This is a genomic window from Vibrio sp. 2134-1, assembly GCF_033339495.1.
Genome location: NZ_JAWOUS010000006.1, coordinates 1 through 115,343 on the forward strand (window position 1 = coordinate 1; position 115,343 = coordinate 115,343).

A 115,343-nucleotide genomic window follows, 5' to 3' on the forward strand; every position below is an offset into this window, starting at 1 on the left:
TGGCGCTGGACTAAACAAAGGCCCCCTTTTAGGGGGCTCACACAAAGCCACCTTCTTTAGAAGGTGGTAATTTACTCCGCGTTCTCCATTTCACCGGCGAGTTCATTCGTAATTATTCGCGAAGACGTTGGCTAATCTGAGCATCTTACAGGGGGGAAAGCTTAGTTAAGTGTGTTTGTTCTCACTGTTTTCTCTGTATCACTTCTACGCTTTTGCTGTCGGTTGTCTAATCATTATTCTCACCGCAAGGTCTGTTTAAAATTTAATCATTTTTATTTTAATGCCTTAGCAAACTCAGGGTCTTACACCCCTTGTTGTAGCTGCATAAAGGCTGTACAATTCGCGCCCTTATTCTTGTTTCAGTCATTGAGAGGCAACATGACCACTGAAAAAATCAATCTACTCGACTTTGATCGCAAAGGCATGCGTCAGTTTTTCGCGGAAGAACTTGGCGAGAAAGCGTTTCGTGCCGATCAGGTTATGAAGTGGATCTACCATTTCGGTGTAGATGACTTCGAAAAAATGACAAACATCAACAAGAAGCTGCGCGAAAAGCTTTTACACAAGTGTGAAATTAAAGCACCAACTGTAGCAGAAGCCCAGCATTCTTCAGACGGCACGATCAAGTGGGCAATGAAGGTTGGTGATCAGGATGTAGAAACGGTTTACATTCCAGAAGATGATCGCGCAACGCTTTGTGTATCTTCTCAAGTAGGTTGTGCATTGGAATGTAAGTTCTGCTCAACAGCACAGCAGGGCTTTAACCGTAACTTGAAAGTTTCAGAGATCATCGGTCAGGTGTGGCGTGCTGCACGTGAAATTGGTCTTGAGAAAGAAACAGGCCGTCGCCCAATTACGAACGTCGTGATGATGGGCATGGGTGAGCCGCTTCTTAATATGAAGAACTTGATTCCTGCATTGGAGTTAATGCTGGATGACCTTGGCTTTGGTTTGTCGAAGCGTCGTGTAACCGTATCAACATCAGGTGTGGTTTCTGGTCTTGATCAGATGACGGGCAAAATCGACGTTGCGTTGGCGATCTCTCTTCATGCGCCAAACGATAAGCTGCGTAGTGAAATCATGCCAATTAACGATCGTTGGGATATTCAAGATTTCCTAGCATCCGTTCGTCGTTACATTGCTTCATCGAATGCAAACCGTGGCAAGGTAACAGTCGAGTACGTGTTGCTTGATCATGTGAACGATGACATGGACCATGCTCGTGAACTGGCTGAGCTGATGAAAGACACACCATGTAAGATTAACTTGATTCCGTTTAACCCGTACCCAGGTTCACCTTACAAGAAACCAAGTAACTCACGTATTGATCGCTTCCAAAAAACATTGATGCAATACGAGCACACAGTTACGGTTCGTAAAACACGTGGTGATGACATTGATGCCGCATGTGGTCAGTTGGTCGGTGATGTAATTGACCGAACTAAACGTACGGCAATGCTGAAAGCGTCACGCGGTGCCGATACCATTGAAGTGAAAGCTGTATAAACGACCGGAATTCAAAAATAGCCAGAGCCATTCGCTCTGGCTATTTTGTTTATTGTTTAGGACATTTTCGCCAAGATTTGGGACTATCACTCTTCAACCTAAGGTTATTTGGGTATAATTTCGAATTCCTTTGTCAAAGTTTGGACAAAAGCTTGAGCTATCTGTTAGTTTGAGTGTAAAGAGTTTTTGTCTTCGTTGCGCATTCGCTTATCATGATATGTAACACTAACGATGACACCGATAATTCTCAGCATTTTCTCACATACGTTTTGCTGATTTTTGCAAAACGGGTATTCGCACTCAGATCGCTGAGAGTTTCTTAAAATTATTATTTTTGGTTAACGCGTTTAGGCTAGCTATCTTTAAAGAGGCTTAAGAACAATAACGAAAATACATGACCACGTTAGCCACTAAAACAGATTAAATACCGCCATTATGACAGAACACGAAAATACGAATGAAGTGCCACTCTCTATTGAAGCTGGCACATTACTGAAAAACAAACGTGAATCCTTGGGAATGAGCCAAAAGCAAGTTGCCGATCGCCTGAGGCTTCGCATTTCTGTGATTGAAGATATTGAAAATAACCGATTTGAATCTCAACAAGTCGCGACATTTACGCGTGGTTACTTACGCTCTTACGCTAAATTCGTAGGTCTTGATGAGAAGGTGGTTTTGACGGCGTTAGAGCAGACTGCCGATGCTCAGCCTCAAGAGCAAGAAATTGAAATGCAAAGCTTCTCTCGTAAAACAAAAGACGAGAAGCACAATAGCCGTATTATGCTCCTTACTTGGGTTATCGGGCTGGTCATTATTGGCATTTCAGCGGCATGGTGGTGGCAAAACCAACAAGAGAATAGCCTAACTAAGGAAGTAACGGATTCAAGTGTTGAAGCGCCGCAGCCCACTGCTCAAGAATTAGCTGATATCGATTTGATGACGGCTGAAGAGTTAATCGCAAGCACTCCTGAAGAAGTTGCTTCAACTAATGAAGGCGTTGCTGAATCGACTGAAGCATCCGTTGAGCAAGGGGCGGATCCTTTGCTGACTGAAACTGAAAATACAACAAGCGTAGATTCTGAAGAACCTGTTGCCGTGATTGAAGCGGCGGAAGAGGAACAGCCTGCGCCAGTAGTACCTGAAGGCATGACACTTCTTACTATGAAGTTTAAAGCGGACTGTTGGATTCAAGTAAAAGACACCAATGGTAAAACGCTGGTAAGTGGTACTCATAAGCCAGGACAAGATGTAGAACTTACCGGAAAAGCGCCATTTAAAGTGATATTAGGCGCACCGGAAGGGGTTACAATGACATTTGCAAGTGAACCTGTCGACCTTTCTGGGTATACTTCAGGCAAAGTAGCTAGATTCACTCTACCGTTATAAAAAATTATGCAACACGAATCTCCAATTATTCGTCGTAAATCGACGCGTATTTATGTGGGTGATGTGCCAATTGGTGATGGTGCGCCAATTGCAGTACAGTCAATGACTAACACTCGCACGACTGACGTAGAAGCGACAGTCGCTCAAATCCGAGCACTAGAAAAAGTCGGCGCAGATATCGTTCGAGTTTCTGTACCTACGATGGACGCAGCAGAAGCTTTCAAACTGATTAAACAGCAAGTTTCTGTACCATTAGTGGCTGATATTCATTTCGACTATCGTATCGCGCTGAAAGTTGCGGAGTACGGAGTTGACTGTTTACGTATCAACCCAGGTAACATCGGCAACGAAGAACGCATTCGCGCTGTTGTCGATTGCGCTCGCGATAAAAACATCCCGATCCGTATTGGTGTCAATGGTGGATCTTTGGAAAAAGACCTACAGATGAAATACGGTGAGCCAACGCCAGAAGCCTTGGTTGAATCGGCGATGCGTCACGTAGATCATCTCGATCGTCTTAACTTTGACCAATTTAAAGTTAGCGTGAAAGCTTCAGACGTTTTTCTTGCGGTGGATTCATATCGTCTGCTGGCGAAGAAAATCGATCAGCCTCTTCATTTAGGTATCACAGAGGCGGGTGGTGCTCGAGCTGGCGCTGTTAAGTCATCTGTTGGCTTAGGTATGCTGTTATCTGAAGGGATAGGCGATACGCTGCGTATCTCTTTGGCGGCCGATCCAGTTGAAGAAATCAAAGTCGGTTTCGACATCCTTAAATCTCTGCGCATTCGCTCTCGAGGCATCAACTTTATTGCGTGCCCCAGCTGCTCACGCCAAGAATTCGATGTGATTGGTACGGTGAATGCACTGGAGCAACGTTTAGAAGACATCATCACGCCAATGGATGTGTCTATCATCGGTTGTGTGGTAAACGGCCCTGGTGAAGCAGAAGTTTCTCACTTAGGTCTAGCAGGTAGTAACAAGAAGAGCGCATTCTACGAAGATGGTAAACGCCAGAAAGAGCGCTTTGATAACGATGATCTTGTGAATAAGCTAGAAGCTAAGATCCGTGCGAAAGCAGCTATGATGAATGGCGAAAACCGCATCGAAGTTAAAGTACAAGATTAATCTCAACGAGAATTACGGTAAGTATTGTGGCAAAAACAATTCAAGCAATTCGAGGCATGAACGATTGCCTCCCAACTCAGTCGCCACTGTGGCAAAAACTAGAAAACACAGTGAAAAATGTAATTAGCGCATACGGTTATAACGAAGTGCGCATGCCAATCGTTGAAGAAACAAACCTATTCAGCCGCGCTGTTGGTGAAGAAACAGACGTCGTTTCAAAAGAAATGTACACTTTTGATGACCGTAACGGCGACAGCCTAACACTTCGCCCAGAAGGTACGGCGGGTTGTGTACGTTCATGTATCCAAAACAGCCTGATCAACCGTGATGAACAGCGTCTGTGGTACATGGGGCCTATGTTCCGCCATGAACGTCCGCAGAAAGGTCGTTACCGTCAATTCCACCAGTGTGGTGTTGAGGTGTTTGGTCTAAATGGTCCAGATGTTGATGCAGAGCTTATCATGATGACGGCGCGTCTATGGCGTGAGCTAGGTATCAATGAACATGTTCGTCTTGAGCTGAACTCTATCGGTTCTCAAGAAGACCGCGCAGACTACCGTACTGCACTGGTTGCATTCCTTGAGCAACATATTGATGTGCTAGATGAAGATTGTAAGCGTCGCATGCACACGAACCCACTGCGTGTTCTGGATACGAAGAACCCAGACGTTCAAGCTATTTTAGGTGATGCGCCTCGCCTTTCAGATTACTTGGGTGAAGAATCTAAAGCACACTTCGCAGGTCTATGTGAACTTTTAGACGCCGCAGGTATCAAATACACAGTTAACGAACGTCTAGTTCGTGGTCTGGATTACTACAATCGCACGGTATTTGAGTGGATCACTGAGAGCCTAGGTGCTCAAGGCACTGTATGTGGCGGTGGTCGTTACGATGGCCTTGTAGAGCAATTAGGTGGTAAACCAACACCAGCGGTTGGCTTTGCAATGGGCCTAGAGCGTCTAGTACTGATGCTAGAAACGTTGGAACTGACAGACGTTCGTCGCAGTGTTGACGTGTACGTAGTCACAGCGGGTGAAGGCACCATGATGGCAGGAATGAAGCTAGCAGAACAGCTTCGCGAGTCTGTTCCAGGCGTTCGTGTGATGAATCACTTCGGTGGCGGTAACTTCAAGAAACAGTTTAAACGCGCAGACAAAGTTGGTGCTGTTGTAGCATTGGTTCTGGGCGAAAACGAAGTTGCGGATAATACCGTAGTACTGAAAGACTTAGCTGGTGGTGAGCAAGAGACTTACAACCAAGCAGAAGTTGCAGAAAAGATCGCAGCACTGATTTAAGTCTTTTAGTAATCTAACAAAATTACATCCTAGTTCGTAAGCTAAGGCTCCCAAATGTGGAGCCTTTAAACGAAATAGGAACAATGGCAGCTAAGCTGCCATTTACATGTTTTAAGAGGACAGGAAGTGGAACTTTACGATACTGAAGAACAACAAGTTGAAGCCATTAAAGACTGGTGGAAGGAAAACGGCAAAGCCGTCATCATCGGTGCGGTTGTTGGTTTAGGTGGTCTATTTGGCTGGCGTTACTACCAGGATTCTGTGATTCAGGCGAGTGAAGCAGCTTCTCAAAGCTACACGACAGCAATGAATGCTTTGCAAGACAAAGGCACTGATGCTCAAGCTGACGTGAAAGCTTTCATTGAGTCAAATGAAGTAAAAGAATATTCAGTATTGGCTGCACTACAACTTGCTAAAGCACAAGTTGAAGCTCAAGACCTTTCTGCTGCATTGGAGCAACTGAAGTGGGCGCAAAGCAACACTCAAGATGCTGCGTTGTTACCATTGATTAGTTACCGCATTGCGCGTATTGAGACGGAAATGGGTAACTTCGACGCTGCAACGGCAGAGCTAAGTAACGTCACTGATACAGCATGGACAGGCCGTATTGCTGAACTTCGTGGCGATATTGCGATTCGCCAAGGTGACAAAGATGCTGCGTACGCTGCGTATACTGAAGCTCAGCAAGCGGCAGATGCAAGCCCGACACTACAAATGAAATTGGACGATCTGGCGAAATAAGGACCGCATTGGATGAAAAGAGTCTTTAAGAAAGCCTTGCTAGGGGCGTTAACAATGGGAGTACTTGCCGGTTGTGCAGGTGAGAAAGACACCATTGTAATGGCGCCACTACCTCAGGTAGACAGTCAGTTTACAACCAGTAGTGAGTGGAGCACATCGGTTGGCGATGGTGTCGGTCATTACTTTTCAAAGCTATCCCCTGTATTTGCGAATGATACATTGTTCGTGGCAAGTCGTGATGGCTTAGTAAAAGCGCTGGATCCTGAGAATGGTAAACAACGTTGGCAAACGGACCTAGAAGAAGATGTCATTGCTCGTCTCTCTGGTGGTATCACAGCGGCATACGGAAACCTTTACATTGGCTCTGAGAATGGTGAAGTCATCTCTCTTGACCAAGAAACAGGTGAAATTGTTTGGCGTGTAAAAGTTGGTGGTGAGGTACTGGCGAAGCCAGTTGCAGATTCAGGCCTTATTATCATCAATACTAGCCGAGGCATGTTGATAGCCCTTAATGAGAGTACAGGTGAGCAACGCTGGGCATTGAGTACAGAAGTGCCGAACTTAACTTTACGTGGCGATAGTACTCCGACTGCAATTGGTGGCGGTGTATTTTGGGGAACGGCAAATGGCCGACTCGCAGCTGCTATCGTTGAGCGTGGCCAGTTGATTTGGCAACAGCCTGTTGGTACGCCAAAAGGCGCGACAGAAATTGATCGTTTGGTTGACGTTGATTCATCGCCAATTGTGCTAGGCGGTACTCTTTTCACCATTGGATACAATGGTCAACTTATCGCCATTGACTTGCGTTCAGCGAACCCGATTTGGAAGCGTAACTACTCATCTGCGACAGACATTTCTACAGATGGTAGTCGCATCTTTGTGATAACGGAAAAAGATCATGTTGTTGCCGTTGATTCACGAAGCGGGACTGAGTTGTGGGAAAACAGCTTGCTTGAGCACCGACAACTTACAGCGCCAGTTATTGTTGGCAATTATCTCGTTGTCGGTGACACGCTTGGTTACCTTCACTGGATGGATCGTTCAACGGGCGAATTTGTTGCGCAGCAGTTTGTCGATGATAGTGGCTTGGCAGTTGGCCCGACGTTATTGTCGGATGGTTATGTGATTACAACTCGCAACGGCGATGTAAAGAAACTAACCATTAACGAATAATATCGTGATATAATTCACATTCGGCTCCTGGCTGGTGACAGCTAGGAGCCGTTTTGTTGTTTGAATTTATTAACCCTGACGTGGTTATAGGTAAAAAGCTGGTTTGATTTGGCATCGAGCAAGTCGTTACCTATAACTACAGAAGAAAGATTATTGTAGAGGTTGTTATGGTACCTGTTGTAGCTCTAGTAGGGCGTCCGAACGTAGGTAAATCTACACTATTTAACCGATTGACTCGCACTCGTGACGCGTTGGTTGCGGACTTTCCAGGCCTAACGCGAGACCGTAAATATGGCCAGGCGAGACTTGGTGAAGAGCACGAATTCATTGTGATTGATACTGGTGGTATCGATGGCACAGAAGAAGGCGTGGAAACAAAGATGGCAGAACAGTCATTAGCCGCGATTGATGAGGCTGATGTTGTGTTGTTCCTTGTTGACGGTCGTGCTGGTCTGACACCTTCAGATGAAGCAATTGCTGCTCATCTGCGTAAAATTGAAAAGCCAGCGATGCTGGTAGTAAACAAAATCGATGGTATTGATGCCGATGCGGCGTGTGCTGACTTTTGGCAGCTCGGCGTGGATGATATGTACCAGATTGCGGCCGCTCATGGCCGTGGTGTGACCGCTTTGCTTGAGCGTGCTTTATCTCCATTCTTTGATGATCTATTAACAAGTGAATCTGAAGACGGTGAGATTGAAGACCTGACTGGATTCGAAGACGAAGAGCCTCTTGTTGAAGATTACACTGAAGAAGACGCAGAAGCTGAATTCAAGCGCCTTCAAGAGCAGCCGATTAAGTTGGCGATCATCGGTCGTCCGAACGTAGGTAAATCGACACTGACTAACCGTATTCTGGGTGAAGAACGTGTAGTTGTATACGATATGCCAGGTACAACGCGCGATTCTATCTACATCCCGATGGAACGTGATGGACGTGAATACGTACTAATTGACACCGCAGGTGTTCGTCGTCGTGGTCGTATCAATGAAACGGTTGAAAAGTTCTCTGTTGTTAAGACGCTGAAAGCGGTAGAAGATGCAAACGTCGTTCTACTGGTGATTGATGCACGTGAAAATATTTCAGACCAAGACCTAAGCTTGCTTGGTTTTGCACTGAATGCTGGCCGCTCAATTGTCATCGCCGTTAACAAGTGGGATGGTCTAGACAGTGACGTGAAAGAAAGCGTGAAGAAAGAACTGGACCGCCGTCTAGGATTCGTCGACTTCGCGCGTATCCACTTTATCTCTGCGCTGCACGGTACTGGCGTTGGTCACTTGTTTGAATCTATCCAAGAAGCATATAACTCGGCGACAACGCGTGTGGGTACGTCAGTACTGACGCGTATCATGAAGATGGCTGTGGATGATCACCAACCGCCAATGGTTCGTGGTCGTCGTATCAAACTCAAATACGCACACGCAGGTGGTTACAACCCACCGATCGTTGTTATCCACGGTAACATGGTTCGTGAATTGCCAGATTCGTATAAACGTTATCTGATGAACTACTTCCGTAAGTCTCTGGAAATTATGGGAACACCGATTCGCATTAACTTCCACAACAGTGATAACCCATACGAGAACCGTACGAATAAGCTTACGCTATCACAAGAGCGTAAACGTAAGCGTATGATGTCGATGGTGAAAAACCGCAATAAATAATGAAATTCGAATACCCAAGTTTCTACTTGGGTATTTTTTTATCAAAAGTAATCGTAAAAATGACTATCACAGCAACAAAGACTCGTTTTTGTCATCAAACATGGCAATTAGAAGCACAAATACAGCTCGTTCAATATATGGAAGAAGTGACTTACGTTATTACAGATGTCACGCCGTTCCATCCCGTTAGTCACATATGGCCGGATCACCCTGCAGACAAAGGAACGTTGAAGGTGAATGGGGCTGAGCATGACGTAGTAGATTGCCAAGTTGGGGCAGTGGAGCAGGAAAGTGGTGCTCTGTATGTGGGTAGTGACATCCCTGTAAAGCGTGATGCTGAAGGTTGGGTGTTTGTCGTCGTGCATGTTTTATCACGTACGGAATCATGTGCAATTAATGACTTGGTAACATTAGCGGTAGATAAAGACTATCAAAATGCTGTGAGTCGAGGCCACACTGCAGGACACTTAGCGTATTTGGCGTTGAATAAAGTACTATCGGAAGACTATTGGCGAAAAGACGCAGACCGCAAAGACCCACATGGTTATTATGACTTTAATAGCTATGCGCAAGTTACTAGTTATGTCACTCCAGACAAGTGCCTCGATACGTACCGTTTAGGCAAAACACTCCGTAAAAGAGGATTAAACAGTGCAGATATGCTGAATGACCTCCAGGCGATTGCAGAAAAAGTGAATGGCCAACTGGTTGAATGGCTTCAAAGAGATGCGATGATCACCATGGAATGCCACGGCGATAGATTAACGGATTCTCGCTATTGGAAGTGCGATTTAGGGGAAGGTCAATTAGCGGTAATCCCTTGTGGTGGAACGCATGCGAGCCATTTAAATGAGTTTGCTTTTATCCAAGTTAAACTCGTTAAGCTCGACGCTCAAACTATCGAAATGCACACCAATGTAAACACTGCTTTTTGAATAAGATCTTTTTATTAAATTCTGATTTTTCGTTTAATTAAATCTCTCTGGGGTTTTTTATTCTGTCTTAAATTGGAATGCAGAATATGTAACTTATGCTTTCGGTGTGTGGTTATATAAATATTCTTTTAAGGGGTGATCGCTGATCAAGGAGTAAATATCAGACGATCAGTATAAGATCCTACGTATCAAGTATGGTTAACGCCTCGTGAAACTTGTTGGGGCGGTGATGAAGATCAACATACTTGTTCGTTATTTTGAGTAGCATGCGTTACTCGAAATTGCTTAGTTTAGAGAGAGGAACGGGATATGCAGCAGAACATTTGCCCGACTTGCAATGTCGAACTGGAATGGACAGGACAATACCATTGTGCACAGTGTGAATCGGATTTTAAAAAGGTAGGTTTTTGCCCTGATTGTGAGGCGGAGCTGGAGAAGCTGCAAGCATGCGGTGCTGCGAGTTACTTTTGTAATGTGTGTAATGAACTCAAATCAAAATCACGTGTCCGATTTGAGTTTCAGAAAATCAGTTAACCAGAGTTTGTATTCAGTTAACGGTAGAGCGAACGTCGCCTTCGGCTAATCGAGTAATCAATACATCTCCCGATTTTACATCTGAAGATTGAGTAATCACTTTACCTTGCTCAGTTTGAGTAATTGAGTAACCTCGTTTCAATGTCGCTAGTGGGCTGACGGTGTCTAACTTCTCTGCAGCAATCGCGAGTTGATGGCGCATAGTCAGTAACTTGCGATCCATTGCATCCATGAGCTTTTGCTCAACACGTTCTAGCTTCGACTTCTGCTCGCTAAGGCGTGTTACAGGAGAATTCAATTGCAGCCGATAATGTTGACGCTCGATTCGCTGTTGACGCAAGGCAATAAAACGACTCATCGCTCGCTGTAAGCGCATGTCCAACTCATCTAACTGTTGCGTCTGACGTTGCAAGCGATAGCTTGGGTGCTGTCTCTCTAGACGGTGCACTAATTGAGCAGATTGCTGCTTTTGTTGTGCTAGGTAGTAACGCATCGCGCTCGCTAACTTATGCTGGCGGGTAACTAAAGCTTGATCTTTGTGGCTGTTATCACGGCTTACTAGCTCAGCGGCTGCTGATGGAGTAGGCGCGCGTACGTCGGCGACAAAATCAGCTATTGTCACGTCAACTTCATGTCCAACGGCGCTAATAATAGGAATTTGGCTTGCTGCAATCGTGCGAGCTAATATCTCGTTGTTAAAGCACCATAAGTCTTCTAATGAACCACCACCTCGGCCCACAATTAGCACATCACATTCATCACGGCTGTTAGCGCGACCAATGGCTTGTGCAATTTGAATGGCTGCGTCCTCACCTTGTACCACTGTCGGATAAATCACAACAGGTAGGGAAGGATCACGACGTTTCAATACGTCTAAGATATCGTAAAGCGCGGCACCAGTTTTCGATGTGATGACGCCAACACGTTTAGGGTGCTCAGGCAAAGATTGCTTATTGATTTGCGCGAACAACCCTTCTGCTGCAAGCTTCATTTTCAGCTCTTCAAACTCTTGTTGAAGACGGCCATCACCTTCCGGTTGCATGCTTTCGATGATCAATTGGTAGTCACCGCGAGGCTCATAAAGAGACAGACGAGCTTTTACTAGGACTTGATTACCGTTAGCGGGTTTGAAAGTAACGCGGCGATTGTTACCACGAAACATGGCACATTTAACTTGAGCGCGAGAGTCTTTAAGAGTGAGGTACCAGTGACCAGAGACAGGAGCTGAAAAGTTGGATATCTCTCCGACGAGCCAAACGATCCCCATTTCGTTTTCAAGGAGTAAACGAACTTCTGCGTTGAGACGAGAAACAGTAAAGATGTTTTGATTGGTCTTGGAGAGCACAGCTAATCTCTTAGACGTGAGTATGGAAATTAGCGGCAATATAATACATAGCAAGGGGGTAATTGCAAGAAAAAAATTAAAAAATTTGTGGTCAAGCGATTGCGTTAACCGTATAATCCCTCCGCAATATCTAATCCAAATGTAGCTTGTTGCTAACACAGGTTACCCTCATTATGCGAAACGATGAGATTGGATTGTTCTTTTTACTCCTCTAATTGTGAGATATTGCAAATGCTAAGAATTGCCAAAGAAGCGCTGACATTCGATGACGTACTACTTGTGCCAGCACACTCCACCGTTCTCCCAAACACAGCTGATCTTCGCACTCAGCTAACTAAGAACATCACCCTAAACATCCCAATGATTTCAGCGTCTATGGACACTGTTACTGAAGCTCGTCTAGCGATTGCGCTAGCGCAAGAGGGTGGCATTGGCTTTATCCACAAGAACATGTCTATTGAGCAGCAGGCAGCCGAAGTTCGTAAAGTTAAGAAGTTCGAAGCTGGTATGGTGACTGACGCGGTTACTGTAAACCCTGACGCGACCATCGCTGATGTTGTTGCACTCACTGAAAAACATGGTTTTGCAGGTTTCCCTGTTGTCACTGAGAGCAATGAGCTTGTTGGTATTATCACTGGTCGTGACGTTCGTTTTGTTACGGACCTTTCTAAGAAAGTATCTTCAGTAATGACGCCAAAAGAGAAGTTGGCAGCAGTTAAAGAAGGTGCAACACGAGAAGAAGTGCAAGAGAAAATGCACGAAGCTCGCGTAGAGAAAGTATTGGTTGTGAACGATGAGTTCCAACTAACCGGTATGATTACTGCGAAAGACTTCCACAAAGCAGAACGTAAACCAAACGCATGTAAAGATGAGCGTGGTCGCCTACGTGTTGGCGCAGCAGTTGGTGCTGGTGCTGGTAACGAAGAGCGAGTTGCTGCACTAGTTGAAGCTGGCGTTGACGTTCTACTTATCGACTCTTCACACGGTCATTCTGAAGGTGTTCTAAGCCGCATTCGTGAAACACGTGCAGCTTACCCAGATCTAGACATCATCGGTGGTAACGTAGCAACAGGTGCTGGTGCTAAAGCACTAATCGAAGCTGGCGTAAGCGCAGTGAAAGTTGGTATCGGCCCTGGTTCTATCTGTACAACTCGTATTGTAACGGGTGTGGGAGTTCCACAAATCACTGCAATCGCAGATGCGGCAGAAGTGGCTAATGATTATGGTATTCCGGTTATTGCTGACGGTGGTATCCGTTTCTCAGGTGATATCTGTAAAGCAATCGTAGCGGGCGCATCATGTGTGATGGTTGGTTCTATGTTTGCTGGTACTGAAGAAGCGCCGGGTGAAGTGATTCTATACAATGGCCGTTCTTACAAGTCTTACCGCGGCATGGGTTCTCTTGGTGCTATGTCTCAAGGTTCTTCTGACCGTTACTTCCAGTCTGACAACGCAGCGGACAAGCTAGTACCAGAAGGCATTGAAGGTCGTATCGCATACAAAGGCCGTCTAAAAGAGATCGTACACCAACAAATGGGTGGTCTACGTTCAAGCATGGGTCTAACTGGTTCTGCAACTATCGAAGATATGCGTACGAAAGCTGAATTTGTACGTATCTCTGGTGCAGGTATGCAAGAGTCTCATGTACACGATGTTCAAATTACTAAGGAAGCGCCGAACTACCGTCTAGGGAACTAATTACCCAGCGGAAACGTTTGCTTTTTCCTTGAAGCATTAAGAAGAGGCGAGTACACTCGCCTCGGTTTTAATCACTTAGCCTTAAAAAGACTGCTCAAAATGACTAAAAATATCCATGACCAACGTATTCTGATCTTGGACTTCGGTTCTCAGTACACTCAATTAGTAGCTCGCCGCGTACGTGAAATCGGCGTTTACTGTGAACTATGGAGCTGGGATGTAGAAGAAGCGGATATTCGCGAATTCAACCCAGATGGCATTATCCTATCTGGCGGTCCAGAAAGCGTAACGGAAGAGAACTCTCCACGCGCGCCTCAATATGTGTTTGATTCTGGTGTTCCTTTGCTTGGCGTATGTTACGGCATGCAAACCATGGCGGAACAGCTAGGAGGCAAAGTAGCGGGCTCTAACGAACGTGAGTTTGGCTACGCTCAGGTTAAAGTTTCTGGTGAATGTGCTCTATTTAAAGATCTTGAAGCAACTCAAGACGTTTGGATGAGCCATGGCGACAAAGTAGTAGAGATCCCAGCCGATTTCGTAAAAGTTGGTGAGACAGACACTTGTCCTTACGCTGCGATGGCGAATGAAGAGAAGAAATACTACGGCGTTCAGTTCCACCCAGAAGTGACACACACAAAAGGTGGCCTACAAATGCTTGAGAACTTTGTTCTTGGCGTATGTGGCTGTGAACGTCTATGGACTTCTGAATCTATCATCGAAGACGCGGTTGCTCGTATTAAAGAGCAAGTGGGTGACGACGAAGTTATCCTAGGTCTATCTGGTGGTGTTGATTCATCGGTAGTCGCGATGCTAGTTCACCGTGCAATCGGCGACAAGCTAACGTGTGTATTTGTTGATAACGGTTTACTTCGTCTAAACGAAGGTCAACAAGTAATGGATATGTTCGGCGACCAATTTGGTTTGAACATCATCAAAGTTGACGCTGAAGAACGCTTCCTAAAAGCACTTGAAGGCAAGTCTGACCCAGAAGAGAAGCGTAAGACTATCGGTCACGTATTCGTAGATGTATTTGATGAAGAGTCTAAGAAGCTGAAAAACGCGAAATGGCTAGCTCAAGGTACGATTTACCCTGATGTAATCGAGTCAGCTGCATCTAAGACTGGTAAAGCGCACGTGATCAAATCGCACCACAACGTGGGCGGTCTTCCAGATGACATGGAAATGGGTCTTGTTGAGCCACTACGTGAGCTGTTCAAAGATGAAGTTCGTAAGATTGGTCTAGAATTAGGCCTGCCTTACAACATGCTTTACCGCCACCCATTCCCAGGTCCTGGTCTAGGTGTTCGTGTTCTTGGTGAAATCAAGAAAGAGTACTGTGACTTGCTACGCCGTGCTGATGCTATCTTTATTGAAGAGCTTCACGCAGCTGATCTATACAACAAAGTATCTCAAGCGTTCACGGTATTCCTACCAGTACGTTCTGTTGGTGTAATGGGCGATGGCCGTAAGTACGATTGGGTTGTGTCTCTACGTGCGGTAGAAACTATCGACTTCATGACTGCTCATTGGGCACACCTACCATATGACTTCCTAGGTAAGGTTTCTAACCGTATTATCAACGAAGTTGATGGCATTTCTCGTGTTGTTTACGACATTTCAGGTAAGCCACCAGCGACTATCGAGTGGGAATAATTTTCCTCTAGACAGTTGAGTTTATAAGAACCAGCCTTCGGGCTGGTTTTTTTGTACTTCAAGTTTGTGAAGAGGTGGCTCAACTTTTTTGTGAGAGATATATACATGCGGTTAAATTAAATATATATTCATTTTAATTGTTTAATTATCATAAATGGTATTGCTATGGAACAGGCTGACGTTACCTCTCTCATTCCCATCCTTATTACTCTTTTCCTCGCGCTGACCACAAGAAATGTCGTTGTTGGTTTATTCGCCGGTGTGGTGAGTGGTGTCGCTATGCTTGAAGGGACATTTGTCGAAAAAGGGCCACTAGACTCGTTTAGTGCATTGATGAAAAGCTATCTACTGCCGCAATTAACTGACAGCTACAATGCGGGCGTCATTTTGCTCTTGGTCTTTATTGGTGGCTTTGTTGCCTTGATGGAGAAATCTGGCGGTGGTGTGGCGTTTGCTAAAAAGGTCACTCAATGGGTGGCGAGTAAGTGCCAAGCTCAACTGTCCGCATGGTTCGGTGGTGTGGTTATTTTCTTCTCTGACCTTGGTACACCGTTGATTGTTGGTCCTGTTTTTCGCCCTTTATTTGATAAGTTAAAAGTATCACGCCAAAAATTAGCTTTTATTATCGACTCTACTTCCTCTCCCGTCGCAATCTTGATCCCTTTTATCGGATGGGGCGTTTACATCATGGGATTGATTCAAAAAGAGTTTACTGCCCTGAATGTCAGTATGAGTGATTGGGATGCTTTCATTGGCGCGATCCCGTATCAGTTTTACGCCTTTCTTGCGATCGCGATTGTGCCGATTGTCTCTTTCTTCAAATTAGATTTCGGACCGATGGCGAAGGCTGAGCAGTTAGCAGAACAGGGCTCCGACTTTGGGAAAGTACAGGAGTCTATGAATGTGTTTACGCATAAAAATGCAAAATCCAGTTTTGTATGGGCGCCTTTGCTCGTTATGCTGGTGGTTCTATGTACCATCCTCGTGCCACACGGTTTTCCATTTCAAAAAGTGGCAGGATCAACGTTTAGGGCTGCACTTTCTTCTGCATATTTCTTCGCGGCCTTCACTTTAATTGCGCTGATGGCGTTTTATGGCGTAAGAAAGCTTTCGGATGGTATTCAGGTTTATCTGAAAGGGATGTCAAACATGATGTCAGTGGCGGTGATTCTGGTATTGGCTTGGGCGCTTAGCTCGGTTGGGAAAGAATTAGGTGCAGCTGCATACATTGCTGAACAAGCTCAAGCCGGTTTCCCTTACTGGTTATTGCCAGCGGTTGCGTTTTTACTGGCCGGTATTATCTCGTTCGCTACGGGATCATCTTGGGGGACGTTTGCCATCATGATGCCATTAGTGATCCCAACTGCCGTCGCGATTGATGCACCACTGTTGGTTTGTATTGGTGCGGTATTATCTGGTGGCTTGTTTGGCGATCACTGTTCTCCCATCTCTGAAACTACGATTTTGTCGTCGACAGGAGGGGGGTGTGAACAGTATGAGCACTTCCGTACACAATTACCTTACGCATTACTCAATGGAATGATCGCATTGGGGTGTTTTCTTTTAGCTGGAATCAACGCCTCACCAGTGATTGTGCTTGCCGCAATTATTTCTCAGTGTGTGGTTTATTTTGTGCTGTCTAAACAAAAGTCAACCGCGAAGCTAGAGGTGGTTTCGGCAGAACAATAAAGAGAGAAACATCACAAAGCGGAGGCTCACAGGGTCTCCGCTTTTCTTTTGAGTCAAGGTAACATTTTTCTTGTGACAAAATGTGTGTGAGGACCTATTTATTCATTTTGTCTCGCAGAATCAACGTACTTGGCTCGGTGTTTCGTATATATGATCCACTATATGTCTAGTTATTCCTCGTATATTGTATTGTTGAAATCCGGAGACTAGACATGTTTGCACTCAAACATCTTCCTCTTGCATTGAGTTGTGTCTTAGCAGCACAAGTGAATGCGAGTATGAATATTCAGCCCGATCCGCAAAATCCGAATGGTTATGTTATTGCTCGTGGTGACGTTCAAGCCGTAGAGCAAAGCAAAACTTCTGATCCTATGTATGCCATTTGGTCACAAGCATTAGAGACACGCCCGAACTCAGTGGTTGAAGCGATTGTTCCAGGGGCGACAACCAACCCAGAAAACGTGAAGCGTGTAGAGCGTGTATTCCCCGAAAGTGAGTGGGACTTCCTGACTCAAATGGCGGCACCTGAATACACTTACACGCGTTTCCTACGTGCAATTGGCAAGTTCCCAGCATTCTGTGGTGAGTACACAGACGGTCGTGATTCGGATGCAATTTGTAAAAAATCGATCGTGACAGCGTTTGCTCACTTTGCACAAGAAACCGGTGGCCATATTTCGATTGATAACGTATCGGATAATCCGCTTGGGTTGGAAGAGTGGCAGCAAGCTTTGGTTCATGTGCGAGAAATGGGATGGTCTGAAGGGCAAGAAGGTTACACAACAGGTTGTGGTCAAAATGACTGGCAAAACAAACGCTGGCCATGTGAGTCTGGACAAGGTTACTTTGGACGTGGTGCAAAGCAGCTTTCTTACCATTTTAACTATGGCGCGTTCTCTGAAGTGATGTTTGATGGCGATGCATCTGTATTGCTGAAAAATCCAGGCTTGGTTGCGGATTCGTGGCTGAACTTAGCATCGGCTATCTGGTTCTTCCTAACCCCACAAGCACCGAAACCTGCAATGCTACATGTGATTGACCGTACTTGGGTGCCTTCACAGCGTGAGCTTGATGCTGGCATTGGTTACGGCTTTGGTACCACCATCAACGTGATCAATGGTGGTATTGAGTGTGGAGAGCAAAACAAAGATAAAGGTCAACCTGTTAACCGTATTCGCTATTGGGAAGGACTTGCCGCTCATTATCAAATTCCAATTGAAGCCGATGAGACCAATACCTGTTGGCAGCAGACGCCTTACGGCAGCTTAAATCTGAATGGTGCGACAGACGTGTTGTACACCAACTGGGATGGGAACTGGAAATACTACTCAGATCGTCCGGGAGGCCACTCTTTTGAATGTGAACTTGTTGGTTTCCAAACGGCTTACTCTGCGCTAGTTGCGGGTGACTATGAGAAATGTGTAACTAACTTCTACCAATCTCATGCGGGTTGGCCAGAAGTTCGTGTAGTTGACAAGTTAGACCCAGTGGATCCGGTCGATCCGCCTGTAGGTGGTGTGGCAGCTTGGGATTCTGGCAAAGTATATAACACGGGTGATCAAGTTTCTTACCAAGGTGCTGTTTACGAAGCGAAATGGTGGTCACAAGGTAATGAGCCAACGAAAGGAGACCCGTGGAAGCTGGTTTCAGGCACTCCTACGGAGCCGCCTACAACGGAACCTGAACCACCGGTGACTGAGCCAGAGCCGCCAGTAACCGAGCCAGAACCACCAGTGACAGGCAATTTTATTCAGTGGGAGCCGGGTGTAACGCAAGTCGCTAACGGCGATAAAGTGACGTACCAAAACAAATGTTTTGTTGCGAAAAATGGCCCAGGAGTGTGGGAAAGCCCAACGCAAAGCAACTGGTTCTGGGACGAGATTTCTTGTCAGTGATCGAGTAAAAAACAACCTAACCATCTATAAAGACTCTGCTTTTTTGCAGGGTCTTTTTTTATATATGTAGTGGTTTATTTATGGAATCTAAGTTTTCAATAACAGCTTTTCTCTTTTGTTCTGGAGCCCATTAAAATTCGCGCGCATTTTTTATCAACATTTTTGAAAAAAGGTATTTGTACATGTCGACAAAACTGGCTAACCCAGCACCGCTAGGTCTTATGGGTTTCGGTATGACCACTATTCTGCTCAATATTCATAATGCAGGATTTTTCCCAATTGACTCTATGATTCTAGCGATGGGCATCTTTTACGGTGGCCTTAGCCAAGTAATCGTTGGCATCATGTGCTTTAAACGCGGTGATACATTCGGAACAACTGCGTTTACTTCTTACGGTCTATTTTGGCTAACATTGGTTGGTCTAATCGTAATGCCTCACATGGGTCTTCCTGCAAGCCCTGCAAGCTTTATGGGTTGGTACCTAGCGCTTTGGGGCATCTTCACTGGTTTCATGTTCATTGGTTCTCTATGTTACCCAACAGCGAAGCAAGTGGTATTTGGCTCTCTAACTATCCTGTTCTTCTTGCTTGCTGCTCGTGATTTCACTGGTAGCGAAGTGATCGGTGCTATCGCTGGCTTCGAGGGTATCTTCTGTGGCGCAAGTGCAATTTACTTCGCAATGGCACAAGTACTGAACAACGAATTTGGTCGTGAAGTGTTACCTGTAGGTAAAGCAAAAATCGCTCGTAAAGTTGAAGCGGTTATCGCCTAAGCTGCTACTCATAATGAAGAAAGGGGGATTAACCATTGGTTAATCCCCCTTTTTTATGTCCTCAATCGGACCACTGCTTTTTCTTATTTATGTGATAACGCTATGTTGATGGTTGCTCAACAGTTTCTGCGCTATTGCTGTCTGCCGTTGGTGCTTTACCCGTTTTACGTCGGTACTTATCTTCCCAGTAATCTGCGCCTTTAATGCCCAGTGCAACAGGGTTAAATGTAAAATCGGTCACACCACGTTTTTGTTGCTCTTCGTAGTCGTTCAGTGCTTTGAGTGCAGGCTTCGACATAAAGAAGATGATCAAAATACCGATGATGTTTAGCCACGCCATCAGTCCTACGCCTACATCACCCATCGCCCATGCTAAGTTGGCGGTTTTCACGGTTCCGTAGAACACGGATGAAATAATGATGACTTTCAGAATAAACATCAGTCCATTTACTTTGAACGTACGACGAATGTAAGCAATGTTCGTTTCTGCAATGTAGTAGTAAGCCAGAATGGTCGTAAACGCGAAGAAGAATAGAGCGATTGCGATGAATGGTTTACCCACGCCAGGTAGTGCGCTTTCGATCGCCATCTGTGTAAACACAGGACCATTTGCACCAATATCCGCTGGTAGGTTTTGAACCAGGAATGTACCTTCAATCGCACCATTTACGTTGTACGCGCCAGTGATAAGAATCATGAACGCGGTTGCTGAACACACAAGTAGAGTATCGATGTAAATAGAGAAAGATTGAACAAGACCTTGCTGAGCTGGGTGATCAACACTCGCTGCTGCTGCTGCGTGAGGACCAGTACCTTGACCTGCTTCGTTGGAGTAGACACCACGTTTTACACCCCAGCCGATTGCTGCACCAACGCCTGCCATTGGTGTGAATGCGTCACCAATGATCATGCCGAAAATGCGTGGAACCTCACCAATGTTTAGAAGGATGATGACAAACGCAGTAATGATGTAAGCTAACGCCATAAATGGCACAACGACTTGGGTAAAGTTCGCGATACGCTTTACGCCACCAAAAATGATGAAAGCCAAAATGACACAAACAACCGTACCAGTGAAAATTTTAGCAAAACTGAAGGTACCAATAGCGGTTTCAATCATGTCACCTGAGCCAAATGCGGCTTCTACTGCGTTACCGATACTGTTCGATTGAACGCCAGGAAGTAGAACACCACAAGCAAAGATGGTCGCGATAGCAAAGATCCAAGCGTACCATTTTTGTCCCATTGCTTTCTCAATATAGTAAGCAGGGCCACCACGGAACTCGCCTTCGTCTTCTTCTTTATAAATTTGTGCAAGTGTTGATTCTGCGTATGCGGTTGCAGCGCCAAAGAAGGCTACGACCCACATCCAGAATACGGCGCCTGGGCCACCGAAACCGATAGCAGCAGCAACACCAGCAATGTTACCTGTACCTACACGGCCAGACAGTGAAACGGCAAGTGCCTGAAATGATGATATCCCTTTTGTTGAACTCTTCCCTGAAAGTAATAAGCGCCACATCTCAAAGAAGTGACGAATTTGTACAAAACGCGTCATGATTGAATAGAACAAACCTGCGCCAAGGCACAAATAGATCAGTACCGGGCTCCAAATAATTCCATTCAGAAAATCAACTAATGACTGCATGAGTATTTTCCCTGTTAGTTGTGTTTGTGGTTGTTTTTCACACAATACATTACCCTTTATGTAATGCAATTGTTAACTTTTTTAGCTACAAATCCTTTGTAGCGTGATGATGAACACAGAATGGAGAGTAGTTGTTAAAATTTGGTTCTTGTTGCTTATTTGCTCCTTTTAGGTAGAAGATTTGCCTGATGATTAATTATGCAGCACATTGTCATTTAAATGTGCTGCGATTTTGATGAGTTAAAAATGCCAGTGGTTATGCATTTTGTGGAGTAAGTGTCTGCCTGTTTTTTGTTCAGTCATGTCCTCAGGCGTAACGACAAAGGTTAAGCTCCGCATTATCCATCACTTTTGCTTTTTCACCTTTCATTACGCTTGCTAGCAATTGACCTGAACCACAAGCCATCGTCCAGCCCAGAGTTCCGTGTCCGGTGTTAGTAAAAAGGTTATCGTATTTAGTCGCGCCGATAATTGGTGTGCCATCAGGCGTCATTGGCCTAAAGCCGCTCCAAAACTCAGCTTGGCTGAAGTCACCACAACGAGGAAAAAGATCACGGATGACCATTTCGATGGTGTTTTTGCGCTTTTGTGGAAGGGAAGCATCAAACCCTGCTAATTCTGCGGTGCCAGCTACGCGAATTCGGTCATCAAATCGAGTCATAGCGACTTTATAGGTTTCATCCATCACAGTAGATCGAGGAGAGAAGTGTTCATCTTCCATCGGGATGGTGAGTGAATAGCCTTTGACAGGGTAGACCGGAATATCAATATCGAGTTGCTTGAGTAGCGCTGTAGAGTAGCTGCCAGAGGCCACCACATATTGGTCTGCTTTAAATTGTCCTCGGTTCGTTTGGACACCTATGATCTTTTTGCCTACTGTAACCCAATTGCTTACTTCAGTATCGAACTCAAACCGGACACCGTGTGCCTTAGCAAGCTCCGTTAGTTGTTGGCAAAATTGATGGCAATCGCCCGTTTCGTCATCAGGTAGATGCAAGCCACCAACCAGTTTGTCTTTCACAAGTGCAAGCCCTGGCTCTTGTTCAATACATTGTTCGACGTCCATTAGCTTAAATCGGGTTCCGCTTTGTTCAAGGAGCTGCATGTCCTTTTCAATGGCTTGCAGCTGTTGATGTGTTCGGAATACTTGCAAGGTCCCAAACTGACGTCCTTGATACTCAATGGCGTGTTCTTGGCGTAACTGTTCTAAGCAAATACGGCTGTGGTTGGCGATCGAAAGCATGCGAGCCTTGTTAACTTGATAGCGAGGTAGGGTGCAGTTCGCGACCATTTTACTTGCCCAGCGGATCATGTCGGCATTCAGAGTGGGTTTGATTTTAAGTGGAGCATGCTCCTCCATTAACCACTTAATGGCTTTAACAGGAACACCAGGCGCAGCCCAAGGCGAAGAATAGCCATATGAGATCTGCCCGGCATTGGCGAAGCTCGTTTCCATGGCACTGCTTGCTTGGCGGTCAATGACGGTAACTTGATAGCCTGCTTGAGATAAATACCAAGCAGAGGTTAAGCCGATAACGCCGCTGCCTAATACGATGACTTCCATTGATGCACTCCACACATTTATCAGAGTGCTCAGTTTCTTTTCTTTACCTTTTGTTAACAATCGATATAAATTACACACAGCGTTTAGAAAAACTATAGGCTCAAGGATGAAAAGTAATCTGATAAGTGGTTTGTGTTTATTTAGCCAAGTCGCGGAGTACAACAGCTTTACTGGTGCTGCAAGACATTTACACCTCACCACTGGTGCCATAAGCCAACAAATTATTCATTTGGAAGCGTTATTAGGTTTTACTTTATTTGAACGCCACTCTCGCGGTATTCGTTTAACCGTAAAAGGCACTCAGTTACACCAAGCGACGCAGTTTCACTTTTCGGAACTGAGCAAATTGCTTGATGAGCTCAAAGTAGAAAAGCAAACCAATGAAATTCGTTTGAAGTTGACGCCTTCTTTTGCTTTCAAATGGTTAGTCCCAAAGCTCGAAAGCTTCCATCATGATAATCCGGATATCCAAGTACAAATCTTTGCGGAAGGTGCGCTGGTAAATAGTGAGATAAAAGACTATGACGTCGCAATTGACTATGGTCTTCATCCTTATAGAAATGCTAACGCGGAGCTGATTTTGGATGAGCATCTGCTACCGGTGATGAGTCCAAAATACCTTGAGGATCATGGCTGGCTAAAAACGTTGTTTGGTGAGCAAAAAAACTCAATGCCAGTGAAGCAATGGCAAGAGGCGACGCTACTACACGATGCGATGCCATGGGAAAAAGCGACGCGTGACTATGAGTGGCTATATTGGGCGTCAGCGATGGGGTTGGATTTTAAAACCGATATCGGACACTTTTTTAATCGAACGGATATGGCGATGTCTGCAGCCGAAGCAGGCGTTGGGATTGCGATGGCACGAATGGCACTGATTGAGGATGAATTGACGACAGAGCGTTTGGTTTCTCCATTCAAACCGATTCCTGCCAATGCAGGGTATTACTTGATCATGAACACACGTACGAATGCGACAGAAACGTTTCGTCACTGGTTACTTGGACAGTTGAATTAGCGTTTTATCTCTGTGATTCATCCCTACGTTATTTGTTGAAAAATTGGGCAATATAAGTTTTAAGCAAGGTAAGTGCTTTGCTTGCCGCTATTTGAGTGATGAAAGACAGGGAAGAACATGAAAGACGAAACGCTATCCATCCATTTTGGTTACGAAACTGACCCTACCACTAAATCTGTCGCGACGCCGATTTATCAAACAGTCGCGTACGAGTTTGACAACGCGCAGCACGGCGCTGATCTGTTTAACTTGGAAGTGCCGGGGAATATCTACACTCGCATCATGAATCCGACTAACGATGTTCTGGAAAAACGCATGGCGGCGTTAGAAGGCGGCATTGCTGGATTGGTCGTGAGTGCGGGGAGTGCAGCGATTAACTATGCAATTCTGACCTTAGCGCAAGCGGGCGATAACATCGTTTCTACGCCGCAACTTTATGGCGGTACTTATACCTTGTTTGCGCACATGCTCCCAAATCAAGGTATTCAGGTGAAGTTTGCTAAAGATGACAAGCCAGAAAGTTTGGCCGAGTTAATTGATGAAAATACCAAAGCGGTGTACTGCGAGAGCATTGGTAACCCTGCGGGTAATATCATTGATTTAGAACGTGTGGCGGAGCTTGCTCACGCACAAGGCGTGCCTGTGATTGTGGATAACACCGTCGCGACACCAGTGCTGTGCAAACCCATCGAGTTCGGTGCGGATATCGTAGTTCACTCTCTCACTAAATACGTTGGTGGGCATGGCACCACATTGGGTGGCGTGATTGTGGATTCCGGTAAATTCCCTTGGGCGCAGCACAAAGGCCGCTTTCCCGTTTTCAACCAACCAGAACCTTCTTACCACGGCGTGGTGTATACCGAAGCGTTTGGTGAGGCGGCATTTATCGGGCGCGCGCGTACCGTACCATTGCGTAATACCGGTTCGGCATTATCACCGATGAATGCATTTATGCTTATGCAAGGGCTAGAAACGTTACCGCTGCGTATGGAACGCCATACTGAGAATGCACTCAAAGTGGCTGAATTCTTGGAACAGCATGACAAAGTCAGTTGGGTAAGTTATGCCGGATTGCCAAGTTCTGAACACTTCCATCTCGCCGAAAAATACATGAAAGGTAAGCCTTCTGCGATTTTGTCGTTTGGTTTAAAAGATGGTTATGACGCTGGTGTGCGTTTTTATGATGCTTTGAAAATCTTTAAGCGTTTGGTGAACATTGGCGATGCAAAATCATTGGCTTGCCATCCTGCATCGACGACTCATCGTCAATTGAGCGAAGCAGAACAAAAACAAGCTGGTGTGTCTCCAGAGATGATTCGTTTATCGGTGGGTATTGAACATATTGACGATATTCTAGCCGATTTAGAACAGGCACTAAACGCGTAAAACGATTCTGTTTTTAGCTTTGGGTTACCCATAGGCCAGCCTTTAAAAAAGCTGGCCTATTTTTATTTTATTGTTTAAATATCAAGGGTTTTGGTGTTTTTGGTTTGTGGTATTCCAAAAGCTCATAGAGGGTGAGATTTATTCTCTTGTCACGTTTGGGTTTGTTCCTGATGATGTGTGCAAGTATTACACATTGGAAGGGACTCAAATGTCTTACGTATTTCACCGTCATTGCCATGCCACGCTACCAATCATCGATAGAGGTGAAGGTGTTTATCTATTCGATAAGCATGGAAAGCAGTATCTCGATGCTTGTGGTGGTGCTGCGGTATCAAACCTTGGCCACAGTCATCACGCCGTTAAAAAAGCCATGTTGGAACAGATCGAGCGAGTGCCATTTGCTCATACTGGATTTTTTACTAGTGACAGCAGTGAGCGACTAGCGGAATTGATTTGTCAGCAAATGCCTAGGCAGTTCAACCATGTGTATTTAGTAAGTGGCGGATCAGAAGCGGTGGAGTCGGCACTAAAAATGGCGCGGCAGTATTTTGTAGAATCAGGTAAGCCAGAGAAGAAGCAATTCATCGCGCGTCAGCAAAGTTATCACGGTAATACGTTGGGAGCTCTGGCGGTCGGTGGTAATGAATGGCGACGTGAACCGTTCAAACCCATCTTGCATCCGAGTCATCACATTGCCCCTTGCTATGCTTATCGTTATCAGCAGAGTCATGAGTCGGAATTGGATTACTCATTGCGAGCGGCGAATGAACTAGAGGCAAAAATTCTTGAGCTGGGGGCTGAGAATGTCATGGCTTTTGTCGCCGAGCCTATTGTGGGAGCCACCGCTGGAGCTGTGCCTGCGACTCAAGGTTACTTCAAACGTATTCGCGAAATATGCGACCAATACGATGTGTTATTGATCTTGGATGAAGTCATGTGTGGCGTTGGGCGAAGTGGCAGTTTTTTTGCGTTTGAGCAAGAAGAGGCAGAGCCCGATCTGGTTTGTATGGCTAAAGGGCTTGGTGCGGGTTATCAACCTATTGGCGCGGTGGTTGCGAATGATCGAGTCTATCAAGCTATTGCTGATGGAAGCGGTTTTTTCCAACATGGTCATACTTTTATGGCGCACCCTGTGGCGTGCGCTGCTGCCGTGGCAACCATTCAAACCATCTTCCAAGATGATTTATTAACGGCGGTTAATCGGCAAAGTGCTTTGCTGCGTAATGAGCTTACTTCTGCATTGGCCCATTTACCGTACATTGGCGACATTCGTGGTAAAGGCTTGTTTGTTGGCATTGAGCTGGTGGCGGATAAAGAAAGCAAGGCGCCTCTGAGTAAAGCCACATTGGCAGACAAACGCATCAAACAGCGAGCAATGGAAAATGGCTTAATGTGCTACCCAATGGGCGGAACGATTGATGGCGTTAATGGACACCATATTTTGCTCGCACCGCCATTCATTATTCAGTCTCATCATATTGATGAACTAGTCGGTAAACTCTCACTGACGTTAAAAGAGGTGGCGGAGACATGGAAGTAGCAAACCAATATTTGCGAGAACCTATCGCCATTATCGTGGCCCCAAACGGTGCTAGAAAAACTAAGTACGATCACGCCAACTTACCCATGACAAAAGACGAACTGGTTGCAGAGGCTATCGCTTGTCAAACGGCAGGGGCTGCCATGATCCATTTGCATGCTAGAGACGCCAACGGATGTCATTCATTAGACATCGACGACAACATGGCAATTTACCATGCCGTGAAAGAAGCGGTGGGAGAAACCTTGATGGTTCAGCTCACCACAGAAGCGGTGGGTTTATATTCTCCGCCACAACAGAGGGCGTTAGTCAAAGCTGTGAAACCTGAAGCGGCTTCTTTCGCATTGAGGGAGTTAATCCCCGATCGCGCAAGTGAGAAAGAAGGGCATGTCTTTTTCCATTGGTTGGCAGAGCACAACATCGTGAGCCAAATTATTCTCTACGATACAACCGACATTGAACGTTATTTCCAACTACGCGATGCGGGCGTGTTACCTAAAACGTATCAGCATGCATTAGTGGTGTTAGGGCGTTATCACCAAACTCAACAGTCTTCGCCATGGGATTTACGAGGTTTGAATTTGGCGCGTTTTGACGAGGAAGAAATTCGATGTGCCATTTGTGCTTTTGGTGCGCGAGAGCAAGACTGTTTAGCGAGTGCGATGTTACTTGGATTCGATGTGAGAGTGGGGTTTGAGAATAACCACTTCGATGTGGCAGGCGAATTAGCAATCAGTAACGCGGCTCAGGTGGAAGCTCTACGCGATGTGGCGCATTGCTTCGCGATTCCTTTACACAGTGCGCAAAGTTTGCGTTCAGTTTTAAAGTGAATCTGTTTGAAGCAAGGAAAATAAAGAAGAACGGAAAGCAAAAAGGCTCCATCGGAGCCTTTTTGGTATTTGTCGTTAGTTTTCGGTTTGCACTGCAGGTTGGCGTGCTGGGTGTTTGATAAACACCGCCACAATGGCTGCAATTGCCAGCGCGAAACAGTAGTAAGAGTTGGCAACCACTTCTAATGGAGAAAGGTTAAATACTGAGCCTAGCAACAATACTTGCGCGCCGTAAGGCAAAATGCCTTGTACCACGCACGAGAAAATATCCAACAAGCTTGCTGAGCGACGAGGAGAGACATTGTTCTCTTCCGCCAACTGACGCGCCACGCTACCCGATACGATGATGGCGACCGTATTATTTGCCGTGCAACCATTCACCATAGAAACCAAGCCCGCGATACCTAGCTCACTTGCGCGGCTGTTCGCGTGTTTTGAATGGCTAGAGCCAAACGCGTGGATAAGGCTACTAACGAAATTTGTTAGAAAAGCAAGACCACCTTGGCGACGCATCAGTTCACTCAAGCCACCAATCAGCATGGATAACAAGAAGATCTCTTGCATGTTACCAAAGCCTTTGTATACGTCTTGGGCTAGATTAGTTAGTCCGTAATTGTCAATCGATGCCAAGCTCACGCCGCCAGCCAAAAGAATGCCAATCGACAGAACCACAAACACATTCACACCAGATACCGCTAGGATCAAAATAGTGATGTACGGCAAGACTTTTAGCCACTCAATATCGCCAGTTGCAGGCACTTGAGTCGCAGTACTGTTGAAAGCGAACACTGCAATCGCGATCAACGCCGCAGGTAAAGCAATACGAATGTTCTCTTTAAACTTGTCTTTCATCTCACAACCTTGAGAGCGTGTCGCCGCGATGGTGGTGTCAGAGATGATAGAAAGGTTATCACCAAACATAGCGCCGCTCAGTACAACGCCTGCGGTTAACGGTAAGCTCATTCCTGCTGATTCAGCAATACCCAACGCTACGGGGGCAACGGCTGCGATGGTACCCATCGAAGTCCCCATTGCTGTTGCGATAAAAGCAGAAATCAGAAAAATGCCCGGTAAAATCATGCTGGTTGGAATAGCGGATAAACCAAGGTTCACTGTTGCATCAACACCGCCAGAGGCTTTTGCTACCGCAGCAAAGGCACCTGCAAGCAGATAGATCATACACATTGCGATGATGTCTGGGTGGCCAACACCACGCATGAAGTGTTCGATTGAGCGGTTAAGTTTCTCTTTACTTAAAAGAAACGCAATGATGATGGCTGGTAACACCGCTATGGGTGCAGGCAGCTGGTAGAAGGCAAATTCCACGCCTTGCAAAGATAAGTAAGTGCCTACGCCAATAAATAGCGCAAGGAATACAATTAATGGGATCAGTGCGACCGCAGACGGTGCAACTGTTTTAGTAGTTTGTTGGGAACCGGACATGTAAACGACAATGTTAATGATAAGAGAGAAGAGCAGACTAATATCACACTTCTACATTGTCAACGTCTAGACGTCTAAATGGCTGTTTAAATTTTACACGTAAAGAAAAAGATAAAAGCTCGTGTTGCGTATCTCACTGATACCACGAGCTTTAGTTATGCGTTAATGAAGAGACTGTTGTTATTGCATTGATTTGGCTTTTTTGCGTTTAACAATACCTAAAACCATCCACGTAAATAAGACAGCAGCAAATGCCCATACCAGATATTTGTATTCGGTGTACAGGTTGCTCAACACGCTTAAATGCTCAAATGCAAAGTGAGTTAACAAGCTGAATACCAATACCCAAACCGTCGCCGCGAGGGCGTTACCGAGCAAAAACTCTCTACGTGGCATTTTCGCGATACCGCATGCAAGAGGCATAAATTGCTTCATTCCTTCAATAAAGCGGCTGACGACCAAGCACGTAGGGCCGTATTTCTGGATAGTCAATTGAAGCGTTTGCATCTTCGGGCCGGAAATGTAGCCTTTTTTATCCAACCAGCCTTCAAAGTAATAGCCGATTAGGTAACCACAGGTATTACCCAAAAAGCAGCTCAGCCACGATACCATCATTACCATACTTAGGTTCATGACTTGTTCTGACGAGAGCAAAGATGCCGCGATCATCAGTGATTGACCAGGCATCGGGATACCTATCCCTTCTAGAAATATACTGACAATCAGCGCAACGTAGCCGTATTGCTCAAGCAAAGGCTTCATTGACACGAGAAGTTCGTTAATATGTTCCAAAAGCTTTCCCCTAATAAAAGCGGAACGAAGTTGGAGTGATACTCCGAATGTCCTATTGGGTCAATTCTTGTTTCTCACCATTGAGAAAAACTGACATGCCTCTGATAATTGCGCAGAATCAACCTGCAGCAGGCTTTGTTCGCCGCCACGCTCTTTGGTAGCGGCGAATTAGGGAGATCCTTATGACTCTTTGGCTTTGGTGAATGCACCATACAAATCAAGGCGGCGATGACGTAAGTTGGTGACAGAGCCTTCGGTATTAAGCTGTTTCAACTTAGTCAAATCAACATCAGCGAAGATTATCATTTCGGTGTTGGCGCTTGCTTCTGTCAAGGTCGCATCGTGTGGAAAATAGATATCCGACGGTGAAAATACGGCAGATTGTGCGTACTGGATATCGACATTATCAACACGAGGTAAGTTGCCGACACTGCCCCCAATTGCAACGTAGCATTCGTTTTCGATGGCTCGTGATTGGGAACAGATTCGTACTCGTTGGTAGCCATTTTTTGTGTCTGTCCAGAAAGGAACGAACACAATTTGTGCGCCTTGCTCGGCGAGCATTCTTCCCAACTCTGGGAACTCGCTGTCATAACAAATCAGTATGCCGACTTTGCCTGCATCGGTTTCGAACACTTGAACATTGTCACCACCGTCGATCACCCAGTCTTTTTGCTCATGGGGCGTGATGTGGATCTTATATTGAGCGTTTATTTCACCATCTCGTTGCAGCAAGTAGGCCACATTATACAACTTGCCATCCTCGATGACGGGCATACTGCCTGCAATAATGTTGATGTTGTAGGTGACGGCCATCTGCGAGAAGCGGTTTTTGATCTCTTCTGTAAAGCTAGCCAAAAAGCGAATTGCTTCGACGGAATTTTGGTCGTTTTGCAATCCCATCAGCGGCGCGTTAAAGAATTCAGGGAATAGGGCGAAATCGGCTTTGTAGTTCGCAAGAGAAGAAATGAAGAACTCAGCCTGATCGAGCAAGTCCTCTAAGTCATTCATGGCGCGCATTTGCCACTGCACAACACCAATCCGAATCAGCGTTTTTTCTACATCATGGACGGATTGAATATCCTCTTCGTAGAAGAAGTTATCCCACTCCAGTAGAGTTGCGTAGCCTTTAGAAGCACTATCCTCTGGCAAGTAACCACGCATAATACGCTTTACATCGAAGTCATTTGCAAGCTGAAAAGACAAAATAGGATCGTGAAGCTCACGGCGTTTTATCTTGTCGATGTATTCAGCCACGCTCAATTCGTCAGCATATTTGTGGTAATTCGGGATGCGGCCACCGGCTAAAATTGCTTTGAAATTCTTACTCCGGCAAAGTTCTTTACGCGCATCATACAGACGGCGACCTAAACGCAGCCCACGGTAGTCCGGGTGAACAAATACATCGAGACCATACATGGCGTCACCGGTCACTTGGTTTTGGATGACGTTGTTCTCGGTGATGATGTCGGTGTACAGGTGAGGAAGTGAAAATCGGTTGTAGTCCACTTTGATTGTTAGCGCTGCGCCGACAATTTTTCCGTTATCCTCAATACAGATTTGTCCATCAGGAAACTGATGAATGAGATCCATGATGGTCAGGCGTGGCCATGAGCCACCAACATCAGGAAAAACAAGGTCCATTAATTCCGCGAGCTCTGGGTAATCGGTCGGCTCAATGGTGCGTAAAGAGAGTCTTGGCGTGTTGCTGTCCATATCCTACTATCCATTTATCCTTTTTAAATAGTATGGATGAGAATGCCATAAATTTGAGCAGACAGATACCGAAGTCTTTGAGTTGTTTTGGTTTACCTAAACGAGTTTAAAGAAACAACATTAACTTAGCTTGCTCTTCAACCATTCGTAAAACGCCGCCACTTTCTTAGCCGATAGGCGATAATTCGGGATCATCACGTAATAACCATAATCACTCTGTAAAGTTAGGTTGAGAATATGTTGGATATCCCCTCTTAAAATAGAATTCTGCGCCATAAAATCAGGAAGTAAGGCGAGTCCTTTTCCCATTTTGACGGCTTCGTAAGCTAGGTAAAAATGTTCAAAGCCTACAGAGTGATAGGTAACGGTTGATTCTACTGCATGTGCCGCCTTAAATTGCTCCCACAACTGAGGACGAGTGATTTGAGGTATCAGCGGATAGTCGCTAACAGCGTGCACATTCTTGAGTGCAGGAGCGTTAGTACCGACCAATAGTAGTATTTCTTCGCATAGTAAGTGGCTGTATTCATAATGCGTGGATAATGGAAGGCAGCGAATATGTAAGTCACTTTCGTTGCTCGAATCTTTGACGTTCCCATCCCCAGTACAGACTCTTACTCGGATGTTAGGATGTTGCTGGTGGAAGTCATCAATATTAGGTATCAACCAAAGACTGGCAAAAGAAGGGGTTACGTCCACGGTGAGTAATTCTTGCTTTGAATCTGACTGGATTAAGTTGGCAGTTGCATGCTGAATAAGCTCCAAAGCTTCTGTGACTTGCGGCAGATAACGCTTGCCTTCTTCGGTTAACTCAATACCACTCGCCCATCTTTGTATTAAAGGTAAACCCACCAATTGCTCCAGCGATGCGATTTGTTTGCTTACTGCGCTTTGCGTAATACATAGGGCATCCGCTGCTTTAGAGAAACTGAGGTAATTAGAGACCGCGACAAACGTCCTTAATGCTCGAATAGAAGGGTATTCACTGCCTTTTAACATACTTCAGTTCCATTAAACTCTGCTTAGGCAAAGAGTAGAATATTCACGGCTTGAAGCAAAGTAAGATGCAACGTATGTGTGATTAGCTTCCTTTCTTATAAAAACTAGCTAAGCATTTTTTTGACTGATTAATCTACAAGAGTATTTTAGATGTTTATTTAATTTCTTTGAAAAATCTACAAATTAACAAGAATCTTTTTCACATCAGCGATTAACCTCAATTTAGTATTGTTTATATAAAGTAAACAGACAGCTCTTTTTTTCTATTTTTGTTCGGCGATCTTTAGAGTATTGTCAGTATTCTATAAAATTAAATATATTTTTCATTAATTTAAAGTTGGCATTGCATTTGCTCTTTACTATTCGAACCTTCAATGGAACTTATATTAGGAGAACGAAATGAAAAGCAATGTTGTTACTTTGATTAGCCTTTTTTCTTTAGCAACGTTTAGTACTTTATCACATGCTGCGGACTCCAACGATCATGGTGTATATGTTGGCGCCAACTACGGTTACTTAAAAGTTGATGGACAAGATGACTTTGATGATGACAGCGATGTTATTCAAGGTTTAGTTGGTTACCGTTTTAATCCTTACTTAGCGTTGGAAGGTGGTTACATTGATTTCGGTAGCTATGGTAATAACCTAGCAAATGCCAAAACGGACGGCTATACAGCGGCTCTAAAAGTTACCGCTCCCATTGCTGATCGTGTCGACCTTTACGCAAAAGGCGGTCAAATGTGGTACTCGACGGATTACAACGTTGCGGGCTTCCAAGGCAACAAAGATGATGAAGGTGTATTCGCTGGTGCCGGTGTGGGTTTTAAAGTTACTGATAACTTCTTAGTTAACGCAGAATATATGTGGTACGACGTAGAACTCAATGCGGAGAATGTCGCGAACGGTGCAAACACGGAAACAGACTTTAACCAAGCATCACTAGGTGTAGAGTATCGCTTCTAATATAGTTAGCCGTGCTGGACTCAATAAAAGTGCGAAGCAAAATAGCTTCGCACTTTTATTATTTATCATTCAAATAATTTAAGACCGATGAAGCGTATATATAAAACGATGGCTAATTTATTTTATTGTTACTCCAGGGTATTTAATACGTTACTAGCATGACTGTCTAGCCTTTTTACTAACCTTGAAAAACAAAGCTTTATTGCTCTACAAGTAATATTAGATAGGTTAATTTCCGCATTGCCTGACATTACATTTATGTGGCCTATAATACCGCGCACGTGTTCGTTACATTCATTTTTTAGCTCTGAAATTAGCTAATTGAGCCCAAGTAGCAAGGCCTACGGTCGCATCTGTTGTATTATATGACCCAGACCTGAAATTCTTAGTAAAGTCAAAGTTGAAGAGACTATTTTACTTACCCAACCATCAGTCATCCGAGCGTTATATCTATTGTTGAAGTCAAGAAATACGTTGCGTTCTAGATAAGTTTAAGGCTTAGATTGTAGTGCCGATCACTCATTACTTGTAGCGTTATTGACATAACCCGGAACAGATTTTTTCCCAGTCCATGAGCGTGGAAGTCGATACCAGAACCTCCTTCTAACCGATACTCAATATCCCCCATAAATGGACAAAGAGGAGACATAGGAACTGGAGTTGTATCATGAGTGCATTGTTTAATTTCCATATAAGTCAGAGTCTATATAACCAAATAAATTACATTGGCTGTTTACGTAGTAGTCATCGTTTTCTTCATCATCAATTGAAAAAGCAAAGTACTTAAGAGGGTTCTCAGTGTCACAAGAAAGGTTAGCCATGTTATTTTTTACGTAATCCTCTATTTTATAACCATCAAAGCTTCCTTCCCAAATAATAGTACTTTCATCATTACTGAGTTCTGCGACTAAAACAATAGTTACATAGTGCTCAATAAGAGGAGTGCTTATGATGTTTTTATTTTCATAGACTGGAGAAAATTCAAAGCGACCAGTACTGTCTGTGAATGTTGATAAGTCTATTGATTTCCCTGACGTGCTTAAACCAATACTAAGGCTAACCTTCAGGCTACTAAGTGGTTTTCCTTTCTTTGTTAACACACCATTGATTTTCGGTGTGTATTGATTAACGTGTTCGTCATTCAATTTACTTTCTTCAAAATTCATTACAATGCTCACTAATATGACTGTAATAATTCCAGCAACTTAATTTTTCACAACAATACTTTCATTTTGAAATTTAAAAATCTATATATGTTGTGTTTCTGTTCAATATCTAAGGTTAACTTTGTGATTAGAGTTACATTATTTTTTGTAACTACTATTTGTAGTCATTACATCTATAGAGTTGTAATGAAACAAGCGAGTAGGGACTAACAATAAATGCATCAATCAATTCATCGAGGGAGATGAGTATAGGCTTTAGACTTAGATCTAGTTATCTCTTAGAAAGGATAGGTAAGCAGAAAACTTTTAAGTTGCAGGGCTTTTAGTACCATGCTCTCTGCCTTTTTGATTAGTACTTATGAACTTCTTGTTTACTGATTAATACTCAACGAGTTTGTAAACCTACATGGGCCAAAGGTATGCGGTAATTTATGTAGTAAGATTTCAGAAAGCATGAATGTTTGAAAAAAGAGACTATTTTAGTTGATACAAAAAAGGCCACCCGAAGGTGGCCTTTTCCAAACGTTTGGTGGAGCTGGCGGGAGTTGAAATGGTTTCTCACTTTTCATAAATTCAGTAACTTATAACGATGTTACCAATTTGGTGTTGCATCAAATGTTACATCAATTTCCTGCTTCAAAAGGAACTGAACCCGCGTCCATGTATTACTAAATCATTTAAAAATGCTAGCTTGCTATAGCAATTTAATCTAAAGCAATAGCGCTGATACTGAGTATTTTACCCAGCCTCACCATCTATTAGTAGCGATTTTAACACATCGGGAGAAGACGGTAGCATTCCGACTTTTAAGCCAAATGGTTTGAATACCTTGTTGAGAATCTCTGTATTGTAGCTGCCCCGATCATTCTCTATATCTGAGAGTGTTTTTCTTGAGACATCTACAAGTCTTGCGAACACATCCTGTTTGAGTCCCAGTATATTAATGCGTAAACTTTTTAACGCTTGGCCTTGTGTTAGCTCTCCAAGCAATAAGTGTTTGATGATTTTGTTTGCCTCTGTTTTGCGTTCTGCTGCACTTACTGCTTTGGCGTTTTTTGAGGTTTTCGATCTAGTCGGAGTATTAAGTTGCGATCGTTCTTTGGTCGAATGAGTTGCATCCGTCCCAGTCTTGGGTTGATGTTGATTTCGGTTTGCTCTTAGACGAGCAACGGTATCTTGTACGGACTCTTTATTGCTTGGCTTATTCATAGTAGCCCCCATTTAGTGAGCTTTTCTGATATATGATTAAGTCCAACGGCTGGCATCTCTAAGATTTGTTCTGGTACTCCTCGTAATGCTAGTCTCTGCTTTAAATTAAGGCATTTACTTGCAGTAACCTCTAGTTCTTGTAATAACACTTCTTTTGGCACGAGATCAGATAAGGTGTCCGCTATTCCTACGAAGTCGTAAGTTCCGCCAACCTCTAGTGGGGCTTTCCATTTTGTTGTTCTTGGAATGCCTTCAGGATCAGCTTTCATTGGTGCGAAGTCGTAAACGGGAGCAAGCTTTATGACTCCATCACCTTTTAAGAATGAAGTGTTTCTGCCATGGTTATCACTATTACCAAACAAGATGTTGAGTAGATCTCTCTTCACCCATTCAATGACGAAAGCTTGGGTATCAAACCTATACCCTTGGTGTTTAACCATATTGCTTTCAGTAATTTTTTCTATGAGAGTTCGGATTGTTGTTTCGTGATCAAGAGTGACCCCAGCGCCTTTGTTCAAAATGGAATACACAGATTCCATGCCAAATCTCTCTATTTGTTGCTCAATAATTTGAACATCAAATCGAGGAAGCCACAAGGAAGGGTAGTTTAATCCTTCCTCCAAGCGCATACCGTCGGTGGAGATCGTTTCAACTCCCATTTCAGTTAGCTCGTGGTAGAAGTAGAACTCAGCTCTTAGAATATTACAGTCGATGGTGCTTCTTGAGCCTCTAGGGTACTTTACTAAGTAATGTAAGTCGTGGTTGCTATTGTCATCTTGGTATGGGTCAATCCATATTTTTTCGCTACCAGATCCATGATCGAAACCGCATCGGAGGATCAGTTTTGGCGCTTCACCTCCAGCCCCAGTTGCACCACCTGCGGCTGCCCCTCTTTGTTGTGCATAGTCGAGGAAATCACCTGCTCGATTTTTAACATCATCAACAGAGAAGTAGAGGTTGTCTGCTACTTCGTAGCGCTCAGGAAGAGAGTCTTTTACTCTTAAGTTACCAATAGGCGACATTGTGCCAAACTTGAGCAAAACATAGTCTTGTTCATCAGAACTAAGGTCTTCAATATCCAGGTGTTTGACCCAGTATCGTCTACTAGCACCACTAGGCATAATATCGTCTAGAAACGTTAACCATCCAGGTTTACCCATGTCATCAAAAAAGAATGAGACAGGGTGATTTAGTGAAACAGCGTGAAAGTCATCTTTATCGTGATGTTCTAGCGCATAGTCGCTGAGGTAGTTGAGTTCAGTCACTCGGAAATTATGTTGGCTACTTTTAGGGAATGAGATGATACCAATATCTATCCATTCACCTCTGAGAAAAGCTTGTACGGTTAGTTCTTCCATCGACAACACCTCTACTTATCAATGAGTAAAACTTTACTCTTAAAGTCATTTTTTTTCAAGTTATGAGTAAAGTTTTACTCATTAATGTGTGGTGAGACTCTTTATGAGTAAATGATTACGCATAGCTTGTGTAAGTCAAAATTGTTGATGAGCAGAATGGATTATTTTAGCTATGAAAGCTGCGATAGGGAGTGGGGCGTTAATTGTTTGTTCAGTTATGCAGGTTGTTCATAATAAATGAACAGTTGCCTTAAATGAACAAAGTGAATGAGGAGATTAAGAATGGCTGCTACATACAAAAATACAGTTAATACACTTTAATGCGCGTAAAAGTGTTTGAACGTTACCTTTTAATGCGCATAAAAGTGTTGTTTGCTGTGCAGATAGATGATGAACCTGTACATAATTCCTAGGGCCTTATTCACAAGGTGATCAATGCACGAAGTTAAGAAAGCCCTAGCGGACTTTCAGATGCCGAAGTCTATTGTTGGCTAGCTCTTATAGGTAATAAGCTTTATTAGTAAGTAATCCACTGGTTAAGCGGACAGAACCCTTGGGGTTAGAAATAAATGTGGTCCTACCGTCCGCAATGACTTTCTCTACAGCATCATGTTGATGTCCTGCCACCCAATACCTAGCTCTTGAGATCAACTCATTACTCAACCCTGCATGATAATACGGAGCATAATCGCTGCTGGCATTTTGCTCGAAAGCAAAAGCTTCTTTAGATGGAAGGTGGTGAGATATTGCTATATCAACTTTCTCTGGAAAGTTGTTAATGAATGCTTTGTGCTGCTCTTCAATCATTTGATGGCTGATGTACTTTGTATCATTCATCAGTTCTGAGTACGCATCAATCAGTGTAGACGAGTATGTGTGAATAGGAAACCAAAGAGTTCCCCCATAAATGCTATATCCATCTAAATTTATTGACTCATTATTCAAAAAGAACAGGTTTTCAGTTGTATCACTATGAGCCTTAAGCTTGGCTAGTACGGAACCCCTAGAATCTTTGAGAACGTCAGAGTTAGCACTAGATTTGCACCTAACGGACGTACTTCTATGGCGGTAGGGTTTACTCTTATTGCTATACCATTCATGGTTTCCTGCAATCATTATCACAGTCTTAAAATGGCGGCAAAGTACATTCTTCACATACGCCATGCCTAAGAGGCCGTTCGCTGTGTCACCTGCAACGACTAAAGTGGCTTCGTTATCGAAGCTATACCAGAAATCACGGCGTATTCCGTGAATGTCGAGATGCAGATCGGAAACAACGTAAAACTTCAAACTATCATGACCTTAGAGTTGATTGACTTCTCCATGGTACAGGGGTTTTTTAGATTAGAGAAGTGAGCACATACGCTAAGTACTTTAACATCAGTAGCTTAAAGTGAAACTTCCATGGAAGACAATGATTGGACGCTTTGTTTGATTTTTCGGCACTAAGATTTAGACACTAACTTTTAGTGTCTAAATCTTAGTGGTTTATAACTGTATGAAATTAATCGTTTTTATTGTAAACAGTTAAGATTTTTTGCTGAGGAAACTTCTCAGAGGCTGGCGAGAGTGTAATTGTGCTACAGCCGTGTGTACGGCAGGCATTTTTATGAGCGAGGCTGATATGAAGAATGAGGCTAAGGCTACAAGAAGTGATAACGAGCAAGCCGAATCAAAGGATAGTAAGGTTACGCTAAATGGACTTCTTGACTTGCTTGATCACGCTATCTCTACCAATACTGATAAGCTAGTTGAAGTAACTGAAGCCCTCAAAATAGAACTGGAAGAGATCATCGATGGCTATCAAGTTGGCCTAGACGGAAAGTATCAAGAACAATCACCATTCGAGTCTGCACAGCATGAAGCTGTGCTATGTAAGCGGCATGCGCCGCAGTAACGAGTGATGGAAATCATGCACAATAGCTTTCTTGCAGTGTATTCTCTAATTCTTTGCCGAGAATAATCTCAAAGTCAGTAAATACAGCAATAGGGCGGCAAGCGTTGCCTTTTTCCTCGAACTGGATGAATCCTTTTGATGATAAGTCGTCGAGAGTTCGTGAGAGTTCGCGGGTATGATGACCGCTAATCTCCGCAAGCTCAGCTAGGCTTTCAGGCTTTCCTCTACTGATCAGAAGAATTAGTTCGATATTTTCATTACACAGTAACTTTGAGACTTCATCTAGTGATGTGAACCAAAATGTCGGTAGATGCTTGTTATGACTAATGTTGCCTGCGGCCACACTAATCATATGCCTACGAATGAGATCTTCCGATGCAACCCCAATGCGAGCTTTCATGAGTATCCTTCTCAGAACGAAGTAATAGAACACCCTAGTGTATACGACGCTGTTCTGAAAGAAAAAGTGGATAGTTATATTCGCTATGCGAATGGATGCGTATTTCGGAGCATTCCGAACAGTCATTTCCCCCAGTGAATGCCACTTTCATGATCGAGAGGTCAAGAGAAACAACGATGTCCTATTCTCATCGACCCCCTTTCGATTCAGCGAGCTAAGGTCTACGAGCGATCTCTAAAAGCAAATTTCTATGGTCTAGGAGTGATCTTCTTCTAGATGAGTATGTCTGTAAGTCATTGTATTTGTTTTGTTATTCCTTTAGAGGCTCTTGGTCTACGTGCGTTCTCAAAAAGCAATTTTCTGTGGTCTATGAGTGATCCTCTCCATAAAAGCCGAGGTGCAGGAGCGAGCAGAACGAGATTCGTGAGTGGTTAGATAGAATAGAAGAACAACGATACCAAAGTACTGTAAGTGGTTATTAACTGACTGATTATAATGGAAGTTATGATATGTTGCGACCACGTAACCTTTGACCGATCATAAACATTGGCGGGTAACGATTCAAAAATCTATCTTAGAGGTCAAGAGAAACAACGATATCTGAATAGTCACCGATTTTATAGACATGCTTCGGTTAGACTCGTTTACTTGGTTTTATCCAATTCAACTTATCCGAAGTGCACGATTTTGAGCACCAACTATAATTCGTCTCTGCCCCATTCAAAGTTAGAAATAGGGATGATGCTTGTATCGAATATCTGTTTTGCAATAATTATTTTAATGATGTTGTTGATTTCAATTCAGCCTTTCACTTTTCATGGGTTTACTTTTAAGTTATTGATTTTATGGGTAATAAAAATCAATCAAAAAATAGATATCTATTATGTTCATATAGTGTATAGTGGCAGCAGCTCAAACGGTGAGCTATTAGTAAAATATTTAGTTCAAGCTCTTCTCAGTTTTTATTCGATTAAATTCGTCATATTTATCCTGCGATACCTTTTTCTTCATTCCTTATTTAGTAGCTTTCTTTTTAACTTAATCAATGTATCGAGATATATTATGTCAAATAAATCAACAGGCTCAGTAAAATGGTTTAACGAATCCAAAGGTTTTGGATTTATCACCCCTGATAACGGCGGTTCTGACCTATTTGTTCACTTCAAATCAATTGTTAGTGAAGGCTTCAAAACATTATCTGAAGGCCAAAAGGTTTCTTTTGTTGTTGAACAAGGTAACAAAGGCCCTCAAGCGGATAATGTTACGTTAGTATAAAATATTTCTAAAAAGTCTCTTCTGTCGAGGAGACTTTTTTACTTTATGTTTAATAAAGATTCTGAACGTTCGAAATACGAATAAAAATAAATATTGGGATCGATAAGATAAGAAGCAACATGAGAAAACCAGTAAGAAAATCAAGCAAGAAAACACAGAAAAACAACTTCGAAGAACGATTCGCTGCGATGGTAAAAGAATATCAAGAAGCGAAAGGAATTCTCGACTCTATGGCTGAAGGTTCATCAGAATATTTAGCACAGAAAAAAGCATGCGATAAGCTTTTTGCAAACGCGGAACGATACATCAATAAGAGATAATGAATTCTAACCTGAATAAAATCATCTAAAATTATTTTTCTTAGCATCGCTACATTTTTAAAAGCCTGAGTCTCAGTTTTCTGCAATCGTTGGTTCAATCCGTGTTGATCTCATTTAGAAAGCCATTGAATTTACTATTGCCCATTTATGTTCTGACTTGTGTAGTATCATTGTTGTTTTCATAGCCAATATGAACGCGGGGCGGAATTCAGTAAACCACCAAAAATAGGATGATATATGAGCAAATTACCTAAACCGACACAAAAGCAGAAGCAATTTAGTATTAATCAGAAAGGGATTAAACGGACACCAGAAGAGTTGAAAAAAATGGGTGTTCGCAAACGCATAGAAGAGATTGAAGAACAAAAAGAGTGGGGACTGTGAGTTCACGAAACCTCTCTGAGCTTATCAATACGACACTCCTCTTACATTCCGAAAAGCTGAGCAACTTAGACCGAGATATGCTGACAGGTTTACGAGATCAACTTAATCGTGAGCAAGCCTTGTCAGACAAACAAGCTAAACTGTGTCAAAGGCTACTACGAAAAACGAATCATGATTGCTAACCAACGTCAGTCTTCACAGCTATCATCCAGCGTCATTCGACTTAGCATCTGATCCATTAAATCTCTAATCTCAATTAGTATTGCACCCTCTGGCGCATGATGCTCAGCTGAGCGCTTGGCGTTCGTTAGACTTTTCATGAAGATAGCTTCGCTATCTATCACGGCGTGTTTCGCGTTGAAGTAAGTGACCTGATAGGTCGGCATGGTCCTATTCCTTTTGAGAGTGGGTGACGCTTTCAATATAGCATTGTTTCACGCTTAAACGTTCGAACTGACTTGGTTTCTCCCCCAAAAGTTGACTAGGCAAGCAACTGATTATCAAGGAGTATGGACGGCAAAGATCCATCACACAATGGTTATTACCTCATCTCACAAGCCTGAGCACTACGAGTATGTTTCATCGCTCCCTACTGTTTAAGCAACTTAACGTTTCACTTGTCATAATATGATGTGTGCCCCAGATATTTCGTGGTTGCTATTCCCAAAGCTCATCTGTTGAAGAACATAGTCTTTCTATGAGCAACTTTTTACAAACCTTACATTCGATATGATAAAAAATTTTTAGTGTATGATTCGCACTTTTTTAACTGAAACCAGATCTTCTTTCTACCGTGATTTTTCAAAGTAATTCCTCCAAAACAACACCAGTCTCACCATTAGCAATCCTTTGGAGAAAGCTATTCATCTTTGTTTTTTTATGTATTGATTTTTCTTTATTTTGAATAGATTTGTTTTTATTATTTCTATTCTCATTATTAAATATTTGATTAGACATATTATGCCCCCTTTATAAAAATTATAATTAAGGTGCACTGAACATAAGTATTTTTAGGATAGGTAATTAAGGAGATTACAGTGAGAAACTTGCTAGGGATTACGCTGGAAAACTATCTTTATATTTTATCTTGAAACAAATCTTTGTCAGAGCAACTACCTCGCCAGGCGTATGACGAGGCAGTTTAAATTCAATTGTAAGACTAAATAGTTGTTACATTTTCTGCTTGAAGGCCTTTAGGGCCTTTACCTACAGTGAAGGAAACCTGCTCGCCTTCAATAAGCTTCTTAAAGCCATCACCTAAAATGCTTCTGAAATGAACAAATAAATCATCGCCATTTTCTTGAGAAATAAAACCAAAACCTTTAGTTTCGTTAAACCACTTTACTGTACCAATTACTTGATTAGACATATTATGCCCCTTTATAAAATTAAAATTAAGGTGCACTGAACATAGGTATTATTTTAGGATAGAGCATTAAGGAGATTACAGAGAGAAACTTGCTAGGGATGACGCTGGAAAACTTTCTTGATATTTTATCTTGAAACAACTCTTTGTCAGAGCAAAGACCACTATACAGACTAATTAAAAAAAATATACCTTTATTTTAAATTAATTATTATATCATCTATCTACACGCATTTTATCACAAAGGGTTCATCTTGATTCCAACGTTTTACAGTTGGGAACATTAAGCAATAAATCAATACTGCCAAACGGTCTTTTTTGAGAGAGACTTGCTTGTGGCTGTCAAACTCGCCTTTGTCCATCTTCGAGCCAGCTAGATCTGTGCTGGCTCATTTATGCCCCAAAACTCGCTAGACCAAACACTCTACAAGATCTGTGTCGTTCATTTTACCCTACAAAAAGTTATTCGATAGAATGCAACTCAACACGATTGAGTCTTTATTATACTTATTTAGCCTGTCAAATTGTCTATTTGATTGGTTAAATCGTCAGATTGTCTTCTTGTGGATGATAAATACCTGAAAATATTGTTATTATCGTTTTTATTTATCAGTAAAACCGACTTCCATGAGATATGAATCCGCTCCTGTAGCCCCAAAAGAAAGACAAGAAACAACTAGACAGCGAGCAGCTCGCCAACGTAGAGAGCGTCAGGAAGAGTTGAGGTATACCGCGAGCGATGAAAAGCGATGGGCAGAAATTAGAGAGCGGGTTCTTAGAGATAGACAAGAGGCTGGATTAGATCAAATCTCTCAAGATTTAAAAACGCCTCAAATTCTAAGCGATTCTATCGGGCTACAGTGTTCACTTGAAGATGAAATGGCGAAGAATCATCAGCATGTACTTATTACTGATTTAGAAGATGCGCACAAGATATTGCATAACGTTTGGCTAGATTCTGGTAAAGACGTTGCAGCTCTTGCTGCGAGTATTAATACAGCAAAATCATGGTTCAACCACACAGAGCCGATGTTTGACGCCGCGTCTATTGCTAAGCAATTCGGGGATATGAACATTAAGGCGGATCTTGTTGAGAGCAGAGGAAAAATCTTTGTCGCATTCAATGGGACAGATCAGAACGGGAAAGTACTCAAACATGCGTTTGTGAATGGCTCTCGTATCAACATGAACGGAAAAAAATACCCGCTTAACTCATTTAAAGCAATGCAAACTGGTTTTAGCCCGAAATCTAGGGTTGCAAACTTTAAAGGTGCAGGAGTTTTAACGTTCGTTGTATCGGCGAGTATTGCTACTAGTGACCTAGTGTTCAAAGATGATTACCACCTAGTGGATTGGTTTGGGAATGTTGGCTCTGACATGTTCAAATTTATGCTCCAAAGCGCAGTTGGTGAAGCCGCATTGTTTGCTGCTGCTGTCTTAGGTCAACCGATAATTATCGGTGCAATTGCTGTAACAGCGACATATATTCTAATTGAATGGGCTTGGGGCGAATACAAAATTTCTCAAACGATAGTTGAAAGGTTAGAAAGTGCGATATAAAACTAAAATCCGTTTGGCTGGCTTATTTTTTGTTTCACTAATGCTGTTGTGTTGGTTTTATCCTTCTTATGGCGTTTATTTGGATTACCTTGAGCTATTGAATCGAGCCGATACTGTGCAAGTTTCCGTTATTACCTTGTGGGTTCCTGTTGGTGTTTTTGGGGCTTTAGTGTGTGTGCTTTTTATGACACCTAAAGCATTGCTATATGGGAAGAAGATTAATGAACTTTATTCTCAAAGAGCTATGCAGTTAGCTAACAAAATTAGTATTTATTTTGCATTGGCAGGCGTGGCATTTGCTGCTGGCTGGACATATCACTCTATCGACTTGTTAGAAAAATATGGGTACGTATACAGCCGAGATTTAACAAAAATCACTCCAACAGGAGTGCACTTGATGTACGTTAAAGCTCGATGATTGAACTTAACGGCACTTAATCCGAACCCAGCCAATACTTTTCTGGTGCGATGTTGCTCATCGCACTAGCTCTTCACAACAACTTTGCAATACCTGTGATTATTCGTAGTTTTCTAAATTAGAGAAGGCAATGACAAGGTTTTGTCCAGAGATTTTTCGGCACGTTCACCGCTAGCAAGTCTTTGCCCCATTCCAAGCGAGCGCACTTATCCGTCATATTTTACGGTCTGTAGTTTCCGCAAAGAACTAAGGGCATAACGCGATTGTTATGCCCTTATAATTAGTTCTCAGCAGCCACTTTATCTGCAAGTGCGATCAGTGCCCTAAAATCAATTTCAGTGGTTGGGTGATGAGTTTGATACCAAACGTAACCGTATAGTGGTGTTTCAACACTTACGACCCCTAACTCCCTAAATATGGTCGCCATTGCATTGATACTTTGACCAGATGTCGTAACGTCATCTAGGAAAACTACAGCCGATATATCTTCAGGTAGATTACCAATCACGCCTTTGAATACACCCATTGTAGATAGCTGATCTTCGATGAATCGTTCACCTCCTTTTGCGTGTGTAGGCTCCTTGGGCTGAAAACGTTCTACAAGCAAATCATAGTGAACTAGTTCAAAGTTAGGCTTCGGATTCATACCATTTAGCCAATTTGTCCACCACTGCGCTATTAGTTTGACAGTGTGCGTTTTATTACATTCCGCAGGAACACTACTTGGAACGGGCACAACAAGTACTTTGCCCGTTATACCTTGTTTATCTAACCACTCCTTGAAACGAAACTTATAGATACCCGCTGTTCGTATCAATTGACTAGCATTAGCGAATCCCCCGCCTTTCTTATAGAAAGGCTGTGGAACCTTGTTCCACAAGTCATCTTTCGGAACATCTTTGGCAGGTTTGACCATCCAATGTACTTCAAAGAACGTTGATATGTAATCTTGATTTCTAGTTGTAAATGCCTCAGGTACATAGTGCTTAACAAAACCAATATCTTTAACTTGATGCTCAGTGAAGTTCTCTAGATCAACTGACAAAATATCCCAATCTTCTTGGAAATTTGGCTTTTCATACCCAAAAATTGCCTCACCACCAGCTATGTATTCTTCAATGAAGCCTTTTAACTCTTCAAGGTTTGTAGCCGTGCGGGTAGGCTTAGATGTATGAAATGGATACATATGATCCTTTTCAACATAACTCCAGTTAGTCCAGATACAAGGAGATTCGATTTCATGGGCAAAGAACATGTCCCTTGCGCTATCGCCCACCACAAGGCACTCTTCTACACCGATATCATCTAGATCATAAGAATCAATCGTAGCGAAAATTTCACCCATTCTCACACAAGGTTTGCGGGCAGCTCCAAAGACATACTGACGTGCAATATCAAAGCCATGCTGTGCTAAAACGGCTTCACAGTAGGCTTTAGGGGAATCGGAAATGATAATAGGCAATGTATCTGTTTCACCACGATTAAAACGTGAAACAAGCGAATTGACATACGCCACTGTGTCAGGGTAGTACAGTGACGTAGCTACCGTACCAGCACCAAGTAAATCGACAATATCTTCACGACCTGCTGCTGTCTTTAAGTAATCTTGGCAATTGGTTGTATTGACCAAAGTTAAGTCTAGATCGAAGATCAGTAGTTTCATTTGCAGACCTCTGCATTATCAATGAACCTATTGCCTAATCACTTTCATGCTATCTTTGTATTTTTTAACCCACTGGTACTCAGGTTCATAGATATTGTTTTCTAGGGCGTATAACTGCTTGCCCTGCTCGACACAGTGCCTAATAGCATACTGTGTTCCACTTCTATCACCCGCACGGGCGACCACAACACCTTCACTTGATAGACCTACTGTTGTTCTGTTCCTATTAGCAAAGAAAGACCCAAAGCTACGTATACCTATCGGATACTCAGATACCAAAAGATGATTCTTGGCAATTTCATCTTGAAGTTCCCTGTTTTCCTTTGGAAAGTACTGGTCTAAAGGTGTCCCTATAACTGCTATTGTTCTTCCTGAATACTTTAATGCAGCTTGATGACCCAATGTGTCAGAACCAGCAGCTAAACCGCTTACAATCGCTTGGTATCCAGCATTCAACAGCCTACCGATAACTACTTCCCCATGCCTTACGTGCTCGGGGTTGTGTAATTCACGTGTTCCAACAAATGAAATGGTTTTATCAGCATTTAGCAGACTTAAATCACCACGGCAGTACAGTACAGGTGTAGCACCCTCTACAGACCTTAATTTCTCAGGATATTCAGGATCATTTATGGTGATTACTTTGAAGTCGAAGTCAATCTTGCTGTAAACACTATCCAATTGATTTTCAATCTTTTCTTCAATAGGAAACATACCAAAATGCTGATTATAGATGTCTTCAAAAGAACCTATGTTCAACAACATGTCTCGTAGCTTGTTATTAGCTGTGACACTACCTACTGACACCTTTTTGGTCAGTATCAGGGCTGCGTGATACCATGCAAGTTTTTGATCTTTACTCAAATTAATCACAAAAATACTCCAATCACTCTCGAATTTATGCTAATAGATGCAGTGATTGCAACTGAATATGCCCACTTTTTATCGACCAATTGATTTAGTTCAAGTATTAGTCTCACTATTGATATTAATACTTTACAACTGCATTTATAAGTGGTGAAAAGTCAATAGATTACACTAATTCTGGGGTTTACTAAATGATAGATGCTGTTTGTACATATGGTGGGAAACGTAAGACCTACAACATCTTTAATTTTCAAAAGCTGTCTGACTCTGACATCGAAAAGTACAGGCAGTACCTAGAATGCCCTAATCCAAAATGTGCAGCAGAAGCGTACTACCGTAGAAAAAGTGTCGATGGTAAAGCTGCATGTTTTGGTTCACGATACCATGTCCAAGGATGCAACGAAGGACGTTCATCACCGCAACGTGAACGTGAAGTAAAACATGCACTCGAAGTAGATAAGATCATCGCTGACTCAAGTGAAGTTATTTTTGACTTTTTTGCTGGTGACTCCAAACCATCAGAGGAAAGTAATACAGATCGTCCATCTAAACCCAAGCTAGCTGGTTCGGGAGGCACCAAATCACATACAGGTGCTGTAGCTACGGCTAGAAATACTGTCTTAGGTATGGAAAAAGCGTTGAATAGTTTGTTGCGTGGAAGCGATTTAGCTCAATCAGACACAATCATCACAATAGATGAAAAGTACTCCTATAAAGCTAAGAACTTGTTCCTGAATTTTGCAGATGCTGAACCAGCAGATAGCCCAAAAGAAGCCCGTCCTAAGATGTTTTGGGGGACAATCTCTCATTCTGACGCTGATATGGAATGGTTAAACCCTGCCGACTGTGATGATGTGGGAATTCCTATCAAGAGACATAAGTACAAGATCTTTAAACGCTTTAAGATAACTGAAAAACGCGATCTAGAAGGCGCAGGATTTATCTTATTTGGCAAATGTTTTTGGAATGCTAATAAAACTAGGAAAATCATTGAACTGTGGAATGCTGATAGGTTTTTTATCTCAGTAGATGAAGACTAAAACACTCTAATCTGGGTATAGTAAGTTGGGGTATCAGCTCTGACTTGTTTCTGTCCAAAAGTGAGTTGTGTTGGTTTTTGGGAGTGCCAGCATCTGCCTACTCGTGATTCGTCACAATCAAGTGCGTGTTTCTGCCAACCCTCTTCAAATCTCGAATGGCAGTCTCTTTACTAGCAATCCGCAGGGGCCGATCTGAAGTTATGGTATTGCTGATAATGTCAATATCATCACGTTTCGTATGTGTGAACTCGATAACGCCGTAAGGTGTCTTAAACTCTCCCTTGCGTCCAGTCGTCATGATCGTAATTCGATCAAGCATTACTTGGGAAATAACACTGTATTCCGAGAGTGCCGATTCTAGAGATATGTAGTTGTACTCTCCTCGTCGCAAGCATTTAGCAATGTATTCAATGGTATAACCGTCCTTATGACGACTGTATGAGAATACATAAACACCGTTGCACACCCGCTCTAGTACTCCAGCTTTCACCAAACGAGGTAAACTTTGCTGGAATGCTGTAAGTGAATCATCAAAAAATAATCTCCTGAGGTCACTTTTTCGGTAAACGTGTATACCTCGTCTGTCAAATTTATGCAGGCGTTCCAATGCAGCCTCAATCTTCACTTCAATGCTCATAAGTAGTCATAAAAAGTAAGTATGACATATATTTTTGTACACTTGTGGTTGAAGATAGCAATTGGTGATCGCTAATACCCTTCCTGATCCCTGATTGGTTTTTCCGAGTTAGGATCCTAACTTGGAATTTGTAGTGATGAATGTGGTCGCTATGAGGCTAAGGAAATTGCGGCACCAATAGTCAAAAGCTGGTCACTATTCTCGGTTAGGATCCTAACTCGGAATTTATGGGGATGAATATGGTTACTATGAGGTGGGGAAATGGCAGCACTAATCGTCAGATGCGATGTTCATTCTCGGTTAGGATTCTAACTCGGAATTTATGGGGATGATTATGGTTGCTTTGAGGTGAGGAAATGGCAGCACTAATCGTCAGATGCGATGTTCATTCTCGGTTAGGATCCTAACTCCGAATTTATGGGATGAATATGGTTACTTTTAGGCTAGGAAAATAGCAGTACTAAGCGCACAGCCAGACTCCGATGTTCATTCTTGGTTAGGATCCTAACTTGGAATTTGTAGTGATGGACGTGGTTGCTATGAGGCTAGGAGAAACAGCAGTACTAATCGCAGCCAGACTCCGATGTCCATTCTCGGTTAGGATCCTAACTAGGAATTTGTAGTGATGGTCGTGGTTGCTATGAGGCTAGAGGAAATAGCAGTACTAATCGTAGCTAGAATCTGATGTTCTTTCTCGGTTAGGATCCTAACCGAGAATTCATGGTGATGAATATGTGGTTCTTTGAGGAGAGGAATCGCAACACTAATAGACCAGAATCTGATCTTTTTCATTTTTAGTTAGAAGTTTAACTAATTATTATTTTTCTAATTTAATAATTAAAAAACCAAACGGTTTTTATTTAATAATTAAATGTTAATGTGATTTTAAAAATAGTGATTAAAGGTCCTTTACAAAGAGAATATTACTTGATAAATATAATAGCCATTGAATTTATCTATATATATCAAAAGGGTTGTCGATATGTCTCAAGTTTTGGTTTATTCTAAACGTAATCGTGAAATGAGTTATCTATCCGTAAGAGAAGAACGTGAAACTAAGCTCAATAATTTTAAAGTAGTCTACAATGACATTTCAGACGAAGAGGCATTACGTAGAGCAAATTCTATTAATTCGGATGAAAAGAATAGTGTTCCCAAAGTTCGTTCAAAGAGACAATATATTAAAGAAAAGAAAGAATGTCGAGTTCCTGGTTTATATGGTTGTAACCGTTATAAGTCAAGAAAAAATGAAACATTTAATGTATTCTAACGTTGTTCTTTTTTTACACAACGTTAAAGCCTATTGAATTATGTTAGTCAAATAGTGAAAGCCTTGAAAGTTACGTTAGTAACACCTTTGGCAAGAGAATTTGCCAAGATTGGCAATCAATTTGTCAATGCTGGCATTGAAAGTGCCAATAGTGGCAGAAGAATTTTTTCAATAAATTAAGCTTGTTTCGGCTTAACCTTCATTTTTTTAAAGGCCAACCTTATATTAGAATTATAACTTTATAATAGTTATAACAGTTATAATAGTTATAACATAAAAAGTTAAATAAATAAAATTTAAATTTTTATGTTGGGTTTTAATGTCAAGTTTTTTTAAACTGAAATTGTTTTTTATTATATATAAATAACTTTGGAGTAATGATATTTACCTATGTGTATTAATTTATTTGCTCGATTTTTATTAAGGTAAAGGTGGTTTGCCAAAATTATCGACTTAAGAAGTCAACTTTAGCGAGATGTAAACATATCTGTAGTATCAACAAGCATCCGTTTTCTGACACCAGAAGGGAGTGAGCTGTTTGCAGTGTCATAAAGTAGGGTTTGGATTTTTATGATACCTAATTGATTGATGATACTAGTTGTGATACCAAAAAGGAGAGTATTGTGGAGAGTATGGGACGGACATTCGCTTATTGTCGTGTATCGACTAGTGAGCAAACGGTGTCAAATCAGATCTTAGCTATCAGAAATGCTGGCTACGATATTCAAGAACACCGAATTGTACATGAAACAGTTTCTGGTAGTGTGCCTGCAACAGAACGACGTGAGTTCAAAATGTTGATTGAGCATAAACTAGAGCCTGGGGACAAACTTGTGGTACTAAAGCTTGATCGACTTGGAAGAGATAACATCGATGTTCAGCATACGATCAGTATGCTGTTAGAAAAAGGTGTAACGCCAATATCTCTAGATCTGCCAACCGCTGATCTAAGCTCAGCGGAGGGACGATTGATGCTGCAAATGTTCTCAGCATTTGCTGAGTTTGAGCGAAACCGAATTCGAGAGCGAACATTGGAAGGGCAGGCCAGAGCTAAATCTGAGGGTAAGCGGATTGGACGACCAGAAGCCATCAGTACAACTCAAAAAGTTCAAGAATGTAGATCAAGGGGACTGAGCCAATCTAAGACAGCAAATGCTCTAGGCATCTCCGTCCCCACGGTTAAGCGGCATTGGAACAAGCGGCTAACTGAAAGAGTTCAATGAGAACAATGTTCCATGATACCGAGAGGCGGAGATCTACCAGTCAGTAGTAGTTATCAGCTAAGAGGTTTAAACGATATTGTAAGAACCTTGTTCTCGCTTAGCTTATCGAATAATACCAAGTTCTCTCGCCGACATTCAGTAGAAGTCTTATCTTTCGCTAGTTTTGAGTAAGCTGCTAATTGATGTCTGATAATCATATCGAGAATGAACTGCTCTTTACTCAGAACAATGTTCTTATGGTAACCCTAAAATAGCAAAGATTGGTTATTTGAATAATCAATAAAAAACAGAAGCATAATAAATATGTTCTAATTACTGGTATCCGTCTCGTTATTTGCTTATTTCGTCTTGAAGCCGTTGCCATAGAGGCTTCAATTGTCTTTTGATACTTTTTGAGTTCATAATCTTGGCTGCTCGGTAGCCGTATGAGAGGAAGTTTCTTCTTCCTCTGTAAGAATACAGGCGATGGAGCTTTCTCTTGTAAAGCTGATTCTGTTCTGGTTCGCCTTTACTTTTACGTATTCTGTTCTCTTTCTCCATCGTTTTCTTGGCCAATTTAACACCGCCTTTCATTTTTTCTGAGTAGCGAGCGAGGGCTGTAGAACGAAGAAAGATAGAATGTCCATCGAATAAGAAACCTAGATATTGAAGCGGTTTCTGTTTGCCAAATTCGTCAAATGAGCAAAGTTGTCCATTATGGAATTTAAAATCTCTGATTTCTGTTTTATCGCTGTTTATCTGTACCTTTAGTGCTGTAATTTTACTATTAGCCAGCTTCTCAACAGTATCTCGATACTCTGATGGAACAATAAACAGCATATCGTCACAATATCTAAAGTACTTTCCTCCGATAGAGTCAACATAATTCTTCATGTGTTTATCAAATGAGAACATGTAGATGTTAGAAAGTAATGCGCTGATTGGAGAGCCTTGAGGAATGCCCATAGCACCATTTGGGTTTGGGGTTATCAAACCAGAACCACGAACTTTTTCTCTGAATTCAAGTGGGGTACAGACGCGATTTCTTCCATTCGCTTTTTGGTTGTATTGAGATACACCAAACGTTTTGAAAAGCTCATCTCGTTCGACAGTCGAAAACTTGGTTAGAGATCGAAAAACGTTGTAGTGATCTTTTGGAAGGTGTTTGACTTGGAGTAGTTTACTCCATTCTTCTTTTAGAATTCGATGGTCAAGAGTGTTAAAAAATTTAGAAAAATCGAGAGCGATAACTGAACACTCTTTCATTTTACGTATGTAATTAAAAGCATCGTCCGCGAAATGGATATTACTTTTTCCATCAAGCTTTCTAAATGCTAAAACCGATTCATGTAGTCCTGATTTTTCAACTTTTTGTTCGTATAAATTAGATAGTTGATTAGCGTAGTAAGCATAAATATGGCTATCTATATGAGAAGAGTATGCTACCTCTCTTGGCTTTGGCTTGCGGTAAAGTTTACCCGTAGAAGTATCTCTATCAAGTTTAGTTAGCTGGAAACTGTAGGAGATAAAAGGGAAAAATGCGTGCCTGGCAACAGATGTTGTACTCGTTACGATCTTTTCTGCTTTTGTTCCAGATACAGGTACATCAAAGTGAAGGTAATTTCGTTTTGTATACCAGAGTGGAGCGGACATCTTTTTCATACTTTGAGCGCACAAGTTCTAGCAAAACCCAAGAGGAGTGGACATGCGGCCTTTCCGTATATCCCCTTGGGCTTTAACTAACTGGCCTAACCAATCATCTGGCCCCGAAAGGCACTCGCCGCGATCTATTAGAAATGATGTATAATGTAATCTGCGATGGAGACTATATGATGATAATCGTACACCTCATGACAATGTTGTTGTCTTGGCTCAGCAAGCGCAACGGTATTGACAATCTGTCACAAACCTCCACGCCTTTCGCGTGAAGCTCCGACAGCATATTGATTTTTATATATGCAATCAAGTCTTTCTTGGTGTCTTATTTCTCATCACTTGCTGCTTTATGTTTCTTGTGTGGTTAGACTTTCTCAGTCGCCTTTGCTTGAAAATGAGCTTGAAATTTCCTATCCACTCTAATTTTCATAACAGAGAACAATGTTCTCTGAGTCGCGAGTGTTGCAAACGGTATTGGTGAGCTGGCTATTGATACTGCGAGAACACTGTTCTCGCTCAAATCATCAAAACCTAACGATTGAGTATTTGATTAACAAATAAAAAATGCTTCGAGGAGAACGATGTTCTACTCAAAGCTTGATACTTGGAATTTTGACTAACAGAATCAGTCTGCTTTTTCTACAACCATGCCACTTTGCTCTGCAAAGAGAATCAATCGAGTGATATTGCTGAGGCTCCACTGGTTGGTGATGGCTATCACCTCGTCGTTAGGCAGCGTAATCAGCGCGTCCTCATCGCTGTGGAAACGGCGAATTCTACCTTGAGGGATTTCATCCGCTAGGATGGCAATGCGTCGTCTTACTGGTTCGTTAAATGCGTTGAGCACATCATTCAGGCTTTGCGGCTGATGCTTCTCAATCCAGTCAGTGACTAACGCTAGCGCGAGGTGACGCTTTTTATAGGTATGACCGTTATAGCGATACTCTGAGTAATCTTTTTCGCCTTTTTGAACGCTTGTGCGCTGCTCGGCACGCTTCTCGCGGAACTTCACCTGGTACTCTTCTACCTCGGGTACAGGGATGATCTGTTCGGCATTGATCAGTACATCTTCTTTGTAGCGATAGGGCGTGAGGCGCACACAACTGATATCGATGCCTTTGTCACGCAGCCACAATACAGAAGTGGTGAGTTCTTTACCGAAATCTGCTGAGGCTAAAACGATTCGAACATCGTTACCAAAGTCATCCAAGCTGTTTTCATCAAGATCGACAAACTCCAGAATGGCTTCACGGGCCTCAATCTCTTGGCCTTCTTTCTTCAGGTATTGGGCATAGTAGTCACACGCTTTATCGAACGTCATGGTAGAGATCATTGCGGCATAGCGTAGCGCTTGCAACTCCATATGCGCACCGATTTCATCACGTTTAAGCTCGATGACGACTAAGTTGGCATTTTTGTCGATGGCTAGAAGGTCAATACGGCGACGGCTGTCTTCCCAGTCTGAAAACTCTTCTGATATTACTAAGCAGTCTGATGCGATGGCATCAATACAGCCTTTTAGCGCTTCTTGTAAATCGTGCCGCTCTTGCAGCCCTTCGGCTGCAAAAGTGGTCGGTGTCAGTGCGGTGAGATTTTTATTGGCGATATTGTATAGGCTCACGATTAAACTTCCTGTTCAACAATCGTATCTGTAAGCTGACTCTGTGTTTGTTGAGTTTCTGAGATTAACTGCTTCAGTAATTCGCAAATAGAAAAAAGCTCTTCAACTTTTGAAACAACCATATCTTGTATTTTCTTTGATGGAACAATGATAGGTATTGCTTCAACAACCTTTTTACTAATTTTTGGCATTGTCCCAGAAGTACCTGTCATCCTTGTCCACATAAACTCTCTTGCCATTGGTGATGATAGCCATGTTGAGAGAAACTCGGATGAAACAGTTTTTGATGGACGAATTTTCATCATTAGATCAGGATAAATTACGTCGCATACATCTTCTTTGACTAAGCAGTTACATCCAACGTAATTTGCGGAGTTTCCTCGTTGAATTAGGATATCTCCTTTTTTTAACCAAAGGTGTGACGTTTTCTCAATATCAACATCAACTGATTTGGATTCATCTAAATTAAGACTACCGTAAGACGTTGCTCCTAGTTTCAAAACCTTAATCCCAGTATCACCCTGTACCTCTTTAGGAGAAAGTCCATTTCGTGGTCCAAAAGAGATTACATCCTTAACGGAAGTTTCCATGGGATCAGCTCCGAAATGAACCAACTTACCCATCACCGCCAGTTGCAGAATAGTTTGCTTGAGCTGGTCGATACTCTCTTCAGTGGTAAATAAGGTATCGAAATGCTCGCTGATTCGCGCCCAGTTTTGCATTAACTCATCAGCATCGGCAGAGTTGGTGAGTGTGTCCAACAGAGTTGTTACCAGCATTTGATGCGCTTCGATACTGGCTTCGGTTTGTTGCTCTAGCTGGTCGCAAAGCGCCATTAGCTCATCGACTTTGGCGACGATGCGGTGTTGTTCATTGCTTGGAGGAAAAGGTAAAGGGTTCTCTGAAAAAAAGTCTTTAGGGACTCGTTTTTGTCCTGCAGAACCTGTCATCTTCGTTTCGCCAACTTTCAGGAATATAGGAGCCTTTAAGTACAACAATACAAATAGTGGGTTAATGCAATCTGATAGAGGACGAGCCACGTGCAACTCGGTAGTTCCCGCACCAACTCCTCCTTCAAGGCCCGAGAACACCGCGGCTTTGCTGTTCTCAAAACATGGTGTGATCTTAGCTAACGCAATGTCACCATCTTGAAAGTGCGTGTAGCCTTTTTTGATTTCTTTCCAAATTCGCTTTTCAGAACCATGTGAACCATCATAGTTAGTCGTAATTAGTGGCATAGGCACAAACGACACTTCAGCATCATCATCGGTTGTGCTATTTCGAGGGCTAATTTCAGCTATTTCAGAAATCCTTGTCCATGCCCAACCAGTTGGTGTATCAAAAAGTTCTTCGTCTTTGGATACTTGCCCTAAAGATTTTTGTTTCTTAATCTTCTTCGCTTTCACCAACTTTGCTTTTTCAGCCGCAATGCGTTCAAGCAACACTGAAGCAGGCTCATCATTAGGATCTTGAGGAACAAGCTTTCCTCGCACAGCTAGCTCTAGAATCAGCTCACGCAGCTTCTTAACGCCATACAGTTCTAGCTTCTTGCTGCTACCGCGACCAGAGGTCGATTTGGCTTTTACTGCCGAAGTCCAAATATCAATATGCTCGGTAATCAGGTTTTCTACAGCCATTATTGTGCTCCACCTTGCTTTTTACCTTGAATGGTAGAGCTAAGAGCATCGCCGAGAATGCCTTTCAGTTGGTCACGCAGTGCTTTGATGTCTTGTTGCTGTTGTTGATAGTTCGCCAGCAACTCTTCAGGGTCATGGCTGACGACTTCGTCCTGATACGGGTTTTTAATATCAAGGTTAAAGTTGCGCTCGATAATATCTTCAATCGATACCTTCCAAGCTTGCTTGGTCTCGATACGGCTAGCGAACCCATCGGCCTCATTACCCCACCAATCGATCTCTTGCTGGAACTCTTCAAACTTCATTGGTTTGGTTTTGCTGTAGTTCTTCACGCCTTCTGGGTAAGGGTGCTCATAGAACCACACTTCTTTGGTAGGCTTACCTTTGGTAAAGAACAGAATGTTGGTCTTAATGCCCGTGTATGGGTTGAACACGCCATTAGGTAAGCGAACAATCGTGTGCAGGTTACACTCTTCTGTTAGCATCTTTTTGATTTTGGTTTTTACACCTTCACCAAACAAGGTGCCATCAGGTAACACTACACCAGCGCGACCCTCTTTATCCAATACTTCGACAATCAGCTGCAAGAACAGATCGGCGGTTTCACGAGTTTGCATTTCGGCAGGAAAGTTCTTTTCAATCCCGTCCTCTTCTGTGCCGCCAAACGGTGGGTTAGTCGCAATCACATTGATATTGCTATCCCAACTTGAAAGCGGCTTATTGAGCGTGTTGCCATGCTTAATCTGCACAGGGACTTCGATGCCGTGGAGCATCATATTGGTGATACACAGCAAATGTGGCAGTTGTTTCTTCTCTACACCATGGATTTGCTTTTGCAGCGTTTGGTGGTCGGCTGCGCTTGTCACGTAGTTCTCTTTGACGTGGTCGAATGAGCAAGCCAGGAATCCGCCCGTACCGCAGGCGGGATCCATAATCTGCTCACCTAGTTTAGGGTCAAGACGATTGACGATAAAGCGAGTCACTGCGCGAGGGGTGTAGAACTCACCCGCATTACCTGCACTTTGTAGGTCACGGAGGATTTGCTCGTAGATGTCACCGAACAGGTGGCGTTCTTTAGAGTCAGTAAAGTCGATCTCGTTGAGCTTGTTAATCACTTGGCGCAGCAGTGTGCCATTTTTCATGTAGTTGAAGGCATCACTAAAGGCTTCTTTCACCACGAAACCGCGTGGGTTGGTGTCTTTCGGCGCAGTAAGGTTTTTTAACGTCGGGAATAGGTCATCATTGATGAATTCCAGCAGCTCATCACCTGTAATGCCTTGGTTATCTGCCGCCCAGTTACGCCATAGGTACTTGGCTGGGATGGGTTCGCGGTAATCATCTAACTCGAACTCTAGCTCTTCCTCTTGAGCATCAAACACTTTAAGGAATAAAAGCCACGACATTTGACCTAGACGCTGAGCGTCACCATCAACACCCGCGTCTTTACGCATGATGTCTTGAATAGACTTGATAACTGAACTGACTGACATGGAGTTCTACTGCTAATTGACTGAAAAAATTGGGGCTGATTATAGCAGAAATGGGTCGAAGAAAATGAACTTATCGCTATGAAACTATGTTTGTAATTGTGGTTTAATAATGAATCAGTGATATAAATTAAATAATAAAAAATATAATCAGGTTGTCTAGAAAATGAAGGTTGAGTGTCCCCATTGTCACACTGACAATGTTATTGAATATGCAGAGAATATCTCGTGTGAGAAGTGTGAAAAAAGCTTCAAAGGCTTTAAATTTAGTAAACGGAAACTGGTGTCTGCCAGTACGGCATTGGTCGTGGGCGTGGTTGGTGGTTATAAGGTGAATGGTGCTTTTGATGAAGAGCGTTACCCATTAGAAGTAGAGTATGCCATCGTTGATACCTGCATAAACTCGTCAAAAAATATGGTGTCGGTGAGTTGGTATGAGAGTAAGCGAGAAACGTGTTTATGCGCTCTTTCACAAACGGAAAAGTCTGTGCCGTATTCCGATTACAAATCTGATCAAAACTTGTTTTTGAGTAACTTCAAGCTGAATGCGAGAAGTTGTTCATAATAGAAAAATGAGGCAGCTAGACTGCCTCATTTATATCTAATGTGCTTAGCGTTTAGGTGTGTTGCCACGACCTTTGCCTGAAGGCTTGCCAGTTGTGCTTGGGTAGTTTGGATTACCTTTCGGCGCAGTTTTTGGTGCAGAACTTGGTTTTGCCATGATGGTTACTCCTATTTACCTTGTTTTTGGTTGTTGGCAGCAGCGCGTTGAGCGCGAGCCGCGAATGAATCTTTAGAGACTTGTCCGCCATTTTGTTTTGCTTGATTCGCTTGAATACGAGCAGCGGCTTCAGGGGTCATTGGTGCTTTGTTTTTAGACATAATATTTTCCTTTTCGTTTATGAATGATTGTCTCCGCTGAGACCATTGCATAGTAACTAGTAGGGTAGGGACAAATGGGGACAACCCAAAAACAAAAGCAAATTCGAACTATGTTGGATGCGTTAGGCTGGAGCCATAAGCATCTGGCCGATGTATTATATGAAGAGCTTTATTGCTCTGATTATGAGGAGCTTCATGATGTAGATCCCGAGGCTGTGAGCAAATTTCAACAGACGTTAAAAAAGCAACTTCAACGTCCTTCTACACCAGAAGATAGGCTACAACAGTACGTAAAAATCGTATCAGAACACCCAGAGTTTATTGCTTTGGGATTGGGAGTTGTTGTGCCTAAATACGTAGGACACACATGTTTAAATCAATGCCTTATAGATGGGCTTTCCGAGATCTCCAACACACTAGATAATGAAAATGAATGCATAGATGCTTAATATGTTAAATAATGTGCAAGTTATGAAATTGTTTTAGGTGGGGAATATTCGGGGGACGCTGTGTACAAGGGGCATTGGTACGATGTTATGGGAAAAGAGAGAACGGATCTTCGAGCTATGAGCCTTGATTTCGACTCATTAAAGTTGGCTATAGATGAAGCAATGAGCGTTTTGCCTGATACAAAACTGATCGTAATTAATGAGAATTTAGGCTGGGGTCTTATCTCTATCGAGGAAACCAAGCGGATGCTAATTTGTAAGGACTAGAAAGTTACCTTGCTATGCAGCTAAAACGAACTTTGTTGCTTTCCTCACTGTTTGATTTATAAGCAGCCCGTATCATAAAGCGTCTATGATACTTAAAGAGGTGCTTTGCATGACTTGCAGTTGTTGTAACAAACGTTTGAACGTAGGAATGATACACAAGAGAGATCCCCACACGGGCCAAAAATTTAAGTCCTGCCCCCATTGTTCTGATGCAAATGGAGGAGAGCATGTTTTTCATCCCTATCCATCGTCCTTTGGCAAAACTCCTGCTAGAGTGACGGCTAGGAACCCCGAAGGCTACCAGAGCTACTGTATCGATTGTCGCCGCCTAAATAAAGGTGAGCTATCTCATACATATATGAATGGAAAAACGTGCAGTAGTCTTGTTTAGGAATCGAATGAATTTATCCCAAGATGATGCAGTAAACTGGCTATCAATGCTCGATTCTGCGAGCGTTGATTTGCTAATAACAGATCCACCTTATGAATCTCTAGAGAAACACCGAAAGATCGGTACGACAACAAGACTTAAAGTCAGTAAGTCCTCAAGCAATCAATGGTTTGAGATATTCCCAAATGCAAGATTTGAAGAGCTACTGCGCGAAGTTTATCGTGTGCTCAAGAAGAATGCGCATTTCTATCTTTTCTGCGATCAAGAAACGATGTTCGTTATTAAACCGATTGCGGAAAAAGTCGGTTTTAAATTCTGGAAACCAATTATTTGGGATAAGGTTAGTATTGGTATGGGTTACCATTACCGTGCTCGACACGAATACATACTGTTTTTTGAAAAGGGCAAGAGGAAGCTTAATGATTTGAGCATACCTGACATATTGACTCATAAACGGGTCTATAGAGGGTATCCAACTGAAAAGCCAGTAAGTCTCTTGGAAGTTCTGGTCGCTCAAAGTAGCAGAGAAGGCGAGCTAGTTGTTGATCCGTTTTTTGGCTCTGGCTCGACCTTGGTTGCAGCTAAGAACTTGAATCGTCAGTGCGAAGGAAACGATATTTCCTCGTCTGCCCATGAGCATATTCGTCAGCGTTCGGATTTGGAACCTAAAAGGCGAATACAGTTAACGGCTACCTGAAGGTAGCCGAGTAGCAATGTGGGGTTGTGGGGATTAGGCTGATTGATAAATTTCAGCTTCCAGTTCAGAAATCGCTTCTAAGTATTGCTCTTTACCACCAAAGCACTTTTTGACGATTTCAGCAGGGCGTCCCATCTCGTCAAAAGGCTTAACTTTGAGTACATGAATATTCTCAATCTCTTGAACGCCTTCGTCTGCGTACTTGTCCAGTAAGTTGCTCAACACCTGCTGAGCCGTTTCACCGTACTTAGTGAAGTAGTTGCGCTTTTTGACGTTGTCAGCGCGTTCTTTTCTGGTGAGTGCTGGTTGGTCATATACGACATGACAAATCATGTCGAATGGGTCGAGATCTTTGCCGACTTCCAGCTCTAACGCTTCCCAGATAATGCCTTCCTCTGCCAGTTCATCAATGATTGCTTGCTTTTTATCGGCATCTTGCCAGCGCTTAACAAAGTCATCCATTGAGGTGAACTGTTTTGCCATCGTCTTGCGGGTATAGTCTTTGAACGATTCGGTTACGAGTTTACCGTCGGAATCGTAGTATTGAACACGCTCGGCAATGGCTTTCACCGTTACACCATTGACATGGAACTTTCTAACTCGGTTTTCATCCTGCCAATCATCGTCGGAATTGCTACCGTCAGAAGGAGATGAACCTGAGTCGTATGAAGCCTCTGGTTCTTGGATGCTTTCAGGGTCGATATCTTCCCCTTCAAATGGATCATCTTGTTCAAGTTCATCCTCACCATCGATGATCTCATCGAGTCCTTCATCGGTTTCAAAGTCTTCTGGTTTTGTCTCTTTAACTCGCTCAGGGACACCATCAAAGCGCTCATCAGCGAACAGTTCAGTCGCTTTTTTAAAGTCGAGAATGGTAAACCATAGCTTTCCGTAACGATCATCAATACGAGTACCACGACCGATGATCTGCTTAAACTTGGTCATCGACTGAATGCCCTGGTCAAGAACAACCAGTTTGCAAGTTTTTGCATCGACACCTGTTGTCATGAGTTCTGAGGTGGTCGCGATAACAGGGTAAGCCTTTTTGGGGTTGATGAAGTTATCAAGCTGAGCTTTGCCGATTTCATCATCACCTGTAATTTTCATTACGTATTTTTCATTCTTAGCAACTTGCTCAGGGTTGCAGTTGATTAGTGCTCGGCGCATACGATCTGCGTGGTCAATGTCATTACAGAACACAATAGTCTTCGCCATAGGATCGGTGCGCTTGAGGTAGCTGGTGATGGTTTGTGCAACAAGCTCTGTTCGCTCATCAATGACCATAGTTCTGTCGAAGTCTTTCTGGTTATAGATCCTGTCTTCGATGACTTCACCATGTTTATCGACTTGTCCTTTGGTTGGTCGCCAACCTTGTAAATCTACATCGATATCTACACGCACAACTTTGTAAGGGGCTAAGAAACCGTCTTCAATACCTTGCTTTAGAGAGTAGGTATAAATGGCATCGCCAAAGTACTCGGTGTTAGACACGATATCGGTTTCTTTCGGTGTCGCGGTTAGTCCTATTTGAGTCGCTGAACCGAAATACTCAAGAATCTCACGCCATGCGCTGTCCTCAGCGGCACTGCCACGGTGACACTCGTCAACAACAATAAGGTCAAAGAAATCAGGATCGACTTGTTTGTATGCTTTTTGGTGCTCTTCTGACCCTGTCAGAGCTTGATACAGAGCTAGGTGGATTTCGTAAGCGGGATCGACTGTTCGACCAGTGACTTTGGTCATAGCGGTGCCAAACGGCTGGAAGTCGTTGGTCTTAGTTTGATCGACCAGAATGTTTCTGTCCGCTAAAAACAGGATGCGTTTTTTGGCTCGGGACTTCCATAGTCGCCAAATAATCTGGAATGCAGTGTAAGTTTTGCCCGTCCCCGTTGCCATAACCAGTAGCACACGGTTTTGTCCTGCGGCTACCGCTTCTACGGTTTTGTTTATCGCTTGTAGCTGATAGTAGCGCGGAGACTTACCGCTACCATCATCATGGTAATCTTGAGTAATGACTGGAAGGTGCTCGGTTTTGTAACCTTTCCAAACGCAGTACTTGTCCCATAGTTGCTGAGGTGTTGGGAAGTCTTCAAGTCGAATTTCGGTTTCGAGTTGAGCTGGGTTGGTTTTGTCGTGGAAGATAAAACCGTCACCATTTGAGGCAAAGACAAAAGGGACTTCAAGTAAGTTGGCGTAGTCTAGTCCTTGTTGCATACCTTTGCCGACTTCATGCTTATTCGCTTTAGCTTCGACAACGGCTAGAGGCATGCTCGGTTTATGGTAAAGAACGATATCCGCAGACTTAACCTTTTTCCTCGCCGCTGCTTGACCACGAACAATGACCTTACCGTCACGCAGTTTAACCTCTTGACGGATTTGAGACATATCATCCCATCCTGCATCTTTGATAGAAGGAAGAATGAATTTCGTGATGATGTCGGTTTCGGATAGCTTTGATTTATTGATTGTCGATTCCATGCGATTAGCCAGCTCAGTACAAATGCATTTCATGACTATACCAAAGGATGCATAAAAGCAGAAAAGATACTGACTTATCAGTGAAGTGGGTAACGGTATGGGTGAGATACCAGAGACCATTCGTGGAAATAGTTATCCCGTTATGCAATAGAGCATAACGGGAAGTCAGTTAAGCAACGATATCTAGAGACTCGGTACTTAATCTAGTGTAGCTACGCGCCCTTTGAGTCAGAGAGATTTTCGCTTTATTTGTTGTTCCGCTAAATCTACCGATTTCAAAACCCAGAGACTTCATGAGTTGCCGAAAATACAGCATCTTTTTATTTGTCGTGCTGTTGGTTTTGAGTGATAGGGGGATGTGAGTATCTTTGTGCAGTGTCCAATTGACTAAGTCCCGACTTTCGATCATCAGATTAATAAACCCTAAAACCTGTTCCCGATGGACCATGATAGAAGGTGATTGAGAATTAAGCTGGTGTTTGTTGAACAGACCCTCATTGATTAAATTCGCTAAGCGGCGATATGTTGAGTACTTGCTGTTATCTTCGTTTGGCGCTGGAACAGAAAATAGCTTGTCGAAGAGCTTTCTGTTCTTAGAAAATAGGAAATGAAACTCGACATCTTCTTTCGTGACTTCAGTCAGATGATAGTAGCTTTTGATTGTATGCTTCGAGATGGCTGCGTTGTCACTGGCTGTGCGCTTATCAGCCATCATAAGCCGCTTCACGTCATGCTGGGTTAAATCGACAGCTTGCATAATGGCGTTGACCAACGCCTCTCTGTAAGCTTTTAAATATTGCTTATTCGTTTTAGACCCACAGCTCTGTGAGTACACTGAGGATGGTAGCGAATCAACATGAAAGCCGAGTTCCTTCAATGTTAGCCATAGATGTAGCCCCAGAGGGGCGGTGAACTGTGATTTCACGTTACCGAATGCAATCTCTAGGTGGTCTGTTGGCGCTGAGTGAATATTCGCATTGTAGACTCTTGCTCTTGTCGGGCGGCAGAAGAAGTCTTGATGGGCATCTACGGTGAACCAAATCTCCTTTGCTTTACGGAATCGACGTGCGAAGTTAACCAGTTCAAATGGATTTAGTGTTTTGTCACAGAATACGACAACTCTATTGGCAAAGTTTTTGACGATTGAGAAGCCTGACCCTAGACAGGGAGAAGCGATAATCGCTTTGTATTTGGAGATTTCTTCATTTGGGTTAGCCAGAAAAGCACGTTGTGCGTCCATTCCTTTATTCTCCCCGTGAATGACTAGCACACCGTCATCTAGAGCCGCAGTCTCACTATCTAAACCTTGCTTGTCCTCATAACCAAGTTGTTTAACAACGCCTCGAAGCGTCACTAGTGAGTCAAAAAGAAACACCTTGTCCTCCAATAATTTGGACTTGAGATCATCCTGACTATAAAGGTACTGATTTTTATCTGTGATAACTGCTTCAATTCCCAAGTATGGGTTTTTGTCGCACTGGATTAAAGTCACGTCACCTCGTAAATCTTTCAAGAAGCCTAAACTAATATCGGAAAGATCAGCATCGCCCACAATGACTTGTGGAATTGAGCGAATAATCTCAGACAAGCAATGAAAGACGCGTTGTTTAGGCATTTGTAGTGAATGCTCCGAGCACACGACAGTTGAAATTACTTTCTCAAACTCATCAATAATCAAGGTATCAGCATTGTGGCAATATGCTTGGATATGTGCTTTCCACACACTATTGACGACTAATCCCATCGCGTTCGACTGTTCAAGCTGAGTTAAGTTTTGAGTGGTATAGCTGACCGCATGATTTTGAATGCAGTATTGTTCTACTAAAGCCGTCAGGTGAGAAAGATATACCACGGATTTATTGTTTTGCTCAGCTAGCTGAGTAATAGGGCCAAAGACGTGTTTCGTTTTACCAGTCCCTGTTGCAGATTTAATCGCAAGGGTTCGCTCATTGGCTAGCGCTTCACACACTTCTGGACAGTCGAGAGTTGAAGTACGGATTGTTTTCGTCGGCGTTCTAAGCGTCATAAAATCTTGAACTGACGAATGATAGTGGTGTAGCTGTAGTTCAAGGCAATCTAAAACTTTGCTTAGGAAATTATTGTCTTTGTGAAGATAGAAACGGTAAGTTCTCAAGCATGATTTAGCATCGGAACAGATCAGAGGAATTGTACGGACTAGTTTTTTAGCTAGCCAGTCAATGATTTCGTCACCCCGCATGCCGCAATTCGTCAACTGATAGCAAAGAGATAGATACTGGACTGTATCGTTGTAGTCTTTCAAACTGTAGAGTCGCTTTGACGCTAAATCATAAAGATCACACCTAGCGTGGCGATAATTAATCATCATGAAATCTACAGCTTGGGCGGGGAGCTTTTTTGAATCAATGACCAACGTGATGTCATTGAAGCCAGCATCACGGTAATAGCGGATAACTTCAGCCAGGTTGTTTTTGTCTTTGCGAACAGCAACGACTCTGTATTTGTCATGATCGAAGCTTAGAGACTCGCCGCTAAGAATAGCGACTGAGCAGGACTCTGTTGAACGAACCAGTGTATGTTCTGAGGCTTGAGATTGCGCGATAACGTTCATTTATTCTTATTCCCAGTAGAACGTAAAAGTGCAAAGTTTCTAAGTAATATATATAACTAAAGAACTCTGCACTTTTACCAGCATGCTAAAGCATGCAGTAAACAATTGATTTATTTGTGCTTAGATAGAGTTTTTAGTTATGCGGCTAGTGCATAGAGACTGTTGTCGAAAAGAGACTGTCTTTGCTCAACAAGATGAGAAACGGTTTGCTGTAGATCTTTGCCCAATGCCATCGCTGCGATAATTGCATCGACTTCGTGAGATAAGAAACCAACAGAGTTTGCGCCTAAAGGAATTGACGGTGGGAAAGTTCCATCGTTAATTTTGCGGTGAAGAGTCGCTCTTGAGAATGGAACGCGCTGTAGAACGTCAGATTTACGTACGATTTTTAGAAGAGGAGTTGTATTTACAGACATAACGATAACCTATGTTAATTCATGTCTAGCACCGCCTTCATATTCTAATACCTACACTGATCCACTGAAATTTAACTTCAGCAAAGCAATAATAACCTAGGACTGAAACCTTTATGTTGGTAACAGCCTCACCCTTCGCAATATGAGGGAAGGTGTTGTGTATGTAATAAAATAAATAAGTCTTTAAAAAAGACTCAGAAAATTAAGTTAGTGCTAAAACAATAAAAAAATAGTTAAACCGAAGTTTAACGAGCATAAGGCTTGTTGCCGCGGAGCGGACTTTAAATGTCTGTTTCCTATGTGAAAATTAAATATTTATACGCGATTTAAAATAATGCGGGCGATTCTCATCGTCAATACAAAATCACCCACACCTCATTAAAACTGTGATGCCTGTCACTTAAGCTTCGGGTTTTGCTATAGTATTGGCGTTTTTAGAAGCATCAAGTATGAAATTACTCCACCAATCCATGATCTTTCGTCGCTCTTCCAGATATTCAGCGTTGTTGTAGATGTCACGAATCGTGTTCTTGTCTACGTGTGCTAGACACAGCTCAATAGCATCTTTGTTGAAGCCCTGTTCGTTGAGCGCTGTACTGCCGATGGAACGCATACCGTGACTTACCAGCTTTCCTTTCATTCCAGCACGTTTTAGAGCTGCGTTGACGCTCTGACTGTTCATGTGTTGGTCAACTGACTTTGAACTGGGGAAGACATAGCGTTGTCCGTAGGAGATGGGCTTCATAAAGTTTAAAAGCTGAATAGAAGCATCTGAAAGAGGGATTTTGTGGTCGCGCTTCATTTTCATTTTATCCTTGCTAATGACCCAAAGTTTGTTTTCGAAATCAATTTCACTCCATTCAGCGGCAGCACATTCAACAGGACGGGTCAGGGTGTGGAGTTGGAATTCAAAAGCGCAGCGGGTAGCAAGCTTGATATTGGCTAACGACATCGCTTGCATAAGAGTATGTAGTTCGTCTGGGCAGATAGTACTCATGTGATCAGCTTTCGACTTTTTAAATGCATGCTTTATCCCGAATAATGGGTTGGACTGAATCTTTCCGCAATTCACTGCGTAGTTCATCACTTCATTTATTCGCTGACATACTCGTTTAACTGTCTCTAATGCGCCCTTTGCTTCTACTGGTCGTAAAACTTGAATCACAATTGGGGCAGTTAGCTCACTTATCGGCATGTTACCGAGGTTGGGAAAGATATGTAGCTCCAGAGATCGCCAGATATCGTTGGCATAGTCTTCCGAAACGTCATGCTTTTTTACTTCAAACCATTCTTCGGCAACTGATTTAAGAGTTGATGACTGAGCTATCTGTGCGGTAATGAGTTGGTTATCCCTGTGAGTTTTTGGATCAATACCTTCAGCGACCTGTTGGCGCATCTCTCTTGTTTTTTCTCTCGCGGACGCGAGAGTTATGTCGGGAAATGCACCAAGGCTGATGTTCTTACGTTTTTTAGTTGTTGGGTGGATGTAGTTGAAAATCCAAAGTTTTGCGCCATTGGGCTTTATACGTAAGTACAGACCGTTGCCATCGGCAAGCGAATATTCTTTCTCTAAGGGCTTAGCTTTGGTTACTTGAGTTGGTGATAAAGGCTTGATTTGCTTAGCCATTTTAATGGTTCCTTTCTGATGTAACACCAATTTGTGTTGTTATTGGTTAGTGTTACGCAGAATGTTACTAAATGACTGAGATTAAGTGAATCTTGATGAGACGCCCTGAACCACTTAAAGCTAGATGGGACAAGGGTTTAGAAAAGAAAACGGGACGTCCTGAGACGTCCCGTTACTAGTGATTGGTGGAGCTGGCGGGAGTTGAACCCGCGTCCGAAAACCGTTCATCATTGGTACTACATGCTTAGTCGATCTTTAATTTCGCCACCCACCTGCGAACCGACACGCTAATGAATGACTAGCCTGAATTAAAATTCGCCGTTCATCTCTCAGGCGGGAGAATCCGGGCTAGCGCGTTTGGGTTTGATCCCTCGTTATTCCCCGTCTTACGTGCGGAAGCTAGGGCGAGAGAGCTCTTAGCAGGTTATTAAGCTGCTAGTGCGTAGTTTTCGTCGTTTGCGACTATTTTTTTGCGGTTTGTTAACGAGGCCTACCGCACCTCGGCATGCACCTCAGACTTCTGAATTCCCGTCGAATCCTAAATCAGCCCCAGGTAATATTCGCATAGTAACAGAAAAGCATTGGCTGTCCAGTACTATGCGTTTAAGTGGTCAAGATTAACGCAGCGCGCTCTTCATTACGCGCGCTTTTTCTCTTGCCCAGTCTTTTTCTTTTAGATCCGTACGTTTATCGTGCAGCTTTTTACCTTTTGCTACGCCAATTTTTAGTTTCACCCAAGAGCGAGACCAGTACAGTGAGAGGGCCGTTAATGTCATACCTTCACGGTTTACACGTCCGAATAGGTTATCTAGCTCACGACGACTCATTAGTAGTTTACGCACACGTGTAGGGTTCGCCACAACGTGTGTCGATGCCTGATTTAAAGGAGTGATTGTCATGCCACTCACAAAGGCTTCACCGTCACGCATAAATACGTAACTTTCAGAAATATTGGCTTTACCTTGGCGAAGGGCTTTCACTTCCCAACCTTGGAGCTCCAAGCCAGCTTCGATTTCATCATCGATGAAATACTCGTGGCGAGCTTTTTTATTCAGCGCGATAGTATTGCTACCCGCTTTTTGTTTCGTTTTTTTCTTTGCCATAATAGCGTCATTATACGGGTTGGATATCGGATAGGAAATCCTTTTATTTGCGCAATCGTGGAATAAAAGTAAAATTGGCGAGTAGCTTTAAATCTGTACATGTATCGATAGGAGTATGTATGAAGCAAGTCAGCCGTTCTGCGCTTGTGTCTTTTAGCGCCGAACAGATGTTCAATCTGGTTAATGATGTTGCTAAATACCCTGAATTTCTGCCTGGTTGCTCGGGCTCTAGAATCATTGAGTCTTCGGGGAATGGTATGGTGGCTTCTGTCGATGTGGCGAAGGCTGGAATCAGCAAAACGTTTACGACTTCAAATGAGTTGATCCCCGGTCAGGCAATTATGATGAACTTGGTGGATGGCCCGTTTAAGACGTTGCGTGGTGGTTGGATTTTTACCGCGCTAGATGAGCAAGCTTGCAAGGTTGAACTAAAGCTTGAGTTTGAATTCTCAAGTAAAATGATTGAGATGGCCTTCGGTAAGATTTTTAACGAGCTTACTAGTAATATGGTAAATGCATTTACTAAACGCGCAAAACAGGTCTACGAGTGTTATGAGTATTGAGTCAGATATGATTCACGTTGAGGTTGTCTATGCTCTTCCTCATGAACAGCGTGTATTTAACTTAGTGGTAAATAATCACGCAACGGTAGAAGAGATCATTCGACAATCCGGTGTATTGGAGTTGTACCCTGAAATTGATTTGTCCAAGAACAAAGTGGGTGTGTTTAGTCGTAACGTGAAGTTGGATGTGACCGTTCGAGATCGAGACCGAATAGAGATTTATCGTCCGTTACTCGCCGATCCGAAAGAGATTCGCCGTAAACGGGCGGAGCAGGCTAAAGCCGAGGGAAGTGCAGACCCAGTCACCGGTGGCAAGCCTAGTTCTGTACGTAAAAATAAGCAGGATTAATATAAACCCAATAGCTCATGTGAGTTACTCAAAGTTTGACTAACGTGATTTCTATATAATAAAAAACCTCCCAAACGGGAGGTTTTTTGCAAAAGTCAGTTTACTGAATTTGCTCGTAAAATGCGTCACTTTTTGGAAAGTCACCACTGATGTCTGCGAGTGTGCCTTGGTCATTAAAGTTTACAATCAGATCTTTCTGTACTGGTTCGCCATGGCCAGGAGTATGATGATAGATGTAATACCAAGTGTTTGGATAGCCGTTTTCAATAAGCATTGGCGACCCTAATACGAAGCGAACCTGTGCTTTAGTCATCCCAAACTTTAATTTATCAACCGCACTTTGTTCTACATAGTTGCCTTGGTTGATATCAATACGATAAACCAGTTTTTCCAATACCGAACATCCTGTCAGCAATGTCATTGCTAATGGTACGGCAACTAACCACTTCTTTAATTGCATAATAATTTCTTAGTAACCTTTAAAATACTGCGCTGATAATAAACAAGCTCGACGCAGATGTAAAAAGCTATGCGTCGTATGGTAGACAATCTGACAACGAATTTTGAGTTGAGTTGCATTTATTCACCGATATTAGGCGGTAAATGTCACCACATGACGTATTAGTTAGGTGACGAAGAGCACATTTCAATCGGAGGTAGGGTGATGGACGCTTTCAGCGGTGAGCCAAGCCTAGTGACTCGTTAGTCGGTTTTGGCGAATTCGCGTAATGCATCACCTGAAAAACGATAATACTCTTTTTCATGAATTAGTGTTGCACCAATTGAGCGGTAAAACTGACCTGCGGTAGGGTTACTACTTTCAGCTGTCCAGTCCAACCTTTGGCATCCACACTTGATCGCCAAAGATGCCAGATACTTCATTAACTTGAGACCAACCCCTTTTCCTCGAACCTTCGAAGATACGAACAGATCTTTTAAGTACATCTGCCCTGAGAGTTTTGGGGCAGGGAACATGACGGTATAAGATGCAAAGCCTACGACGTCATCATTATCGTAAACCGCAATGATATTAACACCAGAATGTTCAGAGAAGACTTGGCTCTTTAGATAATGGACCAGATCGTGTTTTGATGAAGCTTTTTCTTTGAAGTAGTAATGTTCTAACTCAATAAAAATAGGGATGAGATCTAAGCAGTTGGTTTTGTGTATTGCTCTGATATCCATATCTCATCCCTTGTCGATCTATTAAGCGGCGATAAGCAGTTCTTTTGCGTTTGCCAACGTTGAGTCGGTTATTTGACTACCACCAAGTAAGCGAGCTAATTCTGCCACACGTTGTTGTTCATCTAATGCGTGCATTTGGGTTTCGGTTTGGCCTGCTTTGGTTTGCTTAGCAACAAACATTTGTTGATGGCCGCATCCGGCAACTTGAGGGAGGTGAGTGACACACAATACTTGAGTAGATTCGCCAAGCTTGCGTAGCATTTTGCCCACTACGGCAGCTGTTGGGCCACTAATACCTACATCCACTTCATCGAAGATTAAACTTGGTGTATCTACTTTCTGAGCGGTGATCACTTGGATCGCTAGAGAGATACGTGATAGCTCACCGCCTGACGCAACTTTTGCTATAGGTTGCAATGGTTGTCCCGGGTTGGTCGATACTAAGAAGCACACGCTGTCCATGCCAAGCGGCGATGGGTGCGTGTTGTCATTGCTAACTTCGATACTGAATACTGCTTTCTCCATGCTCAATTCGTGCATGCTTTGTGTGATCAGTTTGTTCAGTTCTTTTGCGTAACGGCTGCGTGATTTGTGCAGTTTTTCTGCTTGTGTTAGAAAGCTTTGGTACTTGTGTTCTACTTCTTGAGCAAGCTCATCTAAACGTTCATCGGAGCAATCTAACGCTTCTACTTGGGCCAGAAGATCTTGATGATGTTGGTATAGTTCTTCTGGCATTACGTGGTGTTTACGAGCTACAGACATCACTTTAGAAAAACGTTCTTCTACATAAGCCATACGAGCAGGATCAACATCGATGCCATCTAAGTAGCTGCGTAATTCATTCTTCGTTTCTTCAAGTTGAATCATCGCTTCTGACAGCATGTTAGGTAGCTCAGATAGCTTTTCATCTAATTCGGCTAATTGAATTAGGGAGTGATTGGCCGATTGCAAAATACCAAGCGCATTGACTTCTTCACCTTCGTAAATAAGTTCGATGGCTTGCTGACAGGTAGTGGCGAGTTCACCACTGTTGGATAGTCGTTTGTGCTCTTGCTCGAGCTCTGCAAATTCTTCTTCACCTAGCGATAACTCATTCAGTTCTTTGATTTGGTATTCAAGCAACTGTTTTTGCGCCTGGTTTTGCTGGCTATTTTCTTTTAGCTGCTTGAGGTTATTATCCGCCTGACGCCAATGCTGGTAAGCACTTCGTGTGCTTTTTAGTAGGTTTAAATGCCCAGCATATTGGTCGAGCATGGCCATTTGGTGCTCACTTTTCATCAATTGATGATGAGCGTGCTGCCCATGGATATTGATAAGTAGCTGCCCTAGAGATTTGAGTTGTGATAGTGGAACAGGGCTGCCATTAATGAAGGCTCTTGAGCGGCCTTCTTTTGTGATAATACGACGCAAAATACACTCACTGCCATCTAGCAGATCGTTATCTTCTAACCAACGTGTTGCATGTAAGTTGTTGTCCAATAAAAAAGCGGCGCTAACTTCGGTTTTCTCTTCACCTTGTCGCACCATGCCGGCATCGGCTCGTCCGCCTAAGCAGAGCCCTAAAGCATCGATAGCAATGGATTTACCCGCGCCTGTTTCACCTGTAATGGTGGTCATGCCCTTAGAAAGCTCGAGTTGTAAAGACTTAACAATCGCAAAATTATTAACACTTAGATGAGCCAGCATTTTATTTACCTGTATAACTGAACAATACTGTATAAGAGAACAGTATATACTGTTTCTTTATACAGTAAAGTCAGGTAAGGAAAATTTTCTTTGTAGGCTGTTTTTTGTGATGAAGTGGGAAAAATGAGCCGATGTGATTACAACGACTCATTAAAATTGAACAGGTTACGGACGAGTTGGGTTAATCGTTAGTGGTTCTAGTGTGACGACTGCATTCACACCTGCACCAGGGTGATCCACGTATGAAGTGTCTTGCATTAGAGTGTAGTAAACGTCGACGAAGTCATCATCATTCGTGAGTACACCATCGGGGATAGTGTCGATGATCTTGTTCGTGATTTGCGGAATAATCGCGTAAGCCTGAACTTCTGGATCTGGAATCGCTTTCAATACTTCTTCGGCAACTTGAACAAGGAGTTTTGCCAATTGTTTATAGTCTGTGCCGTCATCTTGCTCCATGAGCACAATGTCTGCCGCACCCCAGCGGTAACGAGACCAGTGAATAATGATCTGATTTGGATAGTAATCTTGGTTATCGTAGTCTAAGTATGGAAGCTCCACCAAATCGAGAGTAGGTTCATCACGACTTGGATTGACGCCCGTTACGATAGCGTAGATTTCTGCCTTGCCAGAGATCCAAGGTTCTTTGTCATCGGCTAGACGGATCTTTTTCAACTGCGTGGTTTGAATTGGAGCCGCTTCGCCCACTGCGCTACTTGACAATAGCGGTGTATTTTGGCGTTGTTCATCAGCAATATATGGTTGAACTAAAGCTGGTTGACCGAGTTTTTTCATCTCAGCTTGCATAGCTTGCAAGCCTGCTTTTAACTCTGCAGAGCTATTGTTATCAACGACAAGTACAGGTACCTCAGGGAGCTGGTAAACATCGAGTTGATGGATGTTGCCATAAACATCAAATGCTTCGATGTATTGCCAATTCTCATCATCACCACTTGGTTCAAATGCAAATAATGGCTCGACCTCGCCACTTTGCCATGCTGTTATCATGGCTTCATTTGCCAAGCGAACTTCTAACAACTGATCTGAGTATTCAGAAATACCTTTCCAGCTACGAATTTGAGTGTCAGCTTGTACAAGCTGGCGGCTGAACTCTGAGTTAGGGTTTTGCTTAACAAATGCTGATACAGACACGTTAGTCTGTTGCGGAGTAATATCTCTTCTCAACATGGGTTCAATGGCAGCATAGTTCTCACTCAATTGTTGAGCTAGGGCACGCTTCGTCTTAGTGATATCTTCCGCTTTTGCGTTGGATACACTGTTGACTTGCGTTTCCTCTGATTGGCAGCCAATAAGTGCTAATGTACTGAGAACAGACAGAATGATGGTTTTCTTCATAATATGTCCTTTATTGATTGTATGAAATAGAGTTAATACTCTATTCATGGTGAGAATATCACCGGACATAGATCATTGAATTTGCTTTTCTATCTTTTGTGTAAAGTTTGCCCACAGGATCAAAATTTATAAGCTTCTCTTTAATGATGACAAATATCGTGTCGCCTCACTACTTTGTGTCTATTTCTTGTCTAAGAAAGCCAAAAGCCAGTAGCAATTGAGCTGCTGGCTTTTTTATTGAAGTTATTACCCTGAGTAACAAGTGTTAGAACAATTTACTAGACCAGCCAAGCTTATTCCGTAAGACGTGATAGTAGCTGTAGTCTTTTGGATGGATGAGCTTTAGTACATTTGGACTTTGATAGATGTGAATTTCGTCGCCAGGGGTAACTGGAAGTGAGACTTGTCCATCACAGCTAACTTCTTGTGTTCCACGGTTTTCTGGTGATACCACCAATTTAATTCGACGTTTTCCATCAACCACCAAAGGTCGACTCGACAATGTATGAGGGAACATTGGCACGAGTGAAATGGCATTCAAGCTAGGAGAAAGAATTGGGCCGCCGCCAGAAAGTGAATATGCCGTCGAGCCAGTCGGAGTGGAGACAATCAAACCGTCGGCCCGTAAAGAGAAGGCGAAGCTTTCATCTATGTACACTTCAAATTCAATCATATGGGCAATTTGCCCTGGGTGAAGTACGGCTTCGTTTAGCGCAGCGTTATGGCTCTTTATTTGTCCGTGGCGGTGTACTTCCGCCTCTAAAAGAAAACGTTCCTCTTCAATATACTCACCGTCGAGTACCGCTTGCAGAGACGCTTGGAAGTCGTCTGGGTTCAAGTCAGTTAAGAAGCCCAAATTTCCACGGTTCACGCCTATAACTGGCACATCAAATCGGGATAAAATTCTTGCCGCACCTAACATGTTGCCATCGCCACCAACCACAATGGCTAGATCGGCATTTTTTCCTAGTTCAACTAAGCTAGCAAACTGACTCTGTGGGATATCATCCAGTATTGCGGCAAGGCGATCGTCAATGAATACTTTATAGCCCTCAGAAGTCAACCATTGGTACAACTCTTTATGAGTTTGAATTGCTTGTTGATCTCTTGGTTTTCCGATAATCGCGATCACGTTACATGGATTTTTCATAGCATTTCCGCATTAAAGAGGCTTGAATCAGGAATCTTCATCCCCATAATAATGGCAAGTCACCTAAATATGCGAATTTTTATGTGGTTAAAGCCCGCAAAAACGCGCATGGCTTTAAGGGCATTATGTTGAATTCTGGAGATATCATGAGCAACGAAGAAAACAAAGTTACAGAAGAAGAGCTTGATCAAATCATCGAAGAGGCTGAAAAAGTAGAAGCTGAAGCACAAGAAGTTGAAGCTGAGCTTGAAGAGCTTGGTGATGAGACAGACGCTAAGATTGCTCAACTAGAAGCGGCACTATTGTCTAGCGAGGCAAAAGTAAAAGAGCAACAAGATGCGGTGTTGCGTTCTAAAGCTGAAGTAGAAAACATGCGTCGTCGCACTGAGCAAGAGATCGATAAAGCACGTAAGTTTGCGTTGAACAAGTTTGCAGAAGAGCTGCTTCCTGTTATTGATAACCTAGAGCGTGCAATTCAAGCGGCAGATACAGAGAATGAAACTGTGAAGCCGTTCCTAGAAGGCGTTGAACTAACACATAAAACGTTTGTAGACGTTGTCGCGAAATTTGGCTTGAAAGCAATCAACCCTGAAGGTGAAGCATTCAATCCAGAGTTCCATCAAGCGATGTCGATTCAGGAGAGCCCTGATCATGAATCAAACACTGTTATGTTTGTTATGCAAAAAGGTTACGAACTAAACGGTCGTGTGATTCGTCCGGCAATGGTAATGGTTGCTAAGTAACTTTAACTCCCTGTTTTTTTAATATAAAAGCGCCCATCATTTTTGATGGGCGCTTTTTTGTTTTAAACATAAATGACTGCATCGAACTTCGTTGTATATCGATAAATGAAAATTTGATCCCCTTCATATTTTTTCCTATTGGTTAATTATTTTCCTATAGGAGATTTTCTCTCATCTCGCTGCGTGTTTATTAACGGAAAGGGCTATAAGTGATTGTAATCATTCGCTGTGTGAATGTTTGTTCTGCATAGGAATGTAAATATAGTCATTTTTTCTAAAACAATTTCGTTAACAAAAATGTAAATTATCACTTTATTTTGTAACTTCGGTGTGTATGATTTGCGACTAATGCTTTAAAAGTAAGCATATATAACTACAAAAATGTAAATAGTAAACACAACATATCGGAGATTTATAATGGATAAATCGCTTTCTAGTAAGATTTTTATAGGCTTGTTTGCCGGCCTTGTGCTGGGGACAGCAATTCAGTACTTATTTAGCGGTATTGCGATTTTTGATACATACCTACTTGGAGCAGCAGAAGGTGTTGGCGGCATGTTCGTCTCACTGATCAAATTGCTTGTTGTTCCTTTAGTTTACGTTTCAATCGTATGCGGCATTGTTGACTTGAAAGACATCAGTGCATTTGGTCGTCTTGGTGGAAAAACTTTTACCCTTTACATTCTTAACACCATCATTGCGATTACGGCGGCTTTGACTGTCGGCTTGATCTTCCAGCCAGGAGCGGGCGCTAATCTAGCAGGAACGGTATCTGAGGCTGTACAGCTGACAACGACAGAGACGCCGGACATTTTCTCTTTAGTTGTTAACATTGTTCCTAGCAATCCTGTACAAGCGTTTGCTAGCGGCGACATGCTGCAAATCATCTTTATGGCAATTTTGACGGGGCTTGCAATTCAAGCTTTGGATTCTCGTGGTGGCCCAGCTATTCGCACATTCAAAATGGCAAATGAAATCATGATGAAATTGGTTGGATTAGTGATGAGTCTTGCACCATATGGTGTGTTCGCACTAATGATTCAACTAGGTGCAACGCTAAACGCCAATACATTAATGTCCGTTGCTGGTTACGTGGCTTTGGTGGTTGCGATGTTGGTGTTTTGGATCTTCTTCTTCTACCCAATGGCAGTGAGTATTGCGACAGGAACTTCTCCAAAGACTTTCCTACGTGCAACTCGTGAGCAGATTCTTTTCTCTCTATCTACCGCGAGCTCAAACGCGACTATCCCGGTAACGATGCGCACACTGACAGAAAAGCTTCAGGTCTCTAAATCGGTTGCTGGCTTCGGTGTACCACTGGGCGCAACGATGAATATGTCTGGTGTGTCTATCTATATTGCTCTAGCAACGATGTTTGTTGCGAACGCTTTTGGCCAGCCAATTAACACCGCAGACATCTTCACACTTGGCTTAACTATTCTTCTGTTATCTATTGGTGCTGGCGGCGTTCCTGGGGGCGGCGTGGTAATGGTAGGCGTTTTGCTTCACCAACTAGGTTTACCACCTGAAGGTTTAGCAATCATTGCAGCGGTCGACCGTATTAATGATATGTTCTGTACATCATCTAACGTTGTCGGCGACACGGCAGTGAACACCATTGTTGCAAAAACAGAAGGTGAGATAGGTAAAGAAGAAGGTGTTGATGCTGAGCCTGCTCAAGCGAACGCCTAATACCTTGAATCATTTATTTTAACCCTAATATTGAAGCGAGCTCTTATGAGTTCGTTTTTTATTTAGGAAGAGTCGGACATAAATAAATTTATCTGGGAAATGACGTTTTGTTGCGCTACAGCAGTGTGACGAGTTCCCAACTAATCAGAAAGAAACACATAAATTTCGAAAAAAGACGCTTTTTTTTAATTCTGCCCTTGAAAAGCATTTTGCCGCCCTTATCTATGTGGCATAGAGAAGCAAACATTGATTATTTTTGTTTGTGAGCAAGGGTTGAAACCCGATTCTCCTCCCCCCACATTGGGGTTATAACCAAACGAAAATAGAATTTATTCGGAGATAGCCAGATGGGTAAAATCATTGGTATTGACTTAGGTACTACTAACTCATGTGTTGCTGTATTAGACGGCGACAAACCACGTGTAATTGAAAACGCAGAGGGCGAACGTACTACTGCATCGGTTATTGCTTACACTGACGGTGAGACGCTAGTAGGTCAACCAGCGAAACGTCAAGCAGTAACTAACCCAGAAAACACGCTATTTGCAATTAAGCGTCTAATCGGTCGTCGTTTTGAAGACGAAGAAGTTCAGCGTGACATCGAAATCATGCCTTACAAAATCGTTAAGGCTGACAACGGTGATGCTTGGGTAGAAGCGAAAGGCCAAAAAATGGCAGCTCCTCAGGTTTCTGCTGAAGTTCTTAAGAAAATGAAGAAAACTGCTGAAGACTTCCTTGGTGAGGAAGTAACTGGCGCAGTTATCACAGTACCTGCTTACTTTAACGATGCTCAGCGTCAAGCGACAAAAGATGCTGGCCGTATCGCAGGTCTAGAAGTTAAACGTATCATCAACGAACCAACAGCAGCTGCGCTAGCTTACGGTCTTGATAAGAAGGGCGGCGATCGCACTATCGCGGTATACGACCTTGGTGGTGGTACATTCGATATTTCAATCATCGAAATTGATGAAGTTGAAGGCGAGAAAACATTCGAAGTTCTAGCAACTAACGGTGATACTCACCTAGGTGGTGAAGACTTTGATAACCGTCTAATCAACTACTTGGTTGATGAGTTCAACAAAGAGCAAGGCATCAACCTTAAGAACGACCCACTAGCAATGCAGCGTGTTAAAGAAGCAGCAGAGAAAGCGAAAATCGAGCTTTCTTCTACTTCTCAAACAGACGTAAACCTACCTTACGTTACTGCAGATGCAACTGGTCCTAAGCACATGAACATTAAAGTGACTCGTGCAAAACTAGAATCTCTAGTTGAAGACCTAGTACAACGCTCTCTTGAGCCATTAAAAGTAGCTCTAGCTGACGCTGACCTATCAGTAAACGACATCACTGACGTAATCCTAGTTGGTGGTCAGACTCGTATGCCAATGGTTCAAGCGAAAGTTGCTGAGTTCTTTGGTAAAGAAGCGCGCCGTGACGTAAACCCTGACGAAGCAGTAGCAATGGGTGCTGCAGTTCAAGGTGGTGTACTTGCTGGTGACGTTAAAGACGTACTACTACTAGACGTAACTCCACTGTCTCTAGGTATCGAGACAATGGGTGGCGTGATGACTAAGTTAGTTGAGAAGAACACAACTATCCCAACTAAAGCGAACCAAGTTTTCTCTACAGCGGAAGACAACCAGAGCGCGGTAACTATCCACGTTCTACAAGGTGAGCGTAAGCAAGCGATGTACAACAAGTCTCTAGGCCAATTTAACCTAGAAGGCATCCAGCCTGCACCACGTGGTATGCCACAAATCGAGGTTACGTTTGACCTTGATGCGGATGGTATCCTACACGTGTCTGCGAAAGACAAGCAGACTGGTAAAGAGCAGAAGATCACTATTCAAGCTTCTGGCGGTCTAAGCGATGAAGACATCGAGAAAATGGTTCAAGAAGCAGAAGCTAACAAAGAAGCGGACAAGAAGTTCGAAGAGCTAGCGACTGCACGTAACCAAGCTGACCAAATGATTCACGGTACTCGTAAGCAAGTAGAAGAAGCTGGTGAAGCGCTACCTGCAGAAGAGAAAGAGAAGATTGAAGCAGCAATTTCTGAGCTAGAAACAGCACGTAAAGGCGAAGACAAAGAAGCTATCGATGCTAAAGTTCAAGCACTAATGACTGCTTCTCAAAAGCTGATGGAAATCGCTCAACAACAAGCTCAAGCGCAGCAAGCACAAGGTGCTGACGCAGGTGCACAGTCTAAAGAAGACGACGTTGTAGATGCTGAGTTCGAAGAAGTTAAAGACGACAAGAAATAATATTTCTTAACCAGATGGCTGCATAGCCATCTGGGGTCGATAAGACTTCGTGTGCGGGCGTTTGGGGCAACTCTTACGCCCGTCTGTTTGTAAACGCTGTCTTTCTAGTTAAGTATGTTGCAGACAAGTGCACTTACCTAGAACGATACAAACACCAAGCGGTGAATCGATGCCGTTTGTAGTAATTAACTGGTGACGAAGAACATGTCAAAACGTGATTTTTACGAAGTATTAGGCGTAAGCCGTGATGCCTCAGAGCGCGATATCAAAAAGGCGTATAAGCGTCTAGCGATGAAATTCCACCCAGACCGAAACCAGGGTGATGATTCTGCGGCGGACAAGTTTAAAGAAGTAAAAGAAGCGTACGAAGTTCTGACCGACCCTCAAAAGAAAGCGGCGTACGACCAATACGGTCATGCAGCTTTTGAACAAGGCGGCGGTGGTTTCGGTGGCGGCGGCTTTGGCGGCGGCGGTGCTGATTTCGGCGACATCTTTGGCGATGTATTCGGTGACATCTTTGGTGGTGGTCGTCGTGGCGGTGGTGGCCACCGTGCCCAGCGAGGTGCTGACCTACGTTACAACATGGAATTGACGCTAGAAGAAGCGGTTCGTGGTGTAACGAAAGAGATCGAAGTACCGACACTAGTACACTGTGATACCTGTGATGGTAGTGGCGCGAAGAAAGGTTCATCTGCTGAAACATGTGGTACCTGTCATGGTCATGGTCAAGTACAGATGCGCCAGGGCTTCTTCGCAGTGCAACAAACCTGCCCTACCTGTCACGGCAAAGGTAAAATCATTAAAGACCCTTGTAATGAGTGTCATGGTCAAGGTCGTAAGCAGAAAACAAAAACACTTAACGTTAAGATCCCAGCAGGTGTTGATACTGGCGACCGTATTCGTCTATCTGGCGAAGGTGAAGCGGGAGAAATGGGAGCACCAGCGGGTGACTTGTATGTACAAGTGCACGTGAAAGAGCACCATATCTTCGAGCGTGATGGCAACAACCTATACTGTGAAGTGCCAGTAAGCTTTGCGATGGCAGCTCTAGGTGGTGAAGTTGAAGTACCAACCCTAGATGGTCGCGTAAGCCTAAAAGTGCCTTCAGAAACGCAAACAGGTCGTATGTTCCGTATGCGTGGTAAAGGTGTGAAAGGCGTTCGCGGTGGCGGTGTTGGTGATCTTATTGTTAAGTTGGTTGTTGAAACACCAGTAAACCTAAGCTCACGCCAAAAAGAACTGCTCAAAGAGTTTGAAGAGTCTTGTGGTGGTGAAGCGGCGACAAAGCACAAGCCTAAATCAGAAGGCTTTTTCAACGGTGTGAAAAAGTTCTTTGATGATTTAACCAGCTAAGACGTTAGTGAAAAGCACAAATACAAAGGCCTGCTAAAATGCAGGCCTTTTTGCATCTCGGTGTTCTTCCTAATTCCAGCAATCACTTGGTTCTTCGACATTTGTTGACGTTAAAGTAATCGTTTTAGAACCAGTCAAGCACTCGTCGTCGTCTTGTCCCAGAGCCGATTTTGCTGTTGCTGTAATGGTATAGGCCGTACTTGCAGAGCTCGCAATATCGAAAGAAAATCTATTTGTGTCTGAGTCACATAGAGTGCATGTGCCTCCAGAGAGAATATGACTCCAGTCGTACCCACCATCATAAGATGTCTCTAGCTCTAGCTGAATTCGACTAAGATCGCTCAAGGCAACCGTCCTATGAGACTTGATTACATGATTAGTGTAAGAAGGGTAGGCGATCGCAGCAATGATCCCGACAATCACGACAGCTATCAGTAATTCGATCAATGTCATCCCTCTCAATCCTTTTTTGTAGCCGTTACAACGAGAAATTCGAATCATCACGAGTAGTTTCCTTTTCACTTTTCCGCCTATTTTTGGCAGGTGATAGCATCTGTGCAAGATGAATTACGGCCCTTTTGCCGTTTACATAGGAATTTGGGAAATGCCTCGCGGGTTTACGTTGTTGGAGCTTCTTATTACTGTTGCTGTACTGAGTGCTTTATTGGCTACAGCTGCACCATCTTTCAAGAATGTCTTTGAAACCAACAAAATGCAGCGCTTAGCTAATGAATTGCATGGCTTTGTTATTGAAGGCAAGTCTGAAGCAGTATTACGGCGTGAAAGACTTTGGGCACACATCATCATGTCTGGGAGCTCATCCAGTGACGGAAACTGGCGTATTGATTTGACAGATAACGGAGCTGAGGGTGCTGGGACTGTGTTGTTCTCTTTATCAGGTAAGCCGTATTACGGTATTGTCGTTACCCCGAGCTATGCTTCCGATCAAATCAGCTTCGACGATGTTCATGGTCGACCATCATCAGGAAACTTGAAGTTTCATCCTGTTGGTGAATCATCAAAAGCCTTAAAACTCATTTCTCATACTTTATCAGCCCGCGTAAGAGTATGTAGTGATAACAGCGGCACAGAATATTACGGTTATTCAACTTGCTCTTAAGGATGGCTATGTTTAAACAAAAAGGGGCTAGCCTTATTGAGTTTATGATCGCATCTGTGCTTGGGCTTATTTCTCTTGCGACAGTGGGGTCAATCTATGTGAGTGGTCAACGAGTGATAATGGAGCGTTCGAAAGAGTTAATGTTGTTACAGAATTCTGAAAGTGTCGTGCAGATGCTCAAGAGCGACATTCAGCGTGCTGGTTTTGACGGTAACAATGGTCATTCTATAAAAATATCGGGCTCAGCGAACACAATTTACACTCTTGATGATGTTGATAGAGGGCTAATTGCTTACGCCTATTACATAGGTGTTTCTGGCTCTGCTCCTTTATATAAAAACGTGGCTTATGAGCAACGAGTTAATACGCCAGAGTCGCTATTTGTGTGTGAAAAAAAGCAAATAACGATATGGGATGTTAATGACGTGGTCAACCTTGCAGGCACAGGCTCATGTAACACTCTCTTTGATAAAAAAGTTATTCACGTTAATCGATTTGACCTGACTAGTGATTTGCTAGAAAGCACTGATGCAAAAAGTGCACTGGTGACCATTACATTGGGAACCGAATTGAAAGACGTGACAGATATTCGCACGCAGCAGTCGTTTACTGCGATGCAAAGGAACTGGCAGTAATGAAGAAACAACAAGGTGCAGCAGCGTTATTAGTTGTGGGTGTATTGCTAGTTGCGGCATTAATGATGTCGCTTGGTAGCTACAAGTCTCTTTTTTATCAGATCAAGCGTGCCAACAATCAAATTGAAGCACGACAAGAACATTGGCTTGCAGAAGGGGGATTGGAGTGTTTCTATTCTTTAGTTCAAAGTACCGGTGATATTTCTTCTGCAACTTCACTAATTTCAAGCCGATGTGAAACACCTTTAGGTTTACATCAATTAGCATTGGAACCCGACAACAAGCTGTTAAGCAAACCAGCTCCAAACTCCAGCCGGACCGTTGAAAAACAACTTGTCCTTTCAAGAGGAAGAGCGTCCGGAGCACTAAAAAGTAGTACAGATTTATACGTTAATGGTAGCTCCGCATTTTCAACACCAGATCCTGGCGAATTTGTAGGAAGTGGGTGGGAGTGTGTTGCTATTCGCTATAAGAATGCATTTCACTCACGTGCTGGAGCGACAAACCAAGGGGTTATACATGGTTCTGCCCCTTATGCTGATTTTGTTCACAACAATATAGATTGTAAATCGGAACATATGAGTGTGACCTCTTCTGACTCAGATTACGGAGAGGACTTTATTCAAGATGCAGACCTAGAGCCATTTTACGACATTTTTAGAGAGCAACGCAGTGACTGGAACTCGGTGAAATCAGGCTGGGGGTTTACTACGATTGATTACGACGACTCAACTAACCAAGTCGTTACTGATTGTGGAAAGAAAGTTGGGGAGCAAATTTCAGCAGGGAAAACTCATATTTGGGTTACGGGGTCCTGTGAGTTTACTTCCTCTAAAAAGAATAGCTCTGGAGAGTATGAGAATGATTCTGATGGGATACTAATCAAAGGAGGCATTGATTATCTTAATGAAGCTTTTGCCGCTACTGGAGAAGCTCCAATATTACTTGTGGTTCAAGATGGTATTTTTGCTGTACATGGTTCAATGACATTCCCTGGTATGCTCTATCAACTTACGACTAATTCACTTACAGATTTAGATACACATTGGAACTTGTTCGAGGCCAAAGATCATTTTGGGGATGCGGCTAACTTTCCCACGCTTGCTCTAGATAAAGTCGTTTACCTGCAGCGTGGCTCATTTAGTTTTTCGGGGGGACAAGTCTTAGATAGTCCAGGTTACAGTGCTTATTTTGTTAACTCTCTAAATTTTGCTTACAACCGAGATAACATCGATGAGGTCGTTGATCCGATTATTAATTTCCGCTGGAAGAAGGGCTCCTGGAATGATCTCTAAACAAAAAGGTTTTAACCTTCTTGAAGTTCTAATTTCTTTTCTACTTATCGGTGTTGGGGCACTAGGTTTAACTAAGCTAAACGTGTATTTAGAACGCGAATCCGAATATGCCATAAAAAGTATTGAAGCACTTCGTCTAGCAGAAAACCAGCTCGAATGGTTCCGGACGCGTGGTGCTTCTGCGGCGATGTCTACCATCACACCTGCAAATTTTGCTTCTATTGCAACAGGCTCTTCTGTTACTGGATCTTATGTCGTCGAGTGGGAAGTTCCAGCTGCCACGGTTTCAGGAACACTGAAAACTATCACCATTACCTCTAGCTGGAAGGATAGAATCGGCGAGACGCGATCAGTTCAGCTTAAAACGATGATCTCACAATACAGTGAATTCGAAAACTAAGTTCAATTGCATACATGGGCTGGGACAAATGCGGGTGTAATTCCTGTTTAATACCGGATTTGTCACGGTTAATAAATAGTTTTTGAACTGTTAATTGAGTTGATGTGCTACTGTTTTTATTATGTTTAATTGAAGTGGTGTTTTTGCAAAATATGTCTCCAATTATGAAAAAAAATCTAGAACCTTGTGCTTTCTCCATTAGTGTTTACTAGAATACTCGTTGGATAGTAGGCCGTCATAATTACTCAAATAGGCCTTGGCACCAACATCATTCACTATGGAGTTACCATGAGTAACCAAGCTGTAAATAAGGCACCATCATCGAAGCCGAGCGGGATGGAGCGCTTTTTAAACTTTATCGAGAGGACAGGTAACAAAATTCCTGATCCTGCGATTTTGTTCTTCTGGGCATTGATCATTACTTGGGCGGCGTCAGCACTTTTGTCGAATGTATCATTCGATCTTCCAAACCCTCGAACGGGCGAAGCTCTTACTATCACCAACTTACTTACGGGCGAAGCGCTAGCAAGTTTCCTTGCGAACATGGTGACTACCTTTACAGGTTTTGCGCCACTGGGTATCGTACTTGTCGCAATGCTAGGTGTGGGTGTTGCAGATTCTTCGGGCTTTATTACGACGGGTCTTAAGAAGATGTTGAACTTCACGCCAGCTAAGCTTCTTACTCCAATGCTGATTTTGGTTGCTATTGTGTCGCATACTGCGGCAGATGCAGGCTATGTTCTGGTTATTCCTCTGGGCGGTATTATCTTCCATGCGGCAGGTCGTCACCCTCTAGCGGGTATTGCGGCAGCATTTGCAGGTGTATCTGGTGGCTTCTCTGCAAACTTTATCCCTTCTGGTATCGATCCACTACTTGCAGGCTTTACGCAAACCGCGGCGCAGGTTCTTGATCCTGAATACGTGGTTAACCCATTAGCGAACATCTTCTTCACTGGCCTATCCTCTATCATTATTGTGGGGATTGGTTGGTACGTGACAGAGAAAATCATCGAGCCTCGTTTATCAAAAATGCCAATTGATGATGATGCGGAAACTGCGCCAAACCTAGGCTCATTTACTGAACTGGAATCAAAAGCATTTCGTTATGCTGGTTGGGCAATGATGGCGGGTATTGCCTTACTTGTTGCAGCATTAATTCCAGAAACATCAGCGCTACGCTCGCCTGAAGGTGAAATTACGGCCTTCTCAGCACCGATAATGAAGTCTATCGTGCCGTTGATCTTTATTCTGTTTATCATTCCTGGTTACGTTTACGGTAAAGTGTCTGGAACGTTCAAGACCAGCAACGACATTATCAAAGCGATGGCTGATACCATGTCGACCATGGGCGCATACATTGTTATGTCGTTCTTCTGTGCTCAGTTCTTATCTGCATTTGCTCAGTCAAACATCGGTACGATGCTAGCGTTGTATGGCGCAGAAGGCTTAAAAGCGATGAACCTACCAGGTGAAGTGACCATCATCGGTATGATCCTTCTAACCGCGTCTGTAAACCTACTTATTGGCTCGGCATCGGCAAAATGGGCTTTAATTGGTCCAATCTTAGTGCCAATGCTAATGGCGGTTGGTATCTCGCCTGAGCTGTCTCAAGCGGCTTACCGTGTGGGTGACTCTGTATCGAACATCATTTCGCCTCTAATGGTATTTTTCCCTCTTGTAGTGGTTTACTGTCAGCGTTATGTGAAGTCGGCTGGTATCGGTACGCTTGCGTCACTAATGATGCCATTCTCGATCGCAATGCTGATCGGTTGGTCTATCTTCCTAGTTGCTTATTGGATGGTAGGTATCCCGCTAGGCATTCAAGCTCCTTACACTTACACCATGTAAAAACGTGTAGGGTGTGAAAGCCGCTAATTGGCAGCCAAAAAGCGCAGGTCTTCGACCTGCGCTTTTTTGTTCTCGTAAAACGAACATCGATAGGTCTTGTAACTAGTTTTTTGGAGTTGCAGACTTTGTCCCGTGATGTGTTGCTGTAGTGAAACCGAAGTTGGTGATAAAATTCCTGACTTCAATCGTTTTTTGTTTCTTTGGAGCCTCCTTTGTCTAACCATCCGTTTTCCCCTCAAGATGAATTGTTTATGCGCAGAGCGATGGAGCTTGCTGAGCAAGCAGAAGCTGAGGGGGAAGTACCTGTCGGCGCAGTGCTTGTCAAAGATGGTGAAATTATCGCTGAGGGGTGGAACCGCTCTATTGGCACCCATGACGCTACCGCACATGCTGAGATTCAAACACTGCGTAAAGCAGGCCAAAAGCTAGAAAATTACCGCCTTCTGGATACGACTTTGTATGTAACACTTGAGCCATGCCCAATGTGTGCGGGAGCCTTATTGCATAGCCGCGTTAAGCGGGTCGTTTTTGGAGCGCCAGATTTAAAAGCTGGAGCAGCAGGAACAGTGCTTAATTTGTTTGAAAGTCAAGCCGCTTACCATTACGCCTTAGTTGAAAAGGGGCTGCTAGAAGATGAGTGCCGTACTCAGCTACAAGCGTTTTTTAAGCGCCGCCGAAAGGAAATTAAAGCGAAGAAGCAAGCACAAAAAGCATTAGAAAATGGAGAGAGCGAACAAGGTAGTAGGAGTAGTGAGGGCTAGCAAACACCTACAACGTGGTAGATGTTTGCTTGGACGCACTAGTGATTGACTAAATGTACAAAAACACGATTACGTGAACTTACTTTCTTTTTCATACATGTCAGTTTACGTTTACGTCGGATAGCAGCTACTGTGTTATTTAAACGCTTTGACTGCACTCTACGTCTTCTCATATTCAAAACCTCCTGCAGACAAGACTTATACCAGTAAAGCGCGGCTTATCGATGCTTGGCAATAGGCTCGATAATCGCACTAAACATTGTATGGTTTAAACGTTCTTCATTTGACTTCTGCATTGCACAGAGCCAGCAAACAATTTCAATACGATGCTTAATAATAGGAGTGACGTTATTTCGGCAGAGTGTAGCCGAAGGCGCCGCTTCATCAAGTGAGCTAAACCATGTGGTTGCAAAACAATCTGTTACAAAGCAATCAGTTTTACTAACGATGAAGAAAAGGCGACCAACCAAAGGAATGGTTGAGTGTGGTTGGTGTCACTCAGAGTCTTGGATTCTAGATAAGTTTTCGTTAGGACTCAATAAAAATGACGAGCTCATGGGCTCGTCATTTTTTAGTTTACCGCGGGTTTATTCTTCAATGCTTTCTTGTTCGGTGTCTTCTTCAACCGTGACGTCAGAAGCGCCAGAGACTTGTTCTACGACGGTCTCTACTGCGCCCGATATCAAAATGTCGGGGGTGAGCGGCGGAATCACTTGTAAGTCATCGCTATTCTCATCAATCGCTGGCTGTTGGCTGACATGACCAATGATGGATTGGTAGTAACGTCGAATATTTTCTACGTAATTACGCGCTTCATCGCCTCTGGCGTACCCATAGCGAGTTTGGCTGTAATAGCGCTTCTGACGAAGTAAAGGCAGCCTGTCTTTTACATCGGCCCAAGCGTTCGGATCGCCACCTTGTGCTTTGGTGAGTCGTCGTGCGTCCATCATGTGGCCGTAACCAATATTGTATGAAGCTAACGCAAACCATATTTTTTCATGCTCGTTAATGCTATCAGGCACGCGACTTACAATACGACGTAAGTACTCGACACCACCACGAACAGATTGCTCAGGGTCTAAACGGTTTGTTACCCCGACGCTTTTCGCTGTTGGCAGAGTCAGCATCATCATCCCCCTAACACCTGTTGGCGATTTTGCTGTTGGTTTCCAGTGTGACTCTTGATAAGCCAATGCTGCAATTAAGCGCCAGTCGAACTCTTCGCTGTATTTTTGGAATAAAGGTGCCCATTTAGGCAATTTGTCATCCAGAGCTCGAATGAATGCGCGAGTATCAACGTAGTCAAATGCTTCAATATGACCAATGTACTTTTCTTCGAGGGTGGACAGTTCTCCTGATTGTTTGATGTTACCGAAAAACTCTATCAGCATCGCATACAAACTTTCGTCTTCAGAACGTCGAGTAAACCAAGATACTGGTTGATCTTCTGTAAGTTCGAACGCGAGCGCAAGATCGGGGTAAAGGCGTTGAGCAAGGGAAAGTTCCACCGAATCAGTCACAGTAAAACGTAACTCACCCGTCGATACGTATTTGAGTAAGTCTCTCGTGTCAGCATCACCAACAATTTCAAACTGAAGTTCTGGATACTGCTTCTTTAACGCTGTTAGGGTCGGAACATATTGCGATTGTTCAACGATCTTTAATGTTTGAGCGCCTGCATTTGTATCTTCGTCGGACTCGTCGTCTTTCGAGGCTTGGTATTCAATGAGTTGTTCGATATCACGTGGTCGAAGTTGCCCTTTTTTATATACCACTTGTTGGCTTACATAATAATAGGCAGGGCCTGGTCTAAATCGTTTGACTGCTTGTGACGTTTGATTTAAACCCGTAGCGATGATATCGATATCTCCTTTCTTAAGAGCAGGAAAAAGCTCAGCCTGGCGAAAGGCTGGTTTAATCTCGAGTTTGACGCCGAGCTGTTCCGCAAACTGACGCGCCAATTCGTAATCCAACCCTGCGGGACCATCGGGACCTATGTAGTAGGAAAGCTGATTGTTTAGCGTGCCAACACGAAGCACACCACGTTCTTGAATTTTTTCAAATTCACTTTTGGGCTCCGACTCAATCTGGCAAGCTGAGAGCAAAAGAACAGAAACTAAAATTAGAGCACTGCGCTTGAGCCGGTTGAAGTGACTTATTTGCATTAATAGGTACATCTTGGAAAATTTCTATTTGCCTTTATATCAAAGCGAGCTCATGGGGCAAAGTGAATCACACACTTATAACGTGACATTGTGTGTTTTATCGACATTTTAGTTGTAATTCAAATTTGACAAAAAAAATGACGCAAACGGTTGCTTTTGGTGTTACATCACAAAAACAATTACTATATAATGCGCTCGCAATGACGAGGTGGAATCGGCATAGGTTCGACAGGGCTTATTTTAAGTGTCTGAATTTATTCCAATATCACCTTAATCAATTGCATAAGAGACCTAAGCACATGAGAATTTTGCGTGGCTCCCCAGCTCTTTCAGAGTTTCGTGTTAATAAACTACTGGAACTTTGTCGTGAACAAGATCTGCCTGTAACTGGCATTTATGCCGAGTTTATGCACTTTGCCGATCTAAAGTCAGACCTTGATGACCAAGAGTTAGAAAAACTTGAAAAGTTACTAACTTACGGCCCAACCATCGAAGAGCATGAGCCTGAAGGTCTTCTACTTCTTGTCACGCCTCGTCCTGGCACTATCTCGCCTTGGTCTTCTAAATCTACCGATATCGCTGTTAACTGTGGTCTGGATAAAGTGAAACGTCTAGAGCGTGGTACGGCTTATTATGTCGAGTCTTCAGTTGTTCTATCAGAAGCTCAAGCTGACGCTGTTAAAGCGTTAATTCACGACCGCATGATGGAAACAGTATTCACAGAATTTGAAGCCGCATCAGCATTATTTACTGTTGCAGAGCCTAAGCCTGTCGCACATGTTGATATCTTAGCTGGCGGTCGTCTTGCGCTTGAAGAGGCAAACGTTTCCCTTGGCTTGGCACTCGCAGAAGATGAAATTGATTACTTGGTCGAGAACTTTACTAAGCTTGGGCGTAACCCAAACGACATTGAATTGATGATGTTTGCTCAGGCGAACTCAGAGCATTGTCGCCACAAAATTTTTAACGCAGATTGGACTATCGACGGGGTAGATCAACCTAAGTCTTTGTTCAAAATGATCAAAAACACTTTTGAAACGACACCTGACTATGTACTGTCTGCATACAAAGACAACGCAGCCGTTATGACAGGTTCTAAAGCGGGGCGTTTCTTCCCTGACCCTAAATCTCGTCAATACACGTACCACCATGAAGATACGCACATCTTGATGAAGGTAGAAACGCACAACCACCCAACGGCAATCTCTCCGTGGCCGGGCGCATCGACTGGCTCAGGCGGTGAAATTCGTGACGAAGGCGCGACGGGTATCGGCGGTAAGCCAAAAGCGGGTCTGGTTGGTTTTACAACCTCTAACTTACGTATTCCTGGTTTTGAACAGCCATGGGAAACCGACTTCGGCAAGCCGGGTCGTATTGTGAATGCGTTAGACATCATGCTTGAAGGCCCTCTTGGCGGCGCGGCATTCAACAACGAATTTGGTCGTCCCAATCTATTGGGTTACTTCCGTACTTACGAAGAAAAAGTCACTTCTCATGCGGGTGAAGAAATTCGTGGTTACCACAAACCAATCATGATTGCTGGTGGTATGGGTAACATCCGCGATGAACACGTACAGAAGAAAGAGATCCCTGTAGGTGCGAGCCTAATCGTACTTGGTGGTCCGGCAATGAACATCGGTCTTGGTGGTGGTGCGGCATCTTCCATGGCATCTGGTCAGTCAGCAGAAGATCTGGACTTCGCTTCGGTACAGCGTGAAAACCCAGAGATGGAACGTCGCTGTCAGGAAGTGATCGACCGTTGTTGGCAGTTAGGCGACGATAACCCAATCGCATTTATCCACGATGTGGGTGCAGGCGGTATCTCTAACGCATTGCCTGAACTTGTCGACGACGGTGAGCGTGGCGGTAAGTTCCAATTACGCGATGTACCAAACGATGAGCCGGGCATGAGCCCACTGGAAATCTGGTGTAACGAATCACAGGAACGTTACGTTCTAGCGGTAGCGCCAGAAAACATGGAAGCATTCGACGCCATCTGTAAGCGTGAACGCGCACCGTATGCAGTGGTGGGTGTGGCGACAGAAGAGCGTCATCTAACGTTAGAAGATTCTCACTTCGACAATACGCCAATCGATATGCCAATGGATATCCTGCTTGGTAAGCCACCGAAGATGCACCGTGACGCAACCACACTAAAAGTGGAAAGCCCTGCCATTGTTCGTGATGGTATTGAGCTTAATGAAGCGGTGGATCGCGTACTTCGTCTTCCTGCTGTTGCAGAAAAAACATTCCTAATTACTATCGGTGACCGAACAGTAACGGGTCTGGTTGCTCGTGATCAAATGGTTGGTCCTTGGCAGGTACCAGTAGCAAACTGCGCAGTAACAGCGGCAAGCTACGACACTTACCATGGCGAAGCAATGTCGATGGGTGAGCGCACGCCAGTGGCATTACTAGACTTTGGAGCATCGGCTCGCCTAGCCGTTGGTGAGTCACTAACGAACATTGCGGCAACAGACATCGGTGATATTAAACACATTAAACTGTCTGCGAACTGGATGTCTCCAGCGGGTCACCCAGGTGAAGATGCGGGTCTTTACGAAGCAGTGAAAGCGGTTGGTGAAGAATTGTGTCCTGCGTTAGGTTTGACTATCCCAGTTGGTAAAGACTCCATGTCGATGAAAACCAAGTGGGAAGAAAACGGCGAGAGCAAAGAAGTCACTTCTCCACTGTCGTTAGTTATCACGGCATTTGGTCGTGTGGAAGACGTACGTAAGACCGTGACTCCTCAACTACGCACTGACAAAGGAAAGACTTCTCTAGTTCTTGTTGACTTGGGTAACGGCAAAAACCGCTTAGGTGCGACAGCATTGGCACAAGTATACAAACAGCTGGGTGACAAACCTGCTGACGTAGATAATGCAGAGCAGCTAAAAGGCTTCTTTGATGCAATGCAAGCGTTAGTACGTGATGACAAGCTAGTGGCTTACCACGATAAAGGCGACGGCGGTCTGTTTGTTACACTGGCTGAGATGGCATTCGCGGGTCACTGTGGCGTAAAAGCGAACATCGCAGAGCTGGGTGACGATGCGCTGGCCGTTCTATTTAACGAAGAGCTAGGTGCGGTTGTTCAAGTTAAGAATGATGATCTAGATTCAGTTCTATCTACTCTGGCGGCAAACGGCTTAGAGGCATGCTCACATGTGATTGGTTCTGTTGAAGCTTCAGACGACTTTGTTATCACTTCTGGTGATGCAGTTGTGCTTGAACGTTCACGTACCGAACTACGCGTTATCTGGGCTGAAACAACGCATAAGATGCAAGGTCTACGTGATAACCCAGCGTGTGCAGACCAAGAGCACGAAGCTAAGAAAGACAACTCTGACCCTGGTCTAAACGTTAAGCTCAGCTTCGACGTAAATGAAGACGTAGCAGCACCGTACATTGCGAAAGGTGCTAAACCTAAGATGGCAATTCTACGTGAGCAGGGCGTTAACTCCCACGTCGAAATGGCAGCAGCGTTTGACCGAGCTGGTTTTGAAGCAACCGACATCCATATGAGCGATATCCTAACAGGCCAAGCGGTACTGGATGAATACCATGGCCTAGTAGCTTGTGGTGGCTTCTCTTACGGCGACGTACTAGGTGCGGGTGAAGGTTGGGCTAAGTCTATCCTGTTTAACGCACAAGCTCGTGAACAGTTCCAAGCCTTCTTCAACCGTGAAGAGACGTTCTCTTTAGGTGTATGTAACGGTTGTCAGATGCTATCAAACCTGAAAGAGCTGATCCCAGGTGCAGACTTGTGGCCACGTTTTGTGCGCAACGAATCTGAGCGTTTTGAAGCGCGCTTTAGTCTAGTTGAAGTTCAGAAATCTGATTCTGTATTCTTCGACGGCATGGTTGGTTCGCGTATGCCAATCGCGGTTTCCCACGGAGAAGGGCGTGTAGAAGTACGTGATGCAGAGCACCTAGCAGCGATTGAAGCATCAGGTACGGTTGCGGTTCGTTACGTGGATAACCTCGGTAACCCAACACAACAATACCCGAACAACCCGAATGGTTCGCCAAACGCGATTACCGGTTTAACAACAGCAGATGGTCGCGTAACTATCATGATGCCTCACCCAGAGCGCGTATTCCGCACAGTTGCAAATTCTTGGGCTCCGGAAGGTTGGGGTGAAAATGGCGCTTGGATGCGTATGTTCCAAAATGCTCGTAAGAATATCGGTTAATTAACCAAAGGTTAATCTAGCTTAAGTAAAGCGTTGGTTGAGAGATCAGCGCTTTCTTTTTTCTTATCACTCTTTCTAGTGACTTGGCGAAACGTTGCTTTGTTCTGCCTCTTCTTTGTCATCTATTATCTAGCGTAAAAAACTTGCAGCGTTTAGATTACTTTTATGCTCTAATACCGCGCTTACCAAGGGATGGTGTTAAACAGCTCAGCTTAGATGGAGTTATCAAGTTGACCGAATCCCTGATTGATCCCTAAATCCCTTAGGAAATGAAAGAAATGTCTAAGAATCCAAAATTTGCTATCCGAGTCACTGAAAAACGTAACGGCTGGAGCGCAGAAATCACTCGCCAAGTGACATCTCGTAAGACTGTAGTATCAAAGCGTGAAACAGGCTTTGACAGCGAAGAGAAAGCACAAGCTTGGGCTGAACAAGAACTGGCTGGGTTTATCCAAAACCAAGTGGTTCGTAACGAGCGTAAAGCAGCGCAACGTCAAGAGCGTGAAGCAGAACAACTAGCGGCAAAAGTTCGTAAAGAAGAAGCCCGCAAAGCACGTGAAACCGAAGTAGACACTGACGAAGAATAAGTTTAAATCGGTGAGATGGTGACGTTACCCATCAAACAAATAGTGAAAATGCCCTGAGTTTTGTCTCAGGGCATTTTTTATTTATATCGGCTAAAAACAATCCGATGATACGGACAGGCTAAACGTGCCGTCTTCAGGGGCTGCAAATTGTTTATTGCCAGGAAGAAGGTGAGGGTTATTAGCATAAGTGCGATGTGTCGATTTGACCTTTGCAGAATGTCTTTCCGGTAAATCAAAGTGTTGTAAGCCGTCAGATAGATCGTTTGCTTCACCGTAGTCGAAATGTGTTGCGACGTCTTTGGGCTGCTTGGCGTAACGACAGTGATCCGGCTTACCATCTTCGTGCCAAGTTAAAGAGTTAGTTTTTGCATCTAGATTCAGGTTATTTGCTGTTGGCTGTGCGTAAAAATCTTCTGAAACTTGGTGCTTGCTTTGTTCTTGTAAGTAGTCTGCAATGTTCTCAGAAGCTTGCGCTAGGCTACCTACAGGGAAGAAGCAAATCAGAAGAAGCCGTGTTTTTAGATTGTTCATAATGTGTATGCAAGCAAAAGGAAATGATAATACTGATAAATAAAACGGCGTGCAATTATGGCCATTGGATACGATATAACAGGGCAGTTAATGTCTGCCCTGCATCTTTTAGGTATGGTTAGTATTGATAAGTGAGGTGCAGTTTGACTTCGCGACCAGGCGAAGGCACGCCATTAGATAGGTATGCTTCGTAGTAACGATCGGTTAAGTTTTTCACAACCGCGCCAACGCTCAAGCCTTCGACTTGTTGTATTTCCCAAACCACGTAAGCGTTTTGTAGCGTGTATTGCTCACTTGGCGATTTCACTTTTAAATTGTTACCGCTTGCCTTGGTTTTGGTTTGCGCATCATACCAACGGACTTCCCAGCCCGTACGTAAACCAGGAATCCATTCGTAACCTAAACCCAGATTAATGTTTAATGGCGGTACATCAGGATGATCATCATCTGAACCTGTAGAGTCAGATAGGCTACCTTTGTTTTTGCCGCGAATGTAACTTGCTGAGAAATTACTGTAGAAATCTTCAATCCGGTATTGTGAAATTAGCTCAAAGCCATAGTTTTTAAAGCCATCTAGGTTTGTATTCCAGCTTTGTAACTCAGTAGTATTTTTGTCGAGGTTTTCGCCCGTTCGTATATCAACTGTGTCGCTAACATCGTTATAGAACATAGTTAACTCTGTTGCGAGGTTATCGCGAGAGTTCACCAGCCCTTCCGTTAAGTTGATAACGCTTGCTTGATAAGCATGGATACGAGACACGTCCAGATTCAAAGCAGTAGCCGTAGCGGTAGCTCGCGCATATTGCACTGAGTAGATGTTATCAACGGTTGGTGCTTTTAAAGCGTAGGCGTAGGAGGCGTTTAAACGCGTATTATTGCTCGCATCAAAGTCGATATCCAAACGTGGGCTAAAGCCTTTATGCGTCGTTTCACCGTAGTTATGTCCGGCAGCTGGATCATTATAATCCGGCGCAGCGTTCCCTTTTCCTTCACTCTTGATGTATTCGTAACGCAGAGAAGGTGTGATTGTTAGGCGGTCTGTTGCTTGATAGTGATCAGCAATGTAAGCGGCATAAATTGACTGCGTGCCAGATGGTTCGTAGTAAGGGGTGTACCAACCGTAGTTTTTCGCTTCATTACTGTCGTATGATGCGTTGAATACTAACGAGTCTCTATCGGTTTTTTGATATTGAAGCCCAGTGACTAGAGTGTGATCTCCGAATTGCGCTTGGTTAAACACATCAACGTAATCACGCTCGTAACTCAGCCATGACTCATGACCGTAACTGCCAACAGAAACGAACATTTTCTCGAATGCTACGTCAGGGCGAACCCAATGACGATCGTTTTCGGAACGTGCCATTTTGATATTGAAATCAATATACGGGTTAGTCGGCATGTAGTGGTAAGAGATGGTCGTGGTGTTGTCCGTGTATTTGTTATCGACGGTGTAAGCGTATTGGGCTTTTTCTAATGAGCCGTATTTCTTGATATTGTATTCGGTGATGTTAGGCATTTTTCCGCGGCGGTTAGCCCAAGGTTTACGACCTTCATCTTTGTAGCGAGTGTGGCTAATTTCAAACTCGTGATCGTTGTTTTCATAACCGACCTTTACGAGCATGTTTTCTTGCTCATAACCTGAGTAATCCAGCGTTTCACCACCTCCGACTTTAATGTCATCAGAATCTTTTACCGAGCCATTCGCTAGAAAATAAAAACCAGTATCGTTTTTACCATAGAGTGTTAGCGTGTAGGCGTTCTCATCGCCGTTGGTGTTGTATGCACTTGAGATGCGAGCACCAAAGTTTCTTTCGCCGTACAGGAGATCATCGACACTTTTGGTTTTAATGCGAATGGAGCCACCAAACTTCCCGTTGAGTGCTCGATAGTCGTGCGCGCCCTTGATAATTTCTGCTTCGCCAATTAAGAACGGATCAAAAAAGAAGGTACCGTAGCGGTATTGTTGAAAGCCGATTGGAGCGCCATCGACAAAGACGGCGATATCGCTTGGATCATCAAAACCACGAATGTTAATACGTTCGCCACCAGAACGACCGCCACCATCTATTGATGCACCGGGAACGGCATCGATCATTGAGGCAAAATTAGAGTACTGTTGCTCTTCAATCTCTGACCAATTAATGGTGGTTTGCGCAGGCTCAGCAATGGTAATAGGTTTGGCATAACGAACGCCTATGACTTCAAGCTCTTCATTTGGCGCTGTCTCGGCATATGAATAAAGAGGGAAGAGCAAAGCCAGTGAAATGAGATTTACTTTGAATGGATGACTTTTTAATCGTTTCATATTGATGATTTATAGTGTTTTTATGAAGCTCGGATTATAAGAACATTATTACGATTAATAAATGATAATGAGATTAATTATCAAATGTGTTTTTGCGATGGATTGTAAAGTTTTTTATCCATTCGTGGAAACTACGATAAGTATCGTTAGCTTACATAAAACAAAAAGCCCAGCATCATGGATGCTGAGCTTATTGGCTTTTAAACAAGATAGTGCGAGCACTGTTGCTCCTTTTGAGCTAATCAGGCGCCTACTTGGTAGGAATTACTGAGTTTCTAACGGTATCTGTCCGGTGGTCAGCGGCTCGGCATCGAATTCAGTGAGGCCTTCAATATAGCTTTCGACTGCTTGCTCTAAAGCATTATCACCTTGGTTAAAATAGGCAAGGTGGAAAATTGCATCGCCTTCGTTCACCAATGGTAATGTTTGTTGACCGATAACCAAACCACGCTTCGGGGCTTTTAGTTCTATCTCATCATGACCAAGAGGAGAGCTAATATAAGCGAGCGTTTCCCCCTGTTCTACTTTGTCTCCCAGATTAACGACAGTACGCAAAATGCCGTTACCTGACGCGCGAACCCAGCTGGTGGACTTCGCTATGATAGGCTCAGGCAGCTTTTTCCTGCTCGCACGCAACATACCAATGGCTTGCATTACGCGCCGAACCCCGAGTACACCAGCGCTTATCGAAAGTGGATCAAAGCGCAATGCTTCGCCAGCCTCGTAGGTGAGCACTGGAATATCACATTTTTCTGCTTCACTGCGTAAAGAGCCATCACGCAATGCTGAATCAACAATCACTGGCGTTGCAAATGCTTGAGCAATACGCAGAGTTTCTGGGTTGCTTAAGTTTGCGCGGATCTGTGGTAAGTTCGTGCGATGAATTGCCCCTGTGTGTAGATCCAAAATGTAGTCACAACGCTTGGCAATGTTGTTAAAGAACCCGTGTGCCATACGAGATGCAAGTGCGCCTTTTTCACTGCCAGGAAAGCAACGGTTGAGATCTCGTCGGTCGGGCAAGTAACGAGATTTATGGATGAAACCAAAAACGTTAACGATAGGTACTGCAATGACAGTGCCTTTCAGTTTTTGTGGTTCCAGTTGGTTAATGATCTGACGAACGATTTCTACGCCATTAAGCTCATCACCATGGATAGCGGCATTCACCATTAACACTGGTCCTTCTTGTTTCCCATGGATGATTTCCACAGGAATAGATAAAGGCGAATGTGTATATAGCTTCGCTGCTTCAAATTCGATCTCTAATCGTTGTCCTGGTTGTATTTGATGTCCTAAGAGCTCAAACACTTTGCTTTTTTTACTTCTGGCCATAAACCATCTCTGTCAAATGCGTCATCAGCAATGTAACAATTGCTGCAAAATCGCACTAATCATTCTCATTAAGGACACGACAAATTACTTTAATCGTCATGCGTGAAATTTTGGTATGTGTGAAGTTTTTGTTTTCAATATGATCTTTTCTATCAGTTTAATACATAACAAGCCATAGAGAAGAGAGCGCAATAATAGCCTTAAAAAATGTGACTGTATTAAAAATAATACTGTTCATGGAGGACAAAAAAACGGACTTTTAACCCTACTTTTTATCCGATAATATCCGCGCCGAATTTGAGGTTTCACACTTTCTAACTAGAGGTTTTGATGAAAAAGGCAATTGCTAAAATTGGTGCATTGACTGCGGTAGCAGTTTCACTTTCAGGTTGCGTAGGTAGTAATGCCGTGACAGGTTATGTCATGGGGTTTAACTTGAAAGCTGTTGACAACCGTTACGCTCGAGGTGGCCTAAATATGCTTTTAGCGCCTGTTTATGGTGTCGCGATCGCAGCGGATTATATCGTGTTTAACTCTCTAGAATTTTGGACGGGTAAGAACCCGTTAAATGGTAAGCCACATATCTTCGATACAAAGGTAGATACTTACATTGATGTCAATCACCAGTTAGATAAGTCGTTAACGACGGCACCAATCGCACCATTAGCGGATAACCGTGTCATTGAGCAGGGGCGAATGCAGCAAATCGATGAGAACACTGTTCAAATGGATATTACTTACAGTAACGGTGAAAAGGCGACACTCATGGGTGTACGCGATGGTGAGTTTGTTACTTACTACATTGATGGTGAAGTTGCTGCACAAACCTCAATGGATGAATTAGCCGCTTACGCGCAAAACCGTGTGTAGTTGGGTTCAACTAAACCAAAAAAAGGGTGCCGTATGGCACCCTTTGTCATTTTTCGTGATTGAATTATGCTTTCTCTGGAATCGCTTCTAAAAGCGCGACCATCTGATCCCAGTACAACTGAACAGTATCAATCTTCACTTTCTCATCTGGAGAGTGAGGGAATTTTATTGTTGGACCGAAAGAAACCATATCCATGTGTGGGTATGGTTCTTTAAATAGGCCACACTCAAGACCAGCATGGATGACCATGATGTTCGGCTTATGACCGTAAATGCCTTCATACATATCACGGAAAATTGCCATGATCTCGGAATCTGCATCTGGCTTCCAGCCAGGGTAAGCGCCTGAGAACTGAATTTGTGCGCCTGCTAGCTCAGTAATCGAGCGCAGCATGCTTTCCACTTGGCTACGGCCAGAGTCAATGAGAGAACGAATCAAGCAAAGCACGGTGACTTTATTTTCTTCTGTGCTGATCACACCAACGTTTAGAGAAGTTTCAACAACGCCTTCCACCTCATCACTCATACGGATTACGCCGTTTGGACAAGCGTTAAGTGCCGCAATGAATCGTTGCTGATCGGCGATTGAAAATACTTGCGCGTCAGTCGTGATCGCTTCATTAAAGGTTACGATACCTGTTTCGATTTTACCCAATTCAGTTTTAAGCAGCTCAGTGTAGTGGTTGAACAGCTCAGCAAGTTTGTCTTGGTTTTCGACAGGAAGCGCGACAGTAACAAACGCTTCGCGAGGGATTGCATTACGTAAGCTACCACCACGGAATTCGACTAAACGTAAATCAAGCTCTTGAGCATGACCGGCAAGGAAACGACCAAGTAATTTGTTGGCATTACCGCGACCTGTGTGAATGTCACAACCTGAGTGACCACCTTTTAGGCCTTTCAGCGTCAGTTGGCGTGTTACAAAACCTGCAGGCGTTGATTCTCGAGAAATATCGAAAGTCATGGTGCCATCAACGCCACCTGCACAACCCATGTAGACTTCGCCTTCTTGCTCAGAGTCTGTATTTAGAAGAATCTCACCCTCTAACCAACCAGCTTCAAGGCCAAATGCGCCAGTCATGCCTGCTTCTTCATCAATCGTCAGCAGAACTTCGAGTGGACCGTGCTTAATATCTTTAGATGCCAATACAGCAAGGCAAGAAGCCATACCAATACCGTTATCTGCACCAAGCGTCGTGCCTTTCGCAGTTACCCATTCGCCATCGATGTAAGGTTGGATTGGATCTTTGGTGAAGTCGTGTTCAGTGTCTTCGTTTTTCTGCGGCACCATGTCGATGTGTGCTTGAAGTACAACAGCCTTCTTATTTTCCATTCCTGGTGTCGCGGGCTTTTTGATGAACACGTTACCGGTTGGATCACGGCGAACGTCAAAGCCTTGCTCTGTTGCCCAGTTGATAATGTACTGTGCTAATGCTTCTTCATGTTTCGATGGATGAGGGATAGAACAAATCTTATCGAAAAACTGCCAAAGTGGAGCAGGTGATAAGGTACTGATCTCAGAATGGAACTCAGACACGGAGGACTCCTTTTGATGTGCTTTGCCAAATATATACCGTAAAAATATTGTCAAGGTAGCATTAAATGCTAGACGATTTGGCCTTCAAATTGCCGTTAGCATACCACCAGATAAGGAGTACGAGTAGTCGCGATCACAAGGATTTCTCTCAGAACTGTCACAGTTTGTGAATACAATAACAAGCACTATGTGTTCTCTATCATATATTCTGAAAGTGGCTTTATTTTTTAATTCATAAAATTGTAATTTAATTACACATAAACTTTGATAAAGGTCAATTTGTGCATTTTTTGTGATTCCAATCACTAAAATGCTTGTAATTAAATTTCTTGGTGGTATATTTGTAACCAGCTTCTGAGAGAAGAATGAAATGCTCAAAGGATGAGTCCGTTTTATCGCCTCCAAGGAACCGAGAAATCAACGAATGTTTAATTGATTTAAAAGGTGATAGTTATGAAAGGTTTACCAAGTACAATGTTCTGGAATAGCAAGTCTGTTTACACCGGTAACTTTGTATACCCAACAAGCTTTGGCTACTAAGTGAAGTCAACGCATGTGACTCGAACAGTTTGTTCACCCCTATAAATTGGAATTTTTTTTCAGTGATAGTGCTGACATGATTCACCGCCACCCAAATTGGGTGGCGTTTTTTTATCTCTATTTTCTCTTCCTGACTCACTTATTGCCATCAAAGTCTTCTTCTATTCCCCATTCTTCGGTTTTATCGACTTTTCCATCAAATCTGTTAGATACCATGTTTAAAATGGGCCTTTTTCATCTGAAAGTTTAGTACATTGCTCAGTTTTTATTCTCTTTTAGAGAACTGTGTTATCTGGGTTACCTATTGTTTTATAAGAATATATTTCTTTACTTGCTTTGATGGGTTAGAGAATGTGTTTCATATCCAAAGAAAAAAAACGCATTAGAGTGAAGATTCTATCTAGAATTTGCTATTTGATAACTTTATAATTCCTGCCAATCGATTACGCAACCGTTTACTTTTTACCTTTACAGGATTCGATCATGCTCGAGAGGCTTTTTAAACTCAGTGAAAATGGCACAAATGTGCGCACTGAGATCATTGCAGGTGTTACGACCTTCCTAACTATGGCTTACATTATTTTTGTAAACCCAGCGATCCTGTCGGATACCGGTATGGACCGTGGCGCCATTTTTGTCGCGACTTGTCTTGCTGCCGCAATCGGCTGTTTTATCATGGGATTTGTTGCCAATTACCCAATCGCACAGGCACCAGGAATGGGCCTGAACGCATTTTTTACTTACTCTGTTGTATTGGGAGTGGGTTATACGTGGCAAGTTGCGTTGGCGGCTGTATTTGTTTCTGGCCTTCTGTTCATTCTTTTAAGCGTATTTAAGATCCGTGAGTGGATTATTAACTCGATCCCGCATTCTCTACGAACAGGTATTTCAGCTGGTATTGGTCTTTTCTTAGCGTTTATCGCATTAAAAAATGCAGGTATCGTCGTTGATAATACAGCGACATTAGTTTCTATGGGAGAGATCACATCATTGCCATCTGTATTGGCCGCGATTGGCTTCTTTCTTACGATTGCACTGGTTCACCGTGGTGTGAAAGGTGCGGTGATGATCGCCATTCTTGGCGTTACAGCGCTTGGTCTTCTATTTGGTGATGTGCAGTGGAGCGGTATTATGTCAACGCCACCAAGCATTGCGCCAACTTTCATGCAACTGGATTTCTCTGGTTTGTTTGAAGTAGGCATGATTTCCGTCGTATTTGCTTTCCTATTTGTCGATTTATTTGACACCGCAGGTACGCTCGTTGGCGTTTCTCAAAAAGCTGGTCTAACTGATGAGAATGGCAACATCCCTCGTTTAAACAAAGCGTTACTTGCAGACTCAACAGCAACGTCAGTAGGTGCATTACTTGGTACCTCCAACACGACATCTTATATTGAAAGCGTTTCTGGTGTAGCTGCGGGTGGGCGTACTGGTCTAACAGCCGTGGTTGTTGGTGTACTCTTCCTACTTGCTCTATTGTTCTCACCACTTGCGGGTATGATCCCTGCTTATGCAACGTCAGGTGCGCTATTCTATGTGGCGATCTTGATGCTGTCTGGGCTAGTAAGCATTGATTGGCGTGACCTAACTGAAGCGTCCCCAGTTGTTGTGACTTGTTTAGTTATGCCGCTAACATTCTCGATTGCAGAAGGTATCACGTTAGGCTTTATCGCATACGCGGCGATCAAGTTATTCAGCGGTAAGGGCCGTGAAGTGTCGATGAGTGTATGGGTGATGTCAGCCATCTTCATCGTTAAATACCTCGTCGGTTAATTTCTCGAGCAAAAAGCCAGTGTGGATTTATTCACGCTGGCTTTTTCTTTTTTACGTTGTTCACAGAAGACGGTTTTTCTGCGGAATAGGCAGAGAATTTTGATATCACCGTTGGTATTAGCGGTGTGTTTCGGTAGAATAATCGTTTGCGCAGCTTGAAATCCTCGTCTCCAAACATTTTGGAGAAGTTAGTGAGCATTCCGCTTTTGAGTGACTTCGCTAGATTTTGAGGATGCATATTTTCAAATTATTAGGTTATTACAATGAGTAAAAAATTCATTATCACTTGGGATGCAATGCAGACTTACTGCCGTGAACTGGCTGAAAAACAAATGCCAGCTGAGCAATGGAAAGGAATTTGGGCGGTAAGCCGCGGCGGTTTGGTTCCTGGCGCTATTTTGGCTCGTGAACTGGGTATTCGTTACGTTGATACAATCTGTATTTCAAGCTACGACCATGATCATCAGCGCGATATGACGGTACTAAAAGCACCTGAAGGTGATGGCGAAGGTTACCTAATCGTTGAAGACCTAGTAGACAGTGGTGATACAGCGCGCAAACTACGTGAGATGTATCCAAAAGCGAAAATGATCGCTGTGTGTGCGAAACCATCAGGCAAAGAGCTGCTGGATGATTACGTTGTAGATATTGCTCAAGACACTTGGATCGAGCAGCCTTGGGATATGTCAATCCAGTATGCTGAGCCAGTAAACCGCAAGCAAAAATAAACGCGGTTAAAGAATATTGAGAAATGCCCCTTTATAGGGGCATTTTTTTTATTATGATATTAAATCATGCTAATAGCCTAGGGTTCTTCCTATGTCTGAAGACGTCAGTAAAAATCTTTCCGAAACTTTGTTCGTGAAACATAAGCAAGCAAAAGAAACCTCCGCGCTTACCCAGTACATGCCGACCAGTAAAAAAATACTTGATGAACGAGAAGCGCAGGGTGATCGTGCTTGGTATCGTCATTTGCGTCGCTTGCAATGGGCTTGGCAAGGATTGTCTCCGATCGAAATGGAAGGCGTACTGTCCAAAATTGCTTCATCTTCTCACTCGCGAACCAATGATGATTGGTTAGACACTGTAATGGGTTATCACAGTGGTAACTGGACATTTGAGTGGATCAAGCTTGGTATGGATCATCAGAAGCGAGCAAATGAAATGCAAGGAGAAGAGGCAGCGGATGAACTCTTCACTGCTTCTTTGTGTTTTAGTATTGCAGGCTACCCACATTTAAAAAATGACAACTTGGCATCGCAAGCTCAAGTTCTGGCAAACAAAGCGTATTCTGACGGCGCAGAAAAAACTAAGTACACCATCAAGCAAATTGAAGTGCCTTACCAAAATCGCAAAATCATCGCGAACCTCCATTTACCAAGAACGGATAAACAGTTGCCTGTGGTAATGGTGAGCGCTGGTTTGGATACCCTACAAACCGACATGTGGCGTTTGTTCCGTAATCGTCTTGCACCGCGAGATATTGCGATGTTAACCGTGGACATGCCTTCGGTAGGGCATAGCTCTAATTGGCCCTTGACCGAGAATTCAAGTTGCCTACATCAAGCGGTATTGAATGAGCTTTACTCGCTACCTTGGGTTGATCATCACAAAGTGGGGTTAGTTGGGTTTCGTTTTGGTGGTAATGCCATGATCAGACTCTCTTTTGTCGAGCAAGAAAAGATCAAAGCTTGTGTCGCTCTAGGCGCACCCGTACATGATATTTTTACTTCCCCTCAGAAGTTGCAAAAAATGCCGAAGATGTACTTAGATCTTTTGGCTTCCCGTTTGGGGAAAAATGCGGTTGATATTAATAGCATGGCTGGTCAGATGATGGCGTGGTCATTGAAGGTTCAGGGCTTCCTGAGCAGTCGAAAAACCAAAGTGCCTATTTTGGCTTTGAGTCTTGAAGGCGATCCAGTGTCGCCACACAGTGATAATCAACTTGTTGCTCTATTTAGCCAGTATGGTAGAGCGAAAAAAATCAGTTCCAAAACAATTACAAAAGGATATGAGCAATCCCTCGATTTAGCCATAAAGTGGCTAGAAGATGAATTATTAGGGTGACAATTCTCCTAAATTAGTTAAGAGTGATATATCTGAGCAAAAAATAAGCTCATGATAATTAAAAATAATAATCATTCTTGGGTGTTTACTTTTAACTATGAAAACGGAGATTCATATGTCAGAGACGACTCAGGGCCCGACTCACTTTCGCTTGATGTCAAAGTTGAAGGCGATAGGACCTTACCTGCGCGAACCACAATCGCAAGAAGGGCGCTATTATTTTGATTGTTTATCTGTATGTGTAGACGACAAAAAATCGCCTGAGAAGCGTGAATTTTGGGGCTGGTGGATGGATTTGGAATCCATCGAGGGAGGCTTTACTGCTAAATATCATATTGGCAAGTACAACAAAGAAGGGCAATGGGTATCTGAAGCCCTTCCCAAAAAAGTGGTAGAGGAAGTGTATCTCACGCAGAGCACATTCCATCAAAAGCTGGTTGATACTTTAGAAGAACACTTCAAATTAGAAGTCGAATATCACACGGAGTCTTTCGATTTCGCTTAATTTGGTTGTTTTCATTTAATACCAAACAAAAAGGTGCGAAAACGCACCTTTTCTCTTGTTAATTCCCTATTTGATTGTTAAAACATCTTCTCTTTATTTGTTTTTCACTTCAGAAGACATCATGACAACGAATCAACAAAATGCAGTTGTTTCACAACCACAAACTGTCGTTGTGAAACTGGGTACAAGTGTGCTGACAGGCGGCACTCTGGCACTCGACCGTGCACACATGGTTGAGTTAGCACGCCAGTGTGCTGAGCTTAAAAAACAAGGCCATTCAATCGTAATGGTTTCGTCTGGTGCGATTGCAGCAGGCCGTGAGCATCTTGGTTACCCCGCATTGCCCAACGAGATGGCGAGTAAGCAGTTACTTGCCGCGGTGGGGCAGAGCCGCTTGATTCAAACATGGGAGTCTTTGTTTGGTATTTATGGTATCAAGATCGGCCAAATGTTACTAACCCGTGCCGATTTAGAAGATCGTGAGCGATTCCTTAACGCGCGTGACACTATTAATGCGCTCGTCGCGAACGATATTGTTCCTATCGTAAACGAAAATGATGCCGTTGCGACTAGCGAGATTAAAGTTGGCGATAACGACAACCTTTCCGCTTTGGTAGGCATTTTATGTGGTGCAGATAAGCTCTTGCTTTTAACGGACCAAAAAGGTCTGTTTACTGCTGACCCTCGTAAAGATCCGAACGCAGAGCTTATCAAGGAAGTAAAAACCATCGACGACACGCTGCGTAAAATCGCAGGTGGAAGCGGTACAACATTGGGTACTGGTGGTATGGCAACGAAGCTGCAAGCCGCAGACATCGCTCGCCGCGCAGGTATCGAGGTTATTATTGCTGCTGGTAGTGCGCCGAATGTTATCTTTGACTCTTTAAGTGCTGAACCTCAGGGTACGCGCTTCCTACCTTGCGCTGAAGCCTTAGAGAACCGTAAACGCTGGATTCTAGCGGGACCTGCGGCATCGGGCGACATCGTTATTGATGATGGTGCAGTCAATGCTGTGGTCGGCAAGGGCAGTAGCCTACTTGCTAAAGGGGTCATCAAAGTTAGTGGTGACTTCGCACGAGGCGAAGTGGCGCGTGTAACAAACGCTCACGGTAAGTTGGTGGCTCGTGGCATCAGCGCCTACTCAAGTGATGACCTAACTAAAATTACGGGCAAACACAGTAAAGATATCATCTCTATTTTGGGTCATGATTATGGCTCTGAGGTGATTCACCGCGATGATTTGGTCGTCATTCAGGAATAGAATTAGAGGGAAGCAAAGTGGATTTAACGAATATGGGTAAAGCTGCTAAAGATGCAGCTTTCGAATTAGCGACAGCGTCAACTGCGCAAAAGAACCAAGCATTAGCCATCATCGCTGATGAGCTAGAAGCAAACTCTGCTGCTATTTTGGCGGCAAACGCTAAAGACATCGAACTTGGCCTTGAAGCGGGTTTAACCGATGCGCTGCTCGATCGCCTTTTGCTTAATGAAGAACGACTGACTGCAATTGCGAATGATGTTCGCAACGTCATTAGCTTGAACGATCCTGTAGGCAGCGAAATAGACAGTAAGGTACTGGAAAATGGGATGTCACTGTCTCGTCGTCGTGTGCCGCTTGGTGTCGTGGGCGTAATTTATGAAGCGCGTCCAAACGTAACCATTGATATCGCAGCGTTGTGCTTGAAAACCGGCAACGCAAGCATTTTACGTGGTGGCAAAGAGACCTTTTTCTCGAATATGGAATTAGTGAAGGTTATTCAGTCTGCGCTCGCAAAGGCGAACCTTCCAGCCGCTTCTGTGCAGTACATTGAAAAACCAGATCGTGAGCTTGTTTCTCAATTGCTTAAGTTGGACGATTACGTCGACATGATCATTCCACGCGGTGGTGCTGGCCTACACAAAATGTGTAAAGAAAACAGCACGATTCCGGTGATTATTGGTGGCTTTGGTATCAGCCATATCTTTGTCGACGAATCCGCTGATCTAAAGAAATCCCTGAATGTGGTTGAGAACTCTAAAGTTCAACGTCCATCTGCGTGTAACTCATTAGATACGCTGCTCGTGCATGAAAAAATTGCAGCGCAATTCCTACCAATGATCGTAGAGCGCATGAACGATAAAGTGACCTTCGTGACAGAGCCTAAGGTAAAAGCACTGATGGCTCAAGCAACACAAATTCGCGATGCTGTTGAAGGTGACTTTGATACGGAATGGTTGAGCTACACTCTTGGTGTAAAAGTTGTGTCTGATGTGAAAGATGCCATTGATCATATGCGTGTCCATAACGCGAGCCACTCAGATGCGATCATGACCAATAGCTTGGAAAACTCAGAGCTGTTCATCAATTCTGTCGGTTCGGCGGCGGTTTATGTGAATGCTTCAACGCGCTTTACAGACGGTGCGCAATTTGGCCTTGGCGCAGAAGTCGCAGTATCTACGCAAAAGCTACATGCACGCGGTCCGATGGGCTTAGAAGAGCTAACTAGCTACAAGTGGGTTGGTAAAGCGAACTACTTAGCACGCAGTTAACACATTCGACGAGATCTTGAGTGAAAAAGGGGCCTTTGCGCCCCTTTTTGTTTTGTCTAACATACCAATTCCGCTACACTACATGAGCTTTTATTTCGGTTTGAAAGCGTTATACCCAAATAGCTTTAATAGAGTCCGTATAACCATGAACGCGTGGTTATCCGTGATTGCTCATGAGGTTATTTTGGTATAGATATGGAGGTGATATGCATTGTCCTTTTTGTTCCGAGAACGATACCAAAGTTATTGATTCCCGCTTAGTGGCTGATGGCCATCAAGTTCGACGTCGCCGTCAGTGCTTGGCGTGTAGCGAGCGTTTCACTACGTTTGAAAGCGCAGAGTTAGTGATGCCTAAAGTGATCAAATCGAATGGCAACCGTGAACCATTTGATGAAGATAAAATGGTTGGAGGTATTCAACGCGCTTTAGAGAAACGCCCAGTGAGTGCCGATTCTATAGAGTTAGCGATCAGTATGATCAAATCACAACTGCGTGCGACGGGTGAGCGAGAGGTTCCGAGTGAAATGATTGGTAATTTAGTCATGGACCAGCTCAAAGAGCTCGATAAGGTGGCTTACATTCGTTTCGCTTCCGTTTACCGCAGCTTTGAAGATATTCGCGAGTTTGGCGAAGAGATTGCCCGCCTAGAAGACTGAGTAGCTCATGACTCAACACACTCCTGAAAGAGCGTTTTCTGATTTAGATTTCGCCATGATGTCACGAGCTATTAAGTTAGCGAAACGTGGCATTTATACCACCGCCCCTAATCCAAATGTAGGGTGTGTCATCGTTCGTGATGAAGAAATTGTCGGTGAAGGCTATCACCATCGTGCTGGTGAGCCGCATGCCGAAGTGCACGCGATGCGCATGGCGGGTGAAAAAGCAGTTGGTGCAACCGCTTATGTGACGCTAGAACCTTGCTCTCATTACGGCCGTACACCGCCATGTGCCGAAGGGCTGATTAAAGCCAAAGTGGCACGTGTGGTTTGCGCCATGGTAGACCCAAACCCGAAAGTTGCAGGTCGCGGCATCCAGATGTTACGTGATGCCGGAATTGAAGTACAAATCGGCTTGTTAGAGCAAGATGCCCTTGCCCTTAACCCTGGTTTTATAAAGTACATGCGTACAGGCATGCCGTTTGTTCAATTAAAAATGGCAGCCAGTTTGGATGGGCAAAGCGCACTCAGTAATGGTCAGAGCCAATGGATCACCTCCCCAGCGGCCCGCCAAGATGTGCAGCGTTATCGAGCGATAAGTGGTGGCATTCTTTCTACTAGCAAAACGGTGATTGATGATAATGCATCACTCAATGTGCGCTGGGATGACTTACCTAATAGTGTTCAAGCGCAGTATTTACAAGAAGAGCTTCGTCAACCAGTACGTGTAATCTTAGACCGTCAGAACCATTTAACGGATGCGCTCAAGCTGTTCCATACCGATGGAGAACGAGTTATTGTTCGCTCTGATGGAGACTGTATCCCTCTATTGGACAGCGCTGACCAAATTGACTTATCAACGACATTAAAACGTATCTCGGATGAGCACCACATCAATCACTTATGGGTTGAAGCTGGAGCTACGCTAGCGAGTGCGATGATAAAGGCTAATCTTGTAGATGAGCTCATTGTTTACCTTGCGCCAAAACTCATGGGCAGCGATGGTCGGGGGCTTATCGGTGCTTTAGGGTTAAGCGCTATGGCTGACGTCATAGATTTAAACATTACAGACGTTCGTATGGTTGGGGTAGACATTCGCATCACCGCCACCATAAAACGTAATGAAATTAGATAAGAAATAGTATGTTTACAGGAATAGTAGAAGCAGTTGGCAAGTTAGCTGCGATTACGCCGAATGGCGAAGACATCACCGTCACGGTTGAAACGGGTACGCTTGATATGTCAGACGTTAAGTTAGGCGATAGCATTGCGACCAATGGTGTTTGCTTAACGGTAGTTGACTTCGGAAGCCACTATTACAGTGCTGATCTGTCATTAGAAACCTTGAAGAAAACTGGGTTTGCTGATTACCAAGTAGGCGATAAGGTGAATCTAGAAAAAGCCATGTTGCCAACAACGCGGTTGGGTGGACATATCGTTTCTGGCCATGTCGATGGGGTTGGTGAAATTGTCGAACGCAATTCAGTTGGCCGTGCGATAGAGTTTTGGGTTGCAATGCCTGCGGAAATTAGCAAGTACGTTGCAGAGAAAGGCTCGATTACTGTTGATGGTATTAGCCTAACCGTCAACGACTTACGTAAAAATGCTTTTAAGCTGACGATCGTTCCTCATACGAGTGAAGAAACTACGATTGACCAGTTTCAAGTGGGGCGCAAAGTCAACTTAGAAGTTGATGTACTTGCGCGTTATATGGAGCGTTTACTGCAAGGACAACAAGAAGATAAGGCCGAGTCTCGTATCACGATGGACTTTTTACAGCAAAACGGTTTTGCATAAGTCTTGGGAGTGGCTGCGTGAGGCATGCGATAAAGAGCAGACTCACAGAACACCGCGAGATTCATTGACTTGCTTAATGCAAAGCTCAAACTATTGACCTAACTAGCATTCACTGCAACGTAATTTTTCATTGCTGTCGCAATAACAAATTTAGAATAACGGGATAACAGACTATGCCAATCAGTACGCCACAAGAAATTATTGATGATATTCGCGCAGGCAAAATGGTCATCCTAATGGATGATGAAGACCGCGAGAATGAAGGTGACTTGATCATGGCTGCCGAGCATATTACGCCGGAAGCCATCAACTTTATGGCAACCTATGGCCGTGGCCTGATTTGTTTAACCATGACCAAAGATCGTTGCGAAAGTCTAGGTCTGCCACCAATGGTGCAAGACAATAATGCGCAATACACCACCAACTTTACTGTTTCGATTGAGGCAGCAGAAGGGGTAACGACTGGTATTTCAGCCGCAGATCGCGCACGTACCGTTCAAGCAGCAGTCGCGCCAAACGCTAAAGCTGCGGATTTGGTGCAGCCTGGTCACATCTTCCCTCTCGCAGCTCAAGACGGCGGTGTACTGACTCGTGCAGGTCACACTGAAGCTGGCTGTGATTTGGCTCGTCTTGCTGGTTTAGAGCCAGCATCGGTGATTGTTGAGATCTTAAATGACGACGGCACGATGGCTCGTCGCCCAGATCTAGAGATCTTTGCAGAGAAGCACGGTATTAAATTGGGCACTATTGCCGACCTAATTGAGTACCGCAATAACACTGAGACAACGATTGAGCGTGTGGCAGAGTGCAAGCTACCGACAGAGTTTGGCGAGTTCACGTTAGTCACGTACAAAGACACCATTGATAACCAAGTGCACTATGCAATGTGCAAGGGCGATTTGAAAGAAAAAGCGCCATTGGTTCGCGTTCATCTTCAAGACGTTTTTACCGACTTACTACGTAGCGATCGTAATGCAGAGCGCAGCTGGACACTAGATAAGGCAATGAAACGCATTGGTGAAGAAGGCGGTGTGCTGGTTGTTCTTGGCCATGAAGAATCGACCGATCTACTTATTCATCGCGTGAAGATGTTCGAAGCGCAAGACAAAGGTGAAGCCCCAACGCTTGCTAAAAAACAAGGCACGTCTCGCCGTGTTGGCGTTGGTTCACAGATTCTTGCGGATCTCGGTGTACATGATATGCGCCTTCTGTCATCGACCAACAAAAAGTACCACGCGTTAGGTGGTTTTGGTCTGAACGTTGTTGAGTACGTCTGCGAGTAACAACCGAACAATAAGTTCCTAGTCTTTGACGTGCTTAACTCGTCAATGGCTAGGAACCGGTGATTTGCCTCCAATTTCCATTAGATATTGCTCACAAATTTGTGCTAGAATCCGGCGATTCTCACTTGATGAACATATTTCACTTATAAATAGAGTTAAAGGAAAGCTTATGAAAGTGATCGAGGGTGGCTTCCCAGCGCCAAATGCAAAAATTGCTATCGTTATTTCTCGTTTCAACAGTTTTATTAACGAAAGCCTACTTTCTGGTGCGATCGATACACTAAAGCGTCACGGACAAGTAAGCGAAGACAACATCACGGTTGTGCGTTGTCCAGGTGCCGTAGAACTACCTCTAGTAGCTCAGCGTGTTGCTAAAACTGGCAAATTCGACGCTATTGTTTCTCTAGGGTCTGTTATTCGCGGTGGAACGCCTCACTTTGACTATGTTTGTAGTGAAATGAACAAAGGTCTAGCACAAGTGTCTATGGAATTCAGCATTCCAGTAGCATTTGGTGTTTTGACTGTTGATACGATCGATCAAGCGATTGAACGCGCAGGAACCAAGGCTGGTAATAAAGGTGCAGAGGCTGCACTAAGCGCACTTGAAATGATTAATGTACTATCTGAAATTGATTCCTAATGGGGGCCAGTGTGAAACCAGCCGCACGTCGTAACGCACGTCAATTCGCTCTACAGGCGATCTACTCATGGCAAATTACTAAAGAGAATGTTGCCAAGATTGAAGAACAGTTTTTGTCTGGCGACAAATACGATGAAGAAGAACTTCATGCATCTGAGCCAGCGCTTGCTGCTCCAGAGACAGACGTAGCTTACTTCCGTGAACTATTAAGCGGTGTTGTACTTAGCCACGCTGAGCTAGATAGCAAAATTCGTCCATACATCTCTCGTCCTATGCAGGATTTAGATATGATGGAACTTGCTCTTCTTCGCCTTGCTATGTACGAGATGACTCGTCGCGAAGATGTTCCTTACAAAGTTGTTATCAATGAAGCGATTGAACTTGCAAAAGTTTTCGCAGCAGAAGATAGCCACAAGTTTGTGAATGGTGTACTTGATAAAGCAGCACCTCACATTCGTAAGAAATAACGATTTCTTCAATGAAAAGGTCAGCACATGCTGACCTTTTTTGTATCAAAAGCTTTTACATCAAAAAGTAAGTGAATTATGTCTGGTGAATTTAATCTGATAGACAAGTACTTCGTCGGTCGTCAGAGCCAACGTAAAGATGTCCATCTAGCCGCTGGTGATGATTGCGCTTTGGTCAAAGCGCCAGCTAATGTTCAGATTGCGATTAGCACGGATACATTGGTAGCTGGAACGCATTTCTTAGCCGACGCGAACCCAGCATGGGTCGCACACAAAGCATTGGCTTCTAACATCAGTGATTTGGCAGCGATGGGCGCAACGCCTGCATGGGTGAGCTTTGCATTAACGATGCCCGAGCCAGATGAAGAATGGCTTGCACCTTTCTGTGATGCATTTTTCGAACTGGCTGATTATTATGGTATTCAGTTAATAGGCGGTGATACCACCAAAGGGCCATTGTGTCTGACACTCACGGTGCAAGGTTTTGTACCTGAAGACAAAGCGCTCAAGCGATCCGGCGCAAAGCCTGGGGATTGGGTATACGTAACGGGAAACCTTGGCGATGCAAAAGCTGGCTTGGATGTGATTCTAGATGACTCTCTGCGCAGCAGAGCCGGCGCGGAAGCACTAGAGCGAGCTCATTACCTTAGTTCTCCGCGTGTGCTTGCTGGACAAGCTCTTGTTGGCTTAGCCTCTTCTGCGATAGATATTTCAGATGGTTTAATCTCTGATATTAAGCACATTTTACAGCGATCTCAGGTTGGGGTGAGTATTGATGTCTCTCAGCTACCGATCTCTTCAGAATTAGTTCAGTTTTTAGATGATAAGATCAGCGCGCAGCAGTATGCTTTAGCAAGTGGCGAAGAATACGAGTTGTGTTTTACCGTGCCGGAGCAAAATCGAGGCTCGTTACAAAGCGCTTTATCTCATACTGGCTGTAAGGTCACATGTATTGGTCAAATCCGACCAAATGGAACCTTCGAGCTGCATGATAACAATCAACCACTTGATTGGGACTTAAGTGGCTTCGACCACTTTAAATGATCTAAGCTAAGCTCTAGCCAAGAGCCTGTTACTATTGAGTAACTCGCAGGCATGACGATTGAAACCAAACTAGCAGTATAGGTTTAAGGATATGACCAACCCTCTTTCTCTGATTTCATTAAAGAACCCGTGGCATCTATTGGCAACGGGTTTTGGCAGTGGATTATCCCCGTTTATTCCTGGAACAATGGGCACACTGGCGGCCGTGCCTTTATTTTTGTTGTTGGCACAATTACCATTTACGGCGTATGTCATTGTTGTTCTGATTTCGTGTGTGATCGGCATTCAAATATGCCAAGTGACCTCTGCAGACATGAAAGTACATGATCATGGTTCAATCGTATGGGATGAGTTTGCAGGCTTTTGGATTACGATGAGCATTGTACCTGCACTGAATATTCCACTCACTGAATGGAAGTGGTTGATCACTGGCTTCATCTTATTTCGTTTTTTCGATATGGTAAAACCTTGGCCAATTGGGTGGCTAGATAAGCGAGTTCACGGTGGGCTAGGTATTATGGTTGATGATATCGTGGCGGGAGTTATGGCCGGTGTTGCCCTGTTTCTAGTCGCAAAATATGCGGGCTGGATGAACTAAACGTTGACCGTAAAAAAAGGGATGCGATGAGCATCCCTTTTTACATTCTATTTTGCTAAATAATCCAAGATGGATTTTTCAATTCCTTTTGCATCGAGACCAAGCTCTTCATGCAGTTCATCTTGTGTTCCCTGATGAATAAACTCATCTGGTAAACCTAGGTTCAACACAGGTTTAATGATTTTATCTTTCATCATGAACTCAACGACACCAGCACCAGCACCACCCGCGATAACATTTTCTTCTAACGTCACGAGCACGTCATGATCTGCGGCTAGTTGACGAATCAATGCCTCATCGAGCGGCTTCACAAAGCGCATATCAGCAACAGTGGCGTTAAGGTATTCTGCCGCTTCTAGCGCGTTACCCAAGAAAGTACCAAAGTTCAGAATAGCAACTTTTTCACCTTGGCGAACCATGCGTCCTTTACCGATTTCTAAAGCCGTAAACTCAGTTTCGATTTCTACGCCCATGCCGCTACCACGAGGGTATCGAACCGCACTCGGGCCAGAATGCTTATGGCCAGTGTAAAGCATTTGTCGGCACTCGTTTTCGTCGCTTGGCGCCATGATCACCATGTTCGGAATACAGCGCATAAAGCTCAAATCGAACGCACCTTGGTGAGTTTGACCATCTGCGCCAACGAGACCTGCGCGGTCGATCGCAAACATCACTGGTAAGTCCATGATCGCGATGTCGTGGATCAATTGGTCATAACCACGTTGCAAGAAAGTCGAATAGATAGCAACGATTGGATGATCGCCCGCAATTGCCATGCCTGTTGCCAGTGTCACCGCGTGCTGCTCAGCAATCGCCACATCAAAGTATTGGTCTGGGTACTCTTTTGAGAAACGCACCATACCCGAGCCTTCGCGCATCGCTG

The 115,343-nt window shown here is 43.6% G+C and carries 100 protein-coding genes and 1 other RNA gene (1 of these 101 running past the window's edge); 60 read left to right on the top strand and 41 right to left on the bottom strand.

What is annotated here, in order from left to right; genetic code table 11:
• Positions 1 to 378 precede the first annotated feature (378 nt).
• From R7R78_RS09030 to R7R78_RS09070, 9 genes are all read left to right on the top strand, one after another.
• Positions 379 to 1,506, top strand: a complete 1,128-nt coding sequence (locus R7R78_RS09030; protein WP_017633913.1) for a bifunctional tRNA (adenosine(37)-C2)-methyltransferase TrmG/ribosomal RNA large subunit methyltransferase RlmN — start codon at positions 379 to 381, stop codon at positions 1,504 to 1,506.
• A 435-nt stretch (positions 1,507 to 1,941) separates the two neighbouring features.
• Complete coding sequence (rodZ, locus tag R7R78_RS09035; protein WP_005381700.1) at positions 1,942 to 2,892, top strand: cytoskeleton protein RodZ; 951 nt, start codon at positions 1,942 to 1,944, stop codon at positions 2,890 to 2,892.
• Between the two features lie 6 nt (positions 2,893 to 2,898).
• Complete coding sequence (ispG, locus tag R7R78_RS09040) at positions 2,899 to 4,017, top strand: flavodoxin-dependent (E)-4-hydroxy-3-methylbut-2-enyl-diphosphate synthase (RefSeq protein ID WP_005381699.1); 1,119 nt, start codon at positions 2,899 to 2,901, stop codon at positions 4,015 to 4,017.
• Positions 4,018 to 4,043: 26 nt separating this feature from the next.
• Positions 4,044 to 5,312, top strand: coding sequence for a histidine--tRNA ligase (gene hisS, locus R7R78_RS09045; RefSeq protein ID WP_005381698.1), 1,269 nt, complete (start codon positions 4,044 to 4,046; stop codon positions 5,310 to 5,312).
• Between the two features lie 126 nt (positions 5,313 to 5,438).
• On the top strand, positions 5,439 to 6,053 hold the full coding sequence (locus tag R7R78_RS09050; protein WP_005381697.1) for a YfgM family protein: 615 nt from the start codon (positions 5,439 to 5,441) through the stop codon (positions 6,051 to 6,053).
• A gap of 12 nt (positions 6,054 to 6,065) precedes the next feature.
• A complete protein-coding gene (bamB, locus tag R7R78_RS09055) occupies positions 6,066 to 7,226 on the top strand; it encodes an outer membrane protein assembly factor BamB (protein ID WP_005381696.1) in 1,161 nt (386 codons plus the stop codon).
• 167 nt (positions 7,227 to 7,393) lie between these two features.
• Complete coding sequence (gene der, locus R7R78_RS09060) at positions 7,394 to 8,890, top strand: ribosome biogenesis GTPase Der (RefSeq protein WP_005381694.1); 1,497 nt, start codon at positions 7,394 to 7,396, stop codon at positions 8,888 to 8,890.
• Between the two features lie 59 nt (positions 8,891 to 8,949).
• Positions 8,950 to 9,825, top strand: a complete 876-nt coding sequence (locus tag R7R78_RS09065; protein WP_225473481.1) for an alanyl-tRNA editing protein — start codon at positions 8,950 to 8,952, stop codon at positions 9,823 to 9,825.
• A 309-nt stretch (positions 9,826 to 10,134) separates the two neighbouring features.
• Positions 10,135 to 10,359, top strand: a complete 225-nt coding sequence (locus R7R78_RS09070) for a zinc ribbon domain-containing protein (RefSeq protein ID WP_012842112.1) — start codon at positions 10,135 to 10,137, stop codon at positions 10,357 to 10,359.
• A 13-nt stretch (positions 10,360 to 10,372) separates the two neighbouring features.
• Here the strand turns inward: R7R78_RS09070 and xseA are convergent, their stop codons facing one another.
• On the bottom strand, positions 10,373 to 11,704 hold the full coding sequence (gene xseA / locus R7R78_RS09075) for an exodeoxyribonuclease VII large subunit (RefSeq protein ID WP_225473437.1): 1,332 nt from the start codon (positions 11,702 to 11,704) through the stop codon (positions 10,373 to 10,375).
• A gap of 231 nt (positions 11,705 to 11,935) precedes the next feature.
• Between xseA and guaB the strand changes: the two genes are divergently transcribed.
• From guaB to R7R78_RS09100, 5 genes are all read left to right on the top strand, one after another.
• Positions 11,936 to 13,402 (top strand): IMP dehydrogenase, encoded by a 1,467-nt coding sequence (gene guaB, locus R7R78_RS09080; RefSeq protein ID WP_005391524.1) that lies wholly within the window; start codon positions 11,936 to 11,938, stop codon positions 13,400 to 13,402.
• A 99-nt stretch (positions 13,403 to 13,501) separates the two neighbouring features.
• Positions 13,502 to 15,055 (top strand): glutamine-hydrolyzing GMP synthase, encoded by a 1,554-nt coding sequence (gene guaA / locus R7R78_RS09085; RefSeq protein WP_005381685.1) that lies wholly within the window; start codon positions 13,502 to 13,504, stop codon positions 15,053 to 15,055.
• A 165-nt stretch (positions 15,056 to 15,220) separates the two neighbouring features.
• Positions 15,221 to 16,744 (top strand): Na+/H+ antiporter NhaC family protein, encoded by a 1,524-nt coding sequence (locus R7R78_RS09090; protein ID WP_225473438.1) that lies wholly within the window; start codon positions 15,221 to 15,223, stop codon positions 16,742 to 16,744.
• A gap of 212 nt (positions 16,745 to 16,956) precedes the next feature.
• Positions 16,957 to 18,639 carry a chitinase gene (locus R7R78_RS09095; RefSeq protein WP_005381683.1) on the top strand — a complete coding sequence of 561 codons (1,683 nt, stop codon included), beginning with the start codon at positions 16,957 to 16,959 and terminating at the stop codon, positions 18,637 to 18,639.
• 182 nt (positions 18,640 to 18,821) lie between these two features.
• Positions 18,822 to 19,412 carry an acetate uptake transporter gene (locus tag R7R78_RS09100; protein ID WP_005381682.1) on the top strand — a complete coding sequence of 197 codons (591 nt, stop codon included), beginning with the start codon at positions 18,822 to 18,824 and terminating at the stop codon, positions 19,410 to 19,412.
• 100 nt (positions 19,413 to 19,512) lie between these two features.
• Here the strand turns inward: R7R78_RS09100 and R7R78_RS09105 are convergent, their stop codons facing one another.
• Both R7R78_RS09105 and R7R78_RS09110 read right to left on the bottom strand, forming a co-directional pair.
• Positions 19,513 to 21,060 carry an alanine/glycine:cation symporter family protein gene (locus tag R7R78_RS09105; protein WP_005381681.1) on the bottom strand — a complete coding sequence of 516 codons (1,548 nt, stop codon included), beginning with the start codon at positions 21,058 to 21,060 and terminating at the stop codon, positions 19,513 to 19,515.
• A gap of 307 nt (positions 21,061 to 21,367) precedes the next feature.
• Positions 21,368 to 22,624 carry a D-amino acid dehydrogenase gene (locus R7R78_RS09110; protein ID WP_005383728.1) on the bottom strand — a complete coding sequence of 419 codons (1,257 nt, stop codon included), beginning with the start codon at positions 22,622 to 22,624 and terminating at the stop codon, positions 21,368 to 21,370.
• Between the two features lie 106 nt (positions 22,625 to 22,730).
• Here R7R78_RS09110 and R7R78_RS09115 point away from each other — a divergent pair, with 106 nt between their 5' ends.
• The 4 genes from R7R78_RS09115 to R7R78_RS09130 all read left to right on the top strand — a co-directional run bounded on the left by R7R78_RS09115 (position 22,731) and on the right by R7R78_RS09130 (position 27,398).
• Positions 22,731 to 23,642, top strand: coding sequence for a LysR substrate-binding domain-containing protein (locus tag R7R78_RS09115; protein ID WP_017635708.1), 912 nt, complete (start codon positions 22,731 to 22,733; stop codon positions 23,640 to 23,642).
• Between the two features lie 117 nt (positions 23,643 to 23,759).
• The gene (locus tag R7R78_RS09120; RefSeq protein ID WP_225473439.1) at positions 23,760 to 25,028 is read left to right on the top strand and encodes an O-acetylhomoserine aminocarboxypropyltransferase/cysteine synthase family protein; all 1,269 of its coding nucleotides are present in this window, start codon (positions 23,760 to 23,762) and stop codon (positions 25,026 to 25,028) included.
• Positions 25,029 to 25,236: 208 nt separating this feature from the next.
• A complete protein-coding gene (locus R7R78_RS09125) occupies positions 25,237 to 26,568 on the top strand; it encodes an aspartate aminotransferase family protein (RefSeq protein WP_213968977.1) in 1,332 nt (443 codons plus the stop codon).
• Entirely contained in the window at positions 26,559 to 27,398 is an 840-nt protein-coding gene (locus tag R7R78_RS09130; protein ID WP_206975485.1) for a 3-keto-5-aminohexanoate cleavage protein, read from the top strand. Before R7R78_RS09125 ends, R7R78_RS09130 begins: the two co-directional genes overlap by 10 nt.
• A gap of 75 nt (positions 27,399 to 27,473) precedes the next feature.
• On the opposite strand, the gene R7R78_RS09135 is transcribed toward R7R78_RS09130, so the two are convergent.
• The 4 genes from R7R78_RS09135 to R7R78_RS09150 all read right to left on the bottom strand — a co-directional run bounded on the left by R7R78_RS09135 (position 27,474) and on the right by R7R78_RS09150 (position 32,348).
• On the bottom strand, positions 27,474 to 28,841 hold the full coding sequence (locus tag R7R78_RS09135) for a Na+/H+ antiporter NhaC family protein (RefSeq protein ID WP_167426846.1): 1,368 nt from the start codon (positions 28,839 to 28,841) through the stop codon (positions 27,474 to 27,476).
• A gap of 180 nt (positions 28,842 to 29,021) precedes the next feature.
• A complete protein-coding gene (locus tag R7R78_RS09140) occupies positions 29,022 to 29,609 on the bottom strand; it encodes a DedA family protein (protein ID WP_005381671.1) in 588 nt (195 codons plus the stop codon).
• Between the two features lie 204 nt (positions 29,610 to 29,813).
• A complete protein-coding gene (locus R7R78_RS09145; protein WP_005381670.1) occupies positions 29,814 to 31,349 on the bottom strand; it encodes a bifunctional GNAT family N-acetyltransferase/carbon-nitrogen hydrolase family protein in 1,536 nt (511 codons plus the stop codon).
• Positions 31,350 to 31,469: 120 nt separating this feature from the next.
• The gene (locus R7R78_RS09150) at positions 31,470 to 32,348 is read right to left on the bottom strand and encodes a LysR family transcriptional regulator (protein WP_213894157.1); all 879 of its coding nucleotides are present in this window, start codon (positions 32,346 to 32,348) and stop codon (positions 31,470 to 31,472) included.
• Positions 32,349 to 32,747: 399 nt separating this feature from the next.
• Here R7R78_RS09150 and R7R78_RS09155 point away from each other — a divergent pair, with 399 nt between their 5' ends.
• Entirely contained in the window at positions 32,748 to 33,311 is a 564-nt protein-coding gene (locus R7R78_RS09155; protein WP_213894156.1) for a porin family protein, read from the top strand.
• Positions 33,312 to 33,991: 680 nt separating this feature from the next.
• Here the strand turns inward: R7R78_RS09155 and R7R78_RS09160 are convergent.
• The 4 genes from R7R78_RS09160 to R7R78_RS09175 form a co-directional block, all read right to left on the bottom strand.
• Positions 33,992 to 34,477 (bottom strand): DUF6795 domain-containing protein, encoded by a 486-nt coding sequence (locus tag R7R78_RS09160; RefSeq protein WP_047102125.1) that lies wholly within the window; start codon positions 34,475 to 34,477, stop codon positions 33,992 to 33,994.
• A gap of 738 nt (positions 34,478 to 35,215) precedes the next feature.
• The gene (locus R7R78_RS09165; RefSeq protein WP_029786578.1) at positions 35,216 to 35,698 is read right to left on the bottom strand and encodes a helix-turn-helix transcriptional regulator; all 483 of its coding nucleotides are present in this window, start codon (positions 35,696 to 35,698) and stop codon (positions 35,216 to 35,218) included.
• Positions 35,683 to 37,044, bottom strand: coding sequence for a type II toxin-antitoxin system HipA family toxin (locus tag R7R78_RS09170; RefSeq protein ID WP_025575426.1), 1,362 nt, complete (start codon positions 37,042 to 37,044; stop codon positions 35,683 to 35,685). The genes R7R78_RS09165 and R7R78_RS09170 overlap by 16 nt, the downstream gene beginning before the upstream one ends.
• Positions 37,045 to 37,542: 498 nt before the next feature.
• Positions 37,543 to 38,334 (bottom strand): metallophosphoesterase, encoded by a 792-nt coding sequence (locus R7R78_RS09175; protein ID WP_025575428.1) that lies wholly within the window; start codon positions 38,332 to 38,334, stop codon positions 37,543 to 37,545.
• Between the two features lie 319 nt (positions 38,335 to 38,653).
• Here R7R78_RS09175 and R7R78_RS09180 point away from each other — a divergent pair, with 319 nt between their 5' ends.
• Positions 38,654 to 38,941 (top strand): hypothetical protein, encoded by a 288-nt coding sequence (locus R7R78_RS09180; RefSeq protein WP_025575430.1) that lies wholly within the window; start codon positions 38,654 to 38,656, stop codon positions 38,939 to 38,941.
• Positions 38,942 to 38,954: 13 nt separating this feature from the next.
• On the opposite strand, the gene R7R78_RS09185 is transcribed toward R7R78_RS09180, so the two are convergent.
• Positions 38,955 to 39,341, bottom strand: a complete 387-nt coding sequence (locus R7R78_RS09185; protein ID WP_025575432.1) for a transcriptional regulator — start codon at positions 39,339 to 39,341, stop codon at positions 38,955 to 38,957.
• A 1,062-nt stretch (positions 39,342 to 40,403) separates the two neighbouring features.
• Here R7R78_RS09185 and R7R78_RS09190 point away from each other — a divergent pair.
• The 3 genes from R7R78_RS09190 (at position 40,404) to R7R78_RS09200 (ending at position 41,320) form a co-directional block, all read left to right on the top strand.
• Positions 40,404 to 40,616, top strand: a complete 213-nt coding sequence (locus R7R78_RS09190) for a cold-shock protein (RefSeq protein ID WP_005379019.1) — start codon at positions 40,404 to 40,406, stop codon at positions 40,614 to 40,616.
• A 119-nt stretch (positions 40,617 to 40,735) separates the two neighbouring features.
• Complete coding sequence (locus tag R7R78_RS09195) at positions 40,736 to 40,936, top strand: hypothetical protein (RefSeq protein ID WP_005379017.1); 201 nt, start codon at positions 40,736 to 40,738, stop codon at positions 40,934 to 40,936.
• Between the two features lie 237 nt (positions 40,937 to 41,173).
• Complete coding sequence (locus tag R7R78_RS09200; RefSeq protein ID WP_225473441.1) at positions 41,174 to 41,320, top strand: hypothetical protein; 147 nt, start codon at positions 41,174 to 41,176, stop codon at positions 41,318 to 41,320.
• 188 nt (positions 41,321 to 41,508) lie between these two features.
• Here R7R78_RS09200 and R7R78_RS09205 read toward each other — a convergent pair whose 3' ends face one another.
• The 3 genes from R7R78_RS09205 to R7R78_RS09215 all read right to left on the bottom strand — a co-directional run bounded on the left by R7R78_RS09205 (position 41,509) and on the right by R7R78_RS09215 (position 42,689).
• A complete protein-coding gene (locus R7R78_RS09205) occupies positions 41,509 to 41,706 on the bottom strand; it encodes a hypothetical protein (RefSeq protein WP_025575436.1) in 198 nt (65 codons plus the stop codon).
• 415 nt (positions 41,707 to 42,121) lie between these two features.
• On the bottom strand, positions 42,122 to 42,277 hold the full coding sequence (locus tag R7R78_RS09210) for a hypothetical protein (protein WP_162836310.1): 156 nt from the start codon (positions 42,275 to 42,277) through the stop codon (positions 42,122 to 42,124).
• A 202-nt stretch (positions 42,278 to 42,479) separates the two neighbouring features.
• Complete coding sequence (locus R7R78_RS09215) at positions 42,480 to 42,689, bottom strand: cold-shock protein (RefSeq protein WP_005380677.1); 210 nt, start codon at positions 42,687 to 42,689, stop codon at positions 42,480 to 42,482.
• Positions 42,690 to 43,313: 624 nt separating this feature from the next.
• Here R7R78_RS09215 and R7R78_RS09220 point away from each other — a divergent pair.
• Both R7R78_RS09220 and R7R78_RS09225 read left to right on the top strand, forming a co-directional pair.
• Positions 43,314 to 44,246 carry a hypothetical protein gene (locus R7R78_RS09220; RefSeq protein WP_225473443.1) on the top strand — a complete coding sequence of 311 codons (933 nt, stop codon included), beginning with the start codon at positions 43,314 to 43,316 and terminating at the stop codon, positions 44,244 to 44,246.
• Positions 44,236 to 44,664, top strand: coding sequence for a hypothetical protein (locus R7R78_RS09225; protein ID WP_005378559.1), 429 nt, complete (start codon positions 44,236 to 44,238; stop codon positions 44,662 to 44,664). The genes R7R78_RS09220 and R7R78_RS09225 overlap by 11 nt, the downstream gene beginning before the upstream one ends.
• A gap of 280 nt (positions 44,665 to 44,944) precedes the next feature.
• On the opposite strand, the gene R7R78_RS09230 is transcribed toward R7R78_RS09225, so the two are convergent.
• A complete protein-coding gene (locus tag R7R78_RS09230) occupies positions 44,945 to 46,327 on the bottom strand; it encodes an HAD family hydrolase (protein ID WP_025575439.1) in 1,383 nt (460 codons plus the stop codon).
• Positions 46,328 to 46,354: 27 nt separating this feature from the next.
• Complete coding sequence (locus tag R7R78_RS09235) at positions 46,355 to 47,200, bottom strand: DNA processing protein DprA (protein ID WP_025575440.1); 846 nt, start codon at positions 47,198 to 47,200, stop codon at positions 46,355 to 46,357.
• A 185-nt stretch (positions 47,201 to 47,385) separates the two neighbouring features.
• On the opposite strand from R7R78_RS09235, the gene R7R78_RS09240 reads away from it, so the two are divergent.
• The gene (locus R7R78_RS09240; RefSeq protein WP_025575442.1) at positions 47,386 to 48,234 is read left to right on the top strand and encodes a hypothetical protein; all 849 of its coding nucleotides are present in this window, start codon (positions 47,386 to 47,388) and stop codon (positions 48,232 to 48,234) included.
• 97 nt (positions 48,235 to 48,331) lie between these two features.
• On the opposite strand, the gene abiEi is transcribed toward R7R78_RS09240, so the two are convergent.
• Complete coding sequence (abiEi, locus tag R7R78_RS09245; RefSeq protein ID WP_029786579.1) at positions 48,332 to 48,871, bottom strand: type IV toxin-antitoxin system AbiEi family antitoxin; 540 nt, start codon at positions 48,869 to 48,871, stop codon at positions 48,332 to 48,334.
• A 982-nt stretch (positions 48,872 to 49,853) separates the two neighbouring features.
• Between abiEi and R7R78_RS09250 the strand changes: the two genes are divergently transcribed.
• Together R7R78_RS09250 and R7R78_RS09255 are read left to right on the top strand one after the other, a co-directional pair.
• Positions 49,854 to 50,141, top strand: coding sequence for a hypothetical protein (locus R7R78_RS09250; RefSeq protein WP_080252880.1), 288 nt, complete (start codon positions 49,854 to 49,856; stop codon positions 50,139 to 50,141).
• Between the two features lie 632 nt (positions 50,142 to 50,773).
• A complete protein-coding gene (locus R7R78_RS09255; RefSeq protein WP_025506639.1) occupies positions 50,774 to 51,364 on the top strand; it encodes a recombinase family protein in 591 nt (196 codons plus the stop codon).
• A 330-nt stretch (positions 51,365 to 51,694) separates the two neighbouring features.
• On the opposite strand, the gene drt2 is transcribed toward R7R78_RS09255, so the two are convergent.
• The 4 genes from drt2 to R7R78_RS09275 form a co-directional block, all read right to left on the bottom strand.
• Complete coding sequence (gene drt2 / locus R7R78_RS09260) at positions 51,695 to 52,996, bottom strand: antiviral reverse transcriptase Drt2 (protein ID WP_225473445.1); 1,302 nt, start codon at positions 52,994 to 52,996, stop codon at positions 51,695 to 51,697.
• A gap of 628 nt (positions 52,997 to 53,624) precedes the next feature.
• Positions 53,625 to 54,620 (bottom strand): hypothetical protein, encoded by a 996-nt coding sequence (locus R7R78_RS09265; protein WP_140320182.1) that lies wholly within the window; start codon positions 54,618 to 54,620, stop codon positions 53,625 to 53,627.
• 2 nt (positions 54,621 to 54,622) lie between these two features.
• Complete coding sequence (locus R7R78_RS09270) at positions 54,623 to 56,257, bottom strand: restriction endonuclease subunit S (protein WP_193283954.1); 1,635 nt, start codon at positions 56,255 to 56,257, stop codon at positions 54,623 to 54,625.
• Positions 56,257 to 57,747: an N-6 DNA methylase gene (locus R7R78_RS09275; RefSeq protein WP_225473447.1), complete on the bottom strand. Its 1,491-nt coding sequence runs from the start codon at positions 57,745 to 57,747 to the stop codon at positions 56,257 to 56,259. Before R7R78_RS09275 ends, R7R78_RS09270 begins: the two co-directional genes overlap by 1 nt.
• A gap of 163 nt (positions 57,748 to 57,910) precedes the next feature.
• Between R7R78_RS09275 and R7R78_RS09280 the strand changes: the two genes are divergently transcribed.
• Entirely contained in the window at positions 57,911 to 58,309 is a 399-nt protein-coding gene (locus tag R7R78_RS09280) for a hypothetical protein (protein ID WP_011079925.1), read from the top strand.
• A gap of 167 nt (positions 58,310 to 58,476) precedes the next feature.
• Here R7R78_RS09280 and R7R78_RS09285 read toward each other — a convergent pair whose 3' ends face one another.
• Positions 58,477 to 58,626 (bottom strand): hypothetical protein, encoded by a 150-nt coding sequence (locus tag R7R78_RS09285; protein ID WP_017790133.1) that lies wholly within the window; start codon positions 58,624 to 58,626, stop codon positions 58,477 to 58,479.
• A 74-nt stretch (positions 58,627 to 58,700) separates the two neighbouring features.
• Between R7R78_RS09285 and R7R78_RS09290 the strand changes: the two genes are divergently transcribed.
• Together R7R78_RS09290 and R7R78_RS09295 are read left to right on the top strand one after the other, a co-directional pair.
• Positions 58,701 to 59,075 (top strand): elongation factor Ts, encoded by a 375-nt coding sequence (locus R7R78_RS09290; protein WP_193283953.1) that lies wholly within the window; start codon positions 58,701 to 58,703, stop codon positions 59,073 to 59,075.
• 665 nt (positions 59,076 to 59,740) lie between these two features.
• Positions 59,741 to 60,430, top strand: a complete 690-nt coding sequence (locus R7R78_RS09295) for a DNA-methyltransferase (RefSeq protein WP_043854081.1) — start codon at positions 59,741 to 59,743, stop codon at positions 60,428 to 60,430.
• Between the two features lie 33 nt (positions 60,431 to 60,463).
• Here R7R78_RS09295 and hsdR read toward each other — a convergent pair whose 3' ends face one another.
• The 6 genes from hsdR to smpB form a co-directional block, all read right to left on the bottom strand.
• On the bottom strand, positions 60,464 to 62,908 hold the full coding sequence (hsdR, locus tag R7R78_RS09300) for an EcoAI/FtnUII family type I restriction enzme subunit R (protein WP_225473448.1): 2,445 nt from the start codon (positions 62,906 to 62,908) through the stop codon (positions 60,464 to 60,466).
• 169 nt (positions 62,909 to 63,077) lie between these two features.
• Entirely contained in the window at positions 63,078 to 65,498 is a 2,421-nt protein-coding gene (locus R7R78_RS09305) for a DEAD/DEAH box helicase (RefSeq protein ID WP_193283951.1), read from the bottom strand.
• Between the two features lie 137 nt (positions 65,499 to 65,635).
• Positions 65,636 to 65,914 carry a helix-turn-helix transcriptional regulator gene (locus R7R78_RS09310; RefSeq protein ID WP_000115789.1) on the bottom strand — a complete coding sequence of 93 codons (279 nt, stop codon included), beginning with the start codon at positions 65,912 to 65,914 and terminating at the stop codon, positions 65,636 to 65,638.
• A gap of 400 nt (positions 65,915 to 66,314) precedes the next feature.
• On the bottom strand, positions 66,315 to 67,541 hold the full coding sequence (locus R7R78_RS09315) for an integrase domain-containing protein (RefSeq protein ID WP_225473451.1): 1,227 nt from the start codon (positions 67,539 to 67,541) through the stop codon (positions 66,315 to 66,317).
• Between the two features lie 183 nt (positions 67,542 to 67,724).
• Positions 67,725 to 68,092: a transfer-messenger RNA gene (gene ssrA / locus R7R78_RS09320) on the bottom strand.
• A 66-nt stretch (positions 68,093 to 68,158) separates the two neighbouring features.
• The gene (gene smpB, locus R7R78_RS09325; RefSeq protein ID WP_005381642.1) at positions 68,159 to 68,644 is read right to left on the bottom strand and encodes an SsrA-binding protein SmpB; all 486 of its coding nucleotides are present in this window, start codon (positions 68,642 to 68,644) and stop codon (positions 68,159 to 68,161) included.
• A gap of 119 nt (positions 68,645 to 68,763) precedes the next feature.
• Here smpB and R7R78_RS09330 point away from each other — a divergent pair, with 119 nt between their 5' ends.
• A complete protein-coding gene (locus R7R78_RS09330; protein WP_005381641.1) occupies positions 68,764 to 69,207 on the top strand; it encodes an SRPBCC family protein in 444 nt (147 codons plus the stop codon).
• Positions 69,197 to 69,556 carry an RnfH family protein gene (locus tag R7R78_RS09335; protein ID WP_005383746.1) on the top strand — a complete coding sequence of 120 codons (360 nt, stop codon included), beginning with the start codon at positions 69,197 to 69,199 and terminating at the stop codon, positions 69,554 to 69,556. Before R7R78_RS09330 ends, R7R78_RS09335 begins: the two co-directional genes overlap by 11 nt.
• Positions 69,557 to 69,656: 100 nt before the next feature.
• Here R7R78_RS09335 and bamE read toward each other — a convergent pair whose 3' ends face one another.
• The 5 genes from bamE to nadK form a co-directional block, all read right to left on the bottom strand.
• Entirely contained in the window at positions 69,657 to 70,016 is a 360-nt protein-coding gene (gene bamE / locus R7R78_RS09340) for an outer membrane protein assembly factor BamE (RefSeq protein ID WP_005383748.1), read from the bottom strand.
• A gap of 242 nt (positions 70,017 to 70,258) precedes the next feature.
• Positions 70,259 to 70,741 carry a GNAT family N-acetyltransferase gene (locus R7R78_RS09345; RefSeq protein WP_005381636.1) on the bottom strand — a complete coding sequence of 161 codons (483 nt, stop codon included), beginning with the start codon at positions 70,739 to 70,741 and terminating at the stop codon, positions 70,259 to 70,261.
• Positions 70,742 to 70,762: 21 nt separating this feature from the next.
• Positions 70,763 to 72,427, bottom strand: a complete 1,665-nt coding sequence (gene recN / locus R7R78_RS09350) for a DNA repair protein RecN (protein ID WP_005383750.1) — start codon at positions 72,425 to 72,427, stop codon at positions 70,763 to 70,765.
• A gap of 165 nt (positions 72,428 to 72,592) precedes the next feature.
• Positions 72,593 to 73,783: a DUF3103 domain-containing protein gene (locus tag R7R78_RS09355; RefSeq protein WP_005383752.1), complete on the bottom strand. Its 1,191-nt coding sequence runs from the start codon at positions 73,781 to 73,783 to the stop codon at positions 72,593 to 72,595.
• A gap of 265 nt (positions 73,784 to 74,048) precedes the next feature.
• Positions 74,049 to 74,933, bottom strand: coding sequence for an NAD(+) kinase (gene nadK / locus R7R78_RS09360; protein ID WP_005381631.1), 885 nt, complete (start codon positions 74,931 to 74,933; stop codon positions 74,049 to 74,051).
• A gap of 146 nt (positions 74,934 to 75,079) precedes the next feature.
• Here nadK and grpE point away from each other — a divergent pair, with 146 nt between their 5' ends.
• The 4 genes from grpE (at position 75,080) to dnaJ (ending at position 80,982) form a co-directional block, all read left to right on the top strand.
• A complete protein-coding gene (grpE, locus tag R7R78_RS09365) occupies positions 75,080 to 75,676 on the top strand; it encodes a nucleotide exchange factor GrpE (protein ID WP_021034134.1) in 597 nt (198 codons plus the stop codon).
• 417 nt (positions 75,677 to 76,093) lie between these two features.
• A complete protein-coding gene (locus R7R78_RS09370) occupies positions 76,094 to 77,368 on the top strand; it encodes a dicarboxylate/amino acid:cation symporter (protein ID WP_005381625.1) in 1,275 nt (424 codons plus the stop codon).
• 347 nt (positions 77,369 to 77,715) lie between these two features.
• Positions 77,716 to 79,629, top strand: a complete 1,914-nt coding sequence (gene dnaK / locus R7R78_RS09375) for a molecular chaperone DnaK (RefSeq protein WP_005381623.1) — start codon at positions 77,716 to 77,718, stop codon at positions 79,627 to 79,629.
• A gap of 204 nt (positions 79,630 to 79,833) precedes the next feature.
• The gene (gene dnaJ, locus R7R78_RS09380; RefSeq protein ID WP_005381620.1) at positions 79,834 to 80,982 is read left to right on the top strand and encodes a molecular chaperone DnaJ; all 1,149 of its coding nucleotides are present in this window, start codon (positions 79,834 to 79,836) and stop codon (positions 80,980 to 80,982) included.
• Between the two features lie 69 nt (positions 80,983 to 81,051).
• Here dnaJ and R7R78_RS09385 read toward each other — a convergent pair whose 3' ends face one another.
• On the bottom strand, positions 81,052 to 81,483 hold the full coding sequence (locus R7R78_RS09385) for a type IV pilin protein (protein WP_171343019.1): 432 nt from the start codon (positions 81,481 to 81,483) through the stop codon (positions 81,052 to 81,054).
• 103 nt (positions 81,484 to 81,586) lie between these two features.
• On the opposite strand from R7R78_RS09385, the gene R7R78_RS09390 reads away from it, so the two are divergent.
• The 6 genes from R7R78_RS09390 (at position 81,587) to tadA (ending at position 87,041) form a co-directional block, all read left to right on the top strand.
• Positions 81,587 to 82,102 carry a GspH/FimT family pseudopilin gene (locus tag R7R78_RS09390; RefSeq protein WP_033905824.1) on the top strand — a complete coding sequence of 172 codons (516 nt, stop codon included), beginning with the start codon at positions 81,587 to 81,589 and terminating at the stop codon, positions 82,100 to 82,102.
• 8 nt (positions 82,103 to 82,110) lie between these two features.
• Entirely contained in the window at positions 82,111 to 82,737 is a 627-nt protein-coding gene (locus R7R78_RS09395; RefSeq protein ID WP_033905826.1) for a PilW family protein, read from the top strand.
• The gene (locus R7R78_RS09400; protein ID WP_053306533.1) at positions 82,737 to 84,032 is read left to right on the top strand and encodes a hypothetical protein; all 1,296 of its coding nucleotides are present in this window, start codon (positions 82,737 to 82,739) and stop codon (positions 84,030 to 84,032) included. Before R7R78_RS09395 ends, R7R78_RS09400 begins: the two co-directional genes overlap by 1 nt.
• Positions 84,022 to 84,432, top strand: coding sequence for a prepilin-type N-terminal cleavage/methylation domain-containing protein (locus R7R78_RS09405; protein WP_005381606.1), 411 nt, complete (start codon positions 84,022 to 84,024; stop codon positions 84,430 to 84,432). The genes R7R78_RS09400 and R7R78_RS09405 overlap by 11 nt, the downstream gene beginning before the upstream one ends.
• A gap of 288 nt (positions 84,433 to 84,720) precedes the next feature.
• Positions 84,721 to 86,280: an AbgT family transporter gene (locus R7R78_RS09410; RefSeq protein ID WP_017635695.1), complete on the top strand. Its 1,560-nt coding sequence runs from the start codon at positions 84,721 to 84,723 to the stop codon at positions 86,278 to 86,280.
• 212 nt (positions 86,281 to 86,492) lie between these two features.
• Complete coding sequence (gene tadA, locus R7R78_RS09415; protein WP_186584444.1) at positions 86,493 to 87,041, top strand: tRNA adenosine(34) deaminase TadA; 549 nt, start codon at positions 86,493 to 86,495, stop codon at positions 87,039 to 87,041.
• Between the two features lie 587 nt (positions 87,042 to 87,628).
• Here the strand turns inward: tadA and mltF are convergent.
• A complete protein-coding gene (mltF, locus tag R7R78_RS09420) occupies positions 87,629 to 89,206 on the bottom strand; it encodes a membrane-bound lytic murein transglycosylase MltF (protein WP_170894036.1) in 1,578 nt (525 codons plus the stop codon).
• Between the two features lie 299 nt (positions 89,207 to 89,505).
• Here mltF and purL point away from each other — a divergent pair, with 299 nt between their 5' ends.
• On the top strand, positions 89,506 to 93,399 hold the full coding sequence (gene purL / locus R7R78_RS09425; protein ID WP_225473482.1) for a phosphoribosylformylglycinamidine synthase: 3,894 nt from the start codon (positions 89,506 to 89,508) through the stop codon (positions 93,397 to 93,399).
• A 278-nt stretch (positions 93,400 to 93,677) separates the two neighbouring features.
• Positions 93,678 to 93,986 carry a DUF3622 domain-containing protein gene (locus tag R7R78_RS09430; protein WP_025998700.1) on the top strand — a complete coding sequence of 103 codons (309 nt, stop codon included), beginning with the start codon at positions 93,678 to 93,680 and terminating at the stop codon, positions 93,984 to 93,986.
• Positions 93,987 to 94,076: 90 nt separating this feature from the next.
• Here R7R78_RS09430 and R7R78_RS09435 read toward each other — a convergent pair whose 3' ends face one another.
• The 3 genes from R7R78_RS09435 to R7R78_RS09445 form a co-directional block, all read right to left on the bottom strand.
• Positions 94,077 to 94,517 (bottom strand): hypothetical protein, encoded by a 441-nt coding sequence (locus tag R7R78_RS09435; protein ID WP_005381599.1) that lies wholly within the window; start codon positions 94,515 to 94,517, stop codon positions 94,077 to 94,079.
• Between the two features lie 118 nt (positions 94,518 to 94,635).
• Positions 94,636 to 96,822 (bottom strand): TonB-dependent receptor domain-containing protein, encoded by a 2,187-nt coding sequence (locus tag R7R78_RS09440; protein ID WP_053306531.1) that lies wholly within the window; start codon positions 96,820 to 96,822, stop codon positions 94,636 to 94,638.
• 264 nt (positions 96,823 to 97,086) lie between these two features.
• On the bottom strand, positions 97,087 to 98,154 hold the full coding sequence (locus R7R78_RS09445) for a succinylglutamate desuccinylase/aspartoacylase family protein (RefSeq protein ID WP_222712424.1): 1,068 nt from the start codon (positions 98,152 to 98,154) through the stop codon (positions 97,087 to 97,089).
• A gap of 330 nt (positions 98,155 to 98,484) precedes the next feature.
• Here R7R78_RS09445 and R7R78_RS09450 point away from each other — a divergent pair, with 330 nt between their 5' ends.
• On the top strand, positions 98,485 to 99,024 hold the full coding sequence (locus R7R78_RS09450; protein ID WP_005381596.1) for a DUF3332 domain-containing protein: 540 nt from the start codon (positions 98,485 to 98,487) through the stop codon (positions 99,022 to 99,024).
• Positions 99,025 to 99,088: 64 nt separating this feature from the next.
• On the opposite strand, the gene R7R78_RS09455 is transcribed toward R7R78_RS09450, so the two are convergent.
• A complete protein-coding gene (locus R7R78_RS09455; RefSeq protein ID WP_005381594.1) occupies positions 99,089 to 100,561 on the bottom strand; it encodes an aminoacyl-histidine dipeptidase in 1,473 nt (490 codons plus the stop codon).
• A gap of 1,023 nt (positions 100,562 to 101,584) precedes the next feature.
• Between R7R78_RS09455 and R7R78_RS09460 the strand changes: the two genes are divergently transcribed.
• The 14 genes from R7R78_RS09460 (at position 101,585) to pgpA (ending at position 114,460) form a co-directional block, all read left to right on the top strand.
• Positions 101,585 to 102,874 (top strand): NCS2 family permease, encoded by a 1,290-nt coding sequence (locus R7R78_RS09460; RefSeq protein ID WP_225473453.1) that lies wholly within the window; start codon positions 101,585 to 101,587, stop codon positions 102,872 to 102,874.
• A gap of 263 nt (positions 102,875 to 103,137) precedes the next feature.
• Complete coding sequence (gene tet(34) / locus R7R78_RS09465; protein WP_005381590.1) at positions 103,138 to 103,602, top strand: oxytetracycline resistance phosphoribosyltransferase domain-containing protein Tet(34); 465 nt, start codon at positions 103,138 to 103,140, stop codon at positions 103,600 to 103,602.
• A gap of 91 nt (positions 103,603 to 103,693) precedes the next feature.
• Positions 103,694 to 104,941 carry an esterase FrsA gene (gene frsA, locus R7R78_RS09470; RefSeq protein ID WP_225473454.1) on the top strand — a complete coding sequence of 416 codons (1,248 nt, stop codon included), beginning with the start codon at positions 103,694 to 103,696 and terminating at the stop codon, positions 104,939 to 104,941.
• Between the two features lie 115 nt (positions 104,942 to 105,056).
• Positions 105,057 to 105,446 carry a sigma factor-binding protein Crl gene (crl, locus tag R7R78_RS09475; RefSeq protein ID WP_005381584.1) on the top strand — a complete coding sequence of 130 codons (390 nt, stop codon included), beginning with the start codon at positions 105,057 to 105,059 and terminating at the stop codon, positions 105,444 to 105,446.
• Between the two features lie 121 nt (positions 105,447 to 105,567).
• The gene (proB, locus tag R7R78_RS09480) at positions 105,568 to 106,707 is read left to right on the top strand and encodes a glutamate 5-kinase (RefSeq protein WP_005383771.1); all 1,140 of its coding nucleotides are present in this window, start codon (positions 105,568 to 105,570) and stop codon (positions 106,705 to 106,707) included.
• A gap of 17 nt (positions 106,708 to 106,724) precedes the next feature.
• Positions 106,725 to 107,975 (top strand): glutamate-5-semialdehyde dehydrogenase, encoded by a 1,251-nt coding sequence (locus R7R78_RS09485; protein ID WP_225473455.1) that lies wholly within the window; start codon positions 106,725 to 106,727, stop codon positions 107,973 to 107,975.
• A gap of 206 nt (positions 107,976 to 108,181) precedes the next feature.
• Positions 108,182 to 108,631: a transcriptional regulator NrdR gene (gene nrdR / locus R7R78_RS09490; RefSeq protein WP_005381578.1), complete on the top strand. Its 450-nt coding sequence runs from the start codon at positions 108,182 to 108,184 to the stop codon at positions 108,629 to 108,631.
• A 7-nt stretch (positions 108,632 to 108,638) separates the two neighbouring features.
• Complete coding sequence (gene ribD / locus R7R78_RS09495; protein WP_130545217.1) at positions 108,639 to 109,766, top strand: bifunctional diaminohydroxyphosphoribosylaminopyrimidine deaminase/5-amino-6-(5-phosphoribosylamino)uracil reductase RibD; 1,128 nt, start codon at positions 108,639 to 108,641, stop codon at positions 109,764 to 109,766.
• A gap of 8 nt (positions 109,767 to 109,774) precedes the next feature.
• Positions 109,775 to 110,428, top strand: a complete 654-nt coding sequence (locus tag R7R78_RS09500) for a riboflavin synthase (RefSeq protein ID WP_225473456.1) — start codon at positions 109,775 to 109,777, stop codon at positions 110,426 to 110,428.
• Between the two features lie 173 nt (positions 110,429 to 110,601).
• Entirely contained in the window at positions 110,602 to 111,711 is a 1,110-nt protein-coding gene (gene ribBA / locus R7R78_RS09505; RefSeq protein ID WP_005381573.1) for a bifunctional 3,4-dihydroxy-2-butanone-4-phosphate synthase/GTP cyclohydrolase II, read from the top strand.
• A gap of 169 nt (positions 111,712 to 111,880) precedes the next feature.
• Positions 111,881 to 112,351, top strand: a complete 471-nt coding sequence (gene ribE, locus R7R78_RS09510; RefSeq protein WP_005381572.1) for a 6,7-dimethyl-8-ribityllumazine synthase — start codon at positions 111,881 to 111,883, stop codon at positions 112,349 to 112,351.
• The gene (gene nusB, locus R7R78_RS09515; protein ID WP_005381571.1) at positions 112,351 to 112,818 is read left to right on the top strand and encodes a transcription antitermination factor NusB; all 468 of its coding nucleotides are present in this window, start codon (positions 112,351 to 112,353) and stop codon (positions 112,816 to 112,818) included. Before ribE ends, nusB begins: the two co-directional genes overlap by 1 nt.
• 78 nt (positions 112,819 to 112,896) lie before the next feature.
• The gene (gene thiL / locus R7R78_RS09520; RefSeq protein ID WP_225473458.1) at positions 112,897 to 113,862 is read left to right on the top strand and encodes a thiamine-phosphate kinase; all 966 of its coding nucleotides are present in this window, start codon (positions 112,897 to 112,899) and stop codon (positions 113,860 to 113,862) included.
• Positions 113,863 to 113,953: 91 nt separating this feature from the next.
• Positions 113,954 to 114,460, top strand: a complete 507-nt coding sequence (pgpA, locus tag R7R78_RS09525; RefSeq protein ID WP_053350269.1) for a phosphatidylglycerophosphatase A — start codon at positions 113,954 to 113,956, stop codon at positions 114,458 to 114,460.
• A 47-nt stretch (positions 114,461 to 114,507) separates the two neighbouring features.
• Here pgpA and dxs read toward each other — a convergent pair whose 3' ends face one another.
• Positions 114,508 to 115,343, bottom strand: the 3' portion of a protein-coding gene (dxs, locus tag R7R78_RS09530; protein WP_167415051.1) for a 1-deoxy-D-xylulose-5-phosphate synthase. It continues 1,030 nt past the right edge of the window; only the last 836 of its 1,866 coding nucleotides appear in the window; its start codon lies off the right edge, out of view; the stop codon is at positions 114,508 to 114,510.

Coding starts and splice junctions, on each gene's coding strand:
- R7R78_RS09030 (WP_017633913.1), top strand. CDS start 379: ATGACCACTGAAAAAATCAATCTACTCGACTTTGATCGCAAAGGCATG.
- rodZ (WP_005381700.1), top strand. CDS start 1,942: ATGACAGAACACGAAAATACGAATGAAGTGCCACTCTCTATTGAAGCT.
- ispG (WP_005381699.1), top strand. CDS start 2,899: ATGCAACACGAATCTCCAATTATTCGTCGTAAATCGACGCGTATTTAT.
- bamB (WP_005381696.1), top strand. CDS start 6,066: ATGAAAAGAGTCTTTAAGAAAGCCTTGCTAGGGGCGTTAACAATGGGA.
- der (WP_005381694.1), top strand. CDS start 7,394: ATGGTACCTGTTGTAGCTCTAGTAGGGCGTCCGAACGTAGGTAAATCT.
- R7R78_RS09065 (WP_225473481.1), top strand. CDS start 8,950: ATGACTATCACAGCAACAAAGACTCGTTTTTGTCATCAAACATGGCAA.
- R7R78_RS09070 (WP_012842112.1), top strand. CDS start 10,135: ATGCAGCAGAACATTTGCCCGACTTGCAATGTCGAACTGGAATGGACA.
- guaB (WP_005391524.1), top strand. CDS start 11,936: ATGCTAAGAATTGCCAAAGAAGCGCTGACATTCGATGACGTACTACTT.
- guaA (WP_005381685.1), top strand. CDS start 13,502: ATGACTAAAAATATCCATGACCAACGTATTCTGATCTTGGACTTCGGT.
- R7R78_RS09090 (WP_225473438.1), top strand. CDS start 15,221: ATGGAACAGGCTGACGTTACCTCTCTCATTCCCATCCTTATTACTCTT.
- R7R78_RS09095 (WP_005381683.1), top strand. CDS start 16,957: ATGTTTGCACTCAAACATCTTCCTCTTGCATTGAGTTGTGTCTTAGCA.
- R7R78_RS09100 (WP_005381682.1), top strand. CDS start 18,822: ATGTCGACAAAACTGGCTAACCCAGCACCGCTAGGTCTTATGGGTTTC.
- R7R78_RS09105 (WP_005381681.1), bottom strand. CDS start 21,060: ATGCAGTCATTAGTTGATTTTCTGAATGGAATTATTTGGAGCCCGGTA.
- R7R78_RS09110 (WP_005383728.1), bottom strand. CDS start 22,624: ATGGAAGTCATCGTATTAGGCAGCGGCGTTATCGGCTTAACCTCTGCT.
- R7R78_RS09115 (WP_017635708.1), top strand. CDS start 22,731: ATGAAAAGTAATCTGATAAGTGGTTTGTGTTTATTTAGCCAAGTCGCG.
- R7R78_RS09120 (WP_225473439.1), top strand. CDS start 23,760: ATGAAAGACGAAACGCTATCCATCCATTTTGGTTACGAAACTGACCCT.
- R7R78_RS09125 (WP_213968977.1), top strand. CDS start 25,237: ATGTCTTACGTATTTCACCGTCATTGCCATGCCACGCTACCAATCATC.
- R7R78_RS09130 (WP_206975485.1), top strand. CDS start 26,559: ATGGAAGTAGCAAACCAATATTTGCGAGAACCTATCGCCATTATCGTG.
- R7R78_RS09135 (WP_167426846.1), bottom strand. CDS start 28,841: ATGTCCGGTTCCCAACAAACTACTAAAACAGTTGCACCGTCTGCGGTC.
- R7R78_RS09145 (WP_005381670.1), bottom strand. CDS start 31,349: ATGGACAGCAACACGCCAAGACTCTCTTTACGCACCATTGAGCCGACC.
- R7R78_RS09150 (WP_213894157.1), bottom strand. CDS start 32,348: ATGTTAAAAGGCAGTGAATACCCTTCTATTCGAGCATTAAGGACGTTT.
- R7R78_RS09155 (WP_213894156.1), top strand. CDS start 32,748: ATGAAAAGCAATGTTGTTACTTTGATTAGCCTTTTTTCTTTAGCAACG.
- R7R78_RS09160 (WP_047102125.1), bottom strand. CDS start 34,477: ATGAATTTTGAAGAAAGTAAATTGAATGACGAACACGTTAATCAATAC.
- R7R78_RS09165 (WP_029786578.1), bottom strand. CDS start 35,698: ATGGGGGCTACTATGAATAAGCCAAGCAATAAAGAGTCCGTACAAGAT.
- R7R78_RS09170 (WP_025575426.1), bottom strand. CDS start 37,044: ATGGAAGAACTAACCGTACAAGCTTTTCTCAGAGGTGAATGGATAGAT.
- R7R78_RS09180 (WP_025575430.1), top strand. CDS start 38,654: ATGAGCGAGGCTGATATGAAGAATGAGGCTAAGGCTACAAGAAGTGAT.
- R7R78_RS09185 (WP_025575432.1), bottom strand. CDS start 39,341: ATGAAAGCTCGCATTGGGGTTGCATCGGAAGATCTCATTCGTAGGCAT.
- R7R78_RS09190 (WP_005379019.1), top strand. CDS start 40,404: ATGTCAAATAAATCAACAGGCTCAGTAAAATGGTTTAACGAATCCAAA.
- R7R78_RS09195 (WP_005379017.1), top strand. CDS start 40,736: ATGAGAAAACCAGTAAGAAAATCAAGCAAGAAAACACAGAAAAACAAC.
- R7R78_RS09200 (WP_225473441.1), top strand. CDS start 41,174: ATGAGCAAATTACCTAAACCGACACAAAAGCAGAAGCAATTTAGTATT.
- R7R78_RS09205 (WP_025575436.1), bottom strand. CDS start 41,706: ATGCCGACCTATCAGGTCACTTACTTCAACGCGAAACACGCCGTGATA.
- R7R78_RS09210 (WP_162836310.1), bottom strand. CDS start 42,277: ATGTCTAATCAAATATTTAATAATGAGAATAGAAATAATAAAAACAAA.
- R7R78_RS09215 (WP_005380677.1), bottom strand. CDS start 42,689: ATGTCTAATCAAGTAATTGGTACAGTAAAGTGGTTTAACGAAACTAAA.
- R7R78_RS09220 (WP_225473443.1), top strand. CDS start 43,314: ATGAGATATGAATCCGCTCCTGTAGCCCCAAAAGAAAGACAAGAAACA.
- R7R78_RS09230 (WP_025575439.1), bottom strand. CDS start 46,327: ATGAAACTACTGATCTTCGATCTAGACTTAACTTTGGTCAATACAACC.
- R7R78_RS09240 (WP_025575442.1), top strand. CDS start 47,386: ATGATAGATGCTGTTTGTACATATGGTGGGAAACGTAAGACCTACAAC.
- abiEi (WP_029786579.1), bottom strand. CDS start 48,871: ATGAGCATTGAAGTGAAGATTGAGGCTGCATTGGAACGCCTGCATAAA.
- R7R78_RS09250 (WP_080252880.1), top strand. CDS start 49,854: ATGTCTCAAGTTTTGGTTTATTCTAAACGTAATCGTGAAATGAGTTAT.
- R7R78_RS09255 (WP_025506639.1), top strand. CDS start 50,774: ATGGGACGGACATTCGCTTATTGTCGTGTATCGACTAGTGAGCAAACG.
- drt2 (WP_225473445.1), bottom strand. CDS start 52,996: ATGTCCGCTCCACTCTGGTATACAAAACGAAATTACCTTCACTTTGAT.
- R7R78_RS09270 (WP_193283954.1), bottom strand. CDS start 56,257: ATGGCTGTAGAAAACCTGATTACCGAGCATATTGATATTTGGACTTCG.
- R7R78_RS09275 (WP_225473447.1), bottom strand. CDS start 57,747: ATGTCAGTCAGTTCAGTTATCAAGTCTATTCAAGACATCATGCGTAAA.
- R7R78_RS09280 (WP_011079925.1), top strand. CDS start 57,911: ATGAAGGTTGAGTGTCCCCATTGTCACACTGACAATGTTATTGAATAT.
- R7R78_RS09285 (WP_017790133.1), bottom strand. CDS start 58,626: ATGTCTAAAAACAAAGCACCAATGACCCCTGAAGCCGCTGCTCGTATT.
- R7R78_RS09290 (WP_193283953.1), top strand. CDS start 58,701: ATGGGGACAACCCAAAAACAAAAGCAAATTCGAACTATGTTGGATGCG.
- R7R78_RS09295 (WP_043854081.1), top strand. CDS start 59,741: ATGAATTTATCCCAAGATGATGCAGTAAACTGGCTATCAATGCTCGAT.
- hsdR (WP_225473448.1), bottom strand. CDS start 62,908: ATGGAATCGACAATCAATAAATCAAAGCTATCCGAAACCGACATCATC.
- R7R78_RS09305 (WP_193283951.1), bottom strand. CDS start 65,498: ATGAACGTTATCGCGCAATCTCAAGCCTCAGAACATACACTGGTTCGT.
- R7R78_RS09310 (WP_000115789.1), bottom strand. CDS start 65,914: ATGTCTGTAAATACAACTCCTCTTCTAAAAATCGTACGTAAATCTGAC.
- R7R78_RS09315 (WP_225473451.1), bottom strand. CDS start 67,541: ATGGCTAAGCAAATCAAGCCTTTATCACCAACTCAAGTAACCAAAGCT.
- smpB (WP_005381642.1), bottom strand. CDS start 68,644: ATGGCAAAGAAAAAAACGAAACAAAAAGCGGGTAGCAATACTATCGCG.
- R7R78_RS09330 (WP_005381641.1), top strand. CDS start 68,764: ATGAAGCAAGTCAGCCGTTCTGCGCTTGTGTCTTTTAGCGCCGAACAG.
- R7R78_RS09335 (WP_005383746.1), top strand. CDS start 69,197: ATGAGTATTGAGTCAGATATGATTCACGTTGAGGTTGTCTATGCTCTT.
- bamE (WP_005383748.1), bottom strand. CDS start 70,016: ATGCAATTAAAGAAGTGGTTAGTTGCCGTACCATTAGCAATGACATTG.
- R7R78_RS09345 (WP_005381636.1), bottom strand. CDS start 70,741: ATGGATATCAGAGCAATACACAAAACCAACTGCTTAGATCTCATCCCT.
- recN (WP_005383750.1), bottom strand. CDS start 72,427: ATGCTGGCTCATCTAAGTGTTAATAATTTTGCGATTGTTAAGTCTTTA.
- R7R78_RS09355 (WP_005383752.1), bottom strand. CDS start 73,783: ATGAAGAAAACCATCATTCTGTCTGTTCTCAGTACATTAGCACTTATT.
- nadK (WP_005381631.1), bottom strand. CDS start 74,933: ATGAAAAATCCATGTAACGTGATCGCGATTATCGGAAAACCAAGAGAT.
- grpE (WP_021034134.1), top strand. CDS start 75,080: ATGAGCAACGAAGAAAACAAAGTTACAGAAGAAGAGCTTGATCAAATC.
- R7R78_RS09370 (WP_005381625.1), top strand. CDS start 76,094: ATGGATAAATCGCTTTCTAGTAAGATTTTTATAGGCTTGTTTGCCGGC.
- dnaK (WP_005381623.1), top strand. CDS start 77,716: ATGGGTAAAATCATTGGTATTGACTTAGGTACTACTAACTCATGTGTT.
- dnaJ (WP_005381620.1), top strand. CDS start 79,834: ATGTCAAAACGTGATTTTTACGAAGTATTAGGCGTAAGCCGTGATGCC.
- R7R78_RS09385 (WP_171343019.1), bottom strand. CDS start 81,483: ATGATTCGAATTTCTCGTTGTAACGGCTACAAAAAAGGATTGAGAGGG.
- R7R78_RS09390 (WP_033905824.1), top strand. CDS start 81,587: ATGCCTCGCGGGTTTACGTTGTTGGAGCTTCTTATTACTGTTGCTGTA.
- R7R78_RS09395 (WP_033905826.1), top strand. CDS start 82,111: ATGTTTAAACAAAAAGGGGCTAGCCTTATTGAGTTTATGATCGCATCT.
- R7R78_RS09400 (WP_053306533.1), top strand. CDS start 82,737: ATGAAGAAACAACAAGGTGCAGCAGCGTTATTAGTTGTGGGTGTATTG.
- R7R78_RS09405 (WP_005381606.1), top strand. CDS start 84,022: ATGATCTCTAAACAAAAAGGTTTTAACCTTCTTGAAGTTCTAATTTCT.
- R7R78_RS09410 (WP_017635695.1), top strand. CDS start 84,721: ATGAGTAACCAAGCTGTAAATAAGGCACCATCATCGAAGCCGAGCGGG.
- mltF (WP_170894036.1), bottom strand. CDS start 89,206: ATGCAAATAAGTCACTTCAACCGGCTCAAGCGCAGTGCTCTAATTTTA.
- purL (WP_225473482.1), top strand. CDS start 89,506: ATGAGAATTTTGCGTGGCTCCCCAGCTCTTTCAGAGTTTCGTGTTAAT.
- R7R78_RS09430 (WP_025998700.1), top strand. CDS start 93,678: ATGTCTAAGAATCCAAAATTTGCTATCCGAGTCACTGAAAAACGTAAC.
- R7R78_RS09435 (WP_005381599.1), bottom strand. CDS start 94,517: ATGAACAATCTAAAAACACGGCTTCTTCTGATTTGCTTCTTCCCTGTA.
- R7R78_RS09440 (WP_053306531.1), bottom strand. CDS start 96,822: ATGAAACGATTAAAAAGTCATCCATTCAAAGTAAATCTCATTTCACTG.
- R7R78_RS09445 (WP_222712424.1), bottom strand. CDS start 98,154: ATGGCCAGAAGTAAAAAAAGCAAAGTGTTTGAGCTCTTAGGACATCAA.
- R7R78_RS09450 (WP_005381596.1), top strand. CDS start 98,485: ATGAAAAAGGCAATTGCTAAAATTGGTGCATTGACTGCGGTAGCAGTT.
- R7R78_RS09460 (WP_225473453.1), top strand. CDS start 101,585: ATGCTCGAGAGGCTTTTTAAACTCAGTGAAAATGGCACAAATGTGCGC.
- frsA (WP_225473454.1), top strand. CDS start 103,694: ATGTCTGAAGACGTCAGTAAAAATCTTTCCGAAACTTTGTTCGTGAAA.
- crl (WP_005381584.1), top strand. CDS start 105,057: ATGTCAGAGACGACTCAGGGCCCGACTCACTTTCGCTTGATGTCAAAG.
- proB (WP_005383771.1), top strand. CDS start 105,568: ATGACAACGAATCAACAAAATGCAGTTGTTTCACAACCACAAACTGTC.
- nrdR (WP_005381578.1), top strand. CDS start 108,182: ATGCATTGTCCTTTTTGTTCCGAGAACGATACCAAAGTTATTGATTCC.
- ribD (WP_130545217.1), top strand. CDS start 108,639: ATGACTCAACACACTCCTGAAAGAGCGTTTTCTGATTTAGATTTCGCC.
- R7R78_RS09500 (WP_225473456.1), top strand. CDS start 109,775: ATGTTTACAGGAATAGTAGAAGCAGTTGGCAAGTTAGCTGCGATTACG.
- ribBA (WP_005381573.1), top strand. CDS start 110,602: ATGCCAATCAGTACGCCACAAGAAATTATTGATGATATTCGCGCAGGC.
- ribE (WP_005381572.1), top strand. CDS start 111,881: ATGAAAGTGATCGAGGGTGGCTTCCCAGCGCCAAATGCAAAAATTGCT.
- nusB (WP_005381571.1), top strand. CDS start 112,351: ATGGGGGCCAGTGTGAAACCAGCCGCACGTCGTAACGCACGTCAATTC.
- thiL (WP_225473458.1), top strand. CDS start 112,897: ATGTCTGGTGAATTTAATCTGATAGACAAGTACTTCGTCGGTCGTCAG.
- pgpA (WP_053350269.1), top strand. CDS start 113,954: ATGACCAACCCTCTTTCTCTGATTTCATTAAAGAACCCGTGGCATCTA.